Origin of the sequence: Leekyejoonella antrihumi (assembly GCF_007845645.1) — a bacterium.
In the GTDB taxonomy this organism is placed as follows: Bacteria; Actinomycetota; Actinomycetes; order Actinomycetales; family Dermatophilaceae; genus Leekyejoonella; species Leekyejoonella antrihumi.
The window spans coordinates 1-96068 of sequence record NZ_VCQV01000021.1; the positions used below are offsets into that span (position 1 = coordinate 1).

The 96068-nt window shown below is 67.0% G+C and carries 78 protein-coding genes, 1 pseudogene and 2 riboswitches; of the genes and pseudogenes, 23 read left to right on the forward strand and 56 right to left on the reverse strand.

Translation table 11 applies throughout. The annotated features are described in order from the left end of the window. Positions 1-639: 639 nt before the first annotated feature. From FGL98_RS14565 to FGL98_RS14590, 6 genes are all read right to left on the reverse strand, one after another. Positions 640-1704 (reverse strand): ABC transporter ATP-binding protein, encoded by a 1065-nt coding sequence (locus tag FGL98_RS14565; RefSeq protein ID WP_146317700.1) that lies wholly within the window; start codon positions 1702-1704, stop codon positions 640-642. Beyond that, positions 1701-2729 (reverse strand): ABC transporter ATP-binding protein, encoded by a 1029-nt coding sequence (locus FGL98_RS14570; RefSeq protein ID WP_222432190.1) that lies wholly within the window; start codon positions 2727-2729, stop codon positions 1701-1703. Before FGL98_RS14570 ends, FGL98_RS14565 begins: the two co-directional genes overlap by 4 nt. Positions 2730-2778: 49 nt before the next feature. Continuing rightward, the gene (locus FGL98_RS14575) at positions 2779-3747 is read right to left on the reverse strand and encodes an ABC transporter permease (RefSeq protein WP_146317703.1); all 969 of its coding nucleotides are present in this window, start codon (positions 3745-3747) and stop codon (positions 2779-2781) included. Further along, on the reverse strand, positions 3747-4784 hold the full coding sequence (locus FGL98_RS14580; protein ID WP_146317705.1) for an ABC transporter permease: 1038 nt from the start codon (positions 4782-4784) through the stop codon (positions 3747-3749). Before FGL98_RS14580 ends, FGL98_RS14575 begins: the two co-directional genes overlap by 1 nt. Before the next feature lie 6 nt (positions 4785-4790). Next, positions 4791-6467 (reverse strand): ABC transporter substrate-binding protein, encoded by a 1677-nt coding sequence (locus tag FGL98_RS14585; RefSeq protein WP_222432192.1) that lies wholly within the window; start codon positions 6465-6467, stop codon positions 4791-4793. Between the two features lie 130 nt (positions 6468-6597). After that, entirely contained in the window at positions 6598-7650 is a 1053-nt protein-coding gene (locus tag FGL98_RS14590) for a proline iminopeptidase-family hydrolase (protein ID WP_246136558.1), read from the reverse strand. 174 nt (positions 7651-7824) lie between these two features. Between FGL98_RS14590 and FGL98_RS14595 the strand changes: the two genes are divergently transcribed. Beyond that, complete coding sequence (locus FGL98_RS14595; RefSeq protein WP_222432193.1) at positions 7825-8592, forward strand: FadR/GntR family transcriptional regulator; 768 nt, start codon at positions 7825-7827, stop codon at positions 8590-8592. Positions 8593-9128: 536 nt separating this feature from the next. On the opposite strand, the gene FGL98_RS26350 is transcribed toward FGL98_RS14595, so the two are convergent. After that, a complete protein-coding gene (locus FGL98_RS26350) occupies positions 9129-9512 on the reverse strand; it encodes a hypothetical protein (protein ID WP_246136559.1) in 384 nt (127 codons plus the stop codon). Positions 9513-9552: 40 nt separating this feature from the next. Further along, positions 9553-9936 (reverse strand): annotated as a pseudogene (locus FGL98_RS27140) (esterase/lipase family protein); the annotation flags it as partial. On the opposite strand from FGL98_RS27140, the gene FGL98_RS14605 reads away from it, so the two are divergent. Further along, positions 9873-10820: a reverse transcriptase domain-containing protein gene (locus tag FGL98_RS14605; RefSeq protein ID WP_222432195.1), complete on the forward strand. Its 948-nt coding sequence runs from the start codon at positions 9873-9875 to the stop codon at positions 10818-10820. The pseudogene FGL98_RS27140 and the gene FGL98_RS14605 overlap by 64 nt on opposite strands. Positions 10821-11155: 335 nt before the next feature. Here FGL98_RS14605 and add read toward each other — a convergent pair whose 3' ends face one another. The 8 genes from add to FGL98_RS14645 all read right to left on the reverse strand — a co-directional run bounded on the left by add (position 11156) and on the right by FGL98_RS14645 (position 19612). Further along, on the reverse strand, positions 11156-12262 hold the full coding sequence (gene add / locus FGL98_RS14610; RefSeq protein WP_146317713.1) for an adenosine deaminase: 1107 nt from the start codon (positions 12260-12262) through the stop codon (positions 11156-11158). An 11-nt stretch (positions 12263-12273) separates the two neighbouring features. Then, complete coding sequence (locus FGL98_RS14615) at positions 12274-13734, reverse strand: sodium:solute symporter family protein (protein ID WP_146317715.1); 1461 nt, start codon at positions 13732-13734, stop codon at positions 12274-12276. Beyond that, positions 13731-13955, reverse strand: coding sequence for a DUF3311 domain-containing protein (locus FGL98_RS14620; RefSeq protein ID WP_146317717.1), 225 nt, complete (start codon positions 13953-13955; stop codon positions 13731-13733). The genes FGL98_RS14615 and FGL98_RS14620 overlap by 4 nt, the downstream gene beginning before the upstream one ends. Before the next feature lie 9 nt (positions 13956-13964). Further along, positions 13965-14606 (reverse strand): TetR/AcrR family transcriptional regulator, encoded by a 642-nt coding sequence (locus FGL98_RS14625; protein ID WP_146317719.1) that lies wholly within the window; start codon positions 14604-14606, stop codon positions 13965-13967. A 591-nt stretch (positions 14607-15197) separates the two neighbouring features. Further along, positions 15198-16427: an amidohydrolase family protein gene (locus FGL98_RS14630; RefSeq protein ID WP_146317721.1), complete on the reverse strand. Its 1230-nt coding sequence runs from the start codon at positions 16425-16427 to the stop codon at positions 15198-15200. 41 nt (positions 16428-16468) lie between these two features. Next, positions 16469-17137, reverse strand: coding sequence for a GntR family transcriptional regulator (locus tag FGL98_RS14635; RefSeq protein ID WP_246136560.1), 669 nt, complete (start codon positions 17135-17137; stop codon positions 16469-16471). Next, positions 17121-18107: an ornithine cyclodeaminase family protein gene (locus tag FGL98_RS14640; RefSeq protein ID WP_146317725.1), complete on the reverse strand. Its 987-nt coding sequence runs from the start codon at positions 18105-18107 to the stop codon at positions 17121-17123. Before FGL98_RS14640 ends, FGL98_RS14635 begins: the two co-directional genes overlap by 17 nt. Beyond that, on the reverse strand, positions 18104-19612 hold the full coding sequence (locus tag FGL98_RS14645) for a chlorohydrolase family protein (protein WP_146317727.1): 1509 nt from the start codon (positions 19610-19612) through the stop codon (positions 18104-18106). The genes FGL98_RS14640 and FGL98_RS14645 overlap by 4 nt, the downstream gene beginning before the upstream one ends. Positions 19613-19785: 173 nt before the next feature. On the opposite strand from FGL98_RS14645, the gene FGL98_RS14650 reads away from it, so the two are divergent. The 5 genes from FGL98_RS14650 (at position 19786) to FGL98_RS14670 (ending at position 23682) form a co-directional block, all read left to right on the forward strand. Then, a complete protein-coding gene (locus tag FGL98_RS14650) occupies positions 19786-21132 on the forward strand; it encodes a DUF3100 domain-containing protein (protein WP_146317729.1) in 1347 nt (448 codons plus the stop codon). 314 nt (positions 21133-21446) lie between these two features. Then, on the forward strand, positions 21447-21701 hold the full coding sequence (locus tag FGL98_RS14655) for a DUF4031 domain-containing protein (protein ID WP_246136565.1): 255 nt from the start codon (positions 21447-21449) through the stop codon (positions 21699-21701). A gap of 57 nt (positions 21702-21758) precedes the next feature. After that, positions 21759-22217, forward strand: a complete 459-nt coding sequence (locus FGL98_RS14660; protein WP_146317733.1) for an SRPBCC family protein — start codon at positions 21759-21761, stop codon at positions 22215-22217. 13 nt (positions 22218-22230) lie between these two features. Beyond that, complete coding sequence (locus tag FGL98_RS14665; RefSeq protein ID WP_146317735.1) at positions 22231-22647, forward strand: HIT family protein; 417 nt, start codon at positions 22231-22233, stop codon at positions 22645-22647. A 168-nt stretch (positions 22648-22815) separates the two neighbouring features. Continuing rightward, positions 22816-23682, forward strand: coding sequence for a universal stress protein (locus FGL98_RS14670; RefSeq protein WP_186526183.1), 867 nt, complete (start codon positions 22816-22818; stop codon positions 23680-23682). On the opposite strand, the gene FGL98_RS14675 is transcribed toward FGL98_RS14670, so the two are convergent. The 24 genes from FGL98_RS14675 to mraZ form a co-directional block, all read right to left on the reverse strand. Next, positions 23679-25808 carry a S9 family peptidase gene (locus tag FGL98_RS14675; protein ID WP_246136561.1) on the reverse strand — a complete coding sequence of 710 codons (2130 nt, stop codon included), beginning with the start codon at positions 25806-25808 and terminating at the stop codon, positions 23679-23681. The two genes, FGL98_RS14670 and FGL98_RS14675, sit on opposite strands and share 4 nt — an antisense overlap. Positions 25809-25855: 47 nt before the next feature. Further along, positions 25856-26719 carry a carbohydrate ABC transporter permease gene (locus tag FGL98_RS14680; protein ID WP_146317739.1) on the reverse strand — a complete coding sequence of 288 codons (864 nt, stop codon included), beginning with the start codon at positions 26717-26719 and terminating at the stop codon, positions 25856-25858. Next, entirely contained in the window at positions 26719-27645 is a 927-nt protein-coding gene (locus FGL98_RS14685; protein ID WP_146317741.1) for a carbohydrate ABC transporter permease, read from the reverse strand. The genes FGL98_RS14680 and FGL98_RS14685 overlap by 1 nt, the downstream gene beginning before the upstream one ends. 17 nt (positions 27646-27662) lie before the next feature. Next, positions 27663-28949, reverse strand: coding sequence for an ABC transporter substrate-binding protein (locus FGL98_RS14690; RefSeq protein ID WP_146317743.1), 1287 nt, complete (start codon positions 28947-28949; stop codon positions 27663-27665). A 125-nt stretch (positions 28950-29074) separates the two neighbouring features. After that, entirely contained in the window at positions 29075-32674 is a 3600-nt protein-coding gene (gene dnaE, locus FGL98_RS14695) for a DNA polymerase III subunit alpha (protein WP_146317745.1), read from the reverse strand. Between the two features lie 57 nt (positions 32675-32731). Next, positions 32732-33664 (reverse strand): RluA family pseudouridine synthase, encoded by a 933-nt coding sequence (locus tag FGL98_RS14700; RefSeq protein ID WP_146317747.1) that lies wholly within the window; start codon positions 33662-33664, stop codon positions 32732-32734. Continuing rightward, on the reverse strand, positions 33657-34151 hold the full coding sequence (gene lspA / locus FGL98_RS14705) for a signal peptidase II (protein ID WP_246136562.1): 495 nt from the start codon (positions 34149-34151) through the stop codon (positions 33657-33659). The genes FGL98_RS14700 and lspA overlap by 8 nt, the downstream gene beginning before the upstream one ends. Positions 34152-34219: 68 nt before the next feature. Then, a complete protein-coding gene (locus FGL98_RS14710) occupies positions 34220-34819 on the reverse strand; it encodes a TraR/DksA family transcriptional regulator (protein ID WP_146317749.1) in 600 nt (199 codons plus the stop codon). A 206-nt stretch (positions 34820-35025) separates the two neighbouring features. Next, entirely contained in the window at positions 35026-36009 is a 984-nt protein-coding gene (locus FGL98_RS14715) for a DivIVA domain-containing protein (RefSeq protein WP_186526184.1), read from the reverse strand. A gap of 100 nt (positions 36010-36109) precedes the next feature. Beyond that, the gene (locus tag FGL98_RS14720) at positions 36110-36388 is read right to left on the reverse strand and encodes a YggT family protein (RefSeq protein WP_146317753.1); all 279 of its coding nucleotides are present in this window, start codon (positions 36386-36388) and stop codon (positions 36110-36112) included. A gap of 59 nt (positions 36389-36447) precedes the next feature. Then, entirely contained in the window at positions 36448-36963 is a 516-nt protein-coding gene (locus FGL98_RS14725) for a cell division protein SepF (RefSeq protein ID WP_146317756.1), read from the reverse strand. A gap of 68 nt (positions 36964-37031) precedes the next feature. Continuing rightward, positions 37032-37745, reverse strand: coding sequence for a YggS family pyridoxal phosphate-dependent enzyme (locus FGL98_RS14730; protein WP_146317758.1), 714 nt, complete (start codon positions 37743-37745; stop codon positions 37032-37034). Continuing rightward, entirely contained in the window at positions 37738-38478 is a 741-nt protein-coding gene (pgeF, locus tag FGL98_RS14735; RefSeq protein WP_146317760.1) for a peptidoglycan editing factor PgeF, read from the reverse strand. The genes FGL98_RS14730 and pgeF overlap by 8 nt, the downstream gene beginning before the upstream one ends. A gap of 6 nt (positions 38479-38484) precedes the next feature. Then, entirely contained in the window at positions 38485-39834 is a 1350-nt protein-coding gene (gene ftsZ, locus FGL98_RS14740) for a cell division protein FtsZ (protein WP_146317762.1), read from the reverse strand. 210 nt (positions 39835-40044) lie between these two features. After that, positions 40045-41481 carry a UDP-N-acetylmuramate--L-alanine ligase gene (murC, locus tag FGL98_RS14745; protein ID WP_146317764.1) on the reverse strand — a complete coding sequence of 479 codons (1437 nt, stop codon included), beginning with the start codon at positions 41479-41481 and terminating at the stop codon, positions 40045-40047. After that, positions 41478-42608: an undecaprenyldiphospho-muramoylpentapeptide beta-N-acetylglucosaminyltransferase gene (murG, locus tag FGL98_RS14750; protein ID WP_146317766.1), complete on the reverse strand. Its 1131-nt coding sequence runs from the start codon at positions 42606-42608 to the stop codon at positions 41478-41480. Before murG ends, murC begins: the two co-directional genes overlap by 4 nt. Then, positions 42605-43843 (reverse strand): putative lipid II flippase FtsW, encoded by a 1239-nt coding sequence (gene ftsW / locus FGL98_RS14755; RefSeq protein WP_146317768.1) that lies wholly within the window; start codon positions 43841-43843, stop codon positions 42605-42607. Before ftsW ends, murG begins: the two co-directional genes overlap by 4 nt. Next, on the reverse strand, positions 43840-45354 hold the full coding sequence (gene murD, locus FGL98_RS14760; RefSeq protein WP_146317770.1) for a UDP-N-acetylmuramoyl-L-alanine--D-glutamate ligase: 1515 nt from the start codon (positions 45352-45354) through the stop codon (positions 43840-43842). The genes ftsW and murD overlap by 4 nt, the downstream gene beginning before the upstream one ends. Positions 45355-45415: 61 nt before the next feature. Continuing rightward, entirely contained in the window at positions 45416-46495 is a 1080-nt protein-coding gene (mraY, locus tag FGL98_RS14765; RefSeq protein WP_146317772.1) for a phospho-N-acetylmuramoyl-pentapeptide-transferase, read from the reverse strand. Then, positions 46492-47877 carry a UDP-N-acetylmuramoyl-tripeptide--D-alanyl-D-alanine ligase gene (locus FGL98_RS14770; protein WP_146317774.1) on the reverse strand — a complete coding sequence of 462 codons (1386 nt, stop codon included), beginning with the start codon at positions 47875-47877 and terminating at the stop codon, positions 46492-46494. The genes mraY and FGL98_RS14770 overlap by 4 nt, the downstream gene beginning before the upstream one ends. Next, complete coding sequence (locus FGL98_RS14775) at positions 47874-49616, reverse strand: peptidoglycan D,D-transpeptidase FtsI family protein (protein ID WP_246136563.1); 1743 nt, start codon at positions 49614-49616, stop codon at positions 47874-47876. Before FGL98_RS14775 ends, FGL98_RS14770 begins: the two co-directional genes overlap by 4 nt. A 276-nt stretch (positions 49617-49892) precedes the next feature. Continuing rightward, positions 49893-50597, reverse strand: coding sequence for a cell division protein FtsL (ftsL, locus tag FGL98_RS14780; RefSeq protein WP_146317778.1), 705 nt, complete (start codon positions 50595-50597; stop codon positions 49893-49895). Next, positions 50594-51577 carry a 16S rRNA (cytosine(1402)-N(4))-methyltransferase RsmH gene (gene rsmH / locus FGL98_RS14785; protein WP_146317780.1) on the reverse strand — a complete coding sequence of 328 codons (984 nt, stop codon included), beginning with the start codon at positions 51575-51577 and terminating at the stop codon, positions 50594-50596. The genes ftsL and rsmH overlap by 4 nt, the downstream gene beginning before the upstream one ends. 191 nt (positions 51578-51768) lie before the next feature. After that, positions 51769-52203 carry a division/cell wall cluster transcriptional repressor MraZ gene (gene mraZ, locus FGL98_RS14790; RefSeq protein WP_146317782.1) on the reverse strand — a complete coding sequence of 145 codons (435 nt, stop codon included), beginning with the start codon at positions 52201-52203 and terminating at the stop codon, positions 51769-51771. Between the two features lie 387 nt (positions 52204-52590). Here mraZ and FGL98_RS14795 point away from each other — a divergent pair, with 387 nt between their 5' ends. From FGL98_RS14795 to FGL98_RS14805, 3 genes are read left to right on the forward strand one after another with little or no spacing between them, the layout of a single operon-like run. Beyond that, the gene (locus tag FGL98_RS14795) at positions 52591-53598 is read left to right on the forward strand and encodes an AAA family ATPase (RefSeq protein WP_146317784.1); all 1008 of its coding nucleotides are present in this window, start codon (positions 52591-52593) and stop codon (positions 53596-53598) included. Continuing rightward, entirely contained in the window at positions 53595-54857 is a 1263-nt protein-coding gene (locus FGL98_RS14800) for a DUF58 domain-containing protein (RefSeq protein WP_146317786.1), read from the forward strand. The genes FGL98_RS14795 and FGL98_RS14800 overlap by 4 nt, the downstream gene beginning before the upstream one ends. Beyond that, complete coding sequence (locus FGL98_RS14805; RefSeq protein ID WP_186526185.1) at positions 54854-57142, forward strand: transglutaminase TgpA family protein; 2289 nt, start codon at positions 54854-54856, stop codon at positions 57140-57142. Before FGL98_RS14800 ends, FGL98_RS14805 begins: the two co-directional genes overlap by 4 nt. A 202-nt stretch (positions 57143-57344) precedes the next feature. Here FGL98_RS14805 and FGL98_RS14810 read toward each other — a convergent pair whose 3' ends face one another. From FGL98_RS14810 to FGL98_RS14835, 6 genes are all read right to left on the reverse strand, one after another. Next, positions 57345-57992 carry a hypothetical protein gene (locus FGL98_RS14810; protein WP_146317790.1) on the reverse strand — a complete coding sequence of 216 codons (648 nt, stop codon included), beginning with the start codon at positions 57990-57992 and terminating at the stop codon, positions 57345-57347. A gap of 115 nt (positions 57993-58107) precedes the next feature. After that, on the reverse strand, positions 58108-59679 hold the full coding sequence (locus FGL98_RS14815) for an RNA polymerase sigma factor (protein WP_146317792.1): 1572 nt from the start codon (positions 59677-59679) through the stop codon (positions 58108-58110). A gap of 235 nt (positions 59680-59914) precedes the next feature. Next, on the reverse strand, positions 59915-60304 hold the full coding sequence (locus FGL98_RS14820) for a universal stress protein (RefSeq protein WP_146317794.1): 390 nt from the start codon (positions 60302-60304) through the stop codon (positions 59915-59917). Positions 60305-60357: 53 nt separating this feature from the next. After that, positions 60358-61581, reverse strand: a complete 1224-nt coding sequence (metX, locus tag FGL98_RS14825; protein WP_146317796.1) for a homoserine O-acetyltransferase MetX — start codon at positions 61579-61581, stop codon at positions 60358-60360. 33 nt (positions 61582-61614) lie between these two features. Then, positions 61615-61727, reverse strand: a riboswitch (SAM riboswitch). 32 nt (positions 61728-61759) lie between these two features. Further along, positions 61760-62794 carry a DUF4192 domain-containing protein gene (locus FGL98_RS14830; protein ID WP_146317798.1) on the reverse strand — a complete coding sequence of 345 codons (1035 nt, stop codon included), beginning with the start codon at positions 62792-62794 and terminating at the stop codon, positions 61760-61762. A gap of 105 nt (positions 62795-62899) precedes the next feature. Next, the gene (locus FGL98_RS14835) at positions 62900-63574 is read right to left on the reverse strand and encodes an EcsC family protein (RefSeq protein WP_146317800.1); all 675 of its coding nucleotides are present in this window, start codon (positions 63572-63574) and stop codon (positions 62900-62902) included. Between the two features lie 109 nt (positions 63575-63683). Between FGL98_RS14835 and FGL98_RS14840 the strand changes: the two genes are divergently transcribed. The 4 genes from FGL98_RS14840 to FGL98_RS14855 are packed head-to-tail and all read left to right on the forward strand — an operon-like array spanning position 63684 to position 67843. Then, positions 63684-64571, forward strand: a complete 888-nt coding sequence (locus tag FGL98_RS14840; protein WP_146317802.1) for a sulfurtransferase — start codon at positions 63684-63686, stop codon at positions 64569-64571. Next, complete coding sequence (locus FGL98_RS14845; RefSeq protein ID WP_146317804.1) at positions 64568-65017, forward strand: SufE family protein; 450 nt, start codon at positions 64568-64570, stop codon at positions 65015-65017. Before FGL98_RS14840 ends, FGL98_RS14845 begins: the two co-directional genes overlap by 4 nt. A 32-nt stretch (positions 65018-65049) precedes the next feature. Then, complete coding sequence (locus FGL98_RS14850; protein ID WP_146317806.1) at positions 65050-66150, forward strand: hypothetical protein; 1101 nt, start codon at positions 65050-65052, stop codon at positions 66148-66150. A 31-nt stretch (positions 66151-66181) separates the two neighbouring features. Then, positions 66182-67843, forward strand: a complete 1662-nt coding sequence (locus tag FGL98_RS14855; RefSeq protein ID WP_146317808.1) for a DNA polymerase — start codon at positions 66182-66184, stop codon at positions 67841-67843. A gap of 13 nt (positions 67844-67856) precedes the next feature. Here the strand turns inward: FGL98_RS14855 and FGL98_RS14860 are convergent, their stop codons facing one another. The 5 genes from FGL98_RS14860 to FGL98_RS14880 all read right to left on the reverse strand — a co-directional run bounded on the left by FGL98_RS14860 (position 67857) and on the right by FGL98_RS14880 (position 77022). Then, positions 67857-68801, reverse strand: a complete 945-nt coding sequence (locus tag FGL98_RS14860) for a PAC2 family protein (protein ID WP_146317810.1) — start codon at positions 68799-68801, stop codon at positions 67857-67859. Between the two features lie 83 nt (positions 68802-68884). Continuing rightward, positions 68885-72760 carry an ATP-dependent RNA helicase HrpA gene (gene hrpA / locus FGL98_RS14865; RefSeq protein WP_146317811.1) on the reverse strand — a complete coding sequence of 1292 codons (3876 nt, stop codon included), beginning with the start codon at positions 72758-72760 and terminating at the stop codon, positions 68885-68887. A 14-nt stretch (positions 72761-72774) separates the two neighbouring features. Continuing rightward, a complete protein-coding gene (locus FGL98_RS14870) occupies positions 72775-73857 on the reverse strand; it encodes a DUF4185 domain-containing protein (RefSeq protein WP_186526186.1) in 1083 nt (360 codons plus the stop codon). A gap of 219 nt (positions 73858-74076) precedes the next feature. After that, a complete protein-coding gene (locus tag FGL98_RS14875) occupies positions 74077-75405 on the reverse strand; it encodes a bifunctional o-acetylhomoserine/o-acetylserine sulfhydrylase (RefSeq protein ID WP_146317815.1) in 1329 nt (442 codons plus the stop codon). 73 nt (positions 75406-75478) lie between these two features. Next, positions 75479-75596: riboswitch (SAM riboswitch) on the reverse strand. A 103-nt stretch (positions 75597-75699) separates the two neighbouring features. Beyond that, the gene (locus FGL98_RS14880) at positions 75700-77022 is read right to left on the reverse strand and encodes a DUF445 domain-containing protein (RefSeq protein ID WP_246136564.1); all 1323 of its coding nucleotides are present in this window, start codon (positions 77020-77022) and stop codon (positions 75700-75702) included. Between the two features lie 222 nt (positions 77023-77244). On the opposite strand from FGL98_RS14880, the gene FGL98_RS14885 reads away from it, so the two are divergent. The 5 genes from FGL98_RS14885 to FGL98_RS14905 all read left to right on the forward strand — a co-directional run bounded on the left by FGL98_RS14885 (position 77245) and on the right by FGL98_RS14905 (position 82904). Then, positions 77245-78537, forward strand: a complete 1293-nt coding sequence (locus FGL98_RS14885) for a DUF2254 domain-containing protein (RefSeq protein WP_146317817.1) — start codon at positions 77245-77247, stop codon at positions 78535-78537. 101 nt (positions 78538-78638) lie between these two features. Then, a complete protein-coding gene (locus tag FGL98_RS14890) occupies positions 78639-80093 on the forward strand; it encodes a cytochrome P450 (RefSeq protein WP_146317819.1) in 1455 nt (484 codons plus the stop codon). Positions 80094-80132: 39 nt separating this feature from the next. Further along, on the forward strand, positions 80133-81245 hold the full coding sequence (locus FGL98_RS14895) for a metallophosphoesterase family protein (RefSeq protein WP_146317821.1): 1113 nt from the start codon (positions 80133-80135) through the stop codon (positions 81243-81245). A gap of 77 nt (positions 81246-81322) precedes the next feature. Further along, complete coding sequence (locus FGL98_RS14900) at positions 81323-81715, forward strand: hypothetical protein (RefSeq protein WP_146317823.1); 393 nt, start codon at positions 81323-81325, stop codon at positions 81713-81715. A 40-nt stretch (positions 81716-81755) separates the two neighbouring features. Next, entirely contained in the window at positions 81756-82904 is a 1149-nt protein-coding gene (locus FGL98_RS14905; protein WP_146317826.1) for a MalY/PatB family protein, read from the forward strand. Positions 82905-82930: 26 nt separating this feature from the next. On the opposite strand, the gene FGL98_RS14910 is transcribed toward FGL98_RS14905, so the two are convergent. Both FGL98_RS14910 and serA read right to left on the reverse strand, forming a co-directional pair. Further along, the gene (locus FGL98_RS14910; RefSeq protein WP_146317828.1) at positions 82931-84313 is read right to left on the reverse strand and encodes an NAD-dependent succinate-semialdehyde dehydrogenase; all 1383 of its coding nucleotides are present in this window, start codon (positions 84311-84313) and stop codon (positions 82931-82933) included. 34 nt (positions 84314-84347) lie between these two features. Next, the gene (gene serA, locus FGL98_RS14915) at positions 84348-85541 is read right to left on the reverse strand and encodes a phosphoglycerate dehydrogenase (RefSeq protein WP_146317830.1); all 1194 of its coding nucleotides are present in this window, start codon (positions 85539-85541) and stop codon (positions 84348-84350) included. A gap of 150 nt (positions 85542-85691) precedes the next feature. Between serA and FGL98_RS14920 the strand changes: the two genes are divergently transcribed. Beyond that, entirely contained in the window at positions 85692-86372 is a 681-nt protein-coding gene (locus tag FGL98_RS14920) for a histidine phosphatase family protein (protein WP_146317832.1), read from the forward strand. Positions 86373-86396: 24 nt separating this feature from the next. Next, the gene (locus FGL98_RS14925) at positions 86397-87368 is read left to right on the forward strand and encodes an NADPH:quinone oxidoreductase family protein (RefSeq protein ID WP_146317834.1); all 972 of its coding nucleotides are present in this window, start codon (positions 86397-86399) and stop codon (positions 87366-87368) included. A 34-nt stretch (positions 87369-87402) separates the two neighbouring features. Here the strand turns inward: FGL98_RS14925 and FGL98_RS14930 are convergent, their stop codons facing one another. Together FGL98_RS14930 and FGL98_RS14935 are read right to left on the reverse strand one after the other, a co-directional pair. Beyond that, positions 87403-90714, reverse strand: coding sequence for a TM0106 family RecB-like putative nuclease (locus FGL98_RS14930; RefSeq protein WP_146317836.1), 3312 nt, complete (start codon positions 90712-90714; stop codon positions 87403-87405). 4 nt (positions 90715-90718) lie between these two features. Continuing rightward, a complete protein-coding gene (locus FGL98_RS14935; RefSeq protein WP_186526187.1) occupies positions 90719-92509 on the reverse strand; it encodes an HNH endonuclease signature motif containing protein in 1791 nt (596 codons plus the stop codon). 299 nt (positions 92510-92808) lie between these two features. On the opposite strand from FGL98_RS14935, the gene FGL98_RS14940 reads away from it, so the two are divergent. Next, positions 92809-93753 (forward strand): serine hydrolase, encoded by a 945-nt coding sequence (locus FGL98_RS14940; protein WP_186526188.1) that lies wholly within the window; start codon positions 92809-92811, stop codon positions 93751-93753. 6 nt (positions 93754-93759) lie between these two features. Here FGL98_RS14940 and FGL98_RS14945 read toward each other — a convergent pair whose 3' ends face one another. Continuing rightward, positions 93760-95424: a nuclease-related domain-containing DEAD/DEAH box helicase gene (locus FGL98_RS14945; protein ID WP_146317841.1), complete on the reverse strand. Its 1665-nt coding sequence runs from the start codon at positions 95422-95424 to the stop codon at positions 93760-93762. A gap of 109 nt (positions 95425-95533) precedes the next feature. Here FGL98_RS14945 and FGL98_RS14950 point away from each other — a divergent pair, with 109 nt between their 5' ends. After that, a complete protein-coding gene (locus FGL98_RS14950) occupies positions 95534-95782 on the forward strand; it encodes a hypothetical protein (RefSeq protein ID WP_146317843.1) in 249 nt (82 codons plus the stop codon). The last annotated feature ends 286 nt before the right edge of the window (positions 95783-96068 follow it).

The window sequence follows — 96068 nt, forward strand, 5'->3', positions numbered from 1 at the left end:
GGAGAACCGCCCACCCGACGCGCCAGTCGGGCCACCAGCATGCGCTGGCCGACAAAACCACCCGCACACGGCCCCAACGGCACTCACAAGCAGTTACTGGCCGCCACATGAAAGAGGGAGGCTAGCGGTCGAGTCCATGGCGCTCATGAAGGCGCATGCACCCACGGCCTACCGCGATGCAGCACCTCTCGGCAACTCTTGCGGAGGCTGAATCCCATAGCTCCGTGCGCCGACGCCGGGACAACCGTGAGCATGCGTCGGCTGCGCCCACCCGGTGTCGTCGGCGACGCATACGGGCTTCGAACTTCGGCGGCACGTCGAGGCTCGCTGTTGCTCGTCGGTGCAACAACGCCCGGCGATGCCCGGTGCCTTGGTTTCATAACGGAACGAGTCGCCATGACGTCGATGCCATCGAGACCCCAGACCCAAAGTTGTCACCGAGGTCGTCCCGCGAGGCGGCCCGTGCACCAACGCGCTTCGACGCAGGATCGCCTTCGGCAGATTGACCGCGGACCGCGCCAGTGTCAGGGTCGATCCTCGAGGTGTCGACCACCCAATAGATCGGATCCCAATGATGAGCCAGGCTGCACAACGCGACTGAAATCAGCAGGTCAGCGCCGAACTGTGCGTTTCCGGCCGCTACAGCGAGAGCGAAAACGGAAAGTGGCAGGCGATGAGGCGCCCATCGGGGAGCCCTCGCAGTTCCGGCCGTTCCTCAATACAGCGGGCTTGCGCCACGGGGCAGCGAGGTGCGAACGGGCATCCTGGCGGTCGATTGATCGGATTCGGCACATCGCCGTTGAGCACGATGCGCTCTCGGACTTGCAGGTCCGGCCCGACGGCCAGATCGGGAACGGCACCAAGGAGAGCCACCGTATAAGGGTGCGCGGGAGACGAGGACAGAAGTTCCGAACCCGCCAGCTCCATGACTTGCCCCAGATACATGACGGCAATGCGGTCGGCGACGTATCGAATAATGTCGAGGTTGTGGGAAATGAACACGTAGGTCAGTCCCATCTCCTCCTGCAGATCGCAGAGGAGGTTGATGACTTGCGCTTGAACCGAGACGTCAAGTGCCGACACGGGCTCGTCTGCCACGATGACCTGCGGGTTCGACGCCAGCGCCCGGGCAATCCCGATGCGCTGCCGCTGGCCTCCGGAAAACTCGCGCGGGTAGCGGTCGAGATGCCGTGAGCTGAGCCCGACAACTTCGAAGAGTTCAGCCGCCCTTCGACGTGCCGCAGGTTTCTTCGCGAGTCTGTGGACGAGCATGGGTTCCATGACTGAGTCAACAACACGTCGCCGCGGATTGAGTGAGTCGTAGGGATCTTGAAAGACCATTTGGATGTGTTGCCGCAGGTGCCGCATCTGACGCCGTGACACCTTCGCGATGTCCCTGTCGTTAAAGAGCACCGAGCCCTCGGTAACGCTCTCGAGACCCATGATGCATCGGGCGAGTGTTGACTTGCCGCATCCTGACTCTCCGACCACTCCGAGTGTTTGACCCGCGGCGAGGTCGAAGCTGACATGGTCGACTGCTACGAGCCGTTGACGACGCGAGCCGGGCAGGGCGTTGCCGCCGACGGGGTAGGCCTTGACGAGGTCTTTGACGCTCAGGACCGGACGGCTGCCTTGTAGAGTGGTGACGGGACTCCCCTCTTTCGAGGTTGTGTCAGTTGCGTCGCTTCTGGGGTCAGTGTTCACGCTGGCCCCTGATCGCGCTTGGCGGTGTCGTTCGGATCTGCCGGCTGCGCAGAGACCAGTACCCTTGCTCGCAATGACTCCCGGTCGGATCGCGGAAGCCAACACGCATCCGAGTGGTCGGGGTGTTTCGCCAGAGCAACGAGCGGGGGTTGCTCCACGCAGCGTTCGTGCACGAAGGCGCATCGATCGGCAAACGCGCAGCCGTCATGTGTTGTCAGTGGTGATGGTGGCACTCCGGGTATCGACACGAGTCGGACCGTGCGCCTCGTTGCGCCGCGTTTGGGGATCGAGCCGAGCAGCCCCCACGTGTAGGGGTGCTGCGGAGTTGCGAGGACGTCTTGAGTCGGGCCTTGCTCGACTATCCTGCCGCTGTACATGACCATCACCTTGTTGGCGGCCTGCGCGACGACACCGACATCGTGGGTGACGAAGATGACTGCGGATCCGTGGCGCGACTGGAGTTGTTGCATCAGGTCGAGGATTTGCGCTTGTGTTGTGACGTCGAGCGCGGTTGTCGGCTCATCCGCCAATAATATGGAGGGTTCGCAAGCGAGGGCCATGGCGATGACTGCCCGCTGGCGCATCCCTCCGGACAACTCGTGCGGGTAGGCGTTGACGCGCACTTCGGGCGCGGGAATCCCGACCTCCTTGAGCAGTTCGATTGCCCGGCTATGGGCAGCCTTCTGTGAAGTGTTTTGGTGTGCTCGTAGTTGCTCCGCGATGTGCCACCCGACGGTGTAGACGGGGGTCAGTGCGGTCATGGCGTCTTGAAAGATCACCGCGATCTGGCCCCCGCGGATCTCCTGGAGCCGCTTTTCCGAGAGTGTCAGAAGATCTTCGCCGCCGAACCACACGTGGCCGGAGACAGTCAGATTTGGATCATGAGTCAGGCGAAGCAGGTTCATCAAGGTCATGGTCTTCCCTGACCCCGACTCTCCGACGATGCCGACAAAGTCTCCCGGGGCGACCGTGAACGAGACGTCCCGAACAATATTGGCCGTGCCTTCACGCGTCCGAACGCTCACGGTCAGCGCCTCAACGGTCAACAGTGCGTCACAATTGGTCTCTGGTGAATTAGGCATGCCGTATCCTCGGGTCGAGCTTGGCATGGAGAATATCTACCAGTGCGTTCATCAGCACGACGAAGAACGCCGCGTAGATGGTCGTGCCCATGATCATGGACAGGTCGACATTTTCCAGTGCTTGGTAGGTGAGGAACCCGACGCCTGGTAGACCGAAGACGACTTCGGTCAGCAAGGCTGCCCCACCCACGAGCACTCCGAGGTCGAGCCCGAACAGCGATATGACGGGGATAAGTGCGCAACGCAAGGCGTGTCGCAGGACGACGCGTCGTTCTGTAATTCCCTTGGCGCGTGCCGCTTGCACGAAGTCCTCGTTGAAGGCGGCGACCAGTTCGGCTCGTAGAACTCTCGAATAAATACCGACATACATCACCGCCATGGTCAACCACGGGAATAACAGGTGCAGCGCCCACTGAATCGGATCCTGCGTCAGAGGGGTATAGCCGAGCGGCGGCACCCAGGAGAAGGCGCTGTGGTGGAGCGTGCCCTGAGTGATCAGGTTCGCTACTTCTCCAAGCCAGAAGACCGGGATCGAGATTCCGAGCACGGCAAGCGTCATGATGATCGGATCGACGACTCGCCCCTTGTATAGGGCGGAAATCAGCCCGAGTGCAAATGAAGAGGCCACCGCTATGATCGCGCTGCCGATGACAAGTGACAAGGTGATAGGCGCGGCCTGAACGATCTGTGGGACCACCATCTCTCCGCGGTTGACGAAGGAGTTGAGGTCGCGGGTGACGAAGAGGTGCTTCATCATCAGGAGGTACTGGACGGGCAACGGCTTGTCCAAACCGAACGAACTGCGCACCTGAGCCAGGGTTTGCGCCGAGGCGCCACGCCCAGCAATCCGAGCGGCTGGGTCAATGCCTGGAGTCGCGAAGAAGATCAGGAATGCGATCGCGCTGGTCGTGAACAGCACGAGGACGGCCGAGCCGAGGCGTCGAAGAATGAATCCGATCATCAGGATCCCACTCGAACCTTTGATCCCGGGTCGAGCGCGTCGCGAAGTGAATCACCAAGCAGGTTAAGTGCCACGCACGTCAACGCGATCATGACGCCGGGAGCGAGACTGACGAGGGGTCGCGTGTACAACAGGGGAAGCCCGTCGTTGATGATCGTTCCCCAGGCCGCTCTCGGTGGCTGAACGCCGACGCCGAGGAACGACAGCGATGCAGCGATCAGAATGTTCAGCGCCATCATGATGGGGAAATAGACGATCACGCTGGGCAGGACATTCGGCAACACGTCCCGCCTGATGATCCGCCAGTTGCTGGACCCGACTGATCTGGCGGCCTGGATGAACATGCGTTCTCGCAAGCTCTTGACCTGCGCACGAATTGGCCTGGCAACGTAGGGCACATAGATGACGGAGATGATCGCGATGGGCAGGGCCAGACTCCCCGATCCGATCGAGATCGGCCCGATCGTCAGGGTGGACGTCAGGAGCACGATCGATAGGCAGATGGCCAACAGGTACACGGGGAATGCCCAGACGACATCGAACAGCCGGGACAGGATCCCGTCCACGAGGCCACCCATGTACCCCGCGATGATGCCCAGCGCTGTTGCGACAAAGCAGCAGATGGCCGCAGAGACCGATCCGATGAGTAGGCTGACTCGCCCGCCATAAAGCACTCTGGCCATGACGTCGCGGCCTTGCCCATCGGCCCCGAGGAAATAGCGCGAGTGCCACGTCGGGCCGATTGGGGTGACACCCAACCCCGTCGCGCTCTGCTGCATCACGTCGACCTTCTTGCCGTCGACCACGATTGATCCTTGGACGTTGGACGTGAAGGGATTCGTGTGCGCGACATGTGAGGCGTACAGCGGTGCCAGCAGGGACACAAGCACGATGATCACCAGGATGATCAATGCGACGAGCGCCGCTCGATTGGCGAGCACGTCTCTAGTGGCATCCCTCCAGGGCCGAACTTCCCGGACAGTTTGCTCGGATTGCTCGCCAGCGGGGGGAACGGTCGTTCGTCGGGCGATCGTCACCAGAGATCACTTCACCCACAACTGGTCTTGGTTCATGAAGAACACGTTGCTGTAGACGTAGTTCCCAACCCGAGACGAGACAAAGTCGACCAGGTTTGGCGTAAATAGCGGGGCAACCGGCGCGAGCTTCATGATGTCTTGATCGATCTGCCCCCACATCTTGTTTCCGGCGTCGGGATTGGTGCCCATCAAGGCCTCGGCCGTCTGCATCTTGGCGTCGATCGACTTATCACAGAAGCCGGCGATGTTGACGCTGGAGTCGCTGCCAGGGTGGAAGTCGCTGCATCCCAGGAGGACGTTCAGGAAGTCCGATGCTGCCGGGTAGTCCTCGTACCACTGAGTCAGCGAGATCTGCACCTTGTGCTTGGTGTTCTGAATATAGGTGAATTCGATGTTCTCTGACAGGGTCTTCAAACTGGCCTTGTAGCCGATCTCGGTGAGCACGCTCTGCAGGTATTCGCCGATCGACTTGTTGACAGAGTCACTCTGGGAAACGATTGTGACCTGCTGCCCCTTCGTGCCGGACTCCTCGACGAGCTTCTTGGCCTTGGCCACGTCAGGAGCCTTCCAGGTGGTGCCCCCGCCCTTGGTGTACTGACAACTATCGGCGTGCCCTGGGAAATTGGGCGGAAGGATCGTGCACACAGGACTACCCACCTTGGTCCCTCCATATAGGCTCACCACGGCTGCGCGATCGATGGCCCAGTTGACGGCCTGGCGGGCCTTCACGTTGTTGAATGGCGGGATGTTCACATTCATAGGGACGTACCAGAACGCAAGCTGCGGGTTGATATGGACCTGCTTGGGATACTTGGTCCCAATCTCGTTTAGTCGGTCTGCCGGTGGCGGGTCGAACATCCAGTCCGCGCTGCCGTTCTCGACTGCTGAGACCTCGGCCTCCGCGTCCAGGGTGAACTTGTAGATCATCTTGTCCGGGTACCCCTGAGGCTGCGCCGCGTGAGACCACTCGTGGAAATACGGATTGCGGACCATGACCAATTCGCTCGACGGGTCATAGGAGACGAACTTATAGGGGCCCGTTGTGGGGATCGGTGTGTCGCCGGCGTCCTTCGCAGGGGCGCTCTTGGGCAGGATCACCGTGAATGGCACAGCCAGCTGGTACTTGAATTCTGGGTTCGGTGACGTCAGGTTGAACTGGACCTCGTTGGTCTTTGGGTTGACGACCACTCCCCCCTTGAGCGTGCACGTGGCAGGCGTCTTCAGGCACGCGTCCGCGCCGACGATCTGGGCATACCAGCTCCCAGCGGTAGGGCTCGATACCTTGAACAGGCGCTGGAATGTTGCCAGTACGTCGTCGACCGTGACGGGACTGCCGTTGGAGAACTTGATCCCTTTGCGGAGGGTGAACGTATAAGTCTTTCTGCTGTTGGTGACCTTCGGCATCGCGGTCGCGAGGTCGGGGACGACCTCTTCGGATGCGGCGCCGGAAACGCCCCGGCGGAACTTCAGCAGCCCGTCGTAGGTGTTCTGATAAAGCTGCCAGAACGTGTTGGTGTAGTTGATCTGGGGGTCAAGAGTCCCGCCACCACCGTTGGCAAGCATGGTCAGCGTTCCACCCTTGTGCTGGGCCTGGAAGGCTGATCCGCTTACGTTTGCTCCGGACGATGTCGAGCCGCTGCTTCCTGCTGTGGAACCAGTCGACGAGCAGGCCGCAAGAGCCATGGCCGCGGCCGTCAGAACTACTGAACTTGAGTACAACCTGGTGCGATGCGCTACGCGACGCATGTCAATTCCTCCGTAGCAGTGCGGGACTGGAGAATGCGAGATCCTATGGATGGACTCATGTTTGGTGCTACGCCGGTGCCATAGCCCGGTCCTGTGCGTCGAGGAAGTCACCCACGACGGCCAGGTAGCGTTCCTCTTCTTCGATGTGTGGCATGTGACTTGACTCTTCGAATACTTCCCAGCGCACGTCGGGAATGAGGTCGTCAAACGGCTGCATGGTTGCGGTCGTCGCCTCGTCGTATCGGCCGTTGATCAGCAGAGTAGGGACATTGATCCGCGCGGCCCGATCGATGATGGTCCAATCCCTCAACGTGCCAATGACATGGAACTCACTTGGGCCGTTCATCGTGTGGTAGACGGTGGGATCTGCATCCGTTGCGGCGTCGCTGGCCAAGACCTCCGGAGGGGTTGGGACGAGCCGGCACACGAAATGCTGGTTGTACACCTGGACGGCTGCCTTGTAGTCGGCATGGTCGGTCGTGCCCTGAGCTTCGTGCTTGGCCAAGGTCTGCTGCACGTTATTCGGCAGCTGCGTACGAATCCGGGCCGTCTCCTTGATCCACAACTCGTCCGATGCCGGGGAATTGGCGAGGACAAGACTGCCTAGTCCGGTCGGCCGCCGCACTGCGTGCTCAGCGCCCAGCATGCCGCCCCAGGACTGCCCAAGTAGGTGGTACCGCTCCCCGATCCCGAGCTGGCCCAGCAAATTGTCCAACTCGTTCAGAAAGAGCTCGACAGTCCAGAAGTCCGCACCGCGCTCGGGCAGGTGGGTGGAGTTGCCGACGCCTAGCTGGTCGTAGTGGACCACCGGTCGACCGCGCTCAGCCAGTCTGGCGATCCGCAGCGTGTAGTTGTGCGCTGCGCCCGGGCCACCGTGGAGCACCACGAGGGGCGGCTTCGGAGAGTCCAATTCGCCGGTGACTCGGTACCACGTGCGCCACTCACCGAACGGAACGGTGCCCTCGGCACTCGGATCAGGGATCGGCATCCATGCCTCCGTCAGTTCGCCGGCGATCGCCGGCTCGATGTAGATCGAACACAAATTAGCGCCAAATGGTAAATTGGATTGACCTATCCAACTGAATGATGCACGATCGTTATGAAAGACGATGCGTTTCACCGATCCCCTCGCGACACCGGACTTGGATGGTGATCAATGAGCACCCCACGGCATGGACCGTCAGCGCACGCGTCTGCCGCTGACGACGGCGTGAAATCCGACTCGGGCAACCGCGTTGCTCAACTCTTAGAGAGCGTGCTCGACGACGCAGCGCCGACACCTACCCTCGCACCTGTGCGGCTCGCGACTGCGTCTGGTGAGGTGGCCGACCGGCTCGTGACGGCCATCGCGCTCGGCGAGTACTTGCCCGGACATCGACTTCCGTCCGAGCGGAAGCTCGCTGCAGCGATGGGGGTCAGCCGGCCCGCGGTGCGCGAGGCGCTCGCACGACTCGGCGGCTCTGGCATTGTCGAGATCCGCCGCGGTCGTTCTGGTGGAGCCTTCGTGCGAACCAGCTGGGGCGCGGCGTCGGCCGATGCTATTCGACATGCTCTGGTGCCTCGCTGGAACGAGTTCGAGCAGCTCCTCGACCTGCGCTCGCTGATCGATGACATTGTCGGCCGAGTGGCTGCCGAACGCTCGACACCGACGCAGCAAAAGGAGATGGGAGCCGCGCTGAAGAAGTATCGCAACGCCGCCAACCCTGCCGAGGAACAGATCGCCGACGCTGCGTTCCACAGCGCCATTCTCGCGTCCACCGGCAACCCGCAACTGTTTCAACTCAGTCGCAGCCTGCTCGCCGGCACGAGCCTCGCTATACCTTTTGAGCCCTGGCCACCTGAGCAGGGAGTAGACCGCGCGGGGTTTCTTCGAGCTCTTGCCGACCACGAGGCCATCTATGACGCGATCTGCAACCACGACGCCGAACAGGCGGGGCAACTGTCAAGACGGCACTTCGAGATCACCGCTGAGACATTCCGGGATGTCCTCGCGCGTGCTCAGTCTGACCCTCAAGAGGACCAACCCCAGAGGGACGTGTCGGCATCAGATCGGCCAGAGTGACGTGTCGACATCAGATCGGCAAGGGCACCGCGAGCGACACTCCGATTCTCAACTCACCGGGGCAGCGCCAGGAAGGAACGCACGCCCATACGTCTCTCGCATCCAAGTTCTACTCGACCAGGGATTCATATAGCCAAGGTGCCCCTGCGGACGCAGGGTCTCGGCAAAGTCGATTCATGACGTAGCCAGGAGTTCGATGGGGCGGTTGCTGTTGCGGGTGTGATGTCCTAGGCCTGCGGCGATGTTCGACCAGCTGGCCAGCCGCAGCAGGCTGATAGCGGTGCAAGGTGGCCATGACCTGGAGGCCGGCACCGGTACGGAGCTGGTGACGGTCCTCGTCCGACCTGACCGAGATGCTCGACGTCGGATACCTGTCAGTGTCGGCATGGGTACCGGAACACCCGAGGCGAGGCCATCGGAGGATCAACCGGTTGCCACCTTCAGCCAGCCAGACGGAAACGCCGCGACCTGCCTCCACGCCGAACGCGTCGTCACCCTGCGCCACCGCGAAACTCGTAGGCCGCCACGATTCTCGTTTAGGCGAGCCACTTCTCGAGGGCGCCGTGCACCTGCGGGTGGTTCAGCAGATCGAAGTGATCTGCCCGGCCCAAATGCAGCGTGTCGGCACCGGGGAACACGTCCGCCCCGCACCGTGCGCGACCGTACGCCGCCGACGGCGCCCGCACGAGCAGGTCGTCCACCACGTGGCCGACCGGGTGTCGCGGCGACGACGACAGCGTCGCCGCCACCAGTCGGTAGCGCGCGTGGGGCAACGGCGGGACCTCGCAGCCGAAACCCACCACGGGATCCTCGGCGCCCCGCGACCGGCGGTCGAGGATCCGCCCAAACGGCGCCGTCTCGGGCAGCAGCGCGAGCCCACGGCCAGCTGCACTGACCCCCCTGGGCGACCGGCGAGCCATGGTGCGGCGTACCCAAGGTGATCACATCACTCACCAGTGGTGCCCACGGGCGTTCAATCGAGGCAGCGGCCGCCGCCCGCATGATGAGCCCACCCATAGAGTGACCGACCAGCGTGATCCGACGCACCTCGACCGGCCACGATGCGACGAGGTCCTGGAGCAAAGCGGACAGCGCAATCCCGTTCTCACGCACCGGCAGACAAGTATTGGCGAGTAGCACCACAGGTGTCCAACCCAGCCGGGTCAACGTGTCAAGGTACGTCGCGGCGTGCTCGCCGCCACGCTGCCAGTTCGTGTCATCCTCGCACGACCCGTGCAGCAGTACCGCAACCATGCCCGAGGCCTCGGGATGGGCCGCCGGTGTTCCATCCCGACTCCTACGGGTATCGGCCCCGCCGGGGCGCGCTGGACGCGGTTCAGGCATGCCGGCGGCGCTGCTGGAAGTACAACTGGGTGATCGATCTTGATGTCCGGAAGTTCTTCGACAGCGTCCCGTGGGACCTGATCGTCAAAGCGGTGCAGGCACACACCACCGACGAAACTCGCTGGGTCGTGTTGTACGTGAAGCGGTGGCTGGCCGCTCCACTGCAACTGCCCGACGGGACCCTGCAAGATCGAGACCGCGGAACCCCGGAGGGGTCCGCAATCAGTCCCGTACTCGCTAACCTGTTCATGCACTACGCGTTCGACGCCTGGCTGACTCGGGAATACTCGGGCGTCCAGTTCGAAAGATGCGCCGACGACGCCGTCGTGCACTGCGTCACCAAACGCCAGGCCGACCGCCTCGTAGTGGCGATCGCAGACAGGATGGGACAGCTCGGGCTGCAGTTACACCCGACCAAGACCAAGATCGTGTACTGCAAGGACAGCAACCGGCGCGACTCGTATGAGCACACGTCGTTTACGTTCCTCGGGTTCACGTTCCGCCCACCGCGAGCACGGCGGAAGGACGGGATGAGGTTCACCGCGTTCCTCCCGGCGATCAGCAAGGAGGCCCTGAAGAAAATCAGCGCCGAGATTCGGTCCTCGCGACTACACCGCTGGGTCCGGTACAAGAAGTGGCGCACCTGGAAGAAAGCCATCCGAGTGCTCATGGAAGCTGCCGCAAAGCGGCCGCGGTACTTCGCGCACTGGGCCTGGGTGAACCGGCGGTCAGATGACCAGGACGACAAGAGCCGTATGACGGGGAGACTGTCACCTACGGATCTGTGGGAGCCCGGGGGTGCAATTCTCCCTGGCCACCCGACCGAATTTCGGACACTCCCTGACTTGTGGCGCGGATCGCGTGGTCCCTCCGTGTCCCGGTGACGGCTTGCGGACGATTCCTGCGGGGCGGGGGCCGCTATGACGTGGCGGGATCGCGCTGCGTCGTGCGGGTTCACCCGGGATTCCGCTTGCGGATCACCTGGTGGCCGGGCAGCGACCGCGTAGGTCGGCACTTGGTGGATGTATCGCATCCGCGACCGAGCCAGAGGGGCTACGCACACGCAGTGAGCGCCTGGTGTGGCAACCCAACTGGGCGTTTGCGGTTCTTCTACTGAGAGACGTGCCTTCGTAGTGCGGTTCGGCTGCGCTGAGGGCAGTGCGGCAGGGCAGACATGGTGTGCCGCATCGGTCGTCGTATCCGGTCTGACGGTCGGTTCTCACTGCGTGCCAGCGGGTTGGCCTGTGCTGAGCCGGTTGGCGTCAACTACGGCATCCGATCGCTCGGTGCTCTGGGCAGGCTGGTTCTGCATAGCGGCGATGGTGGTGGCGAATTCGCTGCGCAGACGGTGTCTGTCGGTGTCGTCGAGCCAGGTCGCGTCGATGCTGTCTAGTGCGAGTTGCGCCGCAGCGTCAGTGGTCAGGTTCAGTTGTGTGCAGACGCTGGCGTAGGACTGTCCGATGTCGGTGCCGAACATGGGTGGGTCGTCGGTACAGATGACGATGGACAGGTTGGCTTGGCGCATGCGGTGCAGGTTGTCCCAGCGGGTCTGTTGCCGACTGCTAACACAGGTGTGCGAGCCGACGGTGAAGGGGATGTGCTCCCTCTGGCAGCGCTGTACGAGGCGGGCGTCGGCGAGCAGGTTGTAGCCATGATCGATGCGGCTGCAACCGAGTTTGTCGACGCAGTCGATGACATTACTCGGTGGTGCCTGGTCGAGCGTTTGATTGTCCTCGCAGGCATGGGCCGTGCAGTGCAGGCCGGCCTGTCGGGCCAGCCGGTACGCCTGGGTGAACTGCTCGGGTGGGCCGTGGTGTTCGGAGCCGTCCATGCCGATCCCAATCACTTCGTCGCGTCGGTGCGCGATGACCTCACGGACCATTCCTTCGGCGACCTGCGGGCCAAGCTCACGGTTGATGGAGGGGATGAGGCGGCCGTGCACGCCGTGGTCGGTTTCGGCCGCACGGAGGCCCTCAATGTATCCGTCGATCATGGTGGGGTAGTCCACGCCTTGTCGCTGGTAGTCGGTGGGATTGAAGAAGAGTTCGGCGTAGCGCAGGTTCCCGCTGGTGGCGGCGCCACTAAGAGCTTCGTAGGCGACCCGCGCGAAGTCGGCTCGGGTGATCACGCACTCTGCGGCCAGCCGGACGACGCGCAGGAAGTCATAGAAGTCATCGAAGGCATACAGCAGGTCGGGATCGGTGGTGGGCAATTGCACGTCATTGTTCTGGGCGAGTTCGATCATGGTGGCCGGGCGCATCGTGCCGGCGAGGTGGCAGTGGAGGTCGACCTTCGGCAGGTCGCGCAGGAAGGTGTCGTAGTTCATGGAGGTCGCTCCTAGGCGTTGGTGACCGGAAGGTCGGGACGGTTGGGCACGGACACACTTGGGGCGGGCTCGCTTGTGGCAATGGGTGCCTGAGGGGTACGGCCGGGGGCAAGGTGGCTGAGCCCGAAGGTCAGGGCCAGGTTCACTCCAAGGGCGATCAATCCGATGTTGATTCCACCGAGCTGCGGGCTGGTGGCGTACAGGGCGAGAGCCAGCAGTACGCCCGTGACGATGCCTGTCCCGGCGGCGAAGGCGTGGACTTTGCGGGCGAAGAAGATGGCGATCCAGCCGGTAGCAAACTGGATACCGACGTAGCCACTGAGGTTGAGAACGGTCAGCATCAGAGCCGGGGTGAAGGTGGTCATCGCCGCCGCGGCCACGAGAAAGATTGCCACCGCAAGCACGGTCCAGCGGCGCTGGGAGTGCGCGGGAACATTCGGCACGAGGTTGCGGGTGACGATCGCTCCGATGTTCAGTGAGGTCGAGGCGAGCACCATGATCCCGGCCAGGCCAGCTCCCGCGGCGACCACGCCGACAAGCCACGGAGGCAGCAGGTCGTGGGCGATGTTGAGGAACACGCCATTCGGGTTCTTGGTATTCGGTAGCGCACTGACAGCGAAGAATGCCGCGAACACTGCGAAGGGATACATCAGCATGTACATCGGCATGAACACCGTCGACGACTTCACGGCGGCCTCGGACTTGGCAGGGAACACGTACGGCGAGACGGACGGCTGCAGGTAGAAGCCGAACCCTTGGTACACGATCGTGGTCATCGCGAAGGTCAGGGCGACGCCACCCATGTGTACGTGGGTGGGCGCGGCGGCCGTCGCGTGGGCGAACAGTGGCGATATGCCGTGCGCGGACATCACCGCGGCCACCCCGACGACCACGATCCCTAGCAACATGAACGCGTCCTTGACGAACGCGACGAACGCGGACCCGCGTACGCCGGCGATCGCGATGTAGAGGAAGGCGATCGACGCAGCGATCAGGACCGCGCCGATCGGGCTGATCGGTACGCCCAGCCCCTGGAGCACGACCTCCAGGCCGATGAACTGGAATTGTCCCCATGGGACTAGCGCGATGATCGAACCGATTGCGATGACCAGTTCGAACTTGCGGCTACCGAAGTGCCGGCCGAATACCTCGGGCACGGTCAGGGCGTCGTATCGCTTGGCGGCTCGCCAGACCAGCGGGGCAAGGAAGTAGCCGATCGGGTAGGCCAGCAGGATGTATCCCAGGAACCACAGCCCATAGCTCGCTCCGCCACCGTAGATGCCGCCCGGGAAGCCGAGCATGGTGCCGATGCTGTAGACCTCGCCCACCGCGAGGAAGAACAGCAAGAACGGTGGGAACGACCGCCCGGCGACGAGGAACTGCTTGATGTCCATGCGCCGGACGCCGACTCGCGCGAGGATGGCCACCCCGATGGACAGGGCCATGATCAAGGCGAATACCAGAGCGGTCATGACTGGGCCCCGTCTGGGGTGAGGTAGTGGCGGCGGTCAAACCCGAACCAGCTGATTCCCAGGCACACCGATGTCAGTGGGAACCAGGCGAACATCCAGAAGAACAGGAACGGGATACCGAACACCGTCACCTGGGTATTGGCGATGAATGGGGGGACGACGACGATTGCGATCACGGGGATACCCAGACCGATCACGAGACTCCATCGACTGCGCAGCATGACGATCTCCTACTCTTCGGCTGTATCGTGCGCCCGACCGGCGCACGAGGTCTTCGGTGTCGCCGCGGCGTTCCGCCGGTGCAGGTCTGCCAGCAGGGTGGTCATGGCCCACTCGACCGCATCGGCGACTTCGTCGCCGGACATGTCTTGTTCCTCACGCATCGTCGCCCAGGCCAGCACGTTGTCCAGGTATCCCAGGACGGCCTCCGCGCGACGTGCCTCCGCTGGTGGCAGGTGACGCGTCGCGTCGGCGATGGCCTGACTGTTTACCTCAAGGATGTGTCGGCGGAACCCCACTCGCACGCTGCGGCCCAGGCGAGACAACGCGATCGCGTACGCGAGATTTGGCTGCCGATCGAAGCGATGGCACACCTCGCGGAAGACCGCGGGTAGTTCGTTCAGTGAGGCCGGGTGCACGTAGCTGAACACGTTGTCGTTGATCCACTCGCCCGCGGCGGCGAGCAGATCGACCCGCGTGGGGAAGTGGCGGTACACGGTGCGTTCGGACACCCCAGCCCGCTCAGCCACCGCCGCAATCGCCACCTCTTCGGCCTGTTCCTCAGCCAAACAATCGGCGAACGCCTTCAAGATTCTCTGTCGCGTCTGCTCCGCGTACTCCTCGCGAAGGTCACGTCGCTTATCTGCACTCATGTCAGAACTATGACGTCATGGCAGACTGGTGTCAATGGTTGGTGTCGCGCAACCTCGTCGGAACCATGATGGCGACCCTGGAACAGACGTGTGTCCACCCGCGACGCGGAGGGCGAGGCCGGAGCTACGGCATCGTGTCAGTCCGCACGGGATCGTCGTCGTACCAACGGTATCCGGACCACACACGACCGCCCGCCATCGAGCGTCCGCGTACGCCCACTCGTGACCGTCCACCCGGCAGGCGACGCCTGATGACGCAACGAGGCATAGTTATGCAGAGGCTACCTAGGCGAGCGTGACACCAGAGAATTCACCGACACGTGACGTCGGGATTCACAGACATGGCCAAACTGGCGAGTTGGGCGCACTGACTCGTGCCGCACTGGCTGGGCTTGCCTTATACGCAGCAGCCATTTCGTGCTCAGGGTCGCCTCGCCCAACGGTGCGGGGCGAGGATTTCGGCGACGTCAAGCTGGCGGGCGGCCTCGGGATGCTGATGGGTTGGTTCTTGGCGACCCGGTACGGGTCCGCCGACTCTTGCCCGGCGTTCCCTTGCCTCCGACATCGCTCTCCTCCGACTTGGGCGTAGAGCTACTCTCCGTCGATCAGCTCTAGAGCGTTGGCGACGACGTGGCCGTCGTGGATCACGGTCCGATCGAATGAGCGGTCCATGACGGCGGCTGCCACAGACTCGCCCTCGACGATGAGCAGCTCGGCCGGGTCACCGACCGCGAGCCCCGGACGGTCTTCGATCGACGTCAACCGGGGCACTGCCGGATCCAGCACCGTCGCTCCACCCCACGTCGCGACCGCGAGGCAGTGCTCCAGCAGCTCTGCCCGGCGGTACTTGTTGGTGAACGCCAGCTGCCAGGTGCGGTCCAGCATGTCGGCGTTGCCGTACGGGGACCAGTAGTCACGTTGGCCGTCCTCACCCAGCCCGACGCGCACGCCCGCCTCGGTGAGGTCAACGAGCGGCAGCGCCGTGTCGACGGATGGTGCGACCGTGGCCATCGAGATGTCCAGCTCGGCGAAGTCCTCGATCAGCCGTCGCGTGGTCGGCTCGGACACCCCACCGAGCGGGTAGCCGTGCGAGATGGTGACCCGGCCCTGCATGCCCAGGGCGCGGGTGCGTTCCAGGATGAGATCCACGCTGAACACGCCGAGCTCGCCCGGTTCGTGCAGGTGGATATCCACCGGGACCTGGTGTTTCTCGGCCAGGCCGAAGACGATGTCAAGATGCCGCACCGGGTCGCGATCCAGCTGGCACGGGTCGATGCCTCCCATGACCTGTGCACCCGAGCGCAGGGCCTCCTCGAAGAGTGGAACGGTGCCCCCTTCCCGCAGTAGCCCGGCCTGCGGGAACGCCATCACCGTCACATCACAGCGATCGGCGTGCACCTGCTTCGCGTGCAGCACACCCTCGAACTTCTCAAGCTTGCAGTCCACGTCGATCTGCGCATAGGAGCGCACCCGCGTCGTTCCGCGCGCCACCATCAGCCCAAGAGTGTGCGCCGCACGGTCAGCAACCGACATACCTGCGTCCCGCCAGTGCTCCCGGTCATCCATCACCATGTTCCAGATGCCGCCCTCGGCGGTATGCGGCCGGAACGGCAGCCCGAGCCGGGTGGAGTCCAGATGCACGTGCACGTCGGAGAACGATGGCACCAGCAGTCTCCCGCGCCCGTCGACCACCAGGAGGTGCTGCTGTGCCCTGGGGTCGTGCGGAACGATCGCGTCGATCCGTCCTGCGCTCAGGGTGACATCGGCGGGTGCGCCGCCCCAAGGGCGGACATTCCGCAACGTCGTTGCAGTATCGGTCATCATCAGGCCTCAATTGGTAGATCGTACGCGGTCAGAGCGGGTCAGGCGGGTGGGAGAACCTCGGCGAGCGCGGCCAGCGACGGCGCGCGCCCGTGCTCGATGTGGGCGAAGGCGACAGCGCCCGCGAGCTCCGGATTGCCTTGCAGGATCGCGTCGTACAGGCGAACGTGCTCCGTGTATTCGACCTGTGGGTCGCGGTCTGCGGTGAGAGCAAGAAGCCAGCGGATCCGTCCGAGCAGTGGAGCCATGGTCGCGATCAGCAGGTCGTTGCCGCTCATCTCGATCACCGCGGCGTGAAAGTCGGTGTTGGCCAGCTGGATCGCTGCGGGGTCATGCGCTGTGGTGGCTGTCCCTGCCTCCGCCAGGACCTCGCTCAGCCGGGTGGAGGCGCGCCCTTCGGCGATGGCTGCCGCGGCCTGTCGTGCTGCGAGCACCTCGAGGCTCAGGCGCAGGTCGAAGAGCTCCGCGACGTCCTTGAGGGTGAGCTGGCTGACGACCGCACCCCGGTTCGGGTAGGTGACGATGTAGCCCTCGTTCTCCAGGCGCCGCAATGCTTCTCGGATGGGGATGCGCGACATCTGCAGTGCCTCGGACAGGTCCCGCTCGCGCAGCCGGCTGCCCGGCTGGTGGTCGCCGCGGATGATGCCTTCGCGGATGCGCAGGTAGGCTTGTCGCGCGAGTGAGAGCGTCTCGTCAAGAGCCGAGGTCAACACTGATTCCCTTTCCGGCGGCACGGGCCTGCTCCAGCAGGAGCCGGCCGACGGCGAGGTCCTGGATGCCCAGGCCCACCGACTTGAAGAGCGTAATGTCATCGCGGTCACGTCGCCCGGGAAGCATCCCGGCGACGACCGCACCGATCTCACCGCGCAGACCGTCGAGCGAGAGCGCGCCCTCAGTGATGGGGATCAGGATGTCGCCGGACTTCTCCCGCGCCGTCGGTAGGTGGTCGACGAAGACACCGGCCCTGGCCATGCCCGCGGTGTCGATCTCCCGTTCCTCGGGGCGGGGACGGGCCCCGACAGCGTTCACATGCAAACCGGGACGAAAGGACGCGCCGGTGACAACGGGAGTGCGCGCCGGAGTCAGGGTGCAGACCACGTCGGCGGACTCGACCACGGCATCGGGCGACTCGAGCTGCTTGACCTCCAGGCCGTGATGTCGCACCGCGTCCTGGAACCGCCTCGCAGTCTGGTCACTGCGGGTCCAGAACGTCACCCGTTCGAGCGGGAGCACCTCTCGAAGTGCTGCGACGTGCTCCACTCCGAGCGCACCCGCACCCACCAGCCCAAGCGTGCTGCTGTCTGTGCGAGCCAGATGCTTGGTGGCCACAGCGGTGGCTGCCGCGGTGCGCATCCTGGTCGGGATCGCCCCGTCGAGCATCGCCAGAACCTCGCCGGTCTCGCTAGAGACCAGGACGATGCTGGACCGCTGCGTCGGCAGGCCGGCTGCCGCGTTGGCGGGCACGTCCGCGAGAAGCTTGACCGAGGCGAGGCAGTCATTGCCGCTGAGCGCCGCCATCGGCAGGAACCCCGCGCCGTCGTCACCGATGCGCATCAGGGCAGGACCCGGCTGGACCGCACTGCCGCGTGCGAGGTCACCCATCGCCCGCTCGACCGCATTTACAGCGGCGGCCATGTCGACAAGGCCTACCAGGTCCGAGCGGCGCAGAATGAGGGTCATCGCAGTCTCCTCTCGACCGAGGCGAGCTCCCGATCCTGCTGCAGGGGGAACGCAGGGAACGTCGACGGGAAGAGCTCGGCCTCGCTGCGATGCCTGACATCGCGGGAGGGGTACGCCGCTCGCATCCGCGCGAAGAGCTCCTGCCCCTGGGCGCGCAGGGCATTCGTGTCGATGCCGGGCAGGGCCCCGTCGCGCACGACCGTCCGGCCGGCCACCACCGAGTGGGTCACCTGACGGGCAGTTCCAGATAGCAGCAGGGTGCGGATCGGGTCATCGAGCGCGCCGTCACGAATGTCGTTCAAGGAGAGGGCGATCAGGTCGGCCTGTGCACCAGGCTCCAACCGGCCGAGGTCGTCTCGCTTCAGCGCCGCGGCACCGCCGAGGGTGGCCGCGTCGAGGTAGTGCTCCGCGGGGGCTGCGTCGCGACGACCGTCGACCCACTTCGCGAGATGGACGCCGATATCCATGCCGCGGACCAGGTCCGGTGGGAACGAGTCGGTGCCGAGTGCGAGATTGACTCCGGCTGCACGGTATCGACCGAACGACTCCAGCACGTTGCCGTAGCGGAACGACGTGAGCGGGCAGTGGATCACGCTCACCCCGGCCGCCGCCAGCCGTGACACGTCATGCCCAGGTTCGACGTCCGGGAGCAGGGAGCTCTGGTCGGTGAAGATCGCGTGCGGCACCAGCAGCCGGTCGTTCAGCAGCCCGGTGTGCTCGATCAGGTCGAGTGGGGTCATGCCGTGCCATCGCGTGATCAGCTCGCGCTCGAGCCGCCCCTGCATGGCATGCAACCGCACCAGGGCGCCCCGCTCGGCCGACACCTGGGCCGTCGCACGCATCAGGTCAGCGTCCAGGGTCTCGATGCGACACGGCAGCAGCACACCGTTGACCAGCGGATCCGCCTGTGTCGCACACCAGTCGAGAAACCGGATCGCGTCGCGCAGGCCCGCCTGCCCACGGGAGGGGTCACGGTAGATGTCGCGGGTCCCGTTGTCATCCACGACGTTGACGCCCGAGCGGTAGGACGGTCCGAGATAGCCGCGCAAGCCGACCCGGCGAGACGCCTCAGCCATCGCGATCAGGTCGTCGAAGCTCTCGGCCCACTCGCTGTGCACCTCTGACGCAATGGGCATGTAGGTGGTCACCCCGTGCAGGGCAAGCTGCGCGAGGGCATAGTCGCGGATCGCCAGACGCTCCCGCGCAGAGAAGACCTGCCGGGCGCGCGCGGCATACTCGCGCGACCAGACGAGCCCGTCGGCAAGCGAGTCGCCCTGCCAGGAGTCGAGCATCAGGTGGTCGATGTCTGTCAGGGCGTCCAGGTCGATGAAGCCGGGCAGGACCAGAGACTCACCGAGGTCGAAGTGCTCGTCCACCGGACCCGGGAAGGACCGGCCCACGAAGATCAGCCGATCTCCCTCCCAGACGACCTCACCGTCGGTGAGCAGCGCATGGTGCCCATCGATGTGCGCAAGCACGTATCGCGCGGCTACTCGAGATCGCATGGAGCACTCCTGAAACTTGGGGACATCGCCAAGTATAACCACATTTGGTATTCCAACACTGGAGTCGACTTCTTCGTGAACGACCAATTGACTGACTATTAGGGGTTTACTCGCCGCGCCCCGACCGCTAACTTCTCTTTTTGTATACCAACTACTTTGGACAAGGACGTGCCATGATCGACTCGCAAACCGTCGCCGAGGTGCAGACCCCGACCCGAACCTCGACCAGCGCTGATTGGGTCACCGCTGTTGTCCTCTCCACTGCGATCTCGATCGCAGCTGTGCTCATCGGTGAGCACTCCTTCCATCTGGGCACCGCAGTGATCGTGCTTGTGCCGATCATCTGGGCCGTGCTCATCGGCGGACTCATCGGTGTCCAACGAATCCGGCCGATCACCCCGGGCACCCGTGGGGTGGCGACGCTGCTCATCGAGGTCGGCATCATCCTCTTCCTGGCGCGCCTGGGCACCGGCATCGGGCCCTCACTCGCGGACATGGGCGAGATCGGACCCGCCATCATGCTGCAGGAGCTCGGCCACATTTTCGGCACCGTGATCCTCGCGCTGCCGGTCGCCGTCGGCATCGGCCTCGGGCGCGCGGCGGTCGGGGCCTGCTGGTCGATCGACCGCGAGTCCTTCCTGGCCTACGCGATCGAGCGCTTCGGCCTGAGGTCACCGGAATACCGCGGGGTGTTCTCCGTGTGGCTGCTGGGCACCCTCTTCGGTGCCGCATTCATCTCGCTGATCGCCGGGATCCTCGGCGGAATGGACATCTTCGACCCGCGGGCACTGGCACTCGGCCTCGGTCTGGGGTCCGGATCCATGATGCTCGGCGGGGTCGGCGCGCTGTCGGTCATCTACCCCCAGCACAAGGCCGAGATCATCGCTCTCGCGGCCCTGTCCAACCTGGTGACCAACATCGTCGGCTTCTACGCCGGAGTCTTCATCTCCCTCCCGATGTGCCGCCGGCTCTACACTTTCTGGGCCCGCGTGTTCGGAAAGGCCGATAACGGCACAGACGCGACCGCAGCACGCGGCACCACAACCGGCGAGGCCATCACCTCAGTGGAAAAGGATCCAGCGCCGGCCATGACCTGGCGCGTGGGAGTCCTGGTCTACGCCATCACCGCAGTCTGCGACCTCACCATCAACTGGGTCGGCACCAAAGCACTCCACTGGGACGACCTGACCGGAATCGCCATACTGCTCGCCCTGACCTACATCTCGATCACCGTCTCGCAGAAGTTCCCGATGCTGCCCTCCAGCGTCGTCGTGCTAGCCCTCGCCACCATCGTGTCGGCGCCGTTCTTCCCGGTCGCACATCTGGTGGTGACCAGCATGAGCGGACTTGACGTGATCATGACCGGCCTCGCCGTCATCGCCCTCATCGGCCTCACACTCGGCCGGGACGTTGCCGCGCTCAAGTCCCTCAGCTGGAAGGTCGTCATCGTCGCGCTCATCACCTACACCGCATCCTTCGTGGCCGCCGCGACAATCTCACAGTTCACGCTGCACCTGTGACCGCCCGACGGCATCGGCATGTTCTGCCTTCGCGGTGCTCTACCGCTCTCACGCATGTGTCCACAAGACGGGGGTCTGGCCCTTGCACTTACCTTCGTTGGACTCGCAGCACTGATCGTCGTCTGCCTGCATTCAATTGGCAATACACCGGTCGGCGCCGGCGTCGAGTGGCAGCGCCCTGTCGGCGACCGCCTACGCGACCCACGGGTGGAACGGCGTATGCCTGTTGGGCGCAGCATTTCCGAGCGTCGGGCTGCTCGTCTGGTTCCTCGAGATGCTGCGCCGGCGGGTGCTACGGTCACGACGTGACCGTCATGATCGACCCGCCGTCCTGGCCGGCGCATGACCGCGTGTGGTCACATCTGGTCAGCGACACCTCCTACACCGAGCTGCACCGGTTGGCCGAGCAGGCCGGACTCTCCCCGCGACTGTTCGACGGCGACCACTACGACGTCCCGCAGGAGCGGTACGCCCGGGCGGTCGCGGCGGGCGCGGTCGAGGTGGACGGGCATGAGCTCATTCGACGGCTCATCGACAGCGGTCTGCGCATCCGCAAGAAGCAGCGGTAGGCGCCGCGCCGCCGACCACCGACGATCCATCCGACCCCACCCCACAGGAGACGCTGTATGCCGCAGGACCTGCAGGCCTCGATCGACATCGACGCACCGCCGTCCGACGTGTGGAGCGTCGTCCACGACCTGACCCGGATGCCCGAATGGAGCCCGCAGTGCCGCCGGGTGCTTGCCCGCGGTCCGATCCGGCAGGGGTCCAGGATGATCAACCTCAACCGCGCCGGCTGGAAGGTGTGGCCCACGCGCAGCGTCGTGACCGACTTCGACGAGGGCCGCACGGTCGGGTTCCGAGTCGCCGACAACAACACCCGGTGGGTGTTCGACCTGGAGGGGCTCGATGACGGTGCGCGCACCCGCCTGATCGAGCGCCGGGACGTCAGCGACGGGACCACCGCTATCTCCAGGCGGCTGATCGACACGTTCCTCGGTGGTGAGCAGGAGTTCGAGAAGGACCTGCTCTCGGGCATCCGGCAGACCCTGGCGGGCATCAAGCAGACCGTTGAGAGCACCTGACAGGGCGCGTTCCGTGTGCATCTTCTGCGACATCGTGGAGCATCGGGTCGACGCGAACATCGTCCGTGCGACGTCGACCACGGTCACGTTCCTGGATCGCCGGCCGGTCTTCAAGGGGCATGTCCTCGTCGTTCCGCGCATCCATGTTGTCACCCTGCCGGACCTGCCGGCGGACGCCGTGGGGGCATTCTTCCGGGATGTCCAAGCCGCCTCCGACGTGCTGCCTCAGGCATGCGACGCGCAGGGCAGCTTCGTTGCCATCAACAATGTCGTGTCTCAGAGCGTGGCGCACCTGCACTGTCACGTGGTCCCCCGCACCAAGGGTGACGGTCTACGCGGCTTCTTCTGGCCACGAACGCGCTACGCTGTGGGCGAGGCCGACGCATACGCCTCGCGGATTGCCGCCGCCTTCGGCGCGCGCGGCTGGTAGCACACGCCCCTGCACGCGCGAATCATGAGCGTTCCCAAGTGTTCTCATCTGGTGATCAGCAACTTCCCAGGCCACCGCCCTAGCGTGGTGACTGGTGGACCAGGAACGGTCCGCGACGACGGACGGCCATACGGCTACCGCCGCCAGGTTGATCGGAAGCAGGCCATGATGGAAGGCACACTCCGCCCCGGCAGCATCGTCGTAGGCGTCGACACCTCCCAGGCGTCGATGATCGCTCTCGACTGGGCGACGACCCTGGCGCAGCAGACCCGCGCGCCGATGCACCTCATTCACGGATTCAGTCCCGACCGCCCCGACTGGGCATTCGGGATGGGCGCCGACGACGACCACTTCCACCGCGCCGGAGAGCGCGTCCTGAATCGAGCTCGCAACAGGATCCAGCTCCGGGACAGGATGATCCAGGTCAGCACCGGCCTCACGGGCAGCTATCCCGCGGCTGCGATGGTCCGGGCGAGTGCGCTGGCCAGCATGGTCGTCGTCGGCTCGCACGGCGACAGCCTGCTGCACATCTCGTCGATCGGTGAGACCGCGCATCAGATCGCCGGGCACGCTGCCTGTCCGGTGGCCGTGGTCCGCACGGACTTGAACCTGGAGAACGAATACCGGCGCATTCTCGTCGGTGTCGACCGGTCCGAGCTGTCCGGAAAGGCACTCGGATGGGCCTTCAGTCAGGCCGAACGCATCAACGCCGAGGTACTCGCCATCCACGCGTGGCAGCCGCGCGACGCCCAAGACCCCGGCCTCGGCTCCGCCGAGTGGCCGTCCTACGCCGATGCATGCCGGGAGATGATCGAGTCCAAGATCGCCGACCAGCGCGCTCAGCACCCCGGAGTCAAGGTGATGACCGAGGTCTTCCAGGGCAATCCGACCCGCGCACTTGTCACCGAGTCACACGCCAGCGACCTGGTGGTCCTGGGCGCCCGCGGCGACGGAGGCTTCGATGGACTGCACCTGGGCCGCGTTGCCCGCGATGCGCTCAGCCACTCCACCTGCCCCGTCGTGGTCATGCACTAGATCTGCAACAGCTCCGTCGCGCCGATCTGGTCCAGCAGGAACGCCGACTCCTCCGACACCTGCCTCCAGGTGTCGTACCGCCCGCTCTTGCCACCGTGACCGGCGATCATCTCGATCTTGAACAGGATCGGGCGCTGCGCCTGGTCGCTGGTCACGGTGCTCCGCAGCACCTGCACCCACTTCGCCGGTTCGGTGAACATCACCCGGGTGTCGTTGAGGCTGGTCGTCGCCAGCACCGCCGGATACGCGGTGGACCGCACGTTCTCATACGGCGTGTACGACTTCATGTAGGCATACACGTCAGGGTCGGCCAAGGGGTTTCCCCACTCCTCCCACTCGGCCACGGTCAGTGGCATCGACGGGTCCAGGATCGTTGTCAGGGCATCCACGAACGGCACGGCCGCATGGACCGCGCGAAAGAGCTCGGGTGCCAGGTTGACAGCGGCGCCGATCAGCAACCCTCCAGCCGAACCACCCTCTGCAGCAAGACGATCCGATGCCACCCAGCCGGAGTCCACGAGGTATCTGCCAGCAGCGACGAAATCCGTGAACGTGTTCTTCTTGGCGAGCATCTTGCCGCTGTCGTACCAGCTGCGTCCCATCTCTCCGCCACCTCGGATGTGCGCGACTGCGCACACCACACCACGGTCGAGCATCGACAGTCGGCGAGCCGAGAAGTAGGGGTCCATGCTGATCTCGTAGGACCCGTACCCATAGAGGAAACCCGCGTTCGTGCCGTCCTTCGACACGTCACGGTGCCGCACCAGCGAGACCGGCACCGCGACGCCGTCCTCGGCGGCGACCCAGACCCGTTCCTCGATGTACTGCTTCTGGTCATAGCCCGGGACCGTCCGCTGCTTCAGCAGGGTCAGCTTGCCGCCGGTCACCTCGAGGTCGTAGACCGAACGCGGTGTCAAGTAGGACTCGAGGACCAACTGAACTGCATCGGTGTCGTAGGCCGGGTTGTCCCCCACCGCGACGGTGCAGGTCTCCCCGTCCAGACCCGTCCCCGACGGACGCCCGAATCCGGCCGGGAGCTTCGGGATGATCCGCACCGTCGGGAGACCGTTGCTGCGCATCGAGATCACCAGACAGGTGGAGAACGCCTGGACCCCGAGGATGCGCTCCCCCTCGGCGCCGGTCAGCAGTGGCGTCCAGTGCGCCCTCGCCGGCCGAGACAGTGGCGCGGTGGCCACGTCGAAGTCCGCCCGGTCTCCGTTGTGCACGATGAGGATCTGCTCACCATCCACGTCCGCTGCATAGTCCAGGCCATCCACCCGCGGCTGGACCGAGCGCAGCTCACCGGTCGGGTCGGACAGATCGAGCAACCAGGTCTCCCCCACGGTTGCCGACCGCGCCCCGACCAGGAGCCAGCGCTCATCACTGGACATCTCGATGCCGACGTTGAACAACTCATCGTCTTCCTGGAGCACGAGGTCGTCGTCCTCCGCCGGCGCACCGATGCGGTGTCTCCAGACCTGATGCTGTCGCCACGCGTCATCAGCACGCGTGTAGAAGACATACTCTCCATCCCGTGACCACACCAGGCCGTAGCCCAGCCCGGTGAGCGCCTCGTCGACCATCGCGCCGGTGGACAGGTCACGCGCCTGTAAGGCGTAACGCTCATCACCGCGGACGTCGTAGAGCACCGCCATACGCGTGGAGTCGTGGCTGATCTCCAGGCCACCGAGCTGGTAGAACTCGCTCCCCTGCGCCTCATGATTGACATCGAGCAGGACCTGCTCACCGATGATCTCGGACTCGGGGTCCGGCACCGGTCGCTGTTCGCCCTTGACGTAGGGCGCCCGGCAGTGGCATGGGTACTGGGCGCCCTCCGTGGTCCGCGAGTAGTACCACCACGGGCCGATCCGCACGGGCACCGTGAGGTCGGTCTCCTGGGTGTGCGAGCGCAGCTCGGAGAACAGCCTGTCGGCGACCGGCTTCAGTGGCTCCAGCCACGACTCGGCGTAGGCATTCTCCGCCTCGAGGTGGGAGATGACCTGTGGATCCTGCGGATCGGCAAGCCACGTATAGGGATCGGAAAAGCGGTCTCCGTGGTGCTCGCGCACGTGGTCGGTCTGCTTTGCCCTGGGCGGCTGGATGGGATGCTGGTTCTGCAGGCTCACCCATGCCACGCTAGCGTGGCGCGCCCGCCGGCAGGTCAGAGCCCCGCCTACTCGTTGATCCCGGTCTGCTCGACGCCCGCGATGATCCAGCGCTGGAGGAACAGGAACATCAGCAGCAACGGGATCATCGACACGATCGCCGCCATGAACATTCCATGCAGGTTCACCGACTGCGCTGTGACATACGTGGACAGGACGATCTGCACGGTCCAGGAGGACTGGTCCTGGCCGATGACCAGTGGCCACAGGAACGCGTTCCAGCTGCCGATGAAGGTGATCGTGCCGATGGCCGCCACGAACGCCCACGAGTTCGGCACCACGATCAGCCAGAACGTCCGCCACACCCCCGCTCCGTCGATCTGAGCAGCCTCCTCCAGCTCGCGCGGGAAGCCGAGGAAGAACTGCCTGAAGAGGAAGGTGGCCAGCGCCTGGAAGATCCCGGGAATGATCAGGCCACGCAGCGTCGAGACCCAGCCCAGGGACGAGACCATCACGAAGGAGGGCACGAAGGTGACCGCGGCGGGGATCAGCAGGGTCGCCAGCACCAGGTAGAACACGGCGTTCGCGTACCGCACCGTGCTGCGCGCCAGACCGTATCCCGCCATCCCCGAGATGACCAGGACCGCGACGGTCTGGGTGACCGAGATGACCAGTGAGTTGATCAGGCCTCTGGCGAGGGGCACCGACGGGTCGTCGAAGGCCTGCTTCAGGTTGCCCCACGCGGGGTGCGCCGGAAACCAGGTCCAGCCGTCGATGCGGGTGATCTGCGTCTCGGTGGACAGTGCGTTGCGCAGCAGCAGGTAGAACGGCACGAGGAACAGCAGCACGAGCACGAGCAGCACCGCATATCGCAGCGCCCGGCCGCCCTTGATCGGGTGTCGGCCGGCTCGGGACACGGTGGCGCTGCCCATCACGCGTCCTTGCGTCCGAGGCCGGTGAGCTTCCCCTGCACCAGCGCGAAGACCGCGATGATCAGGGTCAGGATGACCGCGCCTGCGCCGCCGTGGCCGAAGTCCTGCACGCTGCCGAGCGCCGTGTAGAAGAGATAGACCAGTGGCGGGCGCGCGTAGGGCGGATAGCCGCCCGGCGTCACCATGATGTTGTAGAACTCGTCGAATGCCTGGAACGCATTGACCAGCAGCAGCATCAGGACCGCGGTGGAGGTGGCGCGCAGCATGGGGAACGTGATGTGCCGGAACGACTTCCACCCGACTGCTCCGTCGATCGCCGCGGCCTCGTAGAGATGCCGCGGAATCCGCGCGAGCGCAGCCAGGAAGAGTACCATGAAGAATCCGACCTGCAGCCACAGCCGCACCGTGACGATGACCAGCCAGTACCACGGCGGGTGGACCACCGACAGCCAGGCGATCGGTGCGTGGCCGAACCAGCCGAGCACCGTGTTGATCAGCCCGGAGCTCACACCGGAGAACATCGAGTCGCGCCAGATCATCGAGGCGACCACGTAGGAGCAGGCAGTGGGCAAGAAGAAGACCGAGCGGAAGAAGCTCCGGAACCGCTGCACGCTGCCCACGAGCACCGCCAGCCCGAGAGATGTCACGAAGGTGATGGGCACGATGAACGCCGCGAAGACGACGAACGTGAGCAGGCTCGACCGGAATGCCGGATCGCTCAGCATGTCCCGGTAGTTGGCCAACCCGACGAAGTGCGTCGGGGTCACCGTGTTGTGCGCATCGAAGAAGCTCAACCAGACGCTCCAGGCGATCGGGACCACGATGAAGACCAGCAACCCGATGAAGAACGGGCCGACGAAGACCCAGAACCACAGGTGCGGGCTCTGCGTCCAGCGGCGCCGTGGCACAGCGATATCGCCCGCCATGGACTTCGCGCCCCCGCTCAGGAGACCGTGAAACGCTGAAGCTCGCTCTCGACGGTGCCCTGGACACCGGTCAGCGTCGATCTGGGGTCCGCGCCGGCCCGGATGATCTTGTCGACGGCGTCATTGAATGCCGACGACGACGTCGGCGTCCACATCAGGGGCGTCTGCGGGTGGCCGTAGGAGTCGAGGTAGCGGGCGGCCTTCGCGGCCTCCCCGGTCTTGAGCTTGCTCGCCCGGGCGATCAGGCTCTTGCGGGCCGGCACGTGGAAGCCGTAGCTCTGGGCGAAGTCCAACTGGTCGGAGGTCTGATCCACCCAGAGCCACTTGGCGAAGTCCTTCGCGGCGGTCACATCATGGGCCCGTGCGCTCACACACGACGCGTAGGCGCCGACCGGTACCGACGGCGGGCCGCCCTTGATGCCGGGGAACGGCAGCACCCCGAAGTCGTCACCGAGTGCCTTCTGCACCTGGGGAAGGACCCACAGGCCGGTCCACTGGATCGCGGTGAGGCCCTGAATGAACGCGCTCGGGTCCGACCAGTCGGCGGGCGCACCGAGCAGCAGGTGCCCCGACGTGAACAGGGCGTGCAGTTGGCTCAATGCACCGATGACCTCGGCATTGTTGAAGTCCGGTTTGTCCTGCGCCGACAGGTAGTCGTGTCCGCTGGACCACAGCACCGGGCCCCCCACGACGCCCGCACCGCCATCATTGCCGAGGAAGAGACCCTTCACCTTGCCGACCGTCAGCTTCTTGGCGGCGCTCAGCAGCTCGTCCAGGGTCTTGGGTGGCTGCACCCCGGCCTTCTTCAGCATGCTCTTGCGGTAGAGGAACAGCTGCATGTCGACGACCTGCGGGATCCCGTAGAGCGTGCCCTGGTAAGTCATCCGGTCCAGCAGCGACGAGGTGAAGTCGGATCTCGCCGTCCCGAGCAGATCCGTGACGTCAACCACCTGCTTGCCGGTGATCATGTCGATGGTCGGCCCGTTGCCGTATTCGAAGACGTCCGGGCCCGAGGACGTGAGCAGCGCCGCTGCAGCCTTCTGGTCGTAGTTGCCGGGGATCCACTGGACGGACACCTTGGCCTTCTTGTAGGCGGCGGCGTAGCGCTCGACCGCCTGCTGGGTGCCCGTCTCGCCGTACTGGTGGTACCACTGCGAGATCGTCCCGGCGCTGCTGCTGCCGCTCGCACTGCGACCGGTGTTGCCGCCGCATGCGGCCAACGCCGCCGCGGCAACTCCTGCACCGCCAAGACCCAGCACCTGACGGCGGGTCGGTCGCACCGATGGGATCGGACGCTGGGCCATGATGAGCCTCCTCCAAGAAACAACACGTCTGCGCAGCGTAGGTGGCCCGGCGGTGCCACGGTGGGATCTGGCCCGTACCGCCGTGGTTGTGTCCTGTCGATGGCAGCGACGCCACGACCGCTCGGTCAGACGAGGCAGGAGGGTCCGAGCAATGCCTTCAGGTCACCGAACAGTGCCGGAGACGCGGTGACGCGCAGGGTGTCATCGAGCCGCACCGTGACGATGCGGCCGGGTTGGGTGAGCTTCAGGTGCACCTCGGTGGCTCCCGGATGCTCGCCCAGTACGCCACGCAGCCTGGTCGCCAGGCCGTTGTTGGCGCGAGCCAGGGGCATGCTGAGGACGACGGGGCCACGCACGTCTGCCTTGAACTCGGGCAGCGTCAGCTCGAGCGCGGACAGCTGGACGCTGTCGTCTCGAGCCATCACCCGGCCCTTCACCACGCAGACGACGTCCTGGCTCAGCATGGTGGAGACCGTGAGATACATCTTGGAGAAGAACATCACCTCGACGGACCCTTCCAGGTCCTCGATGGTGGCGATGGCCCACAGCTCGCCCCGCTTGTTGCGCTTGAGCTGCAGTCCGGTGATCAGGCCGGCAATCGTGACTACCGCACCGTCCTTCGGGCCGTCCTCACCGTGCAGCCGTGCGACGGAGACATCCGCGTACTGCGCCAGGATGTGCTCGATGCCGAACAACGGGTGGTCGGAGACGTAGAGCCCGAGCATGTCGCGCTCGAAAGCCAGCTTGGTCTGCTTGTCCCACTCCAGCTCCGGGATGGCCGGCAGCGCCGCCAGCTCGATGCCTGCCTCGTCACCGAACCCGGCGAACAGCGAATCCTGGCCCTGCTCCTTCTTCTTGGCCTCCTCCGACAGGGAGTCCACATAGGTCTCGTGCACGTGCACCAGACCTTGCCGCGGGTGTCCCAGGTCGTCGAATGCCCCCGCCTTGACAAGTGACTCGACGGTGCGCTTGTTGCAGACCGAGGAGCCCCCCTTGCGCAGGAAGTCCTCGAACGAGGTGAACTTGCCCTCCCGCTCCCGGGCCTGCACGATCGCATCGACGACGTTGCTGCCCACGTTGCGGACCGCGCCGAGGCCGAAGCGGATGTCCTCGCCGATCGCGGTGAAGTCGTCCTGCGACTCGTTGACGTCCGGCGGCAGCACCTTGATGCCCAGTTTGCGGGTGTCCGCGAGGTAGATCGCCAACTTGTCCTTGGAGTCCTCCACGGATGTGAGGAGCGCGGCGCCGTACTCGGCCGGGTAGTTCGCCTTGAGGTAGGCGGTCCACACCGAGACCAGGCCGTACCCGGCAGTGTGCGACTTGTTGAAGGCGTACTGGCCGAAGGGGAGCATCGTCTCCCACATCTTGTCGGCCGCACCCTTCGAGAACCCGTTCGTCGCCATACCCTCCTTGAAGGCCGGCTCGAGCTCGTCGAGGATCTCCTTCTTCTTCTTACCCATGGCCTTGCGCAGCGTGTCCGCTCCGCCCAGCGTGAACCCGGCGAGCTGGCGGGCGATCGCCATCAGCTGCTCCTGGTAGACGAGCAGGTGATACGTGGTGCCGAGGATCGGCTCCAGGGCCTCCTTGAGCTCGGGGTGGATCGGCGTGAGGTCCTGACGGCCGTTCTTGCGTTCCGCGTAGTTGATGTGCGCGTTGGCCGCCATGGGGCCTGGGCGGTAGAGCGCGAGCACGGCGGCAATGTCCTCGAACCGGGTCGGCCGCATCAGCTTGAGCAGATTGCGCATCGGGCCGCCGTCGAGCTGGAACACGCCAAGGGTGTCGCCGCGCGCCATGAGCTCGTAGGTCTTGGGGTCGTCCAGCGGGATCGTCTGGGTCGAGATGTCGACGCCGCGGTTGGCCTTGATGAGCTTGATCGCGTGGTCGAGGATGCCGAGGTTGCGCAACCCCAGGAAGTCCATCTTGATCAGGCCCATGGCCTCGCACTGCGGGTAGGCGAAGCCAGCGATGATCATGCCGTCCTTGTCGCGGCGATGCATCGGCAGCACGTCGAGCAGCGGCTCGGACGACAGGATGAATGCGCAGGCGTGCACGCCGGTGCCGCGGGTCAGCCCCTCGAGGCCGAGCCCGGTGTCGACCACCTTCTTGACGTCGGGCTCCTGCTCGTACAGCGACCGGAAGTCCACCCCCTCGCTGTAGCGCTCGTGCTCCGGGTTGAACAGCTGCTTCAGCGGCACGCCCTTGCCCATGACGTCCGGGGGCATGGCCTTGGTGATCCGCTCACCGAGGCTGAACGGGTAGCCCAGGATGCGGTTCGCGTCCTTGACCGCGGCCTTCGCCTTGATCGTGCCGAACGTGTTGACCTGCGCGGTGTACTCGTCGCCGTACTTGTCGGTGACGTAGTCGATGATCTTGTCACGCTGCCGGTCGTCGAAGTCGAGATCGATATCCGGCGGGCTGATCCGCTCGGGGTTGAGGAACCGCTCGAAGAGCAGGTCGTGCTCGATCGGGTCCAGCTCGGTGATCCTGGTGAGGTAGGCGACGATGGAACCGGTGGCCGACCCACGGCCCGGACCGACGGACACCCCCACTTCACGGGCATGCTGGCAGATGTCGGCAACGACCAGGAAGTAGGACGAGAAGCCCATCGGTTCGATGATCTTCATCTCGGTCTCGATCCGGTCGAGGACCTCCTGGCTCGGCGAACCGTCGTAGCGCGAGCGGAGACCCTCCTGGATCTTCTCCCGCAGGAAGCTCTCCGGCGTGTGACCCTGCGGGACATCGAACTTGGGCATCCGGTCGACCTCGGCGAAGACGTCGTCGTAGTCCCCGATCATCTCCGCGACCCGGATCGTGTTGTCGCACGCCTCCGGGAGCTCCCGGAAGAGCTCGCGCATCTCCTGGGCGGACTTGATGTAGTAGCCGGACCCGTTGAATCGGAAGCGGTTCGGGTCGTCCTTGTTCTTGCCCACCCCGATGCACAGCAGGTTGTCGTGGGCGTCCGCCTGGTCCTGCGTGACGTAGTGACTGTCGTTCGTGGCCAGCAACGGGATGTGCAGATCCCGGGCGATCCGCAGCAGGTTCTCCCGCACGGTGCGCTCGATGTCCAGGCCGTGGTCCATCAGCTCCAGGAAGTAGTTCTCCTTGCCGAAGATGTCCTGGTATGCCGCGGCCGCCGCGAGCGCCTCGTCGTACTGCCCGAGACGCAACCGCGTCTGTACCTCTCCCGACGGGCACCCGGTGGTCGCAATGATGCCCCTGCCGTGCTGCGCCAGCAGCTCCCGGTCCATCCGCGGCTTCATGTAGTAGCCCTCGAAGCTGGCGAGCGACGAGAGCCGGAACAGGTTGCGCAGCCCCTCGGCGTTCTGCGCCCACATCGTCATGTGGGTGTATCGACCACCGCCCGAGACGTCCTTGCCGCCTTCACCATCGACGATGCTGCCGCGACCGCGGTCGGGGGCCCAGAAGACCTGCTTGCGTCGCTTGCGGCCATCGGGCTCCGGCGCGACATACGCCTCGATGCCGATGATCGGCTTGACCGACGACTTGCTCGCCCGCTGGAAGAACTCATAGGCACCGAACATGTTGCCGTGATCGGACATCGCCACGGCCGACATGCCGAGCCGCTCCACCTCGGTGAACAAGGCACCGTTCTTCGCGGCACCGTCGAGCATGGAGTACTCGGTGTGCACGTGCAGATGGACGAAGTTGTTGTCCTTGCCCGCGCTGCCGGTGGGCTGGGAGGGCTCCTGGGTTACGTTCGACATCGCCTGTGAGTCTAAGCCCGACCGGTGACAGCGTGCGCCCGGCCAAGCCCTCCCGGGTCAGAGCTCGCGCACGCGCTCCAGGGCGACCTGCAGGTCCGCGGGATAGTCGCTGCGGTAGGTCACCCACTCGCCCGATCCGGGATGCGTGAAGCCGAGCTCGACGGCGTGCAACCACTGCCGCACCAGACCGAGCCGCTTGGCCACGCTGGGGTCGGAGCCGTACAGCGGGTCACCGACGCACGGATGGTGCAGCGCGCAGAAGTGCACCCGGATCTGGTGGGTCCTGCCGGTCTCCAGGTGAATAGTGAGCAAGGAGGTCGAGCGGAAAGCTTCCAGCAGCTCGTAGTGGGTGACACTGGGGCGACCGTCCTTGGTCACGGCGAACTTGTAGTCGTGACCTGGGTGTCGCCCGATCGGCGCCTCGATCGTCCCGACGATGGGGTCGGGCAGGCCATGCACCAGGGCGTGATAGGTCTTGTCGACGGTGCGGTCACGAAAGGCCTGTTTGAGAACCGTGTAGGCGCGCTCGCTCTTCGCGACCACCATCAGTCCGCTGGTGCCGACATCCAGGCGCTGCACGATGCCCTGGCGTTCGGGTGCGCCGGACGTCGAGATGCGGTAGCCGGCGCCGGCGAGGCCGCTGACGACGTCGGGCCCGTTCCAGCCCACACTGGGGTGCGCGGCGACCCCGGCGGGCTTGTCGACGACAACCAGCTCCGAGTCCTCATGCATCACCCGCAGACCCTCGACCAGCGCCGGTCTGACCTCGGCAACGCGCGGACCGACGCGTTCGGGCATCTGCACCTCGAGCCACTGACCGGCACTCACCCGATCGGACTTGCGCGCCGCGACGTGGTCGATGGTCACCGCTCCCGCACCGGCCAGCTCGGCAGCCCGAGTCCGGGAGAATCCGAGCAGTCGGGCAATCGCCGCATCGACCCGCTCTCCCTCGAGCCCGCCGGGAATTGCCAGAGCCTTGACGTCACTCATCGTCGGGCCCGTCCGCACCACGGGACACGAGGGACTGACGCGTGCCGTCGAGACCGATACCAAGCAGCGCGAGCAACGCAATGAGGCAGGCCGCCGTCACGACACACATGTCGGCCACGTTGAAGATCGGCCAGTGCGGCAGCTCGAGGAAGTCGACGACATGGCCGCGTCCGCCGCCCGGCGCGCGGAAGAACCTGTCGGTGAGGTTGCCCAGCGCGCCGCCGATCAGGAGGCCGAGGGCGCAGGCCCACGGCCTACTGTGCAACCGGCGCGCGACGACGATGGTCGCGATGATCACCGCCGACGCAATGATGGTCAGCACCCAGGTCGCATTCGTGGCGATCGAGAACGCCGCGCCCGCATTGCGGGTCAGATGAAGGCGCAGCACCGACCCGATCAGGTTCTTGGGCCGCATCGGGTCGAGGCTGGATGCTGCCCACGCCTTCGTCAGCTGGTCCGCCACATAGCCGACCGTGGCGATGATCACCAGGAGCAGGATGGGCCGACGGGTGCTCGGCTCCGACCGCTCGGTGTCCTCGGGAGGGGGTCCGCCGCTCAGTGTCGTTCCTGCTTTTGTTTGCAGGTCAGGCACAACGTCGCTCGAGGAAACGCCTGCAGCCGCATCTTGCCGATGGGGTTGCCGCAGTTTTCGCACGTGCCGTAGGTCCCGTCCTCTATCCGCTCGAGCGCATGCTTCGACTGAAGAAGCAGATCACGCGAGTTCTGGGCGAGCGTGAACTCATGCTCACGCTCGAAAGTCTTGGTGCCGACATCCGCCTGGTCATCACCGGCACCATCACCACTATCGGTCATCAGACCCAGAATGTCCGACTCGATTCCGGTCAGCTCCGAGGTGAGCCTGGTCACGTCCTGCTCCAGCTCGTCGCGCACGGTCCCCAGCTCCTTGGCGGTCCAGGGAGACTCGTCCTCGCGGACCACCAGCTGATCCGCCCCGTCCGTGCCGCGCCGGGGGGCCGCAGTCTTCTTGCGTGTCGTGCTCACTTTGCCTGCCGCTGCCTTCGTCGTCGTGGCGGTGGCGACCTTCTTGGCCGCCCGTTCAACCTTCTTGGATGCGGCCCGCTTCGTCGCTGCCCCGCGAGACGCCGTGGCCTTCTTGCCCGATGTGCTGGCGGCTGGCTTTTTCTTGGCAGGCATCAGGTCCCTCCTCGCACATCCGACCGTCAGCGACGGTGCATCGCCTCACGGGGAACTCCTCGTGACTGGCTGAGGATATGGGACTCGGGCTGTGGAAACAATGTGAACCGCCAGATCACTTTCAACGGGATGTTACCGAGTGGGCCGGTCCATGCGACGCCCGGTCAGAGCGCCCCACGAACCGGCCCGGCGACGGCCCGCCCGAATCAGCCCTGCTGCGGCTTCGCCGGACCGTTGGCGGGGTCGATCGCCATCTGGTCGAGCTGCTGCAGCTGGCCCTGGATGTAGCCCTTGAGCTTGGTGCGGTAGTCCCTTTCGAAGGCCCGCAGCTGCTCAATGTCCTTCGTGATCTTGTCTCGCTCGGCGTTCAGCTCACCCAGAACCTTGGTCTTGCGGTCCTCGGCGTCCTTGACCATGGTCGTGGACTTGTCATTGGCATTCTTGACCAGCTCGTCATGCCTGCTCTGGCCCCTGCCGACGAGCTCGTCGTGCCGGCTTTGGCCATCGCTCATCAGCTGGTCGCGCTTGGCGTTCGCCTCACCGACCACCTTCTCGTGGTGCGCCTTCGCTTCGGCGATGAGCCGGTCACGGGTGGTCTCGCCTTCCTTGACATGCTCATCGTGCAGACGCTGAGCCAGCTCGATGACACCGGCCGCGCCGGCGCCACCTGCGACGGCCCCGCCCGCGGCAACGGCAGCGGTCCCTGCGTGGGATCCCCCGTCGCCAGCGGTCTTGCCGGCCGCACTGGCCCGCTCCGCCGCTGCCTTCTGCTCCTGCTCGGCCTTGGCGATCTGCGCCTGAAGCTCCTGCAGGCGTGCCTGGGCCTGCTTGGTCTGGCTCTCGACCTCGCCCTGCTCCTGCTTGGCCGCGGCAAGCTGCTCCTGAGTCGCCGACAACTCCTTGCTGCTGGCTCCCTTGTCGGCGGCGGCACCCACCGGCGCCACCGCCGGCACGCTCGCCGCACTCGCGCCGGAACCCGAGGCCTTCGAGTCGGCTTCGGCGCGACCGGGGAGTCCCTTGGAACGCCGACAGTCTTCGAGCTTGCCGGTCAGGTCCTCGTTCTCGGCGTTCAGCCGGCGTAGCTCTACGACAATCTCGTCAAGAAAATCATCCACCTGGATCTCGTCGTAGCCACTACGACCGAATCCCTTGGGCTTGGTGAACTCCCTCTTCACTACGTCTTCAGGCATCAACGCCATCTGTTCACCTCAGGTGCACATAGTTGTCGTAGAGCGCTCACACTGGAGTTCAGCGGGGCGGCACTGCCGACAGTCGGATAAAGGTCGCTGCTCACTTTAGAATATTGAGCAGCAAAGAGACAGCCAGCAGCAGGACAAGGAACCCTACGTCGATGCCGACGCTGCCGATCCGGAGCGGCGGAATGACCCGTCGCAGCAGTTTGAGTGGTGGGTCCGTGACGGTGTACACGACCTCCGCAACCACGAGAACCGGGCCCTTGGGCTTCCACTCCCGGGCAAAAACCTGCACCCAGTCAAGAACCAGCCGCCCGATCAGCACGACAAAGAAGAGATAGAGCACCAACGAGACGATCGCCAGGACGCCAGACATGTATCAATTGTGGGGCACTACACAGCGGCTTTGTCCACCGGCCTCGGACCCAACAGCAATCAGCTCTGGTTGAACAGGCCGCGGCCCGTCCCACGCTTCGCGTCCGCCCCGCTGGTGGCGACCTCGACCCCAGCCGGTGACAGCAAAAAGACCTTGCTGGTGACACGCTCGATCGTGCCGTGCAGACCGAAGACCAGACCGGCAGCGAAGTCCACCAGACGCTTGGCGTCGTTGTCATCCATGTCCGACAGGTTCATGATGACCGGCACACCGTCTCGGAAGCTCTCGCCGATCTCCTTGGCCTCGTTGTAGGTCCTCGGGTGAATCGTGTTGATGCGGCTCATGGCCCCCGCCTCGTGAGTTGACACGGCATGTGTGACAGGACCCTTGTGCAGCTGGGTCACCGGCGCGGGCTCGCGGTCGACATCGTCCTCGGCGTAACCGGTGTCGCGCCCAGTGCCGTAGCCGCCGTGCTGCCCGTCGTAGGTGGTGTTGTCGTCGTCGTAACCGTCGTCGTAACTGTCGACCTCGGCCAGGCCCAGGTACTCCATTGTCTTGCGCAGCGTGCCAGCCATGTGTCGAGCTCCTTGCAGTGCGGCCTTTGCGGGGCCGTGCACGTCCTTGTCGTGGGTCGTCGTCGACGCTACCGCTGCGGAGGCCTGGAACCGAGGATTGCGCTTCCGACACGCAGGTGTGTCGCGCCCGCGAGCACGGCATCCTCGAGGTCACCACTCATGCCGGCCGAGATCCATGTGGCGAGAGGATGATTGACACGGACCTCGTTGGCGATGCGGCGGAGCCGCTCGAACGCCTCGCGGGCGTTCCCGCCGAGCGGGGCTACTGCCATGACGCCCTGCAGCCTCAGGTGCTCGGCTCGGCCCGCTGCTGCCGCGAGGTCGGACAGCTCAGCCGGGGCTGCGCCACCGCGGCCGGTGTCATCGCCGGCCAGGTCGACCTGCAGGAGCACCGTGCACTCGCGGCCCGCGGCCGCTGCAGCGCGGTCCAGGGCTCGAACGACCTTGGTTCTGTCGACCGACTGCACGACATCGGCGTACCCGACGACGTGCGCCGCCTTGTTGGACTGGAGCTGACCGATGAAGTGCACTGTCAGGTCGCGGCGCGCGGCGCTCGGCAGCTCGGCGATCTTCGCCGACGCCTCCTGGTGCCGGTTCTCGCCGATGTCGGTCACTCCCAGTGCATGTAGTCGCAGCACGTCGGCGGCCGGGAAGAACTTCGTCACCACGATGAGCCGCACCTCCTCGCGCGTCCGGCCGGCCTGCTCACACGCCGCGGCGATACGCTCCTCGACGCGCTGCAGCCCGTGCGCGAGCGCCCTCGTGCGATCGTCGTCAGGCACGTGCCGTCCTCAGCACGATGACACCGGCCTGCCGCCCGGCTTGCTGGTCCTCCCGGTAGGAGAACAGGTCGTGCGACTCCCGGGTGCACCCGGGCACCCAGGTGACCTCGACGCCGCGTTCGTGCAGCTGCTGAACGACCCCCGCCGCCACGTCGATCGCCGGCGTGCCGGTCCAGCTGACTGCACGCGCGGACGGCGACACCTGCTGCGCTGCGTCCCGCATCTGCGCCGGCACCTCGTAGCAGCGGCCGCACACCGACGGCCCGACGGCGGCGACCAGCCTCCGACCACCGAGCTGCCTCATCCGGTCGATCGCGACGTTCACGATCCGGCCGGTCATTCCCGGCCGCCCGGCGTGGACTGCGGCCACCACGCCGGCGTCGACGTCCGCGAGGAGCACCGGGGTGCAGTCCGCCACCAGCACGACCAGCGCGAGGTCCACGGACGTGGTGACCGTGCCGTCACAGGCCCCCGGGTCCGGCATGGCCGACGTCACGATCTGCACGTCCCGGCCATGCACCTGGTTCATCAGCACCAGTCGCTCGCGTGGAACACCGATCGCGGTCGCCAGTCGGCCACGGTTCTCCTCGACCAGCACCGGATCGTCCCCGACGTTGCCGCCGAGGTTCAAGCTGGTCATCGCCCCGCTGCTGACTCCACCCAGGCGGTCCGTGAACACGCGATCGACGCGCAGGCCACCGGTTCCGGTCAGGTGGTCCTGCCACCAGAGCATCGAGGCCTACTTCAGGAAGTCGGGCACGTCCAGGTCGTCCTCGCCGTCGTCGACGGGGACCTCGCGCGGCGGGCGCACGGTCGGCTCCTGTCGCACCTGGCCCGGCGCTGCGGCCGGGCGTCCACCGGCGGCGTCGGGGTCGCGCTGTGCGCCCTGCCCGCCACCGGGCTGGGCCGTCGTAGGACGAGGCCCGCGGTCGGCGCTGGGCCCACCCTGCTGACCACTGCCCTGCTGACCCGCCTGGGGCTGCTGCGCCGGCGCCTGCCGACCCGCCTGGAGCGCTGCTGCGGGCGCGCCTGCGCCCTGACCGCCGTTGCCGGACGGTTGCTGCTGGGCCCCGTTGCCACCTGCGGTGGACGGCCTGCCCTGGATCTGGCCGAGGGCGCGGTCGTCGGTGCGCTTCTGCGGCGTCCCACTGTCGAACCCGGCGGCGATGACCGTCACGCGGACCTCGTCTCCGAGGGCGTCGTCGATCACGGCACCGAAGATGATGTTGGCCTCCGGGTGCGCCGCCTCCTGGACCAGTCGAGCCGCCTCATTGATCTCGAAGAGCCCGAGATCGCTGCCGCCCTGGACCGACAGCAGCACCCCCTGCGCGCCGTCGATCGTCGCCTCCAGCAACGGAGAGTTGATCGCGAACTCCGCTGCCTGCACGGCCCGGTCCTCGCCACGCGCCGAGCCGATGCCCATGAGAGCCGAACCGGCCCCCTGCATGACCGACTTCACGTCGGCGAAGTCGAGGTTGATCAGGCCGGGGGTCGTGATCAGGTCGGTGATGCCCTGGACACCGGAGAGGAGCACCTGGTCGGCGCTGCGGAAGGCGTCGAGCATGGACACGTTGCGGTCGCTGATCGACAGCAGTCGGTCGTTCGGGATCACGATCAGCGTGTCAACCTCCTCGCGCAGGCCGTTGATGCCCAGGTCGGCCTGGTTCGCCCGGCGCCTTCCCTCGAAGGTGAAGGGGCGCGTCACCACGCCGATCGTCAGCGCGCCTAGACTCTTGGCGATCTTGGCGACGACGGGTGCGCCGCCGGTCCCGGTGCCACCACCCTCGCCCGCCGTGACGAACACCATGTCTGCGCCCTTGAGGACGTCCTCGATGTCCTCGGCGTGGTCTTCGGCCGCCTTCTTGCCGACCGCCGGGTCCGCGCCGGCGCCAAGCCCCCGGGTCAGGTCACGACCGACCTCAAGTTTCACATCAGCGTCACACATGAGCAGCGCCTGGGCGTCGGTGTTGATGGCGATGAACTCGACACCCTTGAGACCGACCTCGATCATCCGGTTGATGGCGTTGACACCACCACCGCCGATACCGACGACCTTGATGACGGCGAGGTAGTTTTGCGGACTTGCCACGAGAATGGGGCCTTTCCAGCGAAGTGAACTAATCAGACATCGGCTCTGCTTGACCCGATCGCTCCTCAGCATGATCGCATCGGCGCGGCGGCGCGAACCGACACACCGCAATCGTGCGGTGTCACCCCTGCAAAGGATCGGGTCCGTCGCATCTTATGCGCCAGACGGCTCACGTGCGAGTATCAACCTCTAGTTGACCGTGACCACCGCTCAGCGCAACGCCAGGCGTTCGAGAATGATGGGGCCCAGCTGGGTGATGTCACCCGCGCCAACGGTCAGCACCAGGTCGCCGCGTTGCGCCACGGCCAGCACCGCCGCGACTGCCGCGGCGCCGTCGGGCACGAAATCCACCTGACAGCCGGTGACCCGGTCGCTGATCAACCGGCCGCTGACTCCCGCGACCGGTTCCTCGCGCGCGCCATAGACATCCATGACGAGGGCGACGTCGGCCAGCGAGAGCGCCCGCGCCAGACCGTCCGCCGCATTGCGGGTGCGGGAGTACAGATGCGGCTGGAACAGCACGATCAGTCGGCCGCCGTCTCGCAATGCGAGACCGGTGCGGATCACGGCCTCCAGCTTGCCGGGGTTGTGAGCGTAGTCGTCGACGACTCGCACCCCCGCGGCCTCACCGCGCGGCTCGAACCGCCGGCTGGTGCCGGCAAACTGTCCCAGCCCCGCGAGCACCCGCTCGGCCTCCAGACCGAGACCCTCGGTGAGGGCAAGGAGCACACCGGCCGCGTTCAGGAGGTTGTGCAGGCCCGGCACGGCCAGTCGCAACGCGAGAGTGCGACCGTCTGGCATCCGCAGCGTGGCGTGCCAGTCCAGTCCGGTGCCTCGTTCGGCGACGATCCGCAGGTCGGCGTCGCTCGCATGTCCGTAGGTCAGCGCCCGCCGGCCGCCTTCCTGCACCGCCTCGGCGAGGGCCGCACTGCCGGGGTCGTCCGCGCAGGCGACCAGAAGACCACCGGGGCGGATCGTCTCCGCGAACGTGGCGTAGGCCGAATGCATCGTGGCGCTCGTGCCGTAGAAGTCGAGGTGGTCGTCCTTGATGTTCGTGACCAGAGCGATCTGCGGGTGATACACCACGAACGACCCATCGCTCTCATCTGCCTCGACCACAAACGAACGCCCGTGCCCCACAGCCGAGTTGGCGCCGATGCCGGCGATCGGCGCACCAATAGCGAACGATGGGTCGGCCGCGCAGGCACGCAGCGCGATCACCGTCATGGCGCTCGTCGTGGTCTTGCCGTTGGTGCCCGCCACCGCAATGCCGTCGGCGTCGGCCATCACCATCGCGAGCGCCTGCGCCCGGTGGAGCACCGCAAGGCCACGCCGCCGCACCTCGGCCAGCTCGGGATTGTCCTCGTGAATGGCCGAGGACACGACGACGAGGACGTCGTCTCGCAGCTGTGCGGCCGTCTGCGCCGTGTAGCCGACAGTCACCGTGGCACCGGCGGCCCGCAGGTCCTCCAGGACTGCCACCTCGACGTTGTCGGACCCACTCACCAGCACGCCGCGGGCCAGCAGCAGCCTGGCAACACCCGACATTCCCGAACCACCGATGGCGATCAGGTGCACCGCAGGCACCCGATCGAGCGAGGGCAGCGCCGCGGCGAAGTCGAACCGGTCATTGACACCGTCGGTCATCGGCTCGGGTTCCTTGCAGGTGACAGCTCCGCAGCACGATCGATCATGGCGACCAACGCCTTGTCCGCGTCCTGGTGACCCAGCCCGCGCGTGGCATCGCACATCCGCTGCAGTCGTGCGCGATCCAGGGCGAGCGGAATGATCTCGCGCTGGACCCACTGCGCGGTGAAGTCCGCGTTGTCGACCATCAGCGCGCCGCCGACTCGCACGACGCCCTCCGCGTTGAGTCGCTGCTCACCGTTGCCGATCGGCAGCGGCACGAAGACCGCGGGCAGTCCGATCGCCGCCGTCTCGCACACCATCCCCGCTCCGGCTCGGGTGACCACAAGATCCGCCACCGCGTAGCAGAGCTCCATCCGCTCGGCGTACGGACGCACGACGTAGGGCGCCTCCCCCGTCGCAGACGTGCCGGGATCGAACTCCTTGCCGCGACCGGTGATGTGCAGCACCTGCACACCTGCGGCGCGGACCGCGCTCACGCTCTGCGCGAACGCGTCGTTGATCCGCTGGGCGCCGCTCGAGCCTCCGGTCACCAGCACCGTCGGGTAGCCGTCCGCAAGACCGAGCCGGGACAGCGCCTCGACGCGAAGAGCGGCCCGATCCATCGTGGTGATCTCGGTGCGCAGTGGCAGGCCGACGACCTGCGCATGCGCGAGCTTGGTGGCGTCGAACGTGGTCGCGACATGCGTGGTGAACCGCGCACCGAGTCGGCTGGCGAGACCGGCGCGAGCATTCCCCTCATGCACCACGATCGGCAGGTGTCGGCGACGGGCCGCGAGGTAGGCGGGTGGGCTGACGTAACCGCCGAATCCCACCACCACGTCGGCCCGGACGTCGTCGATGAGGTGCCCCGTCTGGGAGATCGCCGCTACCAGGGCGGCCGGGAACCTTGCTGCGGCCGCATTCGGCCGTCTCGGGAAGGCCACCTTCGGGATGAGTCGCAGGTCATATCCCCGTGCGGGCACGAGGGTCTCCTCGAGGCCTCCGCGCGTGCCGAGCACGGTGATCCGCACGGCGCCGTCCTGGTCACGAAGCGCATCGGCCGTGGCCAGAAGCGGTGCGATGTGCCCCGTGGTGCCTCCGCCCGCCAGCAGGATCGACCGCGGGTGACGGGAGGTCAGGCTCAACGGGAGGCCTTTCGGGTCGGCAGGACTGCCATCGTCCGTCGAATCAGGCTGGGACGGGCGGCAAGGGCCGCCTTGCACTCGGGCTCATTGCGTGCGAAGGCTATGAGTATCCCCAACGCCAACAGCGTCGTCACCAGCGCCGATCCGCCCGAGGACACCAGGGGCAGCGGCACACCGATGATTGGCAGCAGACCGATGACCGAGCCGATGTTGATCATCGCCTGGGCGAGGATCCACACCATGATGCCGGCGGTGGTCAGGCGCACGAACATGTTGCTGCTGTTCACGATCATGCGGTAGCAGGCATACCCCAGCGCGAGGTAGAGGGCCAGCACGACCAGGGTTCCCGGCAGTCCGAGCTCCTCACCGATGATCGCGAAGATGAAGTCGTTGTGTGCCTCCGGCAACCATGACCACTTCTCACGGCTCGCGCCCAGTCCGACACCCCACCACCCGCCATCGGCCATGGCATACAGGCCATGCACCTTCTGGTAGCAACCCGTGGTGTTGGCGTTGATGCAGGTGCCGAGCCAGGCGTCGATGCGGCCGGTGCGGTTGCCGCTGGTCACCACGGCAGCCATCACCCCGGCGAAAGCCAACAGCCCGAAACCGGCGAACACCCGCATCCGCACGCCGGCGACGAAGAACATGGCCGCCGCGATGGTTAACAACACCATGGTGGTGCCGAGGTCGTGGCCGAGCAGCACGAGCCCGAACAACAGTCCGAGCAGTGGCGCCAGCGGCAGCAGGACGTGGCGCAGCTGGCCCAGCAGCGCCCGCTTGTGGGCAAGGACCATCCCAGCCACGAGGACGACCGCGAGCTTGCCGAGCTCGGAGGGCTGGAACGTGAACCCGCCGACACCGATCCAGTTGCGGTTACCGTTCACGGTGCGGCCGAGCCCGGTGAACACCATCAGCTCAAGGAGGATCGCCACAGCGAAGGTGGGTAGGGCCAGAATTTTCCAGATGCGCACGGGCACTCGGCTGGCGATCATTGCCCCGATCACCCCCAGCACGGCGAACATCGCCTGGCTCTTGAAGACCGTGAAGGATGAGCCGCTGTCCACGTAGGACGTGACGCTCGATGCGGACAGCACCATGATCAGGCCGAACAGCAGCAGCATCGTGCTCGACCCGAGGAGCAGGTAGTACGGGGCGATCGGCGACTCGAGCCGTTCACGAACGTCCTGCAGGTGCCACCGTTCGTCGGTGCGGGACGTGCTCGCCGCGGTCACGCGTCGCCGTCCGCGGTCATCTCGCGCACGGCCTGCGCAAACGCGTCGCCGCGGGCGCCGTAGCTGTCGAACATGTCAAGGGAGGCCGCGGCGGGTGCCAGAAGAACGACGTCTCCTGGCTGCGCCAGGGCCGCCGCTGCCTGCACCGCTTCCCGCATGGCTCCAGTCTCGGTGCTGTCGATGTCGACCAGCGGGATATCGGGCGCGTGTCGCCTTAGTGCCGTGGCGATCTCGGCTCGATCCACGCCGACCAGGACCGCACCGCGCAGTCGCCCGACGACCGCGGCCACCAGCGGGTCAACGTCGGCGCCCTTGAGCTGGCCGCCGGCTATCCAGACGACGTGGTCATACGCGCTCAGCGACGCCTGCGCGGCCGGCGCATTCGTCGCCTTCGAGTCGTCGACCCAGCGAATCTGGTTGTGGGTCAGCACTGTCGCGGCCCGATGCGGCTGCGGCACGTAGGCCCGCAAGCCATCACGGACCGCCGACGGCGCGACGCCGTAGGCACGTGCCAGGGCGGCGGCGGCGAGCGCGTCGGCGACGTAGTGCGCCGCGGGATCGGCGCCGCCGTGCCCCGTGAGGTCGGCGACCTGGGCCAGCTCTGCCGCGCTGCTCGAGCGGTTCTCGACGAAGGCGCGATCGGCCAGCACACCATCGACCAGCCCGAGCATCGAGGGCGCGGGAATGCCGAGCGTGAAGCCGATGGCGCGCGCTCCCTCGACGACCTCGGCGTCCTCGACCAGATGCTCGGTCGTGGGGTCATCGACGTTGTAGATGCAGGCGATCTGAGTCCGCTGGTAGATCTTGCCCTTCATCCGCCGGTACTCGTCGTACGAGCCGTGCCAGTCGAGGTGGTCGGGCGCCACGTTGAGGCAGCAAGACGCATACGCCGAGATGCTGCGGGACCAGTGCAGCTGGAAGGTCGACAGCTCGACGGCCAGCACGTCGTAGGGCTCGGGGTGCAGCACGGCCTCCAGCAGCGGCCGACCCACGTTGCCCGCCGCCACTGCACGCAACCCGGCAGCGCGCAGGATGCTCTCGAGCATGGTGACCGCGGTGGTCTTGCCGTTCGTGCCGGTGATCGTGAGCCACGGCGCCGCGCCGGCGCGGGCGCGCATCCGCCAGGCCAGCTCCACCTCGCCCCAGACGGGCACGCCGGCGGCCGTGGCGGCGACCATGAACGGGTGGCGCGGCGGTATGCCGGGCGAGGTCACCACGAGGTGAGTCCCCTCCGGCGGCGTGCGCTGGTGCTCTTCACCGAAGTGAACCTGTGCCCCCAGCACCTCCAGAACCTTGGCCCGTTCGAGGGCTGCAGGTGTGCGGTCCCGTGCCAGAACGGTCACGTCGGATCCGCGCTCGAGCAGGGCATCGGCAGCAGCGAACCCGCTGAGCCCCAGGCCCATCACGACGATCGACAGTCCGGACCAGTCCGCACCCTCATGGGTCAGGTCACGCGCACCCTCGAGCGGTTCGTACGCCGGGTCCACAGCCCACAACCCCCCGCTTGTCATTTCGGGGCCCCCGCGAAGTATCGGAGCGAGTTTGCGAGCGGAGAACTTCGTGGGGTTGCTGTCATACTCCAACGACCCACTCGGCGTAGAACAGCCCGAGGCCGAGGGCCACGCACAGACCGGCGATGATCCAAAAACGGATCACCACGGTGATCTCATTCCAGCCGACCATCTCGAAGTGGTGGTGCAGCGGGGCCATGCGGAAGATGCGCTTGCGCCGTAGCTTGAACGAGCCGACCTGCAGGATCACCGACACGGTCTCCAGCACGAACAGGCCGGCGAGGATCACCACCAGCAGCTCGGTCCGCGTCGTGATGGCCAGTCCGGCAAGGGCCCCACCCAGAGCCAGCGAGCCGGTGTCACCCATGAAGATCTTCGCGGGTGTCGCGTTCCACCACAAGAATCCGAAGCAGGCGGCCATCACGCACGCCGCGACCACTGCGAGGTCGAGCGGGTCACGCACCTGGTAGCACTTGTTGCTGAAGTGGTACTCGCAGTTCTGGTTGTACTGCCAGATGCTGATCAGCGTGTAGGCGCCGAACACCATGACGCAGGCGCCGGTGGCCAGCCCGTCCAGGCCGTCTGTCAGGTTCACCCCGTTGCTGGTGCCGGCAATCATGAGGTTCGCCCAGAGCACGAAGAGCAGCACACCGACGGCAGTGCCGGCGAAGGCGAGATTGACCCAAGTGTCACGCACGAAGGAGATGCTGAAGCTTGCCGGGCGGCGCCCCCCGCTGTCCGGAAACTTGGTTGCCAGGATGGCGAACACCACGGCGACCGCGGTCTGTCCGATCAGCTTCTGGTATGACCGCAGGCCCAGCGAACGCTGCCGGGAGATCTTGATCCAGTCGTCGGCGAACCCCACGAGCCCCAACCCGACCATGAGGAAGAGGACGAGTATTCCGGACACGGTCGGAGCCGACCAGGTCACCAGATGCGCCAGTGTGTACCCGAGGACGCTCGCCACGATGATGATCGCCCCGCCCATGGTCGGGGTGCCTCGTTTGGTGTGGTGGGTCGTCGGCCCGTCATCACGCACGAACTGGCCATAGCTCTTGCGGACGAGGAACGTGATGAAGACGCGGGTGCCGAACAACCCCGTGGCCAGTGCGACGAGGGCGCCGATCAGCACAACCTTCACGACGCCACCTCCCCGCCGGCCTCGGTAACCAGACGGTCGCCAAGGTACCGCAGCCCGGAGTCACGGCTCGACTTGAGCAGGACCACGTCTCCCGGGCGGAGCCGGTCGGCCAGTAGGTCGTGCGCGGCGGCGACGTCGGCCACCTGCTCGACGTGCACCGCACTACCGGCCGCTCCTGAGGCAATGCCCCGGGCACCGTCACCGACGACGATCAGCTGCCGCACGCCGAGCTCCGCGACGATCCGGCCCACCTCCTGATGCGCCTCGGCGGACATCTGCCCGAGCTCGCGCATCTCGCCGAGCACGGCGATCGTGCGACGGCCCGCGCCCATCTGCCCGAGGGCGCGCAGCGCGGCCGCCATCGACTGCGGGTTCGCGTTGTACGCGTCGTTGACCAGGGTGACGTCATTCGGGAGCCGGTGCACCTCCATACGCCACCGGCTGACGGCCCGGGCGGACGCCAACCGGTCGACGATCAGGTCCATCGGCAGCTCGAGCGCCCGCGCGGCCGCGATGACGGCAAGGGCATTACCCACCTGATGCGCGCCGTGCAACTGGAGGCGCACCGCGGCGCGCTCCGCCCGGCCGACGACCGTGAAGGAGGGTCGGCCGACCTCGTCCAGACGCACCTCGATCGCCCGCAGGTCCGCGTCTGCCCCGATCCCGACACGCACCACCCGCGCCGCGGTCTCGGCGGCCATCGCGGCGACCCGGGCGTCGTCCACGTTCAAGATCGCGACCCCGCCCTGAGGCAGCGCGCGAACGAGCTCGGCCTTGGTGCGAGCAATGGCCTCGACCGAACCGAACTCCCCCACGTGCGCGGCGCCCACGTTGAGCACCACCCCGATCTGCGGGGGCGCGATTCGCGTGAGGTAGGCGATGTGCCCGACACCGGAGGCACCCATCTCGGCGACCAGATACCGGGTGGAGCCGGTCACTCGGCATACCGTGAGCGGGACTCCGACCTCGGAGTTCAGCGAACCGATCGGCGAGATCGTCTCCCCGTGACCTTCCAGGACGTGGCCGAGCATGTCCTTGGTCGACGTCTTTCCCGAGCTGCCGGTGATGCCGATGATCTGCAGATCCGAGCAGCGATCGACGACGCCGCGGGCAAGCTGCGCGAACGCCTCCTGGACGTCCGGGACCACGACGGTGGGCATCTCGGCAACGGGTCGCAGCCCGAGGGTGGCGACGGCGCCCGCCTGCGCGGCGGAGGAGGCGTACTGATGACCGTCGGCGTGCTCACCGATGCGGGCGACGTACAGGCTTCCCGGCTGCGCCTCGCGGGAGTCGCTCACGACCGGGCCGTCGACCAGCACGTCAGGTCCATGGAGCGCGCCGCCGGTGAGTTCGGCGATCGTGGTGAGCTGCAGCGGGATCATTTCTTCTTCGAGGCCGATGGATCGAACGTGAAGGGGTAGGGCGCGGGCTTGGTGGTGCTCGGCGGCACGTGACCCTCGTGCAGCGCGTAGGACATGATCTGCGAGAACACCGGGCCGGCGACGTTGCCGCCGTAGATGCTGCCTCGTGTCGGGTCCTGCACCGTGATCGCCACGATGTACTGCGGGTGATTCGCCGGTGCGAAGCCGATGAAGGACGCCGTCGTGCCGTTGTACCGCCCCAGCTGGGGGTCGTATCGGTTTGCGGTGCCTGTCTTCCCGGCGACGTTGTAGCCGTCGACGGCGGCCATGGGGGCCGTGCCCTTGGCCGTCACGACGCCCTCCATCATCCGGGTCACCTTCGCCGCGACCGCGGGCGACACGACGCGCACGGCCTTGCGGCTGTCCGTCGGCGTCGTCCACCCACCGGCAGCGTCGCCGATCCCGGAGACCAGCTTGATCGGCTCGCGCACTCCGCCATTGGCGATGGTCTGAAAGACCGCGGCCTGCTGGATCGCGGTGACCGCGTAGCCCTGCCCGTACAGGACGGTATAGCGCTGCGTCCCACTCCACTTCGAGGGCTGGCTGAGGATCCCACCGGACTCCCCGGGGAAGCCCACCCCGGAGAGTCGGTCCAGGCCGAACTTGCGCATGTAGCTGTAGAGGGTGTCTGGCGAGATGCGCGAACCTGCCAGCATGGTGCCCATGTTGGAGGACTCGCCGAGAACACCGGCGAGAGTGAGGTTTTCAGTGCCGTGCGGTTCCGAGTCATGGAAGGTCGTGCCCGCCCTGGTCAGCGTGGGCGGCACGACGACGTGCGTCAGCGGCGTCGCCTTCTGCTGCTGCAGCAGCGCGGACATGGTGACGATCTTGCCGGTCGAGCCCGGCGCGTACACCTCGGCGAACGGCCGCGACTGAAGATAGTTGGGGGCACTCGCCATGTCGTTGTTGTCGAAGCTGGGGTAGGACGCCACGGCCTTCAGATTGCCCTGCAGGTCCATGACCACCGCATCCGCGGACACCGCCTTGTACTTCTTCACGGCCGCCGCCATCGCGTTCTGGGCGTACCACTGCAGGTCGTTGTCGATGGTGAGCTTGATGTTCTTGCCGTTCACCGCCGGGGTGTCGCTGTTGTCTCCGGAGGCAATCACGGTGCCGTCCGGAGCCTGCTCGTAGGTGTGCACGCCCGGCTTGCCGTTGAGCGCCGTGTTCTCCATCTGCTCGATTCCGCCGCCGCCGGTCCCATCGGCACTTACCCAGCCGACGAGCGGGGCCACGCTGGTGCCCTGCGGATATTCCCGCTGGCTGGTCTTGACGCCGAAGATCCCGGGGATCCCCAGGGCCGCGATCTTGCTCCACTGCGCCGGTGCGATGTCCTTGATCACGTAGGTGAAGCGCGAGTTGATCTTGCTGGCCGCCTCCAGCGGCGCCAGCAGATCCGCCGGCTTGGCGCCGACGATCTGGGCGATGTCCTGGGCGGCACCGGCCAGCCCGACCTTCTCCTGCTTGCCATTGACGAGCTTGGTGTAGTCGCGCGTCAGGGTGGCGTCTGCCGTCACCGTGCGCCGCTCGACGCTGTCCGCGAGGACAACACCCCCGGAGGAAACGATCTGACCCCGCAGGGCCGGCACCGTGACGTGCGCCAGTCGGCTGTCCAGGGCCTGCTTGGACATCGACGCCGACTCGATGCCCTGCACGCGAAAGAGCTGTGCCACGAACAGGGTGAAGATGAACAGGCTCACAATGAAAAGGACGCGGCCTCGACGCCCCGGGTTGCCGATGCCGAGCTGCACCGGACGCCGTGGCCCACGCGGCGCACCGTTGCCGGGCCTGCCCGCCGGCTTCCGCGGTGCGGATCTTTTGGCGTCCGACCCCGCGATGCTACGCGCCCGGTGGGTGCGCGACCCGCTACCGGCCGATGCGCTCGACGACTTCCTGGTCGGCCTCTGCCCGGTCGTCCTGGGAGCCGAGGACACACGACGCCCTGGTGTTGCGGGTCGGCGGGGCTGGGTCACAGGTCACCTCGATGTCTTCTTCGGGTTGGTCTTCGGGTTCTGGCTCGACCTGGACTTGTCGGAAGCGCCCTTGGCCGATGGCTTGCTCGTCGTCTTCGGAGTTGAGGTGGTGCCTGACTTGCTCTTTGCCTTGCTGTCCTTCGCCGTGCTGTGGGCCGCACCGTCCGTCGACGGCTTCTTCGCGGGCTTCGGCTTGACCGCCACGAGGCCGGCGGAGGCCGCCGCCTGAGCGGCTCCCGCCGCCTGCGAAGCGGGTGTCGTCGGAAGCGTTCCCACCGTAAACGGTCCAGCCTGCGAGGAGTCCTTCGCCACGCCGAGCACCTTGCCATCCGACTTGCGGACGTACCGAATCTTGCTCGCCGGACGAAGTCCGAGGGACTGCGCCTTGAGCGCGAGCTGCTGCGGGGCGCTCACGTTGTCCAGGTCCGATTGCAGCTCCTGCTGGGTGTCCGACAGGGTGTTGGACTGCGCCTGCAGCCGGTCCATCGTGAAGGACTGCTGGGCCCGCACAGTGTTGAGCAGGAGCAGCACGACCAGACCGCTGACGAGCAGCAGCAGACAGGCCACCACGAAACCGACCCCTTCGGTCGCGTGGGTGTCGGCCGGCTGCACGACGCGCAGGCGAGGGGTCGCCTGCTGGGCCTTCGGATGCGTCGTGGACGGGCGCGCCGGACGCGTCCGCTGTCGAACCGCGGTCTGCTGGCTCATGATGTCGATCCCTTCGTCGAGCGAACTCGGGTGGCGGCGCGCAGCCGGGCGGATGCTGCACGCGGGTTGTCGAGGGTCTCCTGCGCGGTCGGGGCCTGCCCGCCGCGGACGAGAAGCTTCAGGTAGGGGGCCTGCTCAGGCAGTTCGACCGGCAGCCCCGGGGGCGCCGAGCTGGTGGCGCCGGCGGCGAGGACACGCTTGGCGATGCGGTCCTCCAGTGAGTGATAGGACAGCACCGCGACCCGACCACCGACGCACAGGTGGTCGATCGCACGAGGAAGCGCGGCACGCCACGAGTCGAGCTCTCCGTTGACCTCGATGCGCAGGGCTTGGAAGGTGCGCTTGGCCGGGTGGCCGCTGCTGCGCTGTGACGCGGCGGGTATGCAGTCCCGCAGCAGCTCGACGAGCCGCCCCGATGTCGACCACGGCGTCTCCTCCCGCTCTCGCACGACGGCGCGGGCGATACGTCGAGCGAACCGCTCCTCGCCGTACTCCCGCAGGATCCGTTCGAGCTCGGCCACCGGGTAGGTGTTGAGGACGTCGGCCGCGGTGCGGCCGCTCCCCTGGTCCATCCGCATGTCCAGTGGTGCGTCCTTGCTGTAGGCGAAACCCCGGTCGGCTTCATCCAGCTGCAACGAGGAGACCCCGAGATCGAAGAGCACCGCGTCGACCTCATGCACGCCCTGCTCGTCGAGCCGGTCGAACGCCTCGTCGTAGACGGCATGCACCGGACGGAACCGATCGGCATACCCGCCCAGTCGCTCGCCGGCCAGCGTCAACGCCTCGCCATCCCTGTCGACGCCGTACGCGGTCGCCTCGGGGCATCGGTTCAAGATCGCCTCGGTGTGCCCGCCCATTCCGAGCGTGCCATCCACGAAGACCGCGCCGGGTCGCTCGAGCGCCGGCGCCAGGAGCTCGACGATCCGTTCGCGAAGCACCGGGGTGTGCCGCAGTTCGGCAGACCCTCGGCTCGAGCTCATGAAGTCACCTTTACGGAGCAGTCGTGCGGCGGCGGGCGGATGAAGAGTTTGCGATTCCATTGCAGGAGAGGTTGAGTCCCGGGAGACTGTTCTGACTCTAGGTCCCCAGCCGCTCTCTCGCCGGACGACGCTCCGACACCGGGGAAGTGTGTCGGCCCGTTGTGCGCGACGAAGCGGATGGAGGCCAAGTGTCAGAAGAGCCCGCCAGGGATCACCTCCTCACCCTGCTCGGCGAAGTCGTCCTCGGTGGCGGCCAGGAAGTCGTTCCACGAGGTGGTGTCCCACACCTCGATGCGATTCCCGGTCCCGATGACGGTGCACTCGCGCTCCAGCCCGGCATACTCACGAAGCACGGATGGCACCGTGACCCGTCCCTGCTTGTCCGGGATCTCGTCGGACGCCGCCGACAGCAGCACCCGCTGGAAGTTGCGCACTGCCCGGTTGGTCACCGGCGTGTTGTTCAGCTCGACCGCAAGACGTTCGAACTCGACCAGCGGAAAGACATAAAGGCACCGTTCCTGCCCTCGGGTGATGACCAGCCCACTGGCGAGCTTGTCGCGAAACTTGGCCGGCAGGAACAGCCGACCCTTGTCGTCCAGGCGTGGATGGTGAGTCCCCAAGAACATCGGTTGCACCTCCCGCCCTGACCACAATTGCTCCGTCGTTCACCAGCGCGCACCACTTTACTCCACTTCTCACCACATGTCGCCTCATCTTTGCCCGACAGCCCACGCAACCCGGCAAAGTTGCTGGTCAGAGTCGTGGAGCGGGGTGGAGGATCGTCGCTCGGCCCACCTCCGCAATCCCGTGTTCCGCACCGGTAGCGCCGACGCCGGCCCCGCCCGGCCGGCATCGAGCGCCGCGATCGGCGCCCCGAACGCCGTGCCGTGGGGCGAAGTGGAGCAGCCGAGGGAGAAATGGTCCCGCCGCGAGCACCTGGTGCCTACTCTGGATAGGCACCGTCCCGGTGGGTTCATGACCTGCTCCGACATCCGATCAGGCAGGATCGAGGCATGCACTCATTTGCAGGCGAGAGACCGGGTCCGAGTTCGCAGCTGCCGCCGATCGGGCTGGATGAGGTTCGAGAGGTAGCCGCGGCCATCCACCAGGGCGTCTCCTGCGTCATCGAGGGCAAGCCGGAGGTCATCCGTACCGCGGTGATCGTGCTGCTTGCCCAGGGCCATCTGCTTATCGAGGACGTTCCCGGTGTGGGCAAGACCATGCTCGCCAAGGCACTCTCCCGCTCCATCGACTGCCGGATGCGACGAGTGCAGTTCACCCCGGACCTGCTACCCAGTGACATCACGGGGGTCAGTGTCTTCAACCAGGACTCGCACGGCTTCGAGTTCCGTCGCGGTGCGATCTTCGCGAACATCGTCGTCGGTGACGAGATCAACCGCGCCTCCCCCAAGACGCAGTCCGCACTGCTGGAGTGCATGCAGGAGAGCCAGGTCACGGTGGACGGGACCACCTACGAGCTCGACCAGCCGTTCATGGTGATGGCGACCCAGAACCCGATCGAGATGGAAGGCACCTTCCCGTTGCCCGAGGCGCAGCGCGACCGGTTCATGGCACGCATCTCGATGGGATACCCGACCCCCCGCTCCGAGATCGCGATGCTGGAGACCCACGGGCAGGGGCATCCGCTGGATGACCTGCAACCGGTCACCGACGCCGCGACCATCCGCAGGCTGGCCGAGCGTGTCTCGACGCTCTATGCCAGCCCGGCTCTGCGGCAATACATCGTCGACCTCGTCACGACAACGCGAAGCTCCCCCGCGCTCCGCTTGGGTGCGTCTCCTCGCGCCGCCCTCCAGCTCCTGCGTGCCTCTCAGGCACTGGCGGCCCTGGAGGGCCGAGACCACGTCATACCCGAGGACGTTCAGCAGCTGGTCGGCCCCGTTCTGGCGCATCGCGTCATCCTGAGCAGCGACGTTCAGCACCTCCACCGCCGCACCGAGGACGTGCTCGGCGAGCTCGTCGCGCACCTGCGGGTACCCACTGCCTCGCGCTCCCAATGATTCGTCACCGCAACAGCTCCCTCACCCAGCGTGGCCTGGTCTTCATCTCCGGCGGCGGGACCTTGGCCATCGGCGGTATCGTGCTCGGCTACGTCGACATCGCGCGGGTCGGGATGCTGCTCGTGGTGCTGCCCCTGCTCACGTTGCTGCTCAGTCGGCGTCGCTCCCCCGACGTGGAGGTCACCCGCGTCGTCGAACCCGCCACCCTCCTACCCGACCAGCGCGCCCAGGTCAGCGTGACGTTCCGCAACCCAGGGCGCCGTGCCACCAGGCTGTGCCTCGCGGAGGAGCGGATCGACTACGTTCTCGGTGACCGGCCACGCTTCATCCTTCCCGCCCTCTACCCCGGTGCGGCGCGCCGACTGACGTATGTCGTGCGCAGCCACGTGCGCGGGCGACACCATCTCGGCCCCATCCGGTTGCGCGAGACCGACCCGTTCGGCCTGACGACGGCGGCCCGTGAGATCCGACAGGTCGACGAGGTCCTCGTGCTTCCACGGGTCGTGCCACTCGGGGCGACCAAGCCACCGGGGTCGGGAGTGGGCAGTGAGGGCGAGGTCCCGCAGATGATTGCGCTGCACGGCGCCGAAGACGTCAGCATCCGCGCCTACCACGACGGTGACGACCTGCGGAAGGTCCACTGGCCGGCCACCGCGCACCGCGGTGAGCTGATGGTCCGCCAGGAGGAGCAGCCCGCGCGGCGATCGGCCGTGCTGCTGCTGGACAGTCGGGCCTCAGGGCACCAGGGCAGCGGCACCCGCAGCTCATTCGAGTGGGCAGTCAGCGCCGCCGCCTCGATCGCCGTCCGACTCGACGAGCTGCAGTACTCCACCCACCTGGCCACCGTGGAGACCCTGTCAGCCGAGCTGATCGACGCCGCCGCGCCGGCCGGGGACATCGTCCGATGGCTCGCGGTCGCGGGTCCCGATGAGGACCTTCAACACGAAGTCCTGGTGAACCACACGGCGGAGGTCGTCCGACTCGGTGCCATCGTCGTTGCCGTTCTGACCGACCTCGATGACGGCCGTGCGGCCCAGCTCGCCGGGCTGCGACAGGCCGGGGCGGCCGGGATCGCGCTCATCCTCGACACCCACAGCTTTACGCACCCGAATGCCGAGACCAGCCTCGCCGCGGATGGGCTCCGCGGTCAGCTGGCCGGCGCCGGATGGCGAGTCGTCATCGTTCGCGGCGACACGGGAATCTTGGCGGCCTGGGCGACCGTGAGCAGCCGCAGCCTGCTCCGAATGGGCGCCCTATGACTCGCGCGCGCGTCACCGAGGGGTTGCTCGCGGCACTTGGCACCCTTGCCGCGGCCTGGCCGCTCACCACGCTGCTGACCGGCGAGCACTGGTTGTGGAGACTGATCCTGTTGGTCCTGCTGGTCAGCGGCCTGGGCATGGCCGCCCGCGCGACCGGCACCGCCCGGGGGGTCGTGGTCCTCACTCAGGTCACCGGGCTCCTGCTTGTCGTCTTCCTGCTGGACCTGGAGCAGCACCTCGGCATGCACGCGCTCGCCCAACAGATCGCGGGCCTCATCGAGGATGCCAACCACACCCTCGTGACCTATACGGCCCCCGCGCCGGTCACTCCAGGGCTCGAGTTCGTCCTGTCTCTCATCGTGCCGACTCTCGCCATTGCGGTGGACCTGCTGGCCGTGACCTTCCGCCGGCCCGCGGCGGCCGGGATACCGCTGCTTGGCGTGTTCATGCTGTCGGCCTCGAATGCGGCCACCGGCCTCAACCCCGCATACTTCGTTGCCGTCGCCGTCATCTGGCTGTCCATGGTGGCCCACGGAAGCAGCCGGCAGATGCTCAGCTGGGCCTCCACCCGCGCCCGACCGTCGACACCGATGACCTTCGAGAACCGGTTCAACATCTCGGGGCATGCCGCGCTGGCCCGGGGGCTCGGGGTCGCCAGCCTGGTGCTGGCCCTGGTCCTACCCGCCGCGTTGCCGAGCTCCACGCCGCACTTCTTCGCCAACGGCCTGAGTCGCTCCACCGACTCGGGTGGATCTGGGCCGGGGTCGATGTTCGGCAGCGAGGCGGACATCGCCAAGGACCTGCGGGCCCAGGGCACTGCTCCCGTGCTGGTGTTTCGGACCAACGACGCCAGCCCTCCACCACTGCGCGTCCTGGCTACGAGCAGGTATACCGGCGGCCAGTGGAACCTGCGGCCGCCGTCGACCCATCTGGTCCGGGGTCGTGACAACACGAAACTGCAGACCGATGGCACCGCCACGACGGCAGCAAGCCAGACCTACTCCCTGCAGGTGAGCAGCAGCACGATCGGCGCGCCCCAGTTTGCGGCGCCCTTCCCCGTTCGAACCGCGAACCTCGGGTCCGTACCGTGGAGGTTCGACGGCTCCACCGGACAGATCGTGCCCTCCGGACCGGCGAGTTCCTACTCGCTCACCTACGAGCGCCTGGGCGACGACGACCAGCCAAGCGGCAGCGGCGGGCGACCGAACGCGGCCGATGAGCTGGCTTTGCCCACGGAGGCCCGCGCGCGCGTCGTGGCTCTGGCCGAGAAGATCGGCGGACGGACGTCGTTCGACTCCGCGATCGCGATCCAGGACTATCTGCGGTCGGGGTCGTTCACCTACTCGCTGTCCTTGGCGCCTCGGCGGAAGGCCTCCGACGGGCGGCCTCTGGACCCCCTGAGCAACTTCCTGGTCACCCGCAAGGGCTACTGCATCCAGTTCGCGACAGCCATGATCATGCTCGCCCGCGCAGATGGCATCCCGGCACGGCTGGCCGTCGGGTTCCTCCCCGGCCAGCAGGACTCGTCCGGTGCGTATCACGTCGTGAAGTCGGATGCCCACGCCTGGCCGGAGCTGTGGTTTCCCGGTATGGGATGGACCCGGTTCGAACCAACACCGGGAGCGCGATCCGGCGCCCCCCCGTTGTACGCGATCCCCACACAGCCGGATCAAGCCTTGTCATCGCCGAGCCCCAGCGCGTCGGCCCCGACGCCGAGCAGGCGTGCTCCCGTGCTGCCCGCTGCACCGACCTCCCACGCGACAACGGACAGCGGGCTCGGCGTGTGGTCCACCGTCGGCATCGGGGTGCTCGTCGCGCTGGTGATACTGCTGCTCCTGCTGATCCTTCCAGGCTTGGCATGGGCTCGTCGGCACAGGATCGTCAGCGGATCCGCCGGCCGAACGAACCGGCTGGAGGCGGAGTGGACGGTCCTGCAGTCCCGACTCGACGACCTCGGGATCGCCGCGCCGGACGATCGCTCCCCGCGTGCTCTTGAGGACTACTATCGCCGCCGTGGTGAGCTGGGGTCGCCACGCGACGATGATGCCCTGCACCGCGCGGCCCGGACGCTCGAGCGGGCCCGTTACGCGCCACCAGGCGATCGGCCACAGTCGTTGGCAAAGGACTCTCAGGAGGTCCTGCGCCAGGTTCGCGCGGGCGTCCCCTCCGGTCAACGGGTGAAGGCCTGGTTGCTGCCGGCCACCGGACGCCGCGCCGTCAGCGGCGCCCTCCGGGCGGTCGCCGCCCTGCCGACCCGGCTACTTCGCCGCCGTCGTCCGGAGTAACGGTCTCGGGTTGCCGCTGGTCCACGCCTCGTCGAGATCGCAACACTCGGCCCTAAAACGCCTCGGAAGGGCTGGGAATTGCGATCTGGATGGCGGGTGGCGCCGAAAACTGCGATCTCAGTGCGGTAACGAGGGGCCCGCGGCTACCGGCGCGGACTCCGAACCGTCAGTCGAGAACCCTTGTTCTCAAGAGTTTGGACCGTCATGGCGAGCGCTGTGCAACAAAATATCCCGGAACTGAGTTCGTGGTCGCCTCAGTAGCTGAGGTGGCAGAACAACCCGAGGTACTGCACGTCGCCGCTGCTGGGGAGGTCGTTGGTCGAGCCAGCGGGCGGTGCAGGTTCTGGTAGTTCGACCACGCTCGCAGTTCGGTGAGAAACCTCAGACAGTCTGCGTGACTCGGGTGGTTGTAGTTCGACGGAGAGGTCGGAGTCGGCGGCCCTCCCCGGGCGAACCCGTTGGCGTCGCGCCGGACCGGGGTCGGCCCGGCGACCTGCTGACCGCCAGATCCTCGGTAGGTGACCATGCGGGAGGTGAATCGGGCGTCCGTCGTGAGGGTGATGACCATGCTGGCCGGCGAGATCTCATAGGACGTGCCGTCGGATGCGGTGACCAGCCAGTCGCTCGAAGTCCACACCACGTCGTCCACTTCGACGGACTCACCGTTGGCCGGTGTCAGGCCTCGGTAGTAGGTGCGCCCCGCCGATGTCCGGCAATGGGAGAAGTGAGCAGCGGTGGTTCTGCCCAGAGCAAGTGCAACGTCAGTGAACTTGCAACCGGACGCACCACCGACGGTGGCCGTCTTGGCCTGCGCATTCTTGGACGCCTGCGGCGTCACGCGGCGGGGCACTCGGTCCACTAAACCGATGTCTGGACCAGCAGCGCTGTGCTACCCAAGACGATGCAGGCCAGACCCTGACAAAGTGGGTCTGACCTGCATCGATGCCGACTTTCGGCGAGACTGCTCAGTCGAGGTAGTCGCGCAGCACCTGCGAGCGGGACGGGTGACGCAGCTTGCTCATCGTCTTGGACTCGATCTGCCGGATCCGCTCACGGGTCACGCCGTAGACCTTGCCGATCTCATCCAGCGTCTTCGGCTGCCCGTCGGTCAGGCCGAACCGCATGGACACAACCCCGGCCTCCCGCTCGGACAGCGTGTCGAGCACGGAGTGCAACTGCTCCTGCAGCAAGGTGAAGGACACGGCGTCAGCAGGCACCACGGCCTCCGAGTCCTCGATCAGGTCACCGAACTCGCTGTCGCCGTCCTCACCGAGCGGCGTGTGCAAAGAGATCGGCTCGCGACCGTACTTCTGGACCTCGACGACCTTCTCCGGGGTCATGTCAAGCTCCTTGGCGAGCTCCTCCGGGCTGGGCTCACGGCCCAGGTCCTGCAGCATCTGACGCTGCACCCGCGCGAGCTTGTTGATGACCTCGACCATGTGGACGGGGATGCGGATCGTGCGTGCCTGGTCGGCCATCGCGCGCGTGATGGCCTGGCGGATCCACCAGGTGGCGTAGGTCGAGAACTTGTAACCCTTGGTGTAGTCGAACTTCTCGACCGCACGGATCAGACCCAGGTTGCCCTCCTGAATCAGGTCGAGGAAGAGCATGCCGCGGCCGGTGTAACGCTTTGCCAGCGACACGACCAGCCGCAGGTTCGCCTCAAGCAGGTGGTTCTTGGCGCGCTTGCCGTCCTGCGAGATCCACCACAGCTCGCGCTTGAACTTCATGTCGATCTTCTCGCCGGAGTTCAGCTGCTCCTCCGCGAAGAGCCCCGCCTCGATGCGCTTGGCCAGCTCGACCTCCTGCTCGGCATTCAGCAGGGCAACCTTGCCGATCTGCTTCAAGTAGTCCTTGACCGGGTCCGCGGTCGCGCCCGCCGTGACCACCTGCTGAGCGGGAGCGTCGTCGTCCTTGTCCTGCCGGATGACGAAGCCACCGGTCTCGGACTCCTCCTCCGCCTCGCCCGCCTTGGTTGGCGACTCGTCGGACTCATCGTCCTCGTGGTCCTCGTCGGCGACCTCGACGTCGGCAGCCTGCTTGCGCCCGCCGCGCTTCGCGGTCTTCTTGGCCGGGCGACGGGGTGCCGACCCACCTTCCGCGGCCGCAGCGTCGGCCGCTGCACGGGTCGTGGTCTTCTTGGCCATCGCCTTCTTGGCAGCGGCCTTCTTTGCCGGTGCCTTCTCGACGGCCGACTCATCATTCTGGTCGGCCGACTTCTTGGCCGCGGCCTTCGTCGTCGTGGGCTTCTTGGTCGCGCTCTTGCTCGTGGTGTTACGGGTGGCCGATGAGCGGGCGGTCGTGGAGGCAACCGCTCGCTGCGCCGTTTCCGGGTCCAACGTGATCATCACTCCCTGCTCCTCGAGCGCACGCAGCACCGTCTTCATCCGCTTCGGCGCGATCTGCGCGCTCTCCAGAGCGGACTTCAATACGGAACTGTCGACGGAGCCGTTCGCATGCCCGTTCGCGAGCAGATCTTTCAGCACGGGATGGCTGAACTCTGCCGGGAGGACGGGCACAGAGGGGGGGTTCGACACGGACGTCACCAACTACCTTCCAAAGCTGTCGGATCGCGGTGTCGGGCACACCACGACATTGCCGCCATGGGGTGACGGCTACCGAGGTTGGGGCTTTCTGCAACGCGCCGGGCGAGGGGGTCCACTCTCATCGGCGGGTGCGGTGCCTCCATTATAAAACGATCCAGCGGGCGATTCATTCCATCAGGTCCACCTAAGTGCCCTTCGGCACAGCGGTCTAGGCCCGTTCGTGCGCTCAGTCTCGTTGCGAGACGTCCGGTTTGACCGCCAGCACCGGGCACGCGGCATCGAGCAGAATCCGTTGCGCCTGGGCCCCCAGGATCAGCTTGCCTACGGGTGTGCGCCGACGCAGCCCGATCACCAGAAGGTCTGCGTCGTGCTCCACCGCGACGGCCAGAATCGTGTCAACCGAGTCCTTGCCGTCCTCGACACCCTGGGTCTGGAAGCGAACGTCACCGCCCGCAAGCTCGGCGGCACGGGCCTCCAACTCGCTCGGGTCGTTGCGCTCGTGTCGGGACAGGTCGACGACCACCAGATCGCCTTGTCGTGCCCTCGCCTCCTGCACTGCGCGCTCGAGTGCTGCGTTCCCCTCAGGAGTTGGGACGTATCCCACGACAATCGTCAACTCGGACCTCCTCGTCCTCACGCACCGCCGACCGCGGGCCCTATCCGTCGAAACTACCCGACCCGCCCGGTGGAGCACGGGCCCAGGTCCGCCAGAGCGTCTCGCACGATCCTGGAGACCTCCTCGGTCTCGATCAGAAAGCCGTCGTGCCCGTGCGTCGAGTGCATCATGCGCACCCGTCCCCGCCCGTGGGCGGCAACGATCTGCTGCGACAGCTCCGGTGGAAACAGTCGGTCGCTGTCGACGGCCGCGACCCGCAGCAGACCCTGGTAGCCGCCGAGGACGTCGGCAAGGCTGCCGCGGCCCCGCGCGATGTCGTGCGTGGACATGGCACGGGTCAGGTGCACGTAGGCGCCCGCGTCGAACCGGCCCACCAGCTTGCCGGCCTGGTGGTCCAGATAGCTCTCGACCGCGAACCGTCCGTCGCCGAGCGGGTCCTCGCCGGGCTGTTCCCGCCCGCCGAACCGGTCATTCAGCTCGTCCGCGCTGCGGTAGGTCGTATGCGCGATCCGCCGCGCGAGGCCGAGACCGGTCGTCGGTCGCCGGTCGCCCCCGTAGTAGTCGCCGCCGCAGAAATCCGGGTCGGAAGCGATCGCCAAGGTCTGGGCCTGACCCCAGGCGATCTGGTCGGCCGTCGCGTAGGCCGTGGTCGCCAGGGCCAGTGCACCCCTCGTGCGTTCCGGGTGCGACGCCACCCACTCCAGCGTCCGCATTCCACCCATCGAGCCGCCGAGCACCAGATGCCACGCCTCGATACCGAGGACGTCGGCGATCGCGGCCTCCGCGGCAACCTGGTCACGGATGCCGGTGCGCGGGAACCTGGAGCCCCACGCCTGTCCGTCCGGTGCAGCCGAACCCGGACCGGTGGTGCCGCGGCACCCGCCGAGCACGTTGACGGCGACGACAAAGAGTTCCTGGGTGTCCAGCGGGCAGCCCGGACCGATCAGGTCCGGCCACCACCCGTCGGTGGGCTGGCCGGGGCCGGCCGAGCCGACCACGTGCGAGTCGCCGGTCAGCGCATGCTCCACCAGGACCGCGTTGCTTGCGTCCGCGGCAAGTCGTCCCCACGTCTGGAAGGTCACCACCAGCTCGGGCAGGACCGCACCGCTTTCGAGCAAGAAGTCGGTGAACCGCACGGCGCGTGCCGCCGGATTGGCATCGGTGGGTGGCGCAACCCAGGTGTAGTCGGTGCGCCGAGCGACCTGGCGACGAGCAGGCGGCTCAGGGGCCTGCGGGCAGGTCGGCCACGATCGTGGACGGTGGTGGGTCACAGTCATGACGGCTCCCGATCAGGGGGCCGATGTGGGACGGCCCCGCGCTTGTCATCTCAGTCTCGAAATGACCTTGTCCTCACCCGGGGCACCCCACCGCGGTGGAGGGTTGCCGCCCAGCAAGCCGGGGCTTTTCGCTGGGACTCTTGACCAACTCGAGGTTACCATTTGGACACCCATCTCTCTATGCAGGATGCCGGTCCTCTCGCGGAGTGGGACGTACACAGTGCTCGAACGCCTGGTGGACCATCTGGGCGAGCCGGTAACCGGGGTCGATCTCCAGTGCCTGCTCGGCGGCGGTCCGTCCAAGGGCACCCCCACCGCCGAGCCAGCCGACCGCCGCCAGCACTGTGAGCACCGGCGCTCTGAGGTCACGTGGGGTGCTTCGGGCGCAGGCGGCCAACCGGCTTGCCACTCCCCCAGTGTCATCGCAGAAGAAGTCCGCCGGATGCTCCCTCGCTCCGGGTGATCGGCCGAGCGCCACCACCAGGTCCGGCAGCCTGTCGGCCGCTGCGACGGTGGGAAACTCCTGGGGCAGCAGCCACGACAGCACGCCATCGCGGACCGCGATCCGCTGGAGCCCGCTGGTGGCATCGGCAAGATCGGCGATCGAGAGCTGCGAACCGCCGGAGAAGTCCTCGTGCACCAGGTGACGCACCGCGACGCCCACCTGCGTCAGCGACGGCCCGGCACCCCGGCGAATGGCCCGGGCGACCTGGTCCAGCAGGGTCGGATCGGTCGGCACCAAGAGGGCCTCGACATCCGCTCGGCTGTCCATCGGTGCGATGCCACGCAGCACTGCCTCGGCCACGGCCGGGTTCTTGCTCACATCCGGCACGGCCGTCCACTCGCGAGGGCACCCGCCGCACGCGCACTGGAGGGCCCGCCAGTTTCCCACGCCATCCAGCAGGGCGGTGTGGCTCACTCGGATGCCCAGTGCGCTCAAGGATCGGCGTGCTGCACGCAGGAGTGGCTCGGGATCGGGACCGTCATCGATCCCGAAGAGCTGCGCACTGTCGTGACCCTCGCGAGCGAACAACGCTGCCACCTGCCGCGCCTCTCGGTCAGTCGCACCCGGTGGTGGGATGTCCTGACGGGCGGTCATCCCCAGTTCTCGACCGATCTGGCCGACGACGACCACGGAACGATGCGGGTAGAAGCCGAGACTGTAGGGGAGGTAGGCGGCCATCTGGCCGACGCTGCGAATGACAATCGACATACCAGAGAATCTGGCAGTCTCAGCGGCGCCCGCGGGTGCCCATGAGCTCAGGTGTGCACGGGCCGACCGGACCAACGGGGGTGTGGACTCGCTCGGGGACTTCTGTCAGGTCCGTGGCGGGAACTCTCGTCTGGCGTCCTTGCCGATCTTGTTCAGCAGATACGCATCCAGACCCGCGCCGACCACGCCCCCTGCCAGCGGCACCCCCCGACCCAGGTTGGGGAGCATTCGTCCGCTGACCTGGCCGACCAGACGAAAGCCCACCGCCTTGTTGACCACCATGAGCGCCGGGGCCGGAAGCCGCTGCGAGGCCAGGCTCGCGAGCCGGCCGGTGCTGACCACCCCCGCCTTCTGCATGACCGCGCCGGCGTCCGCGTCGACCAGTGTCAGCAGGACCGCCGTGCGCAGCGAGGGGTTGGACAGCTGATAACCGCGAACGGCGGCGATCGCGCCGACCATCCGGGTCGCCACCAGGTAGAACTCCAGCACGTTCGCGGGCAACGCCGCCGGCATCGTGACGAATCCGCCCAACCCGGTGACGAAACCGCCCACCGCCGCGAGCTTGCGATGGGCGGTCACAATGGCGTCGATGGCCTCCTCGGGCATCGGGTGGGCACGCAGCGCGTCGTCGGCGATCTGCTGCGCCGAGGAGAAGCCGGCCCCGCCGTCGAGACCGACGTCGAGCAGCCGCTGCGCCACCGCATGCGCGCTACCGGCGAAGGGTCCGTCCTCGAGTCGAGCCGGCGACTTTCCGTTGGTTTCCTTCTTGCGTCCAAGCATGCTGCCATCCTGCCAGCCAGGCCGTGCCCGGTTGCGGGACGACCGCGACGGGTCGCTCCTCGGTGACCACCCCGTGCCCGCGTCATCGACACGGCGTAACGTCAGCGACATGTCTGCACAACTTGACTCGAACCCATCATTCGCCGACTACGCGCACCCGGAACGGCTGGTCTCGACTCAGTGGCTCGCCGATCAGCTTTCGGCGGGGTTACCCGATCTGGTAGTACTCGAGTCGGACGAGGACGTGCTGCTGTACGACTCCGGTCACATCCCGGGGTCCTTCAAGCTCGACTGGCACCTCGACCTGAACGACCCCGTGACCCGTGACTACGTGGATGCCGCAGGATTCGCCAAGGTGATGTCAGAGCGCGGCATCGGCCGTGACACGACCGTTGTGATCTACGGCGACAAGAGCAACTGGTGGGCGGCCTACGCGCTGTGGGTGATGACCCTCTTCGGCCATCAGGACGTACGGCTGCTGGATGGCGGCCGCGCCGCGTGGGCGGAGGAAGGCCGCGAGCTGACCCGTGAGGTGCCGACCGCTGTGCCCGCGACCTACCCGGAGACCCAGCGCGAGGACTCCCCGATCCGCGCGTTCCGCGACGACGTCCTCGGTCATATCGGCAAGCCCATGATCGACGTGCGCTCCCCTGGTGAGTTCTCCGGCGAGCTGCTCAGCATTCCCGGCTACCCGCAGGAGGGCGCCGTCCGCGGTGGCCACATCCCGGGGGCGAAGTCGGTGCCGTGGGGCCGGGCGGCCGCCGAGGACGGCCGGTTCAAGGCGCGGGCCGACCTGGAGGCCATCTATCAGCAGGAGAAGGGGCTGCACACCGGCGACGACATCGTGGTCTACTGCCGGATCGGTGAGCGTTCGTCCCACACCTGGTTCGTGCTGACCCAGCTGCTCGGCTTCGACTCGGTACGCAACTACGACGGGTCCTGGACCGAGTGGGGGAATGCCGTGCGCGTCCCCGTGGCCAGTGGATCGGACGAATGAGCAGCCAGATCCCTGAGTCGCTGACCGAGCTCGTCGACGACTTCAACGAGCTGGCGGTCCCAGACCGGCTTCAGCTCCTGCTCGAGCTGAGTGACGAGCTGCCACCGCTGCCGGAACGGTATGAGGGTCACCTCGACGAGCTCGAGCGCGTCGACGAGTGCCAGACCCCGCTGTTTCTGGCGGTGGAGGTCGAACCGGCCGGGGACCCCCACGGCACCGTGCGGCTGTTCTTCCACGCGCCACCGGAGTCGCCGACGACCCGAGGTTTCGCCGGGATCCTGCACACCGGGCTGGACGGTCAGACGGTGGACATCGTGCTGGCGGTCCCCGACGATGTGCCGTTCAGCTTCGGCCTCGCCGAAGCCGTGTCGCCGCTGCGGCTGCGCGGTATGGTCGCGATGCTCGGCCGGATCAAACGGCAGGTCCGCGACCAAGTGGTCGGGTGAGAGCTGTGGCCCCAATGCGTTAGGTTGCCTCCATGTCCAACCCCTCTGGCTCCGGCGACAACAGGCTGCTGGCGCTCCCAGCGGGCGTCGCGGTGATTGGCCTGGTCCTGCTCATCATCGGGCTCCTGTCCGGTGCAAGTATCAAGCTGTCGGCGTTCGGCAACGGCCAGTCCATCAACCCTGGTAGCAGCGGCTTCTCCGTCTACAGCACCTCGCAGAGTGCCCGCGCCAACACGGTGTGCACGACCGTCTCGGGTGGCAAGACCCTCACGTTGAACCGTCCGACGAAGAACTTCTCGATCGACGCGAGCGGCACGAAGTACTGGGAGATCGCCCGCAGCACCGATGCGATGACGGGCAGCTCCTACCAGGTCGACTGCCAGAACGCGGACGGCACGACCTACGCCGGGCCGCGGGCGGACAAGCTCGGCGGCGGGTTTCAGACGATCGCGATCATCCTCGGCTGCATCCTGCTGGTCATCGGCATCATCGGTGCCGTGCTGCTCTTCCTGCGCGGCCGCTCGAAATCTTCGGCCGCACCCGGTGTCGGGGCTCCGGTCCCTGCCGGCGCGGCGGCATACGGCCGGCTGGGCTACTACGGCGAGGGGTACGGCACCCCCGGCGCGTACGGCTCGTCGAGTGCCGGCCACCAGCAGACCGGTGGGCAGCAGGCCGGATACGGTCAGCAGGGTGCCACGCCGACATATGGCCAGCAGAGTCAGCCGAGCCCCTACGGCGGTCAGCCAGGCTACGGCCAGCAGGGTTACGGCCACCAGCCCTACGGTCAGCCCTACCGCGGCCAGCAGTCCGGCCAGCCACAGCCCTACGGTCACAACCAGCCGAACGGTGGGCAAGGCTACGGCCAGCAGGTTTACCAGCCCCCGAACCAGCCTCAGCAGCCCGGCAGCCAGCCGTACAACGAGCCGTACGGCCAGCCGTACGGCGGCCAGCAGCCGGGCAACCCTCCGCCGGTGAGCCCGGATCGCACGGAGGCCCCGACCCAGGCCGTGTCCGCCGATCAGGTCCGGCAGGCAACCCAGGGCGAGGACGTACATGACCAGCCGACCCGTGCCACCCCGACGACGCCAGACCCCAACGCGGCGCAGGATGGTGAGTCGCACGGTCAGCACTGAGTCGGACCGACGAGCCCCGCATCCGTCACGGATGCGGGGCTCTCCCGTTGCGGTCGCCGTGGACACCGCGCAGGAGTATGCGGTACTTGTCGGCGGCGGCGGTGTCCTCGCCGCCGGCCCGATCGACCAGGTGGCCTCGACGATGAGGCGTCTCGAGGAGAGCGAGGGCGGGCCGCCCCGGTGGGTCTGGTGGCAGGCGGACGCCGCGCGCCCCTTCGTGCGCACGGATCTGCGGCTCAGCCGTTCCTGGGACCTGCGGGAGGTACACCGGCTGCTGGTCGGGGGCCTGGCCGCGGCGCCGGACGTGATCTGGGCGACCGCCCATGGTCTGAACCCGGACGGGCGCCCATCCCACCGGACCGGCGACCTCTTCGACGTACCCAGCGACGGCGCCGAGGTGGTTCAGGCCGACGGATACCTTGCCCCCGACGTGCTCGCCGACGACTGGCTGCGCGGCGAGGAGCACTTGCGCACCTGGGGCACGCTCGCCCTGCAGGTCGCCGAACGGCAGCAAGGGCTGCTGCACCCACGCCCCCACGCACTGGCCACCGGGGCCAGTGAGTCCGGCGCGGCCCTGCTGTGCGTGGAGCTCGAGGAGCGCGGCCTGCCGATCGACCGGGCGCGGATGGAGTCGCTGATCGAGGCAGCTGCCGGGCCCAGACCACGGACCGAGGCTGACGGTGTCCGCACCCGCACCGCCCGGGATCTGCTGGTGCTGCAACGCGCCCCGGGATTTGAGCGCACCGACCTGCGCAACCCGGCCGAGGTCAAACGGATGCTGCACGGCGTCGGAGTCCGCGTCGATGACACCCGTGCGCATCACCTGGAGCCCTACCGCCACACCCACCCGGTCGTGGATGCGCTGCTGGACTGGCGGAAGGCCGAACGAATCGCCACCACCTACGGGTGGGGCTGGCTGGCCGAGCACGTCGGCGCCGATGACCGGCTCCGCGGCGCCTGGACGGCGTGCGACGGCGGCGCCGGCCGGATGACCGCCGGTGCGGGGCTGCACAGCCTGCCCACCCCGCTGCGCGAGGGAGTCGCCGCCGCACCGGGTCACCTTCTGGTGCGGGCCGACCTGGGCCAGGTCGAACCACGAGTGCTGGCGGTGGTGTCGGGCGATCCCGTCCTTGCCCGGGCCACGGCCGCCGACGACCTCTATGCGCAGGTCGCGCAGCAGTTGGCCGTGGACCGGCCGACCGCGAAGATCGCGGTCCTGGCGGCGATGTACGGCCAGACCACCGGCCCGGCAGCGGGGGCACTGGAGCGAATGGAGCGTTCCTACCCCGTGGCCATGGCGTTCCTGCGGGATGCGGCCGCCCGGGGCGAGCGCGGCGAGGCCGTGACAACCTACGGCGGTCGGCTGATACCGGTCAGGGCGGCAACCGAGCCGCCCGCGCGGCGCGCGATGGGACGATTCACCCGCAACGCGGTCGTGCAGGGTGCCGCGGCCGAGCTCTTCAAGGCGTGGGCGCTGACCGCACGCAAGGCGCTGCTGCCCCTCGGCGCTGAGATCGTGCTGTGCCTGCACGACGAGCTGCTGATCCAGGTGCCGCTACCGCACGCCGAGCGGGCCGCGGTGCTCGTTCAGGAGACCCTCGGCGCCGCGGCGCACCACTGGAGCGGCGGCATGCCGGTGCGCTTCGTCGCCGACATCCGCGTCATCGCCCGCTGGTCGCAGGCGAAGGAATAGTAGAGCCCCCGGCCTACGCCTCGCGAGGCCCCTTCGGGTCGTCGCCGGGCTCATCGTCGTCACCCTTGCGCAGGAACTGCTCGAACTCGGCGCCGATCTCGTCGGCGCTCGGCAGGGCGGCGAGCTCGGTCTTCAGCAGGTTCTGCCGTCGCAGTCCTTCCTGGAAGGCGTCGTACTGCTGCTCGAGCCCGTGGACGACCTCCGTGGCCTCCCCGCTGTCGGCGACCTGCTTCTCGATCTCCGCACGACCGTGATTGGCCATCGCCACCAGATCCTCGGCGGGTATGGACAGTCCCGTCACCCCGCATACGGCCCCGAGCGCCGCGACCGCGGCATCGCCGAACTCGGTCTGCGTCAGGTAGTGCGGCACGTGCACCGCGAAGCCGACGGTGTCGATGCCGGACTCGCCCAATCGCATGTGCAGCAGCGTCTCGAGGCTCGAGGGGACCTGCACCATGCCGAAGACCGCACTGTTCAGTGGGATCAGGCGGGTGTCACTGGCATACTGCGTCATCCCGACCGGCCGCGTGTGCGGCACTCCCATGGGGATGCCGGTGGCGCTCACCACGAGTTGCACTCCAAGACGCCGCACCAGCGAGCGCACCGCCTCGATGACCCGCTCCCACTGGAAGTCCGGCTCCGGGCCGGCCAGGAGGTAGAACGGCGTGCCTTCGGCATCCTGCATCCGATAGAGCAGCATCGTCGGGTCGTCGTAGTGGCTGAAGTGGTCACGGTCGAAGGTCATCAGTGGCCGGCGGCTGCGGTAGTCCAGCAGCTCGTCGATGTTGAATGACGCGACCACACTGTGTTCCAGCGCGCCCAGCAGGTGCTGGGTCAGCAGCCGTTGCGTGTGGCCGGCATCGATCAGACCCCCGAGCGACACCACCATCGTGGCGGCGCCGAGCTCACTGGCATGGGTGTCCGTCTCGAACTGGTACAGCTCCTGGGGGTCTCGCACGATCTCCTGCTCCTGGTCCGTATGGGCGTCTTGGCTAGTCGGTGCAACGCCTCGTGCGTCCACCAGATTCCCGCACGGCAGAGTCAGCCGGCACGAGTGGCGTCCTCCACGGCGTCCATGGCCTTGAAGATGCGCTTGGCCGACACCCGCACCGGTGTCCCGACCTGGGGAGCGAACAGGCTCACTCGCAGCTCCTCGACCAACCAGCGCAGCTCGACGACGTCGGAGTCGGTGCGTCGAGTGCGCGGGAGCTGCTCCAGCAGGGCGGATCGCTCCCCCTCCACCGCGGCGACCTCGTCGGCCCGCTGCCGATCGCGCCCCAGATCGCGCGGCGCCTTCTCGAGGCGCTCGATCATGGCCCGCAGGTATCGGTCCAGGTCGGGCAGACGGTGCAGGCCGGTGTCCGCGACGAACCCGGGATGGATCAGGGCGTCCAGCCAGTCTTGAACCTGCGCGCGCAGGTCCAGGAGCGAGGCCTGGGTCATGGCGTCGAGCGTGAGCTGCACCTCGCGCGCGTGGCCCAGCACCGGAACGAGGCGGGTGGCGACCTCCATGACCTTCGGCACCACCTGCTGGCGCACGAGTCGCAGCGCCTCGTCGAACTCGCCCTCGGTGCGGACCGTCCCCGACGGCAGGGACTCGGCCACCACCGCGTCGACGGCGCAGGCGAACGCATCCTCCAGCAAGGCGTCGATGGAGCCGTGCGGGCTGTGCCCGAGGGTCAGTCTGTCGGTGTTCGTCAGCAGCCCGAGGATCTGCTTCCAGGGCACCTGCGTGTTGAGCAGGACCAGACGGCGGATGCCCAGCCGCGTCGCGTGGTCGCGCTCCGACGTGGTCGGAAGCACCTGCACCGACACTGACGAACCGCGATCCACAATGGCCGGGTAGCCCTGCACCACCCGCCCGCCCGAGCGCTGCTCGAAGATCGATGGCAGGTCGCCGAACGTCCACCGGGTCAGACCGTCACGCTCCACCGCGGAAGCGGCACGCGCCATGGTCGATCGCACCTCGCCGGAGAGGCGGTCCTGAAGGGCCTGGAGGTCCTTGCCCTCGTCAATCATCCGACCTCGAGAGTCCTCCACCCGGAAGGTCATTCGCAGGTGGTCCGGCACTCGCTGCCAGTCCCACTCGCCCGACGGCACGCGGGCGCCGGTCTGCCGGGCGAGCGCGTCCGCGAGCTCATCCACGACTGCCCCGCGGGAGGAGTCCATCTCGGCCAGCGCCCGGCGGGCATGGTCGGGCGCGGGGACGAAGTTGCGCCGGGTCGCCTTGGGCAGCGACTTGATGAGGGCGACGGCCAGGTCCTCACGCATCCCGGGAACCAGCCAGTCGAACCCGTCGCTACCGACCTGGTTGAGCTGTTCGAGTGGGACGTGCGCGGTCACGCCGTCCGCGTCGCCACCGGGCTCGAACTGGTAGGTCAGCCGCAGCGTAAGGTCGCCCTGGCCCCAGGACTTCGGGTAGTCCGTCGCATCGACCGTGGCGGCATCGTCACTGACAAGGAAGTCTTCGGTGAAGGTCAGCAGGTCGGCGTCTGTCCGACGCTTCTTCTTCCACCAGGAGTCGAAATGTGCTGCGGACACGACGGTTTCCGGTATTCGCGCGTCGTAGAACTCGAAGAGCGTCTCATCGTCGACCATCAGGTCACGGCGACGTGCACGCGCCTCCAGGTCGCCGAGATGCCGGATGAGTGCCTGGTTGTCCTTGTAGAACTGGTGGTGCGTCTGCCAGTCGCCCTCGATCAGGGCATTCCTGATGAACAGCTCCCTCGACAGCTCGGGGTCGATCCCGCCGAAGGCCACACTTCGCCCGGCCACGAGCGGCACCCCATACAACGTCACTCGTTCCGCCGCCACGACACTGCCGCGCTTGCGTGACCAGTGCGGCTCGGCGTAGGTGCGCTTCACCAGGTGCTGCGCGGCCGCCTCCACCCAGGCCGGATCGGTGCGCGCATTGACGCGCGCCCACAGGCGCGTGGTCTCGACCAGTTCGGCACTCATCACCCAGTCCGGCTGGCGTCGGAAGAGACTCGACCCCGGCTGGATCGAGAAGTGGGCACCCCGGGCGCCGAGGTAGTCGCGCCGTTCCCGGTCTCGCAGGCCGACGTGCGACAGCAGTCCGGTGAGCATGGCCTGGTGAATGGTGTCCTGGGCGGCGGCATTGTCGTTGGGACGCAGGCCGTGCTGTTTGCACGCCTCCTTCAGCTGGCGGTGCAGGTCCTGCCACTCGCGAACTCGCAGATAGTGCAGGTACTCCCGCTTGCACATGCGCCGAAATGCACTGCCGGACAGGTCCTTCTGCTGCTCTTTGAGGTACCGCCACAGGTTCAGGTACGACATGAAGTCGCTGTCCTCGTGCTTGAACCGTGCGTGCGACTGGTCCGCCTGCGCCTGGGCATCGACGGGCCGCTCTCGCGGGTCCTGGATCGACAGTGCGGCAACGATGACGAGAACCTCGCGCAGCGCGCCGTTCTCGGCCGCGGCCACCAGCATTCGTGCCAGCCGCGGATCGACGGGCAGGGCAGCGATCGATCGGCCGTATGCCGTGAGCCGGTGTCGCCGCTGCGTCGTTTCGGGACCGATCGCCTGGAGCTCGGTCAGCAGCCGGACACCGTCGGCGATCTGTCGCCTGTCCGGGGGTTCGACGAAGGGAAACCGCTGGATGTCATCGAGGCCGAGCGAGGTCATCGCCAGGATCACCGACGCCAGATTGGTGCGCACGATCTCGGGGTCGGTGAACTCTGGTCTGGCCTCGAAGTCCTCCTGCGAGTACAAGCGAATGCATACACCGTCGGCCACCCGGCCGCACCGCCCCGACCGCTGCTGTGCACTGGCCTGCGAGACCGGTTCGATCGGAAGCCGCTGCACCTTGGTGCGCTGGCTGTAACGGGAGATGCGAGCGGTGCCCGTGTCGACGACATACCGGATCCCGGGCACGGTCAGCGACGTCTCCGCCACGTTGGTCGCGAGCACGACGCGGCGGCCACTGTGCCGGCTGAAGACTCGGTGCTGCTGCGCCGCCGACAGTCGCGCATACAACGGCAGCACCTCGGTGTGCGGCAGCTCCAGGCCCGTGAGCGCATCCGCGGCGTCCCGAATCTCTCGCTCCCCGGAGCAGAACACCAGGATGTCCTGCGGCTGACCGTCGGAGACCGCCTCCGTCCACAGCTCCTCGACCGCACCGATGATTCCGGTCACCTGGTCGACGTCGACCAGCGTTGGCGGCGCGTCGGCGCCTCGCCCCGGGACCTCGGCGACCAGGGGGCGATAGCGGATGTCCACCGGGTAGGTCCGACCGGACACCTGCAGCACGGGCGCGGGATTGCCGTCCACAGCGAAGTGATCGGCGAACTTCCCGGGGTCGATGGTGGCCGAGGTAATGATGACCTTGAGGTCTCTCCGGCGTGGCAGGAGCTGCTTCAGATAGCCGAGAATGAAGTCGATGTTGAGCGACCGTTCGTGGGCTTCGTCGATGATGAGGGTGTCGTAGCGGCGAAGATCCCGATCCCGCTGCATCTCCGACAGGAGGATCCCGTCGGTCATCACCTTCAGCAGGGTGTCCTGCTTCGAGTGGTCGGCGAACCGCACCTGGTAGCCCACCGCGTCTCCGAGGGTGACATCCAGCTCCTCGGCAATCCGCTCCGCCACCGATCGGGCCGCGATCCGCCTGGGCTGGGTGTGGCCGATGGTGCCCTTGATCCCGCGGCCGAGCTCGAGGCAGATCTTCGGGATCTGCGTCGTCTTCCCCGAGCCGGTCTCCCCGGCGATCACCACGACCTGGTTGTCCCGGATCGCTGCCATGATCTCGTCGTGCGCGGCCGTGACCGGAAGCTCTGCCGGATAACGGATCTCGGGCACCAGCGACTGACGCCGACCCCATCGCTCTGCGCGGGCCTCGGCGGACTCGTGGTGACGACGGCGTGGTCGCCGCTGTCCAGGGCGCCGATCTGGGTTGCTCATCAGACGTCAGTCTGTCAGGGCAGCGGCACCTCGATGAAATCTGGTCGCCCGAGCGCCGGGTCCGCGAGCAGGGATGTGAGATTGGTCGGACTGCGCGACAGCGACACCAGCAGGTTGCCATCCGCCAGGGGAAGGTCGGGATGCGCCAACGGCTCATACGTCAGGACACCCGAGCCGTCGTCATACGGCACCGCCCTGGTGTAGCTGAGGACCCAGGGTCCGAGCGGGGTGTCGGACCTCCAGACTCCGACGTCGTCGGCGAAATCTCCGCCGTCCTTGGAGACCATGACGTAGACGTCCCCGACCTGGCTCACCGTGAGCGACTGGGACACCCCTACAGCAGCGGGCAGCGTCGACTGTGCGCGAGCCGCATCGTGCACCCAGTCCCGACCCGTCCAGTAGGTCCAGGCTCGAGCGGCGTCCAGTGCGCCCACGGGTGCGCGCGCGACGTAGAGGCTGCGCGCGCTCCCGCCCCGCTGCTGCAGCCGCGTGCCGTAGATGTAGATCCAGTCGCCGTCATGGAGTAGTGCGCTCCCCCAGTTCATCTGAGACGGATCGGTGTCGTCAGGAGTCACCTGCCAGGTCTTGACAAGGGTGGGGACGCCCCCGCGGGGCACCGTGAACCGGGCCATGGTGAGGCCGAGGTAGGTGAAGTTGAGCGCGCCCTGGCCACGGCGGACCCTCGAGCAGCTGATGTCGAGCTGGTCGGTGGCCGGCTGGGAGGTACTCGTGCGTGCGGGCGAAGGCAGCACCACACCCGCGGTCGGCCAGCAGACCTGCTTGTGCGACCCGGCCGGGATCACCGGGCCACCGCCGGCCGGCAGCACCTGCGCAACGCACTGGCCCGACGAGATGAGCATCGAGCTCGCGACGAACCTCGGACTGACGTGCAGCGGGCGAAGGGTGTCCCCGAATACCCACACTGTGCGGCCGTCCTGCAACGGCAGGGTGAGTCCGACATCGGCCGCCTGCCACTGCGGCAGATCCTGCAGTGCCGACATCCAGGTGTTCAGACCGCCCACGTCGTAGGCCGGGAGCGCTCCCCCGGCGGGGCAGGTCGCCGACAGCGACGCACTGCGCGTGGGTCCGAGCTGCACCGACGCACTGTGCGTGGGTCCGGGCTTCGCCGTCGAATCCGACCATGGCGCAGTGCACGCCGCCGAGATGCCGACCGCGGCAATCACCGCCAGGGCCGTCGGCAGCCGGGGCGCCCGTGATCGACCGCTGCGGCGCATTCCGCAAGGTTAGAGGACCGAGGCGCGACGTCGCCCGCATCCTCTGGCTGAGAATGCGGGCGGCCGGGTGCCGTTTCGGTCCTACTGCTTGGCCGCGGCGAAGCCCTGCTCGAGGTCGGCAATGATGTCGTCGATGTGCTCGATGCCGACCGACAGGCGGATCAGCCCAGGAGTCACACCGGCGGACAGGCGGTCCTCGTCGCTGCCCTGCGAGTGGGTGGTGGACGCAGGGTGGATCACCAATGACTTGACGTCGCCGATGTTGGCGACGTGCGCGTGCAGGGTCAAGCCCTCGACGAACTTCTTGCCGGCCTCGACGCCGCCCTTGATGTCGAACGACAGGACCGCCCCCGCTCCGAGTGGCGTGTACTTCTGGGCCAGCTCGTAGTACGGCGAGTCCGGAAGCGAGGCCCAGCGCACGACCTCGACCTGGTCCTGGCCCTCCAGCCACTGCGCCACCTTGCGGGCATTCTCCAGGTGCCGCTCGATACGCAGGCTCAGCGTCTCCAGACCCTGGCCGATCAGGAACGCGCTGAAGGGCGAGATCGCGCTGCCGAGGTCGCGCAGCAGGTCCACCCGGGCCTTGAGGATGTAGGCGAGGTTTGCACCGAGCGGGCTGCCGACGCCGAGGTCGCGTGCGTAGACCAGGCCGTGGTAGCTGTCCTGCGGCTCATTGAAGCTGGGGAACTTCTCCGGGTCCTTCGCGAAGTCGAAGTTGCCGCTGTCGATGATGACGCCGGCGATCGTCGTGCCGTGCCCGCCGAGGTACTTGGTCGCCGAGTGGGTCACGATGTCCGCACCGTACTCGATCGGCCGCAGCACGAACGGGGTGGCAATCGTGTTGTCGACGATCAGCGGAACTCCGGCGTCGTGTGCGACGCCCGCGACGGCCTCGATGTCGAGGATCTCCGCCTTCGGGTTCGCCACCGTCTCGCCGAAGAACAGCTTGGTGTTGGGCCGGACAGCACCCTTCCAGCTCTGCGGGTCGCTGGTGTCCTCGACGAAGGTCGTCTCGATGCCCAGTCTGGGCAACGTGAACTTCAGCAGGTTGTAGGTGCCGCCGTAGAGCGCGGGGCTCGCCACGATGTGGTCACCGGCCTGCGCGATGTTGAGGATCGACAAGAACGAGGCGCTCTGTCCGGAGGAGACCAGCAGCGCGCCCACACCGCCTTCGAGGTTGGCCAGACGCTGCTCGATGGCATCCTGGGTCGGGTTCATCAGGCGGGTGTAGATGTTGCCGAACTCCTTGAGCCCGAACAGATCCGCCGCATGCGCGGTGTCATTGAACTGGAACGAGGTCGTCTGGTGGATGGGCAGCGCCAGCGATCCGGTCGTGGGGTCGGGCTGGGCGCCCGCGTGGATCTGCCGCGTCTCGAACGACCAGGCCGGGGTCTTGGTGTCGTCAGTCATCGCTGGTGCCTTCCTTGATCAGAGTGCACCGGCCGACGCCGCATCGGCCGATGCAGCGGACTCACCTTCGTGCCGTCCGCGCTTGCCGCCGGATGATCTGCATCCGTCGGCCTGGTCTTCACCCGGGGCACCCCACCGCGGTGGAGGGTTGCCGACCAGCGAGCCGGGGCTTGTCGCTGGTACTCATGACCTGCCCAAAGAGTACCGAGACGGCCGAGATCTCGGATAACTGTCTCTTATTCTGGACTCAACATCTCAGCATGCGGCGGTCCGCTCCGGCACGACCCAGCCGGCTTACAGCAGCTGGGCCAGCGTGTAGATCAGCAGTCCGACCAGGCCACCGACAACGGTGCCGTTGATGCGAATGAACTGCAGGTCCCGGCCGACGTGCAGCTCGATGCGCCGGGAGGCCTCGTCGCCATCCCACCGATCGATCGTCTGCGAGATGACGGTGGAGATCTCGTGGCCGTAGGTCGTGACGACGTGACCGACAATCTCGCCGAGCCGTCGATCCAGGGACTCGCGCAGCTCGGCGTCCGTGGCGATTCGCCCGCCGAGATCCTGCAGTGCTCGCACGAGGCGCGCCCGCAGCTCGCCGTCCTCATCCAGGAGGGCCTCGACGATCGCCTGGCGCACCGACCCCCACAGGGACACGAGCGAGCTGGAGACCGACGGATGGGCGAGGATGTGCTCCTTCAACGACTCGGCCTTCGCCATCGTGCTCGGGTCGTGCTGCAGGTCGTGCGCGAGCTGACCCAGGAAGTGATCGAGTGCCTGACGCATCTGGTGGTCCGGGTCGTCTCGGACATCCTTGACCCAGGCCAGCAGCTCGACATGGATCCGAGCGATGACCGTGTCATCCAGCCACTTCGGCGACCACCACGGGGCGCGCGCGCCGATGATCGAGGTGATCGTCTCCTCGTTGTCCTGCACCCAGACATAGATCTCGCGGATCGCCAGGTCGACCAGTCCAACGTGGGATCGGTCCTGCAGGATGCCCTCGAGCACGTGTCCGCCAAGCGGGGCGATGGGCTCGCGTGCAAGCCTCGGCAGGACGATGCGCTCGAGCAGGTCGGCGACCTCCTTGTCCTCCACGGACTGTAGGCCGCGCGCCAGCGCCGGAGCGGACTCCCGCACGACCCGCTCGGAGTTGCCCGCGTCCGCCAGCCATCCGCCGATCCGCAGCGGCACCTGCGCCGCGGCGAGCCGCATCTGCACGTTCTCCGCCGTCAGGAAGTTGTCCGTGACGAAGTCCTCCAGGCTGCGCCCGATCGAGTCCTTGCGCTCGGGGATGATCGCCGTGTGTGGGACCGGGATGCCCAGCGGATGGCGGAAGAGCGCGGTCACGGCGAACCAGTCGGCCACCGCACCGACCATGGCGGCTTCCGCCGCGGCGTTGACGTACCCCCAGGCACCGCCGCGTCCGTGGGTGAGCACGAAGACGACCGCGGCAAGCACCAGCATGCTGAGCGCTATCGCACGCATCTGCCGCAGGCCACGTCGCCGCGCCTGGTCCGCCTCACCCAGGATCGGCCCGGGCCCGGGCGCGCTCAGCCCGTCTCCCTGCCCCATAACGTCCTCCGCTTGACGGGCCGCCGGCCGGTCCGGAAGCGCCACGCCCGTCAGGTTACGCGAGTTGTCAGATTCGGAGTTGACCAGCGTTTCGTCATGCTTGGTGGATCCTTGGTCTCGTGCCGGTGGAGGTGGTTTTGCTGACGTGCTGTCCTCTCCGACGCGGTCGGCCGACTTCCACTGGGTCGCCTACGCGCCCCTGACCGACGTATGCGGCAGGATTGGTTCTCTCCGGGATGTCTCGGACCGAGGCAGTGAAGGGAACTGATGCGCCGAGATGCGGTCAAGGAGTACGTCTCGGGTTCGTTGTGGGTGCTCCCGACGGCGTGTGCCGTCGGTGCGCTGAGCGCCGGCTACGCGCTCTCACACGTCTACGTGGGGCCGCATTCGACGTTGGACTTCCTGGCCTTTCAGGGCACAGCGGACGACGCCCGGTCGCTGCTCGTCACGATCACGGGAACCGTCGTGACGGTCATCGCGCTGGTCCTTGGCCTGACCGTTGTTGCACTGCAGCTCTCCTCCACCCAGTTCTCGCCCCGGCTGCTGCGCAACTTCCTCCGGGACCGGGCGACTCAGTTCGTCCTGAGCGTCTTCCTCGCGACCTTCTCCTACAGCACGGCCGGCCTCTATACGGTCGGAGTCGCGTCGGGTGCCCGAGTGCAGGCCTACCCACGACTCGCCGTGAGTGGCGCGATAGTGCTGCTGTTCGTCAGCCTCGCAATGGTGGTGTTCTATGCCAACCACCTGGCCCACTCGATCCAGATCGACTCGATCGCCAGAAAGGTCGAGCTCAGCACCTTGTCTGTCGTCCGTCGGCTGCCAAAATCAGTCGACGAGTCGGCCGTGCTCACGCCGCCGGACTGGGCGATCCCCCTGCTCTCGTCGCGCTCGGGGTACCTGCAGACCGACCACGCGGACGACCTCCTCCCCCTTGTCCGGGATCACGGGGTCAGCCTGTTGGTCCGGCTACGGGTCGGCGAGCACGTCGTGGCAGGCACCCCGCTGGCATGGGCATGGGCCAAAAGCCCGGACGACCGCCCGCCCGACGCCATGGCGTTCGGTGCTGCAATCGAGGCCAGGGTCCGAGTCGGCTTCGAGCGCACGATGGAGCAGGATGCGGCGTTCGGGATCCGGCAGCTCGTGGATATCGCGTGCAAGGCGCTCTCCCCCGCAGTGAACGACCCGTATACCGCCGTCCAGGCCATCGACCATCTCTCGGTGATCTTCTGTGCCCTCGCCGTCCGGCCGCTCGGTCCGGTCGTGCGCTCGGACCCCACCGGCTGCGCAGTGGTGCTGCCCGCACGGAACTTCGCCGACTACCTCTCCACGATGTGCGGGCTGATCCGCCGGTACGGCGCGAGCGAACCAACCGTCTCCGTGGCGCTGCTCCGATTGCTGGAGAGCTGCGCTGCCGTCCTGCCTTCCGGCCATCCACGCCGGGCGGATCTCGCGTCCCAAGGACAGCTGATCCTGACCGATGCCGATCGGGAGGTCGCCAACCCGGCCGATCGGCTATCAGTGCAGACGGCGGCTCAGCGGCTCCGGGAGACGGCCGGCTGACGCGGACCAGAGTCGGCCGTCGCACTACATCTGTCGTGTGAAGTGGCTTACAGTGGAGGCTCCACTACACCTGTTGCAGGCCGGCCGCCGAAGGAGCAACCATGCCGCGGAACTGGGCGCACAGCCAACTCCCCCACCCGCCGGGCCGGCGCCCGGTCATCGGCGACCTGGCCACGATCTTTCGCGGTGACACCCGCAAGCCCGTGCAGAATGCCTTGCGCACGAGCGGCCCGCTCGGACCGATCTATGAGATCAAGGTCTTCAGGGGCAAGGTGGTGATCGTCCGGGATGCCGAACTCGCCGCGGAGCTGTGCGACGAGTCGCGTTTCGAGAAGAAGCTGGCGCCGGGTGTCCAGGCGCTGCGTGAGACAGCCGGCGACGGCCTCTTCACGGCATACACGCACGAACCGAACTGGCGCCTGGCTCACGATCTGCTGCGTCCCGCCTTCACCCGTGAGGCGATGAAGGGGTACCACCAGACGATGGTGGACGCGGCCGACGAGCTCATCGCCCTGTGGGACCGCTCGGACCGACCGGTGCCGGTGTCGCCCAACCTCACCAAGCTCACCCTCGAAACCATCGGCCGTACCTCGTTCAGCAAGGACTTCGGGTCCTTCAGCCGCGACGGCCAGGACCCGTTCGTCCCCGCAATGGCCAGGTGTCTCAAGCGAGGACAGGTCCGCGGTGCGTTCGCCGCGCTGCCGTTCGGCGGGGCGCTCCTGCGACGTGGTCGCCAGCCGTACCTCGACGCCAAGGCCTACATCGACGCCCTGATCGACGACATCATCGCGGAGCGTCTCGCGTCGCACGACACCTCTCAGGAGGACCTCCTCGGCCTGATGCTGCACGCCGCCCACGAGGAGACCGGGGACCACCTCGACCGCCTCAACATCCGGCGGCAGATCATCACCTTCCTGGTCGCCGGCCACGAGACGACCTCCGGTGCGCTGTCGTTTGCGATGTACTACCTGGCCACGAATCCGCAGGTGCGCGCGAAGGCCGCGCAGGAGGCGGACGCGATCCTGGGGCCGGACCCGGACTCGGTTCCGACGTTCGAGCAGGTCGCCAAGTTCCGCTACATCCGCCGAGTGCTCGATGAGTCGTTACGCCTGTGGCCGACCGCGCCCGGGTTCGCCCGCGGCCCCGTCAAGGACACCGTCCTCGCCGGGCGGTACCCGATGACCACGGACGACTGGTGCATCGTGATGAGCCTCGCCGTGCACCGCGACCCGAAGGTGTGGGGCGACGACCCCGATACGTTCGACCCCGACCGCTTCCTCCCGGCCGCGGTTCGGGCCCGGCCCGCGCACACCTACTTCCCGTTCGGCACCGGTGAACGCTCCTGCATCGGGCGCCAGTTCGCGCTTCACGAGGCCGTCCTGCTGCTCGCCCGGGCCTGCCACCGGTACGACTTCGCGGCGGATCCCGCATACCAGCTGGACATCGCCGAACGGCTCACCCTTATGCCGGACGGCTTCGACCTGACGATGGTTCGCCGCACACCGCGGCGCCAATCGGAGCCTCTGGAGATGGACCAGGCAAGCCGAACTGCCTGATTTGCCACGTCTCGTGGACCCGGCGGCCACAATGGACCCATGCGGTGGCTCCTGAATCGTCCTCACTGGCAGCGGACGGGTGTGGCGGCCCGGATCGTCGGAGTCACCATCCTGCTCGCCCTGGTGGGCTGGGTCGCCGGCGTCGCCGCCACCACCTTGTTCCCGACCCATGTGCAGACCACCTACTACCAGGCGGACGTGCACCTCGACCTGATCCCGAACTCGACGGTGTCGGTGCCGACCGTGCTCGGCGACGTCGACATCCACTTCGACGGACCCGTCCCCGCGCCGGGCATCGTCGTCAACAGCCAGTTGCGCCGCGGCGTGCTGGAGGCATTCGGCACGGGCACCCCGGCGATCAGTGCCCTGCGGCCGTCATCGGCGCAGATCGACCAGGTGGCACATGACATGGTCATCGGCGTCGCGGTCCGGTTCGTTGCCGGTCTGCTGCTCGCCGACGTGCTGACCCTCCTCGCGCTGCGCGCCTGGCGCGCCCAGCCCCGGCAGCTTCTCGGCGTCGCCGCCGGCGCGACCGTGCTTGCCGTGATCGCACCGACGTTCGCGGGCTGGCAGGCCTACCGCATCGACCGGGTCAGCAACGTCGCCACCACCAGCCTGTTGGGGTATGCCCGGGCCAACACCGACATCCTGGGCGACCTGACCCATCGCAGCTCCGAGGCGTCTCGCTACGTCGTCAGCGCGCTGGCCCTCTCGAACGCGCTGCAGGACAAGGTTGCCCCCGACTCACCGGACGCACCGACGGTACTGCGCGTGCTCTTCGTCAGCGACATCCATGGCATCGACCAATACCCGCTGATGAAGCAGATCATCACCGATGAGGACATCGACGTCGTCGTCGACAGCGGCGACCTGATCAACTTCGGCGACGAGCAGGAGGCCTCCGCCGCCGGCATCTTCAAGGGAATCCAGAGCCTCGGGGTCCCCTACCTCTTTATCGACGGCAACCATGACTCCTCCAGCCCGACCAATCACCCGCTCCTTCCTGCTCTCGGCAAGATTGCGAACGTGCACCTGTTGCAGCCCGGTCCCGGCACGTACAACGAGGTCAGCGTTGCCGGAGTGACTTCGCAGGCTTCAACGATCCCCGCTACTACGGTGACGGCGACCCGCACAAGCCGGAGATCCAGCTGAGGGCCCGCAAGGCCTTCCTCGACGCGTTCAAGGGCAGCCCGCTGCCCGACCTCATCATCAGCCACGAACCTCCCGCGGTGAACGGAATAGACGCGACGCACACCCTGCTCGTGTCCGGTCACCTGCACGTGCCGAAGCTCAACAACAACGAGATGACGGTCGGCACGTTCACCGGAGGTGGCCTGTTCGGGGCGAGCATCGCCAGAGGCGCGGACAAGGGAACCGAGGTGAGCACGGGCGAGTACTCGTTCGACGTCGCCGAGTACGACACGACCTGCGCGCTCAGCACCTTGCGTCGGTTCACCTTCCGCAACATCGTGCAAGGACACCCGAGCCTCGACTCCGCCGTGGTGCTGAACGGCAGCCACATCGTCGAGCCGGCGCCCGACCGCACGTGCGGCGGATCTACCGCGCCGGAGGTCACCCAACGGCACGACCCCGGCGTCATCGGCACACCATCGAGTGACTGATCCGACCACGTCCGCCACCCGGCCGCAATACGGTGGACAGATGGATATTGCCTCCGTGCTGGATGATCTTTCTCCCACCGATCTGCGCGCCCGCGGCTCGCTGAAGTGGACCGCGCCGGAAGAAGGTGTCCTGGGCGCCTTCGTGGCGGAGTCCGATCTGCCCATTGCACCCGCCATCAGGTCCGCACTGAACGATGCACTCGACCGAGGGTTGACCGGCTACCTGCCGGAGCACCTCGAGGCGCAGGCGGCACGATCGTGCGCCGCCTTCCAGGACCGACGGTTTTGTTGGCACGTCGACCCGGCGTCGATCCACACGCTGCCCGATGTGCTGACCGGCATGACGTTCACGGCGCTGCATCTCGCACCGGCGGGCACACCGATCGTGGTGCCGACGCCCGCGTACATGCCGTTCCTGGGGCTACCCGCGGGGATCGGCGCAGAGCTGCGGACCCTGCCGATGGACCGCGTCGACGGCCGCTACACGATCGACCCGGAGCGCCTGGAACGCTCGCTGCGCGGCGGCGGGCTGCTCGTGCTGGTCAACCCGCACAACCCGACCGGCCAGGTCGCCACCCGGGATGAGCTGCTTCGGATCGCCGAGGTCGTCGACCGGACCGGATCCATGGTCTTTGCCGATGAGATCCATTCTCCGCTGGCCTATCCGGGCGCCACGCACCTGCCGTATGCATCGCTGAGCGACGACACCGCGCGGCATACCGTGACCGCCGTGTCGGCGTCCAAGGGCTGGAACCTGCCCGGCCTGGCCTGCGCGCAGCTGATCATGACCAACCCGGAGCACCTGCGCAGGTGGGGCCGCACCCCGCTCGCGGTGCGACACGGCACCTCACCTCTCGGAGCGGTCGCAGCGGTGGCCGCCTATTCGGACGACGGTGTTCGGCACCTCGACCAGCTGGTGACCTACCTCGACGGCGGGCGACGGCTCTTCGCGCGCACCCTGGCCGACGTCGCCCCGCAGATCCGTTATGCCATTCCGCAGGCGACCTACATCCACTGGCTCGACCTGCGCCCGCTCGACGTCGACCCGCAGACCGTTGCTGACCGGGTCGGCGTGCTGGGGACCGATGGGGCCGAGTGCGGCCTCGAGGGATTCCTGCGGCTGACTCTGGCGACCTCCCAACCCATCGCGCAGGAGATCGCCACCCGTTTCGGGCGGCTCACGGCGTAGAGCCGCCCGATACGGGTGCCGGAGACCTACCGCTTGGTCTTGGCGGTGCGACGCAGCCGGGTATTGACGAACTCTCCCATCCCCCAGCGCCCCAGCTCACGCCCGAACCCGGAGCGCTTCACGCCGCCGAAGGGCAGCCCGGGAAGGGTGGTGCCGTGCTCGTTGATGTAGGCCATGCCGACCTCGAGCCGGTCGGCAATCTGCTGCGCCCGATCGATGTCACTGCTCCACACCGACCCGCTGAGGCCGAACTGGACATCGTTGGCCAGCGTCACGGCCTCGTCCGGCGAGTCCACGCCGTAGACCACGGCGACCGGGCCGAAGATCTCCTCCGCATAGGCGTCCATTTCCTTGGTCACCCCGGTCAGGACGGCGGGGCGCATGAACGCGCCCTGGCCCTCCAGCGCGTCGCCTCCGGTGTGCAGCGTGGCGCCCTGCTCGACCGCCCGCTCGACCTGCTTCACGACGGTGTCCCGAGCGCTGATCGAGGACAGCGGACCCACCTGGGTGCCGGCGTCGGCAGGGTCCCCGACCCGGGCCGACTCAAACGCCTTGGTGATGGTGGCGACGAACGCGTCCAACTGCTCGTTCGGCACGATCATCCGCTTCGGCGAGTTGCATGCCTGGCCCGTGTTGGACAGCCGCGCCTTGGCCGCGACCTTGGCCATCGAGTCCGTGTCGGTGTCTTCGAGAACGATGAACGCGTCGGAGCCACCCAGCTCCAGCACTGCTTTCTTCAGGTTCCGGCCGGCGGTCTCCGCGACCGATGCCCCCGCCCGCTCACTGCCGGTCAACGAGATGCCACGCACGCGAGGGTCGGCGATCAGTTCGGCGACCTGATCGTTGCTCGCGAAGACGTTGATATAGGCGTCCTCGGGCACGCCGGCGGTGTGGAAGATCTCGGCCATGAGCTGTGAGGACGCGGCGCAGATCGGTGCGTGCTTGAGGATGATGGTGTTGCCGACCATCAGGTTCGGGGCGGCGAATCGGGCGACCTGGTAGTACGGGTAGTTCCACGGCATGACGCCGATCAACGAACCGATCGGCTCGATCTCGACCAGTGACTCCTGCGCACCCTGCGGGTCAAGGGTCTCCGGCTTGAGCAGCTCGGGCCCGTGCTCGGCATACCAGCGGTAGATGGCGGCGGCGAGCTGTGCCTCGCCGGCGGCCTGCCGCACCGGCTTGCCCATCTCGACGGCGATCAGGGCCCCGAGCTCGTCCTTGCGGGCCTCATACGCGTCGGCGACCCGGGTCAGGATCACGGCGCGCTCGGCGACCGGGGTCTGACGCCAGCCGGCGTATGCCGCGTCGGAACGCCGCGCGACCTCGGCGACGGCGCGATCGTCAAGCTCGGCGAACTCGCGCTCGGTCTGACCGGTTGTCGGATTCGCTGTCACGTAGGTAGGCATGCTGTCGACCGTACGCCCCGCTCGGGCGGGCCATTCAGTGGATGATTCGCAGGCGGACGGTCTCGGGCATCGCCTCCAGTTCGTCGACCGCAGCCTGCGGAAGGTTGGACACGTCGGTGACGACGTAGCCGTTCTCCCCGGCCGTGTTGAGCAGCTGGCCCTCGATGTTGACGTCGTGCGTCGCGAGAATGCTGTTGACCTTGGCGAGCACACCGGGCGTGTTGACGTGCAGGTGCATGATGCGCCGGCCGCCGGGACGCGACTCCAGCGTCAGGGAGGGCAGGTTGACGCTCAGCGTGGTCGTCCCCCGCTCGACGAAGTCGCGCAGCTTGGTTGCGACGAACCGGCCGATGTCCTCCTGGGCCTCCTCGGTCGATCCGCCGATGTGTGGTGTCAGCACGACGTTGGAGATGCCCTGCAGCGGCGAGGTGAACGGCTCACCGCGCTTCTTGGGCTCCTGCGGGAACACGTCGACCGAGGCGCCGGCAATGTGTCCGGAGCGCAGGTTCTCCGCCAGCGACTCGTAGTCGACGACGAAGCCACGCGACAGGTTGAGGAACAGTGAGCGCGGCTGCATCCTGGCGAACTGCTTGGCGCCGAAGAATCCGCCGTTGCCGGGACGCCCGTCCACGTGCAGGGTGACGACCTCGGCCACCTCGAGCAGCTCGTCCAGCGAGTTGCAGCGCCGAGCGTTGCCCATGGCCAGCTTGTCATCGGTGTCGTAGAAGTAGACCTGCAGGCCCATCATCTCGGCCACGACGGACAGCTGGCTGCCGATATTGCCGTACCCCACGATGCCGAGCCGGCGGCCCCGGATCTCGTGACTGCCCTTGGAGTTCTTGTCCCAGACGCCGTCGTGCAGTGCCGTGTTCTTTTCACTCAGCCGGCGGGCCATGACGATGATCTCGGCGATTGCCAGCTCGACGACACTGCGGGTGTTGGAGAACGGCGCGTTGAAGACGACGATGCCCCTGGCGGCGGCCTCCTTCAGGGCGATCTGGTTGGTGCCGATGCAGAACGCGCCGATGGCCTGCAGATCCTTCGCCTCCGCGAGGACGCGCGGGGTGATCTCCGTCTTGGAGCGCAGTCCGACAATATTCACCCCCTGCAACGCCTGGATCAACTCGTCCTCATCCAGGGCGCCGGGACGGGTCGCGACCTCGATCCCGGACTCCTTGAGCAGGGACTCGGCGAGTGGGTGGACGCTTTCGAGCAGCAGAGCCTTCACTCCGCCATCATCCCAGGGGCCGATTCAGGCCGCACAACGTGTCCGGCATTCGGGTCACCCACCCGGTCAGCTGCCGCTGCCCGGCCCCGCTAGCCGCCCCGCGCGGGTTCAGGCTAGTTTGGGTGCGCGAACCTGCAGGAAGGGCGGTCCATGAGCGTGCTGCTACTGGTGCGTCACGGCCAGGCATCCTTCGGCGCCCGGAACTACGACGAGCTCTCGGATCGAGGTCGTGCGCAGGGCCGGCTGCTCGGCGGCGCACTGGCCGCACACGGCATACAGCCCGATCGGGTCATGCACGGCGGGATGAACCGCCACCAGCAGACCGTGGAAGCACTCGTCGACTCCGCCGGCTGGTCCATGGCCGCGACCATCGACGTCGGATGGGCCGAGTTCGACCATCAGCAGGTCATCGCCGCGCACCGCCCGGCCTATCGCCGGCCGACGGTCATGAAGGCCGACCTGGTGCGCACGCTGAAACCGCACCGCGCCTTCCAGAAGATGTTCCTCGAAGCGACCTCCCGGTGGAGCTCCGGAGACCATGACGACGACTACAGCGAGACCTTCGTTGCCTTCGGCAACCGCATCGACGCGGCCCTGCGCAGAGCGGTCGAGGGCGAGGGCACAACCCTCGTTGTCACCTCCGCCGGCTGCATCGGCCTGATCGCCTCACGGCTGATCACCGACTCGGCGCAGGCCTGGTCGCGCCTCAACATGGTGACCGTCAACACCTCGACCACGAAGGTCATCGCGGGCGAACAGGCTCCGACGCTGGTCTCGTTCAACAACCACTCTCATCTCGAGCACGACCCCGACATGATCACCTACCGCTGAGTCCCGACCCACAAGGAGTCATCCATGCGTTCTGCCCAGGTCAGCAGCCTCGACGGCCCATCCGCCGTCGCCGTCACGGACGTCCCGGAGCCCCACCGTGCGGCGGACCAGGTGCTGATCGAGGTGCATCGAGCCGGGGTCGCGTTTCCTGACGTCCTGCAGACCCGTGGCGAGTACCAGATGAAGCCGGAACTGCCGTTCGCACCGGGTGCGGAGGTCTCCGGCATCGTGCGTGAAGTGCCGGACGGCTCGTCCCTGACCGTCGGGCAGCGCGTGGCGGCATTCAGCGTGCTGGGCGGGTATGCCGAGCTGGTGGCTGCCCCCGAGCTGCTGGTCTTCCCCCTTCCCGACGGGATGGACCTCGACACGGCCGCGGCCCTGCCGATGAACTACCTGACCTGCCTCTTCGCGCTGCTGCATCGAGGCCGGCTCGCCGACGGTGAGACGGTCCTGGTGCATGGGGCATCCGGTGGTGTCGGCACGGCGGGCATCCAGATCGCCAAGGCCGCCGGGGCCCGCGTGATTGCCGTTGTCTCGACGCAGGGGAAGAAGGCCACGGCGACCCATGCCGGTGCCGACGATGTCATCCTGGTTGACGGATTCAAGGATGCGGCCAAGTCACTCACCGACGGCTCGGGCGTCGACATCGTGCTCGACCCGGTCGGCGGCGACCGCTTCACCGACTCACTACGGTCCCTGCGCACCGACGGCAGGCTGTTGGTGGTCGGATTCACCGGTGGCAGCATCCCCGAGGTGAAGGTCAATCGCCTGCTGCTGAACAACATCGACGTCGTCGGTGTCGGATGGGGTTCGTACTGGATGTCCCGCCCGCAGCTGATCCAGCAGCAGTGGACGCAGCTGATGGATCTGTGGGCCAAGGGCGGCATCGCGCCACCGCTCGGCACGGCCTATCCGTTGGAGCAGGCCGCCAACGCTCTCACCGAGCTGGACGAACGGCGAGCCACCGGCAAGGTGCTGCTGCAGGTCCGCGACTGAGCAACTGGCAGACCTTGCGTCAGCCGCCCTTGCATCAGCCGCCCTCGACCGAGATGGTCTCGGCCAGCTCGGCATAGCGGCACAGGGCGTTGACCGCCCGCAGCTGCGCGGGGGTGTGCACCTCGGCGTCCAGCAGCGCCGGCGACCCGACGACCACCGTCAGGGCCTTCGCCCGGGAGATCGCCACGTTCAGTCGGTGCAGATCATAAAGGAAGTCGACCCCGCGCGGTGCGTCGGCTGCGCTGGACGACCCCATCGAATAAATGACGAGCGGTGCCTGCTGCCCCTGGAACCGGTCGACCGTGCCGACCCGGATGCCGTCCGGGAGGCTCGCCGACAACGCTGCGACGTGCGCGTTGTAGGGCGCGACGACCAGAATGTCGCTCGGCGTCATGGCCCGGTTTGCTTCGTCCTCATCGGTCCAGCTGCCGTTCAGTGCGCCGCCTACCAGTGCCGAGACCACGGCTGCTTCCGCCGGGCTCGTCTCGCCGTGGCCGGCGTGACTCACCGGCACCCATCGCAGGCCCGCTCCCGACAAACCACCGGCCGGCGTGTCGATGCGCTGACGCTCGCGGTCCGCGGCCGACTCGAGCCGGCCGTCATACATCAGCTCGGAGACGAACGCACAGATCTCGGGGTGCATGCGATAGGTGCGGTCGAGGAAGACCCCGCGGTCGGCTGGGATGGTGTCATGCTCTCCCAGCAGGTGATCGAGCACTGAGACCCCCGACCCGTAGGGATGCGTCGCCTGGGTGGGCTGGGTCAACTGTTGCGGATCCCCAAGAAGCACAACGGAACGTCCCGCCTGAGCGACCGCGAGGGCATTCGCCAGCGAGAACTGGCCGGCCTCGTCGATGACCAGCACATCCACCGACTCGGCCAGTTCCTCACGCGCCCACAGCCAGGCGGTGCCACCGACCAGGTGCACTGATCCGCCGGCGAGGCCCGTAGCGACCTCCGCGTTGTCCGAGACCGACCGCACGGCACCCTGCTGCTGCGGCTCTTGACCCTGACCGGTCTTGTGCCACGCCGGCCTACCGACCTCGTCCAGCAGGTGCCGGATCACCGCGTGGGACAGGGCAGTCACGCCGACCTTCTTGCCCTGGTCCAGCAACTGTCGGATCAGGTGCGCGCCCGCGTAGGTCTTGCCCGTGCCCGGCGGGCCCTGCACGGCCAGGACCCGTCCGTCGAGATCGGAACCCACTCGCACCACGACATCCTTCGGCTGCTCGCCCGGCCGCGGCCGCAGCTTCTCGACAGGAGGCACCGACCGGTTCAACAGCCGCGCACCCATGGGTTGCTCGCCGCGGAGAACGAGCTCGGCACAGCGTGCGATGGACGCGCGCAGCACCTGGTCGGCAATCGGTCCGGATGGGCCAAATCCCCTCGTCGGCAACGGTGTCCGACTCTTGCCGAGCTTCAGGTCGATCCAGCCCTCACCCAGGTCGCAGCCCAGCACTTTGCCGACCGCGGCGTTGGTGTCCACGTCGTGAACCGTCTCGGTGGGCCGCCCCTCCTGCGGCGGGAAGGTGTATCGCCACCTGTTGGAGGTGGCCTTGCCGGTGCGGCTGAGCTCCGGGCCGACCAGCGTGGGGACACCAATCTGGCCAACCGCAACACCATCGTCGACGATCTCCTGGTCGCTCATCTGGCCGTAGCGGAAGAACGCCCACCACCCAGGGCGGGCCTCTCGCCGATGCCAACCGACACATCCCGCGAGCAACTCGCTTCCGGCCTCTGCCAGCCGCCCGGCGAGCTCCGCCTCCGCCAGCTCGTCCGCCTTGACCTCGTGCGGCTCCGGCGGCAAAGGCCTGGTCAGCTCGACACCGCGTGCTCCGAGCTCCTCACGACGCTCCTCGAGCCACTTGTGCAAGTCATGCGTCGAGCGCACATCGTCGCGGTTGTACGACTCGATATCGTCGAGGATCGACTGGTTCTGCTCTACCAGCCACCGCTCGTATTCGACGACCGAGGTCAACGCATCGGCGACGTCCCCATCGCCTCCGGATCGGACCCGCTGCCAGTAGAAGTCCTCGAGCTTCTTGATCGAGTAGGACGGCTTGCTGACGCGAATTCCCTGGCGCACCACCGCATACAGATCAACGAACACCTCTGCGCGCAGGAGCTGGTCAAGCTCGGTCTCGCGCGTCGCGTGCCGTCCCGTCATCCGCTTCAGTGCGGACACCTCGTAGGGCGCGTAGTGATAGACGTGCATTCCAGGATCTGCCCGCCAACGACGCAGCAGGTCGTCGAGCAGGTCCGCGACAAGCCGGCCCTCCGCGTCGAAGTCATGGGCCCACCATGACGTGAAGTCTCCCTGTCGGTCCCAGAGTCCGGCGAGGTACTCCCGACCCGCACCGTCGTTCGCCCAGGGGTCGCCCTCGAAGTCCAGATAGACGTCGCCGTCGTTCGGCGCAGGAAGCATCAGTAGGCCCTTGCCCGGTGCTGCCGGCAGCAGCTCGTAGGCCGCGGCGCCACTTGTTCGCTCGGCGACCTGCAGCCGAGCCTGCTGGATCAGCCGGTCCTGTGTCGCCGACGACAGCGCACCGCCGAGGGTGCCGGGCACGGCCTCCGCCAGCGCGGCCATGCTCGCAATCCCCGTGGCGCGCAGTGCAGCCCGCTGGTCGTTCCGCAGACCGGCCACCTGCACCAGGTCATCCTGCGCCAGCCACTGGTCGGTGCAGACCTGCTGCCAACGACACTGCGCACAGTAGGCGACCGGCTCGGGCTCGGTGGGCGCCTGATCCTTGATGGACTGCTCGAGCTGCGTTCGCACCCGCCGCGCGTAGGAGGCCACGTCGACGAGGCGCCAGGCATGCTGCTGCTTGTCGCCGGTGACGATCACGAGCTGCCGCGGGGCGACGCCCTGCAGCTGAGTCAGGCGGCGCGCGTACATCGCCATCTGCAGCAGCGCCGGCACCTTCAGGCGCCGAGCCAGCTTCGTGTCGGCGATGTCATAGCACCAGTCCCCCAGTTTGCTGGGCCCGTCCTTGCGCAGCAGGAAGTCCGCGTGACCGATCCAGTCACCGTCGTAGAACGTTGCCTGGTAGATGACGTCCGCGCCCGCCCGCATCGCCTCGAGTGTCTGCGCTTCAGCGGCCTCCCTGCCACGCTCGGTGATCTCCACGACGGTGCGGCCCTGCTCCCGCAACATCGCGAGATAGTCGCGCTCGTGGGTGAGGCCCTTGGCGAACACCATGCGCAGCGCATCATCCGTCGCGCGCGGCTTTGGCCCGCTGGGACCGCCCTCCAACGCCGCGAGGTCGAGGGTGGTGATGTGCGGGCAGGCGACATGCTTCGTCAGGTCCGTTGGGCTGAGGACCAGCCGCTCGTTGACTCGCTGCATGGGTTCACTCTGCCATCATGCGAAGGAGGTAGGCGGTGGCTGCGGGTCCGGTCAGTTCGGGGTCTTCGCCGGCGCGTTGGTAGGCGTCGGGGGTGGCCCAGTAGGTGCAGCCGTCGGCCTGGGCGTACATCCACGCGTCGGGGGAGACTCCAGGAGGTCGGTCGGGACCGATCGGTGCCCTCGGTGAGGCGTCGCCTGGCATCGCCTCGGCGGGCGGCGCGTCGGGCGGTATCGCGTCGGGTGGTGGCGGTTCGGGCGCGGCCGGCGCGGTGTCGCGGTGCGTGCGGACGGCGTCGCTGGCCAGGTCGCGTGCGGTGGGTGCGTGGCCCGGGCCCCCTGTGGGCGGTGCTGGTGGGGTGCCGGGGCCGAAATCGACCCAGTACGGGTGCAACGCCTGGCCGGTCGGGCCGATATACCGCCGCGGTCTCGTCGGGCTCGGAGTCGTCGGGCTCGGAGTTGTCGGGCTCGGTGGCGTGCCCGTATCCGAGCCGCCGGTGCTCGTGCCGGTGTCGCTCGACCTGTCGGTGGTGACGGGTCCGATCGGGCCGCCGGTCTCGGTAGTGAACTCTAACCCGCTCGGCCCGTTCGGGTGCTCGGGATTGCCGGTGATGCGGAACTGCCCACGGTGGTACGCGTCGTGGTGGTGGCCGCACAGGCAGGCCAGATTATCGATGTCCGTCAAACCACCGTCGCGCCAATGCTGAAGGTGATGGACCTCCAGGTGATAGATCGACACGCACCCCGGATACCTACAGCCCCGATCACGGTCCTGCACGAGCCGGCGGGTCCGCTCGGGCACGATGTGCTGCGCCCGGCCCACATTCACCGGTGACCCACCGGTCTCCCACACCGGTTGCAAGACCCCGTCACAGGTCAACCGGTCCACCACCACGTCGGGCAGCGCCCCACGCTGATGCAACCACCCGGTCCCCTCGGTGCCCAGATGCAGGTAGACCCGGTACCTGGACTCCCGCGACGGCGTGACCTGCCCCGCCTGCAGCAGAGACCGGGTGACCACCTCCTCCACCGCGGCGCCGAGAGTGGCCGCGGGATGCCCCGCCTGAAACAGGGCGTCCTTCGCCTCGATCAGCGCCTGCTCGACCAGCGCCCCGACCTGCGCCGGGGCCGAGTACTCCAGGTGGAACCGGCCCTCCCGGTACCCCATCCGCACCCGGGCCGGCCGCACCGCGGGATCCCACGAGTCCGAACCCGCCGGCCCGAACGCCGACCCACCGGCCCGGGACCCCGCACCCTGCTCGCCGTCGGCCTCGTCAACACCCGACTCCGATTTCGGGTCAGGCTCCGGTCCGGGCGACGAGCCGGGATCTGCCGCCGACTCCGACGCCGACGCCGGCTCGGGTTCTGGGGCGGGTTCGGGAAAGGAGTACTTGCACAACGCCCGACGGAGCTGGGTCACGCTCGCGTTCGGCGCGAACTCGGCCACCTCGCCGTCATGGGTGGCAGGAGTGTGCCGCGCCACGACCGCGGCCTGATCCAGCGTCAACGCGCCGGTGTCCACACTCGCGCGCATCCTCGGGAGCTCCGGCGTGCGCGTCGAGACGCTGACCAGGTCGCCCGCCCGCGAGGGCGAGACCCCCGCGAAGCACGCCAACCAGTGCTCGATCGAGCGGATCCCCGCGACCGCCCACAACTGCTGATCGATCACCCGGTCGGTCAATGCCAACAAGTCCGCCTGCGCCGCATTGACCCGACCGATCACCACCGACAACTCCTCCCGGGCAGCCTGCGCCGCCCGATCGAACGGCACCACCGGCTCCCACGAGTCAGAAGACACCGAACCTCCAGCATCATCAACCAGATCCGGCTGTTGAGATGCTGTCGATGTCTCCATAACCCATAGTCAACCACCCACCACCGACAACCCCTCACCTCTACACCGCGCAGCCGGCTTGCCTACGGCCCCCGTCATGCCGTAGGCATGGAGTCATGTCGGTCCGATGTCGCGCACTGATCGCCGGCGCGCTGATCCTCGGCGTCTGCGGTTGCTCTACCGGCGCGACCGCAACTACTCATCGGACGACAAGGACCGCCCACACTCGGCCTTCGGCCCCCTCCTCCAAGCAGCCACCGGTAGTGGAGACGACCGCGTCGGGCAGGCCCAGCGCTCAGTGGAAGCAGATCGACGCCGAGGCCACGTCGCTCGCGCCGCACGTCGCGATCTACGCCGCCAACGTGTCGGGTCATCAGATCCAGGTCATCCATCGGTCGGGCCCTGAGAATCCGCGACCGCTCGCCTCGATGGTCAAGCTCTACGTGTTGTATGCCGTGGCCGATGCGGTGCAGGACGGCCGCCTCACGTGGAAGTCGAGCCTGACCCTGGAACAGGGCGACAAGGCAGCTGGAAGCGGCAGCCTCGCAGGGCGTCCGGCGGGTGCGAAGGTCACCCTGCAACAAGCGGCGACCCTGATGATGCACATATCCGACAACACGGCGACGGATCTGCTGATTCGCGTCCTCGGTCAGAAGGCGATCGCGAGAGCTATTGCCACAGCGGGCAACTCGCACTCAAACCGACTCGCGCCGTTGCCGACCATCAAACAGGACCTCTGGCTGGAGTGGTCGGCAGACCCACGTGCGGTGCGGGCACGCAAGGCCTACCCCACGGCATCACCGCAAGCACGCATGAGTCTCCTGCAGGGAGCGGATCGCTCGGGCGCGGTCGACGCCGATCTGAGCATCGCAGCCCCGCAGTGGCAGCACGGGCTGGGCTACTTCGCAAGCGCCTCCGACATTGCCAAGGTGCTCGTACTGCTGCACAACCGCAGCGCGAAGGCGGCCCTGCGACCGCTGCGCGAGATCCTGGATACGCCTGAGAACGGCATCATGTCACCGGCGTCGTGGACCCAGGTCGCGTTCAAGGGCGGCACCGTCGCCGGCGTGCAGACCGGCAGCTGGTATGCGGAAACCCGGCAAGGCGGTCAGCTGCTGGTGGTGATGGCGTCATCGAGCGACGGTATCTCCGCCGACGCATTCTCCCGGCTGGCAACGGATGCCGCAGGACTGCTTGCCCGCGACTGAGACGGGTCAGATGCCGAGGCGCCGTGCCACTTCCTCGCCACCCATCGCGCGGATCACCTCAGGGTCGCCGACCACGACGAGCTGGTCCGTTGCCCGCGACATCCCGACATAGAGGCGCTCCCTCGAACGGTCCTGGGCCTTCGACTCATTCACGCAAAGCACCACCGTTCGCCGCTCCAGGCCCTTGCAGCCGAGCACATGCCCATAGAACGCATCGTCCTCCTCCCAGAACGACTTCCAGTAGCCGTTCTGGCCCAGCGCCTCGGTGCGCTCGATCTGCACCGGGTGGCGCGCACGCGTCGTCAGCAGCGCAATGTCGCGCGGCTGCCACCCCTCGTCGATCAGCCGGTCGACCTGGTCATCAGCGACACTGATCGCCTGGTGGGCCGTCGTCGGCACCACGGTGACCTTCGGCCCGTCGCCGCCGCGCAACCGCATACGCATGGGTGCGAGTGGGCCGAACGCGTCCGCGATCTGCTGGGTGTTGCGCAGGTTGTGGTCGAGCACGAGCGGGATCAGGGGCACAGGGGGTTGGCCGAATCGTGCGAAGATCCGCTGATTCTCGTCCGTGTAGAGATACAGCCCGCCCTCCTCCTCGTCCCGCAGGCCGGCAATGATCGGCGCCCACCAGGAGTCGGCGAAGTCCTGCGCCTCGTCGACGACGAACGCATCGAAGCGGTCCCTGACCTCCAGATTGCCTGCAAGCTCGGCCATCTCGATCGGCAGGCGTCGCTCCCAGAAGTCGCTGTCGGAGCGGTCTCCGTCGCCGACCCCCCACAGCCTTCCCAGGTCGTGGAACGTGCCGACAAACGCCGGCCGGTCCTTGCGGTGCCACGAGTCGACCTCCCGCTTGAAGTGCTCGGCCAGACCGATCGAGTAGCAGACCAGGGCAACGCGCTGCGGCTTGCGACCGGCACGACCTCGAGCAAGCTGTTTGGCCTGTGTCATCGCGAGCACGGTCTTGCCGCTACCCGCGCCTCCACGCACCTCCACCCGGTGCAGCAGTCGCGTGACCTGCAGCAGGGCCGTCTGCTCCAGCGTCAGCCGGCCCGAATCGGCCTGGCGCTCCATCGCTTCCGCCGTGATGTCGTATGCCGGGAGAGACCTGCCCTGCAAGATCTCCAGGATCAGGCTGACATCATCCTCCGTCGGCACCCGGCAGCCGTGCTCCTGGCGAAGAGGTACCGCGCCGACGCGCTCACCCAGGTGCTCCTGGTCCTCCCGCCCCTGGACCATCCACCGCGGGCAGTCCGGGGTGGCGAAGTCCTCGGCGAGCAAGGTGTAGGGCACGACCACTGTGTGCGCCCAGCGGACCCGTCCGTGCGCCCGCTGGCGCCACCGAGGATCCTGCTCGACATAGTGCCGCAATGCGTAGCGGGACTCCCGCACCTGGTCGACCGGTCGGATGCATCGATCGCCGTGCGAGGTGCGTTGCCACCAGCGCTGATCGGTCCCGACGAAGACGCTTCCACCCTTCACCTCGATGACCACGACCCCGCGGCCCGGCAGCAGGGCGACGAGATCTGCCTCGTGATCCTTGGACTCATCCGTCAGCCGGACGTTCGCCAGCACCACGTCTTCCGGGGCCAACTGGTTGACCAGGCGCTCCCACACCTCGCGCTCCGACCTGGTGACGAACGACGGCTGGTCGGGTGCGGTGCGCGCAGTCATCTGCTATCCGTACCAGTATGCGGCGACGGGTGTGTGCGGTTCTGCCAAATTCCGGGGTCACTGACTCGGCAGGCCGTGGGTTCGTTCCGCACCCTGCCATCATGAAGAGATGAACTTCGCGGACAAGGCCAAGGAGGCGGCCGCACAGGCCTCCCAGATCGTGCAGCAGGGTGTCGCGCAGGGTCAGACCCACCTGGACGAGGTGCAGAACAGACAGCACACCGGCGTCCTCATGCGACGGCTCGGCGAGGCGTTCTATGCCGAGCAGCGTGAGGGCGGCCCTCACGAACCAGTTGTCGCCGCGCTTGAAGCGCTCGATCAGCACTGGCGGGCCGCGGGGGCCGACGGCCGGGCCTGAGCGTGAAATATTTCACGCCGGCCGACGCCGGATAGTCCTGCCTTCAGGTGCGTAAATCCGCACGATCAGCGGCTTCTGGGCCCTTGGAGGTTGTCAAACGGGATGACTTTCTCAACGCCTCGCAAACTGTGATTGTTCGACTCCTGGTCGTTAGCGTCTACTAAGGATTCGCGTCAGAATAACCTAGGTTTTATGCTTTGAGGGCTCTACGCTCGTGCTATGGCAGTGATGGCGCAGGCGGTGGAGTCGGTGGAGCGGCGCTATGCGGTATTGCGTGAGCATCTGG

Excerpts from the sequence above, each read along its gene's own strand:
- FGL98_RS14575 (WP_146317703.1), bottom strand. The coding sequence starts at position 3,747 with ATGATCGGATTCATTCTTCGACGCCTCGGCTCGGCCGTCCTCGTGCTG.
- FGL98_RS14585 (WP_222432192.1), bottom strand. The coding sequence starts at position 6,467 with ATGGCTCTTGCGGCCTGCTCGTCGACTGGTTCCACAGCAGGAAGCAGC.
- FGL98_RS26350 (WP_246136559.1), bottom strand. The coding sequence starts at position 9,512 with ATGGCTCGCCGGTCGCCCAGGGGGGTCAGTGCAGCTGGCCGTGGGCTC.
- add (WP_146317713.1), bottom strand. The coding sequence starts at position 12,262 with ATGAACTACGACACCTTCCTGCGCGACCTGCCGAAGGTCGACCTCCAC.
- FGL98_RS14615 (WP_146317715.1), bottom strand. The coding sequence starts at position 13,734 with ATGACCGCTCTGGTATTCGCCTTGATCATGGCCCTGTCCATCGGGGTG.
- FGL98_RS14620 (WP_146317717.1), bottom strand. The coding sequence starts at position 13,955 with ATGCTGCGCAGTCGATGGAGTCTCGTGATCGGTCTGGGTATCCCCGTG.
- FGL98_RS14625 (WP_146317719.1), bottom strand. The coding sequence starts at position 14,606 with ATGAGTGCAGATAAGCGACGTGACCTTCGCGAGGAGTACGCGGAGCAG.
- FGL98_RS14630 (WP_146317721.1), bottom strand. The coding sequence starts at position 16,427 with ATGACCGATACTGCAACGACGTTGCGGAATGTCCGCCCTTGGGGCGGC.
- FGL98_RS14640 (WP_146317725.1), bottom strand. The coding sequence starts at position 18,107 with ATGACCCTCATTCTGCGCCGCTCGGACCTGGTAGGCCTTGTCGACATG.
- FGL98_RS14645 (WP_146317727.1), bottom strand. The coding sequence starts at position 19,612 with ATGCGATCTCGAGTAGCCGCGCGATACGTGCTTGCGCACATCGATGGG.
- FGL98_RS14650 (WP_146317729.1), top strand. The coding sequence starts at position 19,786 with ATGATCGACTCGCAAACCGTCGCCGAGGTGCAGACCCCGACCCGAACC.
- FGL98_RS14655 (WP_246136565.1), top strand. The coding sequence starts at position 21,447 with ATGATCGACCCGCCGTCCTGGCCGGCGCATGACCGCGTGTGGTCACAT.
- FGL98_RS14660 (WP_146317733.1), top strand. The coding sequence starts at position 21,759 with ATGCCGCAGGACCTGCAGGCCTCGATCGACATCGACGCACCGCCGTCC.
- FGL98_RS14670 (WP_186526183.1), top strand. The coding sequence starts at position 22,816 with ATGGAAGGCACACTCCGCCCCGGCAGCATCGTCGTAGGCGTCGACACC.
- FGL98_RS14680 (WP_146317739.1), bottom strand. The coding sequence starts at position 26,719 with ATGGGCAGCGCCACCGTGTCCCGAGCCGGCCGACACCCGATCAAGGGC.
- FGL98_RS14685 (WP_146317741.1), bottom strand. The coding sequence starts at position 27,645 with ATGGCGGGCGATATCGCTGTGCCACGGCGCCGCTGGACGCAGAGCCCG.
- FGL98_RS14690 (WP_146317743.1), bottom strand. The coding sequence starts at position 28,949 with ATGGCCCAGCGTCCGATCCCATCGGTGCGACCGACCCGCCGTCAGGTG.
- dnaE (WP_146317745.1), bottom strand. The coding sequence starts at position 32,674 with ATGTCGAACGTAACCCAGGAGCCCTCCCAGCCCACCGGCAGCGCGGGC.
- FGL98_RS14700 (WP_146317747.1), bottom strand. The coding sequence starts at position 33,664 with ATGAGTGACGTCAAGGCTCTGGCAATTCCCGGCGGGCTCGAGGGAGAG.
- FGL98_RS14710 (WP_146317749.1), bottom strand. The coding sequence starts at position 34,819 with ATGCCTGCCAAGAAAAAGCCAGCCGCCAGCACATCGGGCAAGAAGGCC.
- FGL98_RS14715 (WP_186526184.1), bottom strand. The coding sequence starts at position 36,009 with ATGCCTGAAGACGTAGTGAAGAGGGAGTTCACCAAGCCCAAGGGATTC.
- FGL98_RS14720 (WP_146317753.1), bottom strand. The coding sequence starts at position 36,388 with ATGTCTGGCGTCCTGGCGATCGTCTCGTTGGTGCTCTATCTCTTCTTT.
- FGL98_RS14725 (WP_146317756.1), bottom strand. The coding sequence starts at position 36,963 with ATGGCTGGCACGCTGCGCAAGACAATGGAGTACCTGGGCCTGGCCGAG.
- pgeF (WP_146317760.1), bottom strand. The coding sequence starts at position 38,478 with ATGCTCTGGTGGCAGGACCACCTGACCGGAACCGGTGGCCTGCGCGTC.
- murC (WP_146317764.1), bottom strand. The coding sequence starts at position 41,481 with ATGACCGACGGTGTCAATGACCGGTTCGACTTCGCCGCGGCGCTGCCC.
- murD (WP_146317770.1), bottom strand. The coding sequence starts at position 45,354 with ATGACAAGCGGGGGGTTGTGGGCTGTGGACCCGGCGTACGAACCGCTC.
- FGL98_RS14770 (WP_146317774.1), bottom strand. The coding sequence starts at position 47,877 with ATGATCCCGCTGCAGCTCACCACGATCGCCGAACTCACCGGCGGCGCG.
- ftsL (WP_146317778.1), bottom strand. The coding sequence starts at position 50,597 with ATGAGCCAGCAGACCGCGGTTCGACAGCGGACGCGTCCGGCGCGCCCG.
- rsmH (WP_146317780.1), bottom strand. The coding sequence starts at position 51,577 with ATGAGCTCGAGCCGAGGGTCTGCCGAACTGCGGCACACCCCGGTGCTT.
- mraZ (WP_146317782.1), bottom strand. The coding sequence starts at position 52,203 with ATGTTCTTGGGGACTCACCATCCACGCCTGGACGACAAGGGTCGGCTG.
- FGL98_RS14795 (WP_146317784.1), top strand. The coding sequence starts at position 52,591 with ATGCACTCATTTGCAGGCGAGAGACCGGGTCCGAGTTCGCAGCTGCCG.
- FGL98_RS14800 (WP_146317786.1), top strand. The coding sequence starts at position 53,595 with ATGATTCGTCACCGCAACAGCTCCCTCACCCAGCGTGGCCTGGTCTTC.
- FGL98_RS14805 (WP_186526185.1), top strand. The coding sequence starts at position 54,854 with ATGACTCGCGCGCGCGTCACCGAGGGGTTGCTCGCGGCACTTGGCACC.
- metX (WP_146317796.1), bottom strand. The coding sequence starts at position 61,581 with ATGACTGTGACCCACCACCGTCCACGATCGTGGCCGACCTGCCCGCAG.
- FGL98_RS14830 (WP_146317798.1), bottom strand. The coding sequence starts at position 62,794 with ATGTCGATTGTCATTCGCAGCGTCGGCCAGATGGCCGCCTACCTCCCC.
- FGL98_RS14835 (WP_146317800.1), bottom strand. The coding sequence starts at position 63,574 with ATGCTTGGACGCAAGAAGGAAACCAACGGAAAGTCGCCGGCTCGACTC.
- FGL98_RS14840 (WP_146317802.1), top strand. The coding sequence starts at position 63,684 with ATGTCTGCACAACTTGACTCGAACCCATCATTCGCCGACTACGCGCAC.
- FGL98_RS14845 (WP_146317804.1), top strand. The coding sequence starts at position 64,568 with ATGAGCAGCCAGATCCCTGAGTCGCTGACCGAGCTCGTCGACGACTTC.
- FGL98_RS14850 (WP_146317806.1), top strand. The coding sequence starts at position 65,050 with ATGTCCAACCCCTCTGGCTCCGGCGACAACAGGCTGCTGGCGCTCCCA.
- FGL98_RS14855 (WP_146317808.1), top strand. The coding sequence starts at position 66,182 with ATGCGGGGCTCTCCCGTTGCGGTCGCCGTGGACACCGCGCAGGAGTAT.
- hrpA (WP_146317811.1), bottom strand. The coding sequence starts at position 72,760 with ATGAGCAACCCAGATCGGCGCCCTGGACAGCGGCGACCACGCCGTCGT.
- FGL98_RS14875 (WP_146317815.1), bottom strand. The coding sequence starts at position 75,405 with ATGACTGACGACACCAAGACCCCGGCCTGGTCGTTCGAGACGCGGCAG.
- FGL98_RS14885 (WP_146317817.1), top strand. The coding sequence starts at position 77,245 with ATGCGCCGAGATGCGGTCAAGGAGTACGTCTCGGGTTCGTTGTGGGTG.
- FGL98_RS14890 (WP_146317819.1), top strand. The coding sequence starts at position 78,639 with ATGCCGCGGAACTGGGCGCACAGCCAACTCCCCCACCCGCCGGGCCGG.
- FGL98_RS14895 (WP_146317821.1), top strand. The coding sequence starts at position 80,133 with ATGCGGTGGCTCCTGAATCGTCCTCACTGGCAGCGGACGGGTGTGGCG.
- FGL98_RS14905 (WP_146317826.1), top strand. The coding sequence starts at position 81,756 with ATGGATATTGCCTCCGTGCTGGATGATCTTTCTCCCACCGATCTGCGC.
- FGL98_RS14910 (WP_146317828.1), bottom strand. The coding sequence starts at position 84,313 with ATGCCTACCTACGTGACAGCGAATCCGACAACCGGTCAGACCGAGCGC.
- FGL98_RS14920 (WP_146317832.1), top strand. The coding sequence starts at position 85,692 with ATGAGCGTGCTGCTACTGGTGCGTCACGGCCAGGCATCCTTCGGCGCC.
- FGL98_RS14925 (WP_146317834.1), top strand. The coding sequence starts at position 86,397 with ATGCGTTCTGCCCAGGTCAGCAGCCTCGACGGCCCATCCGCCGTCGCC.
- FGL98_RS14930 (WP_146317836.1), bottom strand. The coding sequence starts at position 90,714 with ATGCAGCGAGTCAACGAGCGGCTGGTCCTCAGCCCAACGGACCTGACG.
- FGL98_RS14945 (WP_146317841.1), bottom strand. The coding sequence starts at position 95,424 with ATGACTGCGCGCACCGCACCCGACCAGCCGTCGTTCGTCACCAGGTCG.
- FGL98_RS14950 (WP_146317843.1), top strand. The coding sequence starts at position 95,534 with ATGAACTTCGCGGACAAGGCCAAGGAGGCGGCCGCACAGGCCTCCCAG.